The following is a 111,069-nucleotide window of genomic DNA, read 5'->3' as shown; positions in this document are numbered from 1 at the left end:
ATGCGAAAGTAGCTCAGTTGGTAGAGCTCCAGCCTTCCAAGCTGGTTGTCGCGAGTTCGAGCCTCGTCTTTCGCTCTAAGACCAAAATTTTGGTTTTTGTCAAAAGTAAATAATTTTTGATTTTTGTTTTTTAATAATAAAAAATTATTTATATTTGCACCCTGTAATGCGAAAGTAGCTCAGTTGGTAGAGCTCCAGCCTTCCAAGCTGGTTGTCGCGAGTTCGAGCCTCGTCTTTCGCTCTCAAAATCCTCAAACTTCAGTTTGAGGATTTTTTCTTTTCAATTAGTTCATAGAATCAGGTTCAATTGGATCAGGTGCAAAAGTTGCATAAATCACAAAACTTGGGGATTATGCAAAAAGATTAGATAATCTGAATAAAAAAAGGTTCAAAATTATTACCTAGATAGTGAAATTATACCCTAGAAACTAAAACTTTCAGTATGTCAAACATAGCCAGCGGTTTCAACCGCTGGAACGCAACGCTATCACAACGCTTATTCGCATTCAACTGCTTGAACTTTTAGTATGTCAAACATAGCCAGCGGTTTCAACCTCTGGAACGCAAAGCTGTCACAGCGCTTATTCGCATTCAACCGCTGGAACTTTTAGTATGTCAAACATAGCCAGCGGTTTCAACCGCTGGAACGCAACGTTATCACGCTTATTCGTATTCGCCCGCGCAGTTGAAACCGCTGGCTATGTTTTCAATATAAACAGTACAAAAACTCTACGTTTCTCACACCTCTGAACCGCGCTGGGTTGAAATAAGCAACCTAGAAACATAGCTTTCTTTAGTGTCTTTTCTCTATATAAATCTATGTTTCTATGTGTTGAGTAAAAGTAAAAATTACGCCTAACGGTTTTTTTATTTTGCTTTAATTTAAATGAGCTTGTATGGCTTATATGGTTCAAAACTATTTTAGATTGCTCAAATCGCTTTCAGGCTCTAATTCTTCCGGAGTTTGATTTTGTTTAAAAAGTCTTGCTTTCAAATCTCCCTTCAAAGTTATTTGGTCTCCTTTGACCTCCAGCCAGCTTCCTTCTCTTAAGCCTAAAACCGGAATTGAATTGAAGGCATGAAATTCCTTAATCCTCGTTTCGCGGGTTTCACCCATGTGTTTTGACTGCAAGTCCGCGTCTAAATAATGCGGGTTTAAATTGAAAGGAATAAGGCCTAAAGTTTGAAAACTAGGAGGGTAGACAATCGGCATGTCGTTTGTAGTCTGCATTGATAGGCCACATATGTTGCTTCCGGCGCTTGATCCTAAATATGGTGTTCCGTTTTTGACAGTTTCAGAAAGCAACTGCATAATGTTGTTTTTGTAAAGCTGTGTTACTAGCAAAAAAGTGTTGCCTCCGCCGGTGAATATTCCTTCAGCATTTTTTATAGCCTCCTGTGGGTTTTCAAATTCATGAATTCCTTTAACAGAAATATTTATACTGCCGAATGCTTGAGCTGCTTTTTGTGTGTATTCGTCATGAGAGATGCCTCCAGGGCGTGCGTACGGAATAAATAAAATACTTTTGCAGTCTTTAAAATGAGTTGTTAAAATAGGAAGTAAGTACTCCAAGTAATTTCCTCCGTGCAATGTTGAGGTGCTTGCAATAATAATGCTTTTCATAATTTTTTTCTCGAAATTCTGTCGTTAAAGATATTAAAAAACTCACTTTCGAACTTTAATCGAAATTGTTTTAATTAACATATTTTTACCAACCTATTAATACTTAATTTGGAATACATTAGGATATTTTTACATTTTAAGAATTAGTAAACATTTTGCATTTTGATTCACAAATTTCTTTGCTTTTTAATGGTTGTTTTGGGTCAGAATGTCTGGTCGCAGAACACGGAGCGCTCTGTTATAAACGGAAAAATCACCTCTAATACAGCCAATACCTCAGATTTAGAAGGTGTTTATGTAATCAATGCGCAAACAGAAGCTTCTGTGATTACAGATTCTTCAGGTACTTTTTCGATTTTGGCAAAAGTAGATGATGTTTTGGTTTTTTCTTCAGTTGGTTTTAAGGAAAAACGTGTTGTCTTAACTTCTGAGAATTTCACCGATTTGAATTTTACCGTAAAACTTAGTATGGTAATGCATCAACTTGAAGAAGTAATTGTAAAAAGATACGATAATATAAATGCAGTAGCTTTAGGAATTGTTCCGGCAGATCAGAAAAGTTATACTCAAGCCGAACGTAAACTAAAAACGGCAACGGCTTTGGATCCAACTGCGACAGCTGGCGGAATGGTTGGCGGTTCTATTTCGGCAGATCCTCTGCTGAATTTTTTCTCTGGAAGAACGGCAATGCTGAAAAAAGAAATAGAAGTCGAAAAGAAAGAGTTTTTTATGAAGCTTCTGGAAAAAATGTTTAGCTGGGAGCATTTTGTCGAAAGACTAAAAATTCCGGCAGAATATGTAAAAGGTTTTGAATATTACGCTGTAGAAAATGATAAATTTACGGCTATATTAAACTCAAAAAATAAAACTTCTACCGAGTTCCTTCTCGGAGAATTAGCTGTAAAATATAAAGAATTGATTGCCAGTGGAAATAAGTAAGCTCATAAAAGTTGCTCTTTTGCTGTTTTTTGTGCAAATTTCTTTGGCGCAGAATGTCATCTTTACAGAATTGTCAGGAAAGGTCACAGAAGGGACTACGCCTGTTGAAAATGTAAATATCATTAACAATAATACCCAAGCGGCAACGGTCTCAGATGCTGATGGTAATTTTTCGATAACTGTAAGGGAAGGTGATGTTTTGGTTTTTTCTGCCGTCAACTTAGAGCCGGTTAAGCTCAGGATTACAGCAGAACAGCTTTCGTCAAAAGAACTTTTGGTTAGAATGACTGCAAAAGAAGTGCAACTTAAGGAAGTAGTGGTGAATGAAAATGCGGGAATTACAGCAGAAAATCTCGGAATCGTGCCTCGCGGTCAAAAAAAGTACACTCCAGCTGAAAGAAAGGTTTATACAGCAACTTCTACCTCTATTGATAAGTTGCTCAATAAGATTTCTGGTCGAACCGCTATGCTAAAAAAAGAGGTGAATGTTGAGAAAAAAGAAATGCTTTTTAGGAAAATGGAATATCTTTTTGATGAGAATTATTATACAGAAAGATTGAAGATACCTGTGAATGATGTAAAAGGATTTCAGTTATTTTGTATAGATGATGCCGAATTTGCTGTATCTTTGAATAGTAAAAACAAAACAATGAGTATGTTTTTGATCACAGATTTAGCAAGAAAATATCTAACAATTCTCGAAAATGAAAAATAAATTAGGAATACTCGTTGTATGCTTCTTTTGTCAAATTGTATTAGGACAAAACGGTTCAAGAAAACCTCTTCACGGGCAAGTAAAAAATGATTTTTTAACCATTGAAAGTGGTTATGTGATGAATATTAATGCAAATGTGCGGACTTTTATTGGTTCAAACGGTTTCTTTGATATTATGGCAAGACCAAAAGATACCTTGCTTTTTTCTGGTATAGCTTTTCAGTCAAAAAAAATCGTTCTGACCGAAGCAGATTGCGCTCAGGTTTTATTTGTTGCCAAATTAGATTTGGTAAACAACCAACTAAGAGAAGTCGTAGTTCATAAAGAGCTAAAAGTAAAAGGCGTGCAGGGCAATTCGCAACGTATTGTAGATACGCAGTTTGAAGATGATAAACAGTCTACGGCTAAAAATACTGCTATGTACTCTGATCAAACCATTAAATACGGAATGGATTTTGTCCGAATATTCAAAGATGTAAAAAAGCTTTTCAGAGCAAAAGAAGATGTAAAGGAAGAAGAAGTCACCGATATTGCTTTTGTAGAATATGCTAAAGATAATTTTACAAAGGATTTTTACACAAAAACACTTGCGCTTAAAGAAGATGAAATAGAATTATTTTTAATGTATTGTTCTAATGATGTGACTTCAAAGCAATTTTTAAAACCTGACGAAAAATTTCAGTTAATGGATTTTATGGTCAATAAGAATAAAGAGTTTAAAAAAGCGGAAGCCCAAAAATGAGAAATAAATTAAATTATTTTTTTTTAGCGGCTGTTTTTGTTCTGTCTTCTGGTTTTGGTTTCCATAAATTTTACGTAGGTGTTTTTCAGGTAAATTATGCCGAGGAAAAGAAAATGCTTCAAATTACTTCGCGTATTTTTATTGATGACCTGAACAATGCAATGGAAAAAAAATACCACAAAAAAACATTTGTAGGAACAGATAAAGAAACTCCTGCAGATCTCGATTTGTTAAAAAAATATCTTTCCGAGCATTTTGCAATTAAAGTAAACGGCCAATCTAAAATAATTACTTTTTTGTCTAAAGAAGTAGAAGCAGGCGATGTGCTGGTGTGTTATTCTAGAATAAAAGATATTGATAAAATCAAGACGTTAGAAATTTCAAATTCCCTTCTTGTAGATTGGAACTCTGAACAGCAGAATATTACACATATTTCAGCATTTGGCACTAAAAAGAGTGTTCTTTTTACAGAATCTTCAAGGAAAGAAGTGTTAAAGTACTAATGAATAGTTAAAACTATTGTTTTAATTACTATTTTCACAGCCTGACAAAACGACCATTAAAATTTTATGAAAAAACTTTCATTATTATTACTTTTTCCTGCACTGTTAGCGGCACAGGATAAAGCGCCTGCCGTAAAACAACAGGGAAAATATGATACGAATAAGTTCAGCCAGATGTACGATCTTTTGGCTACTCCAAATATGTTTCGTACCGCATCGGGAGCTCCGGGGCCTGCTTATTACCAACAACAGGCAGATTATAAAATTGATGTTGAGCTGGATGACAAAAATTCGAGACTAAGCGGTTTGGAAACCATAACCTATACAAACAATTCTCCAGATAGTTTGGAATATTTATGGGTTCAGCTGGATCAAAACCAAGCAAAAGCAAATACGCAGACTTCGTTGGCAGAAAGCGATAAAATCAATCAGGTTCTGCCTTTGGAAGGTTTTTCAACCAAATATCTAAAGAAAGATCTTGAACGCGGTTTTAATATTGAGCAGGTAAAAGATGCAAAAGGAAATCCGCTTTCTTATACCATCAACGAAACAATGATGCGAATCAATCTGACATCGCCTTTAAAACCAGGAGAAAAAATTTCTTTTTCTGTAAAATGGTGGTACAACATCAATAATTACAGAAAAGAAGGCGGTCGTTCTGGTTACGAGTTATTCGAAAAAGACGGAAACAAATTATACGTTATTGCCCAGTTTTACCCAAGAATGGCAGTTTACAATGATGTAGAAGGCTGGCAGAATATGCAGTTTTGGGGAAGCGGAGAGTTTGCTCTCCCTTTTGGGAATTTTGATGTAAATATCACCGTTCCGGCTGATCACGTAATTGATGCAACTGGAGAATTGATGAACAGAAGCGAAGTTTTTACTCCAGAGCAGGTAAAACGTTACGAACAGGCTCAAAAGTCATTTGATAAGCCAGTTGTAATTGTGACTCAGGCAGAAGCTGAAGCGGCTGAAAAAGGATTTTCTGAAAAGAAAAAAACTTGGAAATTCAGTGCCAAAAATGTACGTGACTTCGGTATTGCATCTTCACGAAAATTCATTTATGATGCAATGGCTGTAAAACTGAATAACAAAATTGTTATGGCAGAATCTGTTTATCCTAAAGAAGCAAATCCGCTTTGGGGAGAAACCTCTACCATGACCGTTGCACATACTTTAAAAAGCTATTCTTCTCACACATTTGATTATCCTTATCCGAAAGCAGTATCTGTTTCGGCAGAAGATCAAGGAATGGAGTATCCTATGATTTGCTGGAATTATGGTCGTCCTGACGAAAACGGAGTAACGAGCAGAGAAGTTAAAAACGGAATGATTGGTGTTGTAATCCACGAAGTTGGACACAATTTTTTTCCAATGATTGTAAATTCAGACGAGCGTCAATGGACTTGGATGGACGAAGGTTTAAACTCGTTTTTAGAGTATTTGGCGGAGCAAGAATTGGATCCTAATTTTCCATCAAGACGAGGACCGGCCAAAAATATTGTTCCGTACATGAGCGGAGACCAGAAGTTTTTGGAGCCAATTATGTCAAACTCTGAAACGATTCACCAATTCGGAAATAATGCTTACGGAAAACCAGCTACAGGTTTAAATATTATGAGAGAAGTGGTTATGGGGCATGAACTTTTTGATCATGCATTCAAGACCTACGCTAACAGGTGGAAATTCAAACACCCAACTCCTGAAGATTTCTTTAGGACTATGGAAGACGCTTCTGCAGTAGACTTAGACTGGTTTATCAGAGGATGGTTTTACTCTACAGATTTTGTTGATATTGCGATTAACAACGTAAAACAGTACTATGTTTCTGAAAAACCAACAGCTGATTTAAAAGATGTAAAAGTGAGAAAAGGACGTTTTGGTTTTGAAAAAGGTCCGTTTGTTTACTTGGTTTCAGGAGATAATCCAGAAGTAAATTCTTCAAGCAAAAAAGCTTTAAAAGTAGAAGATGTAAAGCCATTGGCAGATTATATAGACCAGACTTTTACAGCAGAGGAAAAAGCAAATATCAAATCGCCAAAGTATTTCTATGAAGTAGAATTTTCTAAGCCAGGTGGCATGATTATGCCGATTTTAGTTGAGATTACTTATGAAGACGGTACAAAAGAGAATTTTAAATATCCAGCACAAATCTGGAGAAAAAATAACGATGTCGCCAGAAAGGTTTATGCAACAACAAAAGCTATTAAGAGTATTCAAATCGACCCTAAACTGCTTACTGCAGATATCGATGTAACGAATAATTCATGGCCTAAAGCAGATACGAAGTCAAAATTTGACTAAACAGGTAAATTATACAAGAAAGTTCATCAGGTTTAAAAAGCTTGATGAACTTTTTCTTTTGTATTAAATGCATTTTAAAGGACTTTTTAAGTTAATTTTAAAACTCTAACCTCCAAAATTTAATATCTTTGCCACAACAAAATTTAAAATTATGTTTGGTATAGGAGGAGGAGAACTAGTTTTCATACTATTTGTAGTGCTAATGCTATTTGGTTCTGATAAAGTGCCGGAAATTGCTCGTACAATGGGGAAAGCTATGGCTCAGTTAAAAAATGCAACCAACGATATTAAAAGTGAAATTCAAAAAGGTGCAGAAGCAAATGGTCTTGATGCAAAATCTTTGAATGACATTACCGGAAATATCAATGCCGAGATCAATAGCGCAAAAGCTAATCTGATGGGAGATTCTCAAAGTTTATTAGGAGAAACTGCCACAGAAATAGAAAAAGTAAAAGAAGATATTGACGCTCTCTCAGGACCTATTAAACGCCAAAGATAATGCTAGAAAAAATAGAAGAATTAGATATAAATCTCCTTGTATATTTGAACGGATTAGGTTCGGAAACTTACGATAAATTCTGGCTTATCATTACCCAGCAATTGTATTGGACACCTTTTTTTCTATTTCTTTTTTATCTGATTTATAAAAAAATCGGTACTAAGCAAACCTTGTATATACTGCTTTTCATTGCAATTTTAATTGCGTTTACAGATCAGACGACCAATTTGTTTAAACATACTTTTCAGCGCCTGCGTCCTTGTAATAATCCCGACTTAAAATCGATTATCCGAATTGTTCAGGTTCGTAATTCGTACAGCTTCTTTTCGGGTCATGCGGCCAATACAATGGCGGTTGCGTCTTTCTTATTCTGGATTCTAAGACGTCATTTCAGGTATTTCGGACTTATATTTTTATGGCCGTTGATTTTCGCTTACAGCCGAATTTATTTAGGATTACATTATCCTGGTGATATTCTTACGGGGTATTTTTTCGGAGCGCTTTTCGGATCACTACTTTATCTGGTTTATAGAAAGCTGAAGCCGCAATATTTTCCAGAGGCGGTTTAATTAAGATAAGTTGTCTTTTCGCTCCACTCTAAACCTTCCGGAAGCTCTGTTTTGCTGAATTCTATATGAATGACTCTTCGTCTTTCGTTGTTTGTAGTTTTGCTCGAAGCATGAAAAAGTAAAGGTTTCATAATCATTATACCTCCTTTTTCTACCTCGCAGATAGTTTCGTTTTCTAGTCTCAGATTTTCTACTCTAAAAATTCCTTTAGAATGTGAATTGTTGGCCACTTTTAAAGCGCCATTTTCTTTTGTGGTTTTATCGATATGAATTCGAATTGTAAAATTATCTTCTAGAATCTCTTTTGGAGGTTGCACCGCAAACTGATTTTGCTTTACTGTCCAGTTTTCAAAATTTTCAAACTCTACTTTTTTATCCACAGAAATCGTCAGATCCTGATGATAAGCTACAAACCAATTCGATTTTTGAGGTTTGTCAAAATAGATAGATTTAGTAATGAAATATCCTTTTCCAAAAGTATTTTCAATAATGCTTTTCAGGTTTTCATTAAAAATAAAATCTAAAGTTTCGGGCACTTCTTTATGAAACTGTCTGATAGCAAATAAATCCTGTGATTTTCTAAAAGTAGGATTATCGCTGTCACTTTCGGTTTTGTTTTCTATTAATGAAATCAATTTTTCTATTTCACTTTCAGTGTAAACAGAATTGATGATAGTGAATCCTTCGGAGTTTATTTCGGTGCTGTAATTCATAATATTGTCTTTGCTTAAAGCCAAATCGTAACTGGCAGATATTCAATAGAATTAAAGTACTCTTGAAACGGTTAATCCGTCACGAATAGGGAGCAAGACAGTTTCAACTCTTGGGTCGTTTTTTAGAAGCAAGTTATACTCTAAAAGCACTTTCGTGCTTGTGTCATTTGGATGAACAGGATCAAGTATTTTTCCGCTCCATAATACATTGTCAGACAAAATAATGCCGCCCTTATTCATTTTTGGAACAATCATTTCCCAATAATTCAGGTAATTTTCTTTATCGGCATCAATAAAAACCAAATCAAATTTCAGATCCAATTCAGGAATAATATTGATGGCCTCTCCCAAATGCTGAAAAATCTGTTTTCCCCACGGAGACGCGTCAAAATATTTGCGCTGAAAATCTACTAGTTCTTCTTTGATGTCTATGGTGTGCAACTGACCGTTTTCCTGCATTCCTTCGCAAAGGCATAAAGCGGCATAACCGGTGTAAGTTCCGATTTCAAGAATATTTGCCGGGCGTATCAATTTAGAAAGCATGCTTAATACACGGCCTTGGAAATGTCCGCTAAGCATTCGCGGCAACAAAATCTTCTGATAAGTTTCTTTATTAAGTTTTGCTAGAAGTTCTGGTTCGTTTTCAGAGTGCTGTTCGATATAATCTTCTAATTCCTGTGATATAAAATGCATGGTCTGTCTTTTCAAATTTTAAGGCAAAAATACAAAATATCCAATCGTGATTTTGTATAAAAAAACCATTCGTTTTTGGCGAATGGTTTTAGTTTTTAACTATAAGTGAATCTTATTTTTTCAAAGCTTCTTTTACGTCTTTAGCTGTTTTTACAGTTCCGTCCTTAGCTGCTTTTGCTGCATTTTCGACTTTTTCAGCACCTTTTTTGGTAGCGTCTTTTACATCTGCTGCTGTTTTTTTTGCGGCACTTTCAACATCATCTGCTGCTTTTTGAGTTGCTTCTTTTGCTTTTGCCGCAGCATTTTCGGCTTTAATGACAGCGCTGTCTTTTGCTTCTTCGATATCTGTTGTTAATGAATCTACTCTGTTTCCAAGTGTTAATTCATCCTCAGCTGGCTTAGGCTCTTTTTTATCGCATGACTGAAAACCGAATGCCAATACAGCGATAACAGCTAAACTTAAAATTTGTTTTTTCATAATTGCTTTTTTTTTAGGTTGATAAAAATCTAAAGGTTATATGGCTGAAAAATAAAAATACAAATTTTAAAATTAACGAGCTCCTTGTAAGATTATTTTTCTTTTAGAGCTAGACAATTCTTGTGCCAAATTTTGCTTTTTGAAACTGAAGCGAAACTTTTTTTTAAAGAAACAGATTCGATTTTTTATGATTGTAAAATTGTATCATTTGCTTTTATTTGATAACCAATACATTATCATTTTTAGTGTAATCGGTTAAAGTGATATTAAAGATTATCGTTAAATCTTTCCCAGCTCTTACAACTCCTAGAGCGGCAGTTGGAGCAGCCATTCCGAAATCTGCAAAGGTAACCTGGTTAGATCCTTGAAGGATAAAATTTCCGTTGTTAGCAGTTATTCTTACCTGTGTTTTGTATTCTCTGCTTACACCAGCAATCGTATATACTCCAGTTAGAGTCCAAGTTGTCTCGTTTATTTTTTCAGCAGATTTTAAAACATATTTTACATATTTATGAGACTTTGTATCTAATGTTTCATAAGCTACATCATCCATACTGGTTTTGCTGCTTTTAATGCTTTCTGCTGGAATAGTAATAGTGAAACTGTTAATATCGGTTAGCTTAGATTCTTTCACTGTTAGGTTTGCAGTTCCAGATCCTTCTGTAGATTTCATTACCCAATCGTGTACATTAGAAGTTCCTGCAACCTCAAAAGTTGATCTTGCATTTATATTGTAATTTCGTTGTGCATTTACTTGTAAAGTCAATGTGATTACTAAGGCTAGGATTAATTTGATCGTTTTCATCTTTATGTGGTATTTAGTTAAAACCTTGGGATAGTTTGTTTTTTGATCTTGTTTTTGAGATTTAGACTACTATCTTTTTCTTGTACCAAATGTATTGCGAACGAACAGCATAAGAGATGATAAAAATCATGGTTAGATTTTTATTTATTGTTTATTACTAATAGAGAGGTTTTACCATTTGATGATAACCGCTTTTTGAAAACTTGTTTTGTGGTTTTAATGTTTTGATTTTTAGAGTTTTGTTTTTTCGTATTGAGAGAGATTTATCTTCTTTTGTGTATTTAGTATTTTTGTAATTCTTAAGAATCCTAAACTCCAATGGGTTCTTAAGGAAGTTTAAGAGAGATTAAATTCATAAAATGATTCTCTGTTTTTGAATTTTGATTAAGAATGATATCGAAAATCAAAAAAAATAATAAAAGTGCTTAACTTTGCAGCATGCAAATTGAGAAAAAAGACATAAGAGCCTTATCAAAAGAACAGCTTCGAGATTTTTTTGTATCTAACGGAGACAAAGCTTTTCGAGGCAATCAGGTTTATGAATGGCTGTGGAGCAAAGGAGCGCATAGTTTTGAGGACATGACCAATGTAGCAAAAACTACAAGGTCTATGCTCGAAGATAATTTTGTAATTAATCATATTAAGGTAGATACGATGCAGCGCAGCAGCGACGGAACAGTTAAAAATGCTGTTCGTCTGCATGACGGTCTGGTTGTAGAATCTGTTTTGATTCCGACAGAAACCAGAACAACTGCCTGCGTTTCGAGCCAAGTGGGCTGCAGTCTGGATTGTAATTTCTGCGCCACAGCACGATTAAAGAGAATGCGTAATCTGGAGCCAGGAGAAATTTATGATCAGATTGTAGCAATAGACAAAGAAAGCCGTTTGTATTACAATCATCCGCTTTCAAATATTGTTTTTATGGGAATGGGCGAGCCTTTAATGAACTATAATAATGTCATCAAGGCAATTGATATGATTACTTCTGAGGAAGGTTTAGGAATGTCGCCAAAGCGCATCACTGTTTCTACTTCTGGAATTCCGAAAATGATCAGAAAAATGGCCGATGATGAAGTGAAATTCAAACTGGCCGTTTCGCTTCATTCCGCAATTGACGATACCCGCGCACGAATTATGCCTTTCAGCAAAAACTTCCCTTTAAAAGAATTGAGAGAAGCATTAGAATATTGGTACAGAAAAACAAAAAGCAAGGTTTCGTACGAATATGTGGTTTGGAAAGGAATAAACGATGATAAAGCTTCTGTAGATGCGCTGGTTAAATTCTGTAAATATGTACCCTGCAAGGTTAACCTAATAGAATACAATCCGATTGATGATGGAGAATTTCAGCAGGCATCGGAAGAATCAATCATGGCTTACATAAAAGCGCTCGAAAATATTGGAGTAGTGGTAAAAGTAAGACGTAGTCGAGGAAAAGATATAGACGCTGCATGTGGGCAGCTGGCCAATAAGGAAGCATAGTCTTAAATAGAAAACAAAAAAGCATTAAAAACGGAACTGTCTCTTGTTTTTAATGCTTTTTTTTTGGGCAAAAAGGACACTTATTTTTTCAAGTCGACTTGCTCTGTCACACCGTCTTTGGTAACAGAAACCATAGTATCGCAGTCGCCATTTCCATAATCAATAACAGCAGAAGCTCCGTTTTTAGTTATAGAAACAATTCCTTTTAAGGCAAAAGATTTTCTGCATGATGCTTCAAATTCTAATGGAGTGGTAATTTCTGCAGAGAAAGTATCTCCATTCGGAAAAGTCGTGGTGCCGCTGCCAGTAACTACAAAAACATTGTCATCCCAATCAAACCAAGTATCGTAGCCAGCGGTCATTTCTTTTACAAGACTTCCTTTTCTGCTGTAAACGCTTCCATCGTCAAAAGTGATCGTCAAATCTATAGATGCTGTAGAAACTGGGTGCGCAGTAACGAGTAAATTAGTTTCTTTTATGGTTCTTACAATGCTTTTGCTTCCTTGCAATTTTCGTCCATTATGATAAAATCCGTCAAATGTATAACTGATTGTTTGCGTAGACGACGAAAAATCATTAGAAAATGACACGACCATTTTTCCCTTTACAGAATTTCCGTTGTTTAAAGTGCATCCTTCAGCGCCAAAATCTACCGTTTTTGTCCAAGTATTATTAGTTAAAACAGTTGTAATAACCGCACAGCTTGGTAAAAAGTTTTTTATTGGACCGCTGGCTTTTGCTGTTACGTTCAGTTGTGCGTTAAATTGATCTTCAGCGATATTGGTAACGTCTTCGATAGAGGCATCGATTTTAGAATTGGCGATGATTTCTTCGTTAGTAATTGCTGCAGTTGAGCCGTCATTTGTTTTTTCATCAGAATTACAACCAACGAAAAAAGACATTGTGATGAATGTTCCAAGTAATAAAAATTTAGTTTTCATAAAAATAGTTTAGTGGTTACCTTAATTAATGAACTTAAATTAGTATTAGATCGAAATGTTTTTGGATTGTTTTTTAGGCTTCGAAGTAAAAAATATTATATTCCTAACCTAAAATAGACAACGTATTTTTATTTAAAATAGTATATTTGGAATCGAAATGAATATTACCTCTCAAATAAAACAGCCTATTTTTCACGAAATGGAACTTTTTGAAAAAAAGTTTCATGAATCGATGACTTCAAAGGTTGCATTGCTAAATCGTATTACTTATTATATTGTTAACCGAAAAGGGAAACAAATGCGTCCGATGTTTGTTTTTTTGACGGCCAAAATGGTTTCGGGTGGTACGGTAAATGAAAGAACCTATCGAGGCGCTTCGGTAATTGAGCTTATCCATACTGCAACTTTGGTACACGACGATGTAGTAGACGACAGCAATCGCCGACGCGGATTCTTCTCGATCAATGCTCTTTGGAAAAATAAAATCGCAGTTTTGGTCGGAGATTATTTGCTTTCAAAAGGGCTGTTGCTTTCAATTGATAATGGCGATTTTGATTTGCTCCAAATTATTTCTGTTGCAGTCCGTGAAATGAGTGAGGGCGAATTGCTTCAGATAGAAAAGGCACGAAGACTTGATATTACCGAAGATGTTTATTACGAAATTATCCGAAAAAAGACCGCTACACTTATTGCGGCCTGTTGCGCTCTTGGAGCAAAAGCGGTTGCAGAAGACACGGTTAAGGTCGAAAACATGCGCAAATTTGGTGAACTTATCGGAATGGCTTTTCAAATCAAAGACGATTTATTCGATTACAGCGAAGAAGCAATAGGAAAACCAACCGGTATTGATATTAAGGAGCAAAAAATGACATTACCTTTAATTCACGTTTTAAATACTTGTACTCCGCAAGAAAAAAAGTGGCTGATAAACTCCATCAAAAACCACAACAAAGACAGAAAACGCGTAAAAGAAGTTATTGCTTTTGTAAAAAATAATAATGGTCTGGCCTACGCCGAAAACAAAATGGTGCAATTCCAGCAAGAAGCGCTTTCTCTTCTTCAAAACTTCGAAGATTCTGAGTACAAAGATGCCTTGACTTTGATGGTCAACTACGTTATCGAAAGAAAAAAATAATTTCTTTAATTAGAAAATCAGAAAATTTATTAATTAGATAATTGATTTACTTTGCTGTAAATCAGTTATCTTCTTTGTGTATTGGAATTTGGAATTTATTTTTTTTGAATTTTTTTATTGTTGATGCAACCATTTCAAATCGACAATCGTCTATGCTAATAGAAGTCTGTTTCTAAAACCAAAAACAAACTAAAAGCTGTTAATGAAAATTATCCAGTTACATCAAGAAGAAACCAAAATCATAAAACTTGCCGTCGAAAACAATCGACAGGCACAGCAGCAGATTTATAGTAAGTTTTCTTCGAAAATGTTAAGCGTTTGCCGACAATATATAAAGGACATTCAATTGGCGGAAGATGTAATGATAACAGCTTTTATGAAAGTATTTACGAATTTGAAAAACTTTGAACATAAAGGAAGTTTTGAAGGCTGGATCCGCCGAATTATGGTTAATGAATGCATTTCGTATCTAAGAGTTCAGAAAAAGGTAAAATTTGCTGAAGATGAATTTTTTGTAGAAGAAAGCTTTAATGAAATCGACAGCCAGTTTACAGTAGAACAGATTCAGTATTTAATAGATTCTTTGCCAGATGGTTATAAAATGGTTTTCAATTTGTATGCTATCGAGGGGTACAAACACAATGAAATAGCAAAAATGCTGGGAATTAACGAAGGGACATCAAAATCGCAGTTATCGCACGCCAGAAAAATGCTGCAGGCACAAATTAATATTTTAAAAAGACAAGACAATGGAACCGAATAATTTTGAAAAGGATTTCCGTGAAAAACTAAATCAGCGTGAGATTGAGCCAAGCAGCAAAGCTTGGGACCGATTGGACGCCATGTTGAGTGTAGCAGAAGAAAAGAAGCCAGAGAAAAAGTCAACAAGAAAATGGTTGTACATAGCGGCCAGTTTCATCGGATTTTTGTTGGTCGCAACTATATTTTTCAATCAAAATAAAAAGACCACCGAAACCATCCCAACAGTGGTCGTAGAAAAAGAGATAGAAAAAGAAACGACTCCAGAACCTGTTTTGAATGATATTGATTCAGTAAAAATAGAGAATGCTGTTGCTGAAAAAACTTCAGAAGAAACTTCAAATAAAGAAGAAAAAACAAGCCGTCAAATCTTAAATAAATCCATAAAAAATGAATCAAACAAAATAACGGAGTCTTCAATCATCATCAAAAACAATCAATCAAAAGAAGCAATCAATAATCAATCTGTGGTTGCTGAAAATCCAAAAAAAGAAAGTATCGATCAGTTATTAGAAACAGCCGAAAATAAAGTATTGGCCGAAAATCAGACTAAAAAAGCTAAAGTAAAAATCAATGCGTCCGATTTGCTCAATCAGGTAGACGGAGAGCTAGAGCTTTCTTTTAGACAAAAAGTAATAACAAAAGTAAACAAAAACTTTCAGGAGGTCAAAGTCGCTTTGTCTAATAGAAATAAGCAAGAGTGAAAAAAATAGAATATAGAATATAGAATTTTAAGTTATAGCGTCGGGTTTTAAGCGATGAAAACGAAATAAAAAGCACCATTTTCAATTAATAATTATAAATCATCAATCAATAATCAATCATTTTTAAACAATCAATCATGAGAAATTTTACCATTCATCTACTTCTTTTCTTCTTTTTATTGGTAAGCAAAGTAGTGGGACAGGAAACCTTTGAGTCTGAAGCAAAACGTATTGCGAATAAAATTGAAAAAATTACAAAAGAAGAAAAAGAAGCCTTAAAACAAGAAGTCGAAGCTGTAAACGTGCAGCTCTCTGAAGGCAAAATCACGCATGAGCAGGCCGATAAGCGCAAAAAAGAATTAGCAGAAGCTAGAGCTGTAATTATTGAAGAAAAAGTGACATTGGCTCAAAACGAACTTAATGATTTAGTGCAGAAAAAAGTTGACGGCAAGATAAAAGAAGATTCTGCAAAAGTCTATATGATTCGATGGAAGTCTTATAAGCATAACAAGGACTCTATTCGAGGCGAGAAAAGAACAACTTCGCAGTTTGTTTTTGCAATGGGACTGAACAATACAATGGCCGACGGAAAACTTCAGGACTCGAACTACCGTTTTATGGGGTCGCATTTTTACGAGTGGGGATTTACCTATAATTCACGTTTAATGAAAAACGACAATTTGCTTCACGCAAAATATGGTTTGTCTTTGATGTATAATAATATTCGTCCGACCAATAATCGCAGTTTTGTTGTCAATGGCAATCAGACCAATTTGGTAGAAAACGACATACACATGTCAGAATCTCGTTTTAGAAATGTTTATCTAGTGCTTCCTGCGCATTTGGAATTTGATTTTACTCGACCAAAAGAAAGCAACGGAAAAACTTATTTCAGAACTCATAAAAGTTTCCGTTTCGGAATTGGAGGATATGCAGGAATCAATATAAAATCAAAACAGATTCTGAAATTTGAAGAAGAAGATTTAAAATACAAAACCACCATAAAAGGCGATTACAACGTAAATAATTTCATTTACGGATTGAGTTCTTATATTGGTTATAGAGATTTAAGTTTGTATTTTAAATACGATTTGAACCCATTGTTCCAGAATAATTCGGTTAAAGAAAATAATGTTTCCTTAGGATTACGTCTCGATTTAAATTAAGAATAAAGCTTGAGTTTAGTTAATGTAAAAAGTGTTTCGAGAGAGGCACTTTTTTTATTTTAATAACAAAAATTCAACTTGGATTTGTGTAATTTTACAGGCTCTAATTTTAAAAAACAATTTTCATTTTGATTTCCCAAAGCACCATAGATTCTGTTTTTGAAGCTGCTCGAGTAGAGGAGGTTATTGGCGATTTTGTGAATTTAAAACGCGCTGGAAGTAATTTTAAAGGTCTGAGTCCGTTTTCAGACGAACGTTCGCCCTCTTTTATGGTTTCGCCGGCAAAAGGCATTTGGAAGGATTTCAGTTCTGGAAAAGGAGGAAATTCTGTGGCTTTCTTAATGGAGCATTCTCATTTTACGTATCCAGAAGCCATTCGCTATCTGGCCAAAAAGTACAATATCGAGATTGAAGAAACCGAGCAGACCGAAGCCGAAAAAGCAATGACAGATGTTCGAGAAAGTATGTATCTGGTTTCGGAATTTGCTGCAAAATATTTTCAGGATGTTCTTTTGAATACTGAAGAAGGAAAAGCAATCGGGTTATCTTATTTTAAGGAAAGAGGTTTTACGAATGAAACCATAAAGAAATTCAGTTTAGGATATTCTCCTGAAACTTGGGATGCTTTAACAAAAGAGGCATTAGGAAAAGGCTATAAATTAGAGTTTCTCGAAAGCACAGGTTTGACAATTGCAAGAGAAGACCGTCCCTTTGATCGATTTAAAGGCCGTGTCATGTTTCCGATTCAAAGTATGTCGGGCCGTGTTTTAGGTTTTGGAGGCCGTATTTTGACCAACGACAAAAAAGTGGCAAAATACCTTAATTCTCCTGAAAGCGATATTTACCATAAAAGTAAAGTTCTCTACGGTATTTATCAGGCTAAACAATCTATAGCGAAACTCAATAATTGTTATTTGGTTGAAGGTTATACCGATGTAATTCAGTTTAACCAGGCAGGAATAGAGAATGTGGTGGCTTCGTCAGGAACTGCACTTACTCCAGACCAGATCCGTTTGATTAACAGGCTTACCCGAAATATTACAGTACTTTTTGACGGCGACGCTGCGGGGCTTCGTGCTTCTATAAGAGGTATCGATTTGATTCTCGAAGAAGGAATGAATGTAAGGGTTTGCTCTTTTCCTGATGGAGAAGATCCGGACAGTTTTGCCAGAAAAAATTCTCATGATGATTTGGTTGCTTATTTAGAAAGCAACAGTAAAGATTTTATACAGTTTAAAGCTTCGATTTTAATGAACGAAGCCAAAAACGACCCTGTTAAAAAAGCCGACCTGATTCGAGATATGGTAACCAGTATTTCCAAGATTCCTGATCGCATACAGCGTGAAGTTTACATTCAGGAGTGTGCTCGAATTATGGATATTTCAGAGCAGGTCCTGGTGAGTACATTGGCGCAACTGATTCAAAAGGATATTGCAGAAGCTAATAAAAAACAAAAACAGGAACAAAAGCCTTTTGAAGTCGTTAGAAATCAGCCTCCAAAAAATACGGGATATTCAGGCGGAGATCCAGAAGATCCTAGAACCGGGCCTCCAGAAGATTATTATCCTGGCGACTCTGGTTATTCGGGCGTGCAACAAACCGAAAAAGTAGATATTCTATATGGTTTTGAAAGAAAGATTATAGAGTTGCTGCTGTTGTACGGAAGTGTTGTAGAAAGCTTTGAAGACGTTTTCTTGCGAGCTGATGAAGAAGGAAATGTCAAGGAAGTTTCTGAGAAAAGAGAGTACAAAGTATTCCAAAAAATATATCTAAGCCTTCAGGAAGACGAAGTTGAACTTTCGAACGCCTTGTTTCAGAATATTTACAATAATATTATTGAATTTTACAATCAAAACGAAACTTTTAGTTTGGATAAGTATCTGATGCACTTGCAACCAGAATTTGCTCAGGAAGTGACCAATATTTTAATGGAAGATGAAAAAGTCGTAATTCACAACTGGGAAGGACAGAATATTTTTCCAAAACATAAAAATGTGACTATTGAGCAGAATGTATCTGATACTATTTTTTCGCTTCGATGGTTTTTGGTTTCTAAAATAATATCAGAATTAAAAAATTCGCTTTTGACAGAACCTCAGGAAGACAATTCTGAAATATTGAGCATGGTGGTCGATTATTCTAAGCTGCTCAATAATTTTTCTAAGAAACTAGGAAGAGTAGTTGTTCCTTATCATTCATAAAAAAAACTCTATAAAATCTGATTTATCAGATCATATAGAGTTTTTGTGAAATTTTCGTTTACTTAAAAGGTTTAAGCAAGCCGATGTAATAAATTTAGATAATTTCTAAAGTCTTAGCCTTATTTACTAAGTCAACCAAATTAGTAACGTTTAATTTAGTTAATAATCTTAGCTTGTAAGTACTGATCGTTTTTTCGTTCAGATTTAAGATTTTAGAAATCTCGTTGTTTTTCTTACCATCACTTAAGTAACGTAAAACCTCAATCTCGCGATTAGAAAGTTTTCTGTACAAACGTTCGCTTTTGCTTTGTTTAGCAATAAGGGCCATGTTTTTGCGAACCGTTTCGTTAATGATAATTTTACCTTCGTGTACCTTGATGATAGAGTGACCTAACGTTTCAAGTTTTTCTGTTTTGTGTACATACCCGGATACTCCCGCTTTAATAGCGTTTGGAGCATACATCTGCTCAGCTAGATCACTGAAAATGACAATTTTTGTTTTTGGGAAATTTTTTAGGATAGATTTAATCTCAAAGATACTTGAGAGGCCTTCTAATTCTAGATCTAGGATCAGAATGTCGATTTCCTTCGTCTGAAGAATATCTCTAACCATTGAAAAATTGCCTACATTGGCAACAATTGAAATTTGATCGTGGTCTTTGAAATAAGACTTAACGCCAAAGTGCGTCACAGGATGATTGTCTGCTAGACATACTTTAATCATAATTTTTACCTTTTTTAGAATTGTTCATGTTTTTGGAACTGTAAAATTAATAAATAAATTCTGTAATTAATTGCAGACAAATGTTAAAAAAATTATTTTAACGTTTTTGGTATCAAACAAACCGGAATTGGGTCCATTTTATGCTTGTTGCTGGTGTTTAATCTTTTATAAATTTCGAAGACAGATTTTTCTCTCCCATCGAAGTCAGCTACCGTCTTTCCTGACTCCGCGGCCAACATCGCCCATTCGAGTTCGTCGTAACTTGCCCCTAATTGGTCTTCATCGGTACGATTGTCTCCAAATAAGCCGTCGGTTGGTGCAGCGGTCAAAATTGACTCCGGAATGGCCAAAAATGACCCCAAAGCATACACATCTGACTTCATTAAATCGGCAATCGGACTCAAATCGACGCCGCCATCGCCGTATTTTGTGTAAAAACCTACTCCAAAATCTTCAACTTTGTTGCCAGTTCCTGCTACCAACAAACCATGAAGTCCGGCTAAATAATAAAGAGATGTCATTCTGATTCTTGCACGTGTATTGGCAAGGGCCAAATTTACTTTTGCTGTATCATCTGTTGCGGGAACTGCGCTTTTGAAAGATTCAAAAACAGCTGTCAAGTCGGTTTGTACATCAGAAACGTTCGGGAAACGTTTTTTCAACTGTTCAATATGTTCTTTGGCTCTGTTGACTTGGCTTTCTGCTTGATGAATCGGCATTTCTACACATAGAACCTGCAGCCCTGTCTGAGCACACAAGGTTGAAGTTACTGCCGAATCTACTCCTCCTGAAATACCAATTACAAATCCATTTACTTTTGCAGTTTCGGCATAATTTTTCAGCCACTCTACAATATGCTTATTTACTTTTTCTGTCTGAATTGTGCTTTTTTTAGCCATAATAGTTCAAGTTTTAAGATGCAGGGATGTATATTTGCAGAATTATTTTTTAGTATCTCTTACTTTAAAATTCTGATAACACAAATCTAACTAAAATAAAATGAAAATATATCGCCTTGCAGTGGTTCTGTCCCTGTTTTTTTTGTCTTGTGGCCAAAAAACTAAAGTAGAAAAAGAAGTAGAGGGAATTCCGGTTGATGTTAAGGTGGAGCGTTTTGATAAGGTGTTTTTTGAATCTAAACCAGAGGATCTTCCAAAAGTGAAAAAACAATATCCGTTCTTTTTTCCAGCTGGAAACGACGATAAAATCTGGCTTGAGAAAATGCAAGAACCTATCTGGCGTGAAGTATACCAAGAAGTGCAGAAAAAATACAGTAATTTTGAACCGCTTCGCAAAGAATTCAACAATCTTTTTCAGCATGTAAAATATTATTTTCCAAAAACCAAAACTCCAAAAGTAATTACGATTATTGGAGAAATGGATTATAATGCAAAGGCAATTTATGCAGACAGTTTAGTGATTGTTGCATTGGAATTGTATTTAGGAAAAGAGCATAAGTTTTATCAGTTTCCAAACTATCTAAAACAGAATTTTGAGGAAAGACAAATTATGCCAGACGTAGTTTCGAGTTTTTCTTATCGAAATATTCCGGTTTCCAATGATAAAACGCTTCTTTCGCAAATGATATTTGAAGGGAAACAATTGTATGCAAAAGATTTGCTTCTTCCAGAATATACCGATGCAGAAAAAATGGGATACACGCCTGAGCAAATAAAATGGTGTGAAGAAAATGAAAGTTATATGTGGCGTTATTTTATAGAAAGTGAAATGCTGTACAGCGCAGATCCAAAATTAAATACGCGATTTATAACTCCAGCGCCTTTCTCTAAATTTTATCTAGAGATTGATAATGATTCTCCCGGGCGCACTGGTGCTTGGATAGGATGGCAGATTGTAAGATCGTACATGAAAAATAATAATAATGTTTCTTTGGCGGAATTATTTAAAATTGAGCCAAAAGAAATTTTCGAAAAATCAAAATATAAACCTAAGAAATAATGGCAGATACAATAAACTCAGAAATTAAATTCAATATAGAATTAGATGAAAACCGTGTTCCTGAAAAATTATCATGGACAGCTCAGGATGGCGGTGTAGAAAAAGAAGAAGCAAAAGCGATTATGCTTTCAATCTGGGACAGTAAAGCAAAAGAAACCATGCGAATCGACCTTTGGACAAAAGATATGCCGGTCGACGAAATGAAGATTTTCTTTCACCAGACTTTGGTAGCAATGTCGGATACTTTCAAACGCGCCACAGACGACGAGAAAATGGCAGATACTATGAAAGATTTCTGCGATTATTTTGCTGAAAAACTGGAATTGACGAAATAATTGAATTAAATTCCAATATAAAAAAATCCAAATTCCAAGCTCTTTACGATTGGGATTTGGATTTTTTTATGAGTATTTCCAGTTTTGGAATTTGGAATTTCAACATTGAATATTTCGCTTTTGGAATTTGGAATTTTTAATTTGGAATTTACTTTCTAAAACTCCGAGTTGTTTTTGAAAACTTCCTGGTTTACTTCGTCAATGTAGGCTAGAAGTTCTTCTTTTCCAGATGATTCGAGAGAAGAGGTTATGAAATACTGAGGCATTTCGGCCCAATTGTTGGCAAACATCTGTTTTTTGTAGGCCGCAATATTGGATTGGATTTTCATCTTGCCAATTTTATCCGCTTTTGTAAAAATGATACAGAACGGAATTTCGCTTTCACCCATATAAGACATGAATTCAATGTCTATATTTTGGGCTTCATGGCGAATATCAATCAAAACAAAAGCACAAACCAGTTGCTCTCTTGTTTCAAAATAGTCGGTAATGAATTTTTGAAAAGTAGATTTTGTTTTTTTTGAAACTTTAGCATAGCCATAACCAGGCAAATCGACCAAGAACCAATTGTTGTTAATCTTAAAATGATTAATCAATTGTGTTTTTCCCGGTTTTGCAGATGTCTTTGCTAAGTTTTTATTATTGGTAAGCATGTTAATTAACGATGACTTACCTACGTTTGATCTTCCAATAAAAGCATATTCTGGCAAAAACTCTTTCGGACATTTTGCAGCATCAGAATTGCTGATAATAAATTCGGCGGTGTTAATTTTCATTTTTTTTCTTTTTAAAACCTCCTAAAAAATAAATTTAATGGCTATAAATTTTTTTCAGCGAGCCATTTTTCGAGAATTTCATTAAATTCATCAGGATGTTCCATCATGGCGGCGTGACCACATTTGTCAATCCAGTACAAAGTAGAATTGGGTAATAGTTTATGAAATTCCTCCGCTACGTTTGGTGGCGTTACAGAGTCATTTTTCCCCCAGATAATACAAGTTTCCACTTCCATTTTTGGAAGATCTTTGGCCATATTATGACGAATTGCACTTTTAGCAATCGTTAATGTTTTTATCAGTTTGATGCGGTCGTTTGCTGTTGCGTAAACTTCATCAATAAGTTCTGGAGTTGCAATTTTAGGGTCGTAAAATACATCTTCGGCTTTCCTTTTAATGTACTCATAATCCCCTCTACGAGGATAACTGTCTCCCATTGCGCTCTCGTAAAGTCCTGAACTTCCTGTAATTACAAGTCCTGCAACTTTTTCTGGATACAATTTTGTGTGATAAAGGGCGATATGGCCTCCAAGAGAATTTCCAAGAAGGATTACTTTGTCAAAACCTTTAAAAGTAATGAAATCCTTAACGTACTTCGCAAAGCTTTTTACGTTTGTTTTTAGAATACTCTGCGTGTATATTGGCAAATCCGGGATTACCACTTTGTATCCTTTTGTTGGGAAATATTGCGCTACACCATCAAAGTTACTAAGACCACCCATTAACCCGTGAAGAATTACGATAGGAGTTCCTTCTCCAGCTTCAAAATAGCTGTATTTGCCTTCTTTTTTGTAGTGTTTGTCCATCTAATCTAATGCCAATTTCAATTTCGACAAATATAGGGTTAATTAAATAAAAATGAATTTTTGCTGTCATTTTTTAACTACATAATTTCAGTAGAATTTATAAGTGCTTAAAAATCAGTAGTTAAAATAAGTATCGCTTTCTTTTGTAAATGTTAAAATCATTGTGGTATAATTATTTTTTTAAGAGAAATACTATGTAATTTTTATAATTGTTAAATGATTTTATTTCTACGCTGATTATTACGCAAAGTATTGATTATGCAACAATTAACGTGAGTGGTAGTAAAGTGGTTAAACTTATTAACAAAGTGGTATAAAGTGGTAAAATGTGGTAAAATTTTTTATATTTTTGCTGTATAACATGTTAACACGTTTTTTGAACACAATTATTGGAACATATGAATGTAAAGTCGATGCAAAAGGCAGGCTGATGATGCCCGCTCCTTTGAAAAAGCAATTGACGGCTTCTCTTCAAAGCGGATTTGTTTTGAAGCGTTCTGTTTTTCAGCAGTGTTTAGAATTGTATCCTATGGAAGAATGGGATTTGATGATGAAAAAAATCAACAAGCTTAATCGCTTTGTAAAAAAGAACAACGATTTCATTAGAAGGTTTACGGCTGGTGTTAAAATGGTTGAAGTTGATGCGTTAGGAAGGCTGCTGGTGCCAAAAGATTTGGTAACGTTTGCAAGTATTTCTAAAGATGTGGTTTTTTCATCTGCGGTTAATATAGTTGAGATTTGGGATAAGGATTTATACGAAAAATCAATAAGCGGCGAAGATATGGATTTTGCAGATTTAGCCGAAGAAGTAATGGGAAATATTAATGACGACGACGATGGAATATCATAATCCGGTTTTGCTTCATCCAACTGTTGATGGTTTAGACATTAAGCCAGATGGGGTGTATGTAGATGTTACGTTTGGAGGCGGTGGTCATTCAAAAGAGATTTTAAGAAGATTAGGGCCAAACGGAAGGCTGTTTGCATTTGATCAAGACGAAGATGCTCTTGCCAATGCGTTGCCAGACGAGAGGTTTACACTGATAAATGAAAACTTTAGATTCATAAAAAGATTTTTACGTTTTCACGGAGTAAAACAAGTAGACGGAATCTTAGCAGATTTAGGAGTTTCTTCTCATCAGTTCGATGTTCCGGAAAGAGGTTTTTCTACAAGATTTGATGCTGAACTGGATATGCGGATGAGTCAGAAAAATGATTTAAATGCTTATCGAGTGGTGAACGAATATGAAGAACAGGATTTACGTCGTGTTTTTTTTGATTATGGGGAGTTGAAAAACGCACCGGTTTTGGCAAGAACAATTGTTGAGGCAAGAAAAGATTATCCAATCAAAACAACTGAAGAGTTAAAAGACGTTCTGAAAAAGTTTCTACCAGAGAAAGTTCGAAACAAAGTACTGGCTCAGATTTATCAAGCAATCAGAATTGAGGTAAATCAGGAAATGGATGTTTTAAAAGAATTTATTGAGCAGTCGTTAGAGATTTTAAAACCTGGCGGAAGATTTTCGGTAATATCATACCATTCTCTCGAAGATCGTTTGGTAAAAAGATTTATCAAAAACGGAATGTTTGAAGGCGAGCCAGAGAGAGATTTCTACGGAAATTATTCAGTTCCGTTTAAGACCATCGGAAAGCTGATTGTTCCAGATGATGAGGAAATCAAGATTAACAACAGGGCCAGAAGTGCGAAATTACGAATAGCTGAAAAGCTATAATATATATTAAGGTATAAAAAAGATGAAAAGCGGCATATTCAGCATATTAAAAGCAAGATTTCTCATTCATGAGGATGCGGTTAAAAACTGGCGGTTTATTGTCTTTATAATTCTGCTGGCGATTTTGATGATTGCCAATACACAGCGATACGAGCAGAAGGTTTTTGAAATCGCAAAATTAAATAATGAAGTAAAAGAACTGAGATCTGAGTTTGTAGATCGACGTTCAGAATTGATGAAGTTAAAAATGGAGTCGACTATCTCGAATAAAATGTTGGAAAAACAAATTTTTTCGTCGACGGTGCCTCCAGTTAAAATAGAAGTTAAAAAAGAAGAAGAAAAAAGTTTCTTTAAAAGAATATGGCAGTAGACGATAAACATATATCCTACAGAATTTACCTCGTAGCAGTTTTCATCTTTATGATGGCAATTGCTATTGTCGTTAAATTGACCAATATTCAATGGGTTGACGGAGATCATTACCGTAAGCTCGCAAAACAGCGTACGGTTAGGAATTTTGTCATTCCGGCCAATAAAGGAAATATTTATTCCGCAGACGGAAGCCTTTTGGCAACTTCCATTCCGAATTACGAAATTCGTTTTGATGCCAAAGCTCCTAAGCAAGAAACTTTCGAAAAATATGTAAAACTTTTGTCGGATTCTTTGGGAGTATTTTTTGACAGACCTGGTGCTTATTTTGAAAAAGAATTACGCAAAGCACGAGAAAATAAAAATCGGTACTATTTGATTGCTCGTAATTTAAGTTATACCGATTATGTTAAGATTAAAGGTTTCCCATTATTCAATCTAGGCGCTTTTAAAGGCGGAATCATTATAGAGCAAGAAACGGTTAGAAAACATCCGATCGGTAAAATTGCTGAAAGGACTATTGGTTATGATCGTCTTGATCCGGCAACGGGAGTGGAAGTCGGCAAAGGAATTGAATGGGCTTTTAAAAGTTACCTTAACGGAAAAGACGGCAAAATCTTAAAACAGAAAATCGCAAAAGGACAATGGAAACCGATTCGTGATGTAAACGAAGTGGATCCTATTGACGGTTATGATGTGATTTCGACCATAGATGTTTTTATTCAGGATATTGCACATCACGCACTCCTCAAGCAATTGGAAGATTATGAGGCAGATCATGGTTGTGTGGTAGTTATGGAAACAGAAACAGGGCATGTGAAAGCAATTTCAAATTTAGGAAGAGCAGAAGACGGATCCTATTACGAAACTACAAATTATGCTATTGCCGAATCTCACGAACCGGGATCGACTTTTAAATTAGTGGATTTGATGGCGATTCTAGAAGACAAAGTAGCTGATACAAGTACAGTTTATGATAGCAAAAATGGTGTTGTAAAGTATTATGGAAGATCCGTGCGCGATTCGCATCATGGGGGGTATGGAAAAGTTTCGTTAGCCCGCGGATTCGAACTTTCGTCAAACACTATTATGGTTCAGGCGGTTTATGAGGGGTATAAAAACAATCCGTCAAAATTTGTAAATCATATCAATAGCTACGGATTAAATAAAACTTTGGGATTGCATTTTAAAGGAGAGGGGAGACCTTATATTCCGCAACCAGGAGATAAACATTGGTCAGGAGTCTCGCTTCCGTGGATGGCATTCGGGTACGGAGTTTCGGTAACGCCAATGCAGACTTTGGCATTTTATAATTCGGTTGCAAATGACGGAGTGATGGTAAAACCGCAGTTTGTATCTGAGATTAAAGAATGGAATAAAACCATCAAGAAATTTGATGTTGAAGTTATAAATCCAAGAGTTTGTTCGCCAGAAACATTGAAAAAAGTGAAAGCAGTACTGCTTAATGTGGTGAAAAAAGGAACAGGTTCTAAATTGTATTCGAAAGATTTTTCGATGGCAGGAAAAACAGGAACAGCTCAGATGAATTATGGAGGAAAAGAAGGAAAATCAGCATTGTATTATGCTTCTTCTTTTGTGGGATATTTTCCGGCAGAGCATCCAAAATATTCTTGCATTGTAGTGGTACACAAACCCAATACGGCTAAGAATAATTATTACGGAGCAGACGTTGCAGGTCCGGTTTTCAAAAGAATTGCCCAAAAAATCTTTACCGATGCGCCATCGACCAATAAGATAAAGAGATTAGATACTAGAGTTCCAAAACAAGATGCTAGTTATAATAAATATACGGCTGAAGCCAATAAAAAAATCAATCAAATTCCTGATTTAAAAGGAATGCCGGGAATGGATGCAGTTGCCTTATTGGAGAATTTAGGTTTGAAGGTAAGGATAAATGGTATGGGGAAAGTAAAAAAACAGTCGATTCAGGCTGGAGAAACAATAAGCAAAAACGCAACAATTGTATTAGAATTATCGTGAAAGTATTAAAAGACATATTATATAAAGTAGCAATTGAATCTGTAAAAGGTTCTACAGATGTTGCTGTTTCTAAAATCGAGTTTGATTCTCGTAAAGTAGAAGCAAATGATGTTTTTGTGGCAATCAGAGGCTCACTTTCTAACGGACACGATTATATTGAAAAAGCAATCCAATTAGGTGCAAAAGCAATTATCTGTGATACGCTTCCAGAAAATATAGCAGGAGAAATAACTTATATTCAGGTAAAAGATACAAATTCGGCTTTAGCTTTTATGGCTGCTAATTATTTTGAAGATCCTTCTGCAAAACTAAAGTTAGTGGGTGTAACAGGTACAAACGGAAAAACAACGATTGCTTCGTTATTGTTTCAATTGTTTGGAAATGCAGGTTTTAAAGTTGGATTATTGTCAACAGTAAAAATAGTTGTAGATAAAACAGAATATCCTGCGACACATACTACGCCAGATTCTTTGACTATAAATCATTATTTAAACGAAATGGTTGAAGCTGGAGTTACGCACTGTTTCATGGAAGTGAGTTCTCACGGAATTCATCAAAAACGAACAGAAGCGTTGCATTTTACTGGCGGTGTTTTTACAAATCTTTCTCACGATCATTTAGATTATCACGCAACTTTTGCAGAATACAGAGACGTCAAAAAATCATTTTTTGATTCGCTTCCAAAAACGGCTTTCGCTTTGTCGAACATCGATGATAAGAACGGAACAGTAATGTTGCAGAATACAGTGGCAAAAAAACTGACTTATGCACTAAAGTCATATGCCGATTATAGAGCGCAGATTTTAGAAAGCCAACTGTCTGGATTATTATTGAAAGTAAATGATAACGAAGTCTGGGTAAAATTGATTGGAACTTTTAATGCCTATAATGTTCTAGCAATTTATGGAACTGCGGTAGAGCTTGGAATCGATAGTCTTGAGGCATTACGCCTATTGTCTGATTTGGAGAGTGTTTCAGGACGTTTTCAATATATTGTGTCAGATGGCGGAATTACGGCTGTTGTAGACTATGCGCATACACCAGACGCACTTGAAAATGTTTTGAAGACGATAAACGACATTCGTACTAAAAACGAACAGTTGATTACGGTTGTTGGTTGTGGGGGAAATCGTGACAAAACTAAGCGTCCGATTATGGCAAAGATTGCTTCTGATTTGAGTGATAAAGCCATTTTGACTTCGGATAACCCTAGAAACGAAGATCCAGAGGCGATTTTAGATGAAATGGAAGAGGGAGTTGAACCTCAGAATTACAAAAAAATGCTTCGAATAACAGATCGCAAACAGGCAATAAAAACTGCTTGTCAGTTAGCCCAAGCTAAAGATATTATATTGATTGCAGGAAAAGGTCATGAGACTTATCAAGAAATAAACGGTGTTCGTCATCATTTTGATGATATGGAGACGATTAAAGACATTTTAGAACAATTAACTAAATAATAAAAAAACAAATTCCAAATTCCAAAAACCAATTTACAGTTGGAATTTGGAATTTCAAAATTGGAACTTCAAAAAATAAGAAAATATGCTGTACTATTTATTTGAATATTTTGACAAAACATTGGATATTCCTGGAACAGGGGTTTTCCAGTACATTACATTCAGGTCAGCTTTGGCATTCATGCTTTCGTTGCTTTTGTCAACAATTTACGGTAAAAGAATTATCAATTTTCTACGCCGTCAGCAAGTAGGTGAGACTGTTCGCGAACTGGGTCTTGCAGGTCAGAATGAAAAAGCAGGTACACCGACAATGGGCGGGCTTATTATCATTTTTGCCACCTTGCTTCCGGTTTTGTTGTTTGCAAGATTGCACAATATCTATATCGTTCTTTTGATTGTGACAACATTATGGATGGGAACAATTGGTTTTGTCGACGATTACATCAAAATATTCAAAAAAGATAAACAAGGCTTAAAAGGAATTTTTAAAGTTATTGGCCAAGTAGGTCTAGGCGTTATAGTTGGTGCGGTACTTTATTTTAACCCAGCAGTTACGGTGCGAACAGATACGGGACGTACAGATGTCTTTAGGGCTGCCGTAAATTCAGCGGTGATTGTACCAGCAGGTGTTGAAGAAAAATCTACAGCTACCACTATTCCTTTCGTAAAAAACAACGAATTTGATTATGCAGAAGTACTGTCTTTTATGGGAGATGGTTACGAAAAATGGGCTTGGCTTGTATTTATCCCAGTAGTGATTTTTATCATTACCGCAGTATCAAATGGAGCTAACCTGACAGACGGAATCGATGGTCTCGCTGCCGGAACCTCGGCAATTTCGGTCCTCGCGCTCGGTATTTTTACGTTTGTTTCTGGAAATATCATTTTTTCTAATTATCTGAATATCATGTATATCCCGAATTCTGGTGAAATGACGGTTTTTATTTCGGCTTTTGTGGGTGCGCTTATCGGATTTCTTTGGTACAATTCTTTTCCGGCATCTGTTTTCATGGGGGATACAGGAAGTTTGACAATTGGAGGAATTATAGCGGTTTTAGCAATTGCAGTTCGTAAAGAAATATTAATTGTATTGTTCTGCGGAATCTTCTTAGCCGAAAGTGCTTCGGTAATTATTCAGGTAAGTTATTTTAAGTATACCAAAAAACGTTTTGGCGAAGGACGAAGAATTTTCCTGATGTCGCCTTTGCATCATCATTATCAGAAAAAAGGCTATCATGAAAGCAAAATCGTGACCCGTTTCTGGATTGTAGCTGTAATGTTGGCCATATTATCAATCGTTACACTAAAATTGAGATAAACTCAATTAAAAATTGAGAATTAAAAATTAAAATGTTATACGTTCTTATAAAATGAAAGAAAATATTATTCAAGACAAATCATTTGATTTTGCAGTTAGAATTGTCAATCTGTATAAATATTTGACAGATTTTAAAAAGGAATTTGTTTTGAGTAAGCAGGTCTTACGATCAGGAACTTCAATAGGAGCAAACATTGAAGAGTCAATTGGAGGACGATCTGATAAAGAGTTTTTGTTTAAGCTTGAAATTTCATATAAAGAAGCTAGAGAAACAATTTATTGATTAAAGTTGTTAAAGGCAACAGAGTATATTTCTGTAGATGAATTTACAGCATCTTTAAAAGAGGCAGATGAAATTTGCAGAATATTAGCGAAAATAATATTAACCTTAAAGGAAAATAGGAGTTCAAATTATAAGGTCAGCTATGATTTTTAATTTTTAATTCTGAATTTTTAATTATAAAGTATGAGGCTAGTAGTGCTAGGAGGAGGAGAAAGTGGTGTTGGAACCGCAATCCTCGGTAAAAAGCAAGGATACGATGTTTTTTTATCCGATTTTGGAAAAATAAAAGAGAGCTATAAAGAAGTTCTTATCATTAATAAAATTCCGTGGGAGGAAGAACAGCATACCGAAGATTTGATTCTAAATGCTGATATCGTAATGAAAAGCCCGGGAATTCCTGAAAAGTCGCCTATAGTTAAAAAACTTCTTGCGGCAGGAGTAAAAGTAATTTCGGAAATAGAATTTGCAAAGCCGTATACAGAAGCTTTAACAATCGGAATTACAGGCAGTAATGGTAAAACGACAACAACAATGTTAACGTATCATTTGCTGAAGTCTGCGGGACTTAATGTAGGATTGGGAGGAAATATAGGAAAAAGTTTTGCCTGGCAGGTAGCCGAAAATAAATACGATGCATACGTTCTTGAATTAAGCAGTTTTCAGCTTGACGGAATCATAGAATACAAGCCCGATATTGCCATAATTACCAATATCAGTCCGGATCATTTGGATCGATATGAGTATAAATATGAAAATTATATCAATTCGAAATTCCGAATAACGATGAACCAGACTGAGAACGATTATCTCATTTATGATGCAGATGATGAAGCAAGTACGGAATGGTTGAAGAACAATAAAACGAAAGCAAAATTAATTCCTTTCTCGCTGTCTAAAACATTCGACGAAGGGGCTTCTATAAATAACAACAAAATGGAAATAAAGATTAACCAAGAAGAGTTTACAATGGACACAGAACACATTGCGTTAGAAGGAAAACATAATATGAAAAACGCCATGGCAGCAAGCTCTGTAGCAAAATTGATGCAAATTAGAAATGCAACAATACGCGAAAGTTTATCGAATTTTCAAGGTGTTGAACACCGTTTAGAAAAAGTTCTGAAAATTCAGAATGTACAATATATCAACGACTCTAAAGCAACTAATGTAAATGCTACTTTCTTTGCTTTAGACAGTATGAATGTTCCAACTGTTTGGATTGTAGGTGGTGTGGACAAAGGAAATGATTATAATGAATTGATGTCCTTAGTGCGCGAAAAAGTAAAAGCAATCATTTGCCTTGGAGTCGATAACCGTAAGATTATTGATGCTTTTGGTGCTGTAGTAGACATTATGGTTGAAGTCAACAACATGAACGACGCTGTAAAAACAGCACAACGATTAACAGAAAAGGGCGATGCTGTTCTATTGTCGCCAGCTTGCGCAAGTTTCGATTTGTTCGAAAACTACGAAGACAGAGGAAAACAATTTAAACAAGCAGTGCATAACTTGTAGAAAAAAGTTTCAAGTTTCAGGTTTCAAGTTAGGAGAAACCTGAAACTTAAAACTAAATAAACCTGAAACAAAAAACATGAAAGAACTAGTAAACAAGCTAAAAGGAGATAGAGTAATATGGTCATTTGTGGCTTTATTGGCTTTGTTTTCGTTTATGCCGGTTTTTAGTGCCAGTAGTAATCTTGCCTATATCGGGCATGGAACAGGGAATACACTGGGATACCTTATTAAACATCTGGCTCATATTTGTATCGGTTTCTTGATTATTTATTGGGTTCATAGAGTGCCGTATCATTATTTCAGGGCGATTTCTAAAATCGCACTTCCGGTAGTTTGGATTTTATTATTGTATACTTTACTGAAGGGAACTGTGATTGCAGGGGCAAATGCAAGCCGTTGGATTCAGGTGCCTTTTATCGGAATTACATTTCAGACTTCGACTTTGGCCTCTATCGTTCTTTTTATTTATGTAGCACGTTATCTTTCAAAAACAAAAGATGAAAATGAGCCGTTTCAAGCTTCATTAATTGAGCTTTGGATTCCGGTATTTATAACATTAGCGCTTATTTTGCCAGCGAACTTTTCAACTACCGCTTTGATTTTTTCAATGGTTTTAATGCTGACATTTATTGGGAAATACCCATTAAAGTATATCGCTTTTATTATTGGTTCTGGGGTGGCTATGTTGGCGTTTTTCCTTTTGGTGGCAAAAGCGTTTCCAGATTCATCATTTTTCAGCAGGGTATCGACTTGGGAAAAACGTATCATGAATTTTACCACCGATAACCCAGATGAAGACGATTATCAGATTGAAAAAGCAAAAATTGCAATCGCCTCAGGAAAACTAGGAGGATTAGGGCCGGGTAAAAGTGTTCAGAAGAATTTTTTACCGCAATCTTCTTCCGATTTTATTTATGCGATTATTGTAGAAGAATATGGTTTAGTAGGAGGTGTTGCAATAGTTATTTTGTATTTATTGCTTTTGTTCCGATTTGTAATTGCTTCTCACAAAGCGCCTACTTTGTTTGGAAAACTAGTCGTCGTCGGTGTCGGTTTTCCGATGATATTTCAGGCGATGATCAATATGGCGGTTGCGGTAGAATTACTGCCAGTAACTGGGCAGACGCTTCCGCTGATAAGCTCTGGAGGAAGCTCAATCTGGATGACCTGTTTTGCGCTCGGAATCATTATTAGCGTGACTAAAAAAGAAGAAGAGATAGCAGAAGAAAAAGAGGAAAAAGAAAAGAGAAAAGAAGCTTTACAGCGATTGATTGATAAAGAACTGGCTGAGGAAGATTTGGTTTCGAATGAAGTTTATGAAGCGGATGCGCTTTATTCAATAGAAGATAATTCGAGAAATCCGATGAATGCGGTTTTAAATAAATAAAAATTGTAATTTTTAGAAAGATGACAAAGTATAAATTCATACTTAGCGGAGGAGGAACAGGAGGACACATTTATCCTGCGATTGCAATTGCAAATGAATTAAAATTACAATTTCCTGATGCAGAATTTCTTTTTGTGGGTGCCAAAGACAAAATGGAAATGCAGAAAGTGCCTCAGGCCGGTTACGAAATAAAAGGTCTTTGGATTGCCGGACTGCAGAGAAAAATTACACTAGATAATATGATGCTGCCTCTAAAATATTTAAGCAGTTTGAATAAATCTCGTAAAATTGTTAAGCAGTTTAAGCCCAATGCAGTTATTGGAACAGGAGGCTTTGCTAGCGGACCGTTATTGCAGGCGGCAGGTTTGGCAGGAATTCCAACAGTCATTCAGGAACAGAATTCTTTTCCCGGAATTACCAATAAATTGCTAAGCAAAAAAGCCAATGCCATTTGTGTGGCTTACGAAAATTTGGAACGTTTTTTCCCAAAAGAAAAAATTGTTTTAACAGGAAATCCGGTTCGTCAGGATTTGATTGATATAGACGCAAAACAGGATGAGGCAATTGCTTTTTACGGTCTAGATCCAAACAAAAAAACATTATTGGTGTTGGGAGGAAGTTTAGGAGCACGAAGAATAAACCAGTTAATAGAAAAAGAGCTTCAAAATTTTCTTTCTCAAGATGTGCAGGTTATCTGGCAGTGCGGAAAATTGTATTTTGAAGAATATAAAAAATACAATCAGCCAAATGTAAAGGTGGTCGATTTTATTGAACGTATGGATTTTGTTTATGCAGCTGCAGATGTCATAATTTCACGTGCGGGAGCATCTTCGGTGTCAGAATTGTGTATTGTCGGAAAACCGGTCATTTTTATTCCGTCTCCGAATGTTGCTGAGGATCACCAAACTAAAAATGCAAAGGCGATTGTAGATGCAAAAGGTGCAATTTTGTTGAAAGAATCTGAGCTTGACAGCCAGTTTAGCATTGTTTTTGAAGCGCTGCTGAAAGATTACGGAAAACAGAAACAATTGAGTGAAAATATCAAAAAATTGGCACGACCAAACGCTACAAAAGAAATTGTAGAACAAATAAAAAAGTTGTTATAATATAACTTATTATGAAAATTATACAACGTCAAAACTAAATGAGTAGCCTATTTTAGGCAATTTAGGCTGATGGTAAACTATATAAACATAAAGGTTTAATAACTAGTTTCTTACGAAAAAGAGATTAGAAACAAGTCTGAAAAATTAGTATTAAAAATGAATTTAAATCAAATACAAAACGTCTATTTCATTGGTATTGGAGGCATCGGTATGAGTGCTTTGGCCCGTTATTTCAAATTTATAGGAAAACAGGTTTCAGGTTACGATAAAACGCCTTCTATGCTGACTGCAGAATTGATAGAGAGTGGTATTGACATTCATTTTGAAGACGATATCAATTTAATTCCGAAAGATTATTACGTAGAAAATACGCTGGTGATTTTTACTCCAGCCGTTCCTAAAACACATTCCGAATGGAATTTCTTTATAGAAAGACACTATGAAGTTAAAAAACGCGCTGAAGTTTTAGGGATTATCACAAAAGATACCTTTTGCTTTGCAGTTGCCGGAACACATGGTAAAACCACTACATCAAGCATTTTGGGGCATATTTTGTTTCAGAGCGGTGTAGATGTAACGGCTTTTATAGGTGGAATCGTAGAGAATTACAACTCAAACCTTATAGGAAGCGGTAAAACGGTTACGGTTGTAGAAGCAGATGAGTTTGACCGTTCCTTCCTTCATCTGCATCCGGATATTGCTTGTGTGACTTCTATGGATGCCGATCATTTGGATATCTATGGCACGAGCGATGCAATCGAAGCTTCTTTCAGAGAGTTTGCTTCAAAAGTAGAAGACAAGAACAAACTTTTCATTACCAAAGAATTGCCTTTGGATGGAATTCAATGTGCTGTAAATGAAGATGCTGTATATAAGGCTTTTAATGTTCGAATAGAAGACGGAGCATACGTTTTTGATGTTCAGACACCGTCAGAAATTATGAAAGACTTGCGTTTCGGATTGCCTGGAAAGCATAATTTGATGAATGGTTTGATGGCTCTTGCAATGGCAAAAACCTACGGAATCGAGACCGATTCTATCGCAAAAGCTCTTGCTTCGTTTAACGGAATCAGAAGACGTTTTTCGTATCAGATTAAAACTGAAAATTTAGTATATATTGATGATTATGCGCATCATCCAACCGAAATAAATGCTGTTCATCACGCAGTTAGAGAGTTGTATCCAGGGCGTAAGGTTCTGGCTGTTTTTCAGCCACATTTGTTTAGCAGAACAAAAGATTTTGTAGACGGATTCTCGTCAAGTTTGTCGCAATTTGATGAAGTTTTTCTGATGGAAATTTATCCTGCACGAGAACTTCCGATGGAGGGCGTAACTTCAGAATGGCTGTTAGGGAAAATGACAAATTCGAACAAGAAAATTGTTTCAAAAGAAGATTTATTGGCAGAAATCAAAGCCAGTGATGCGCCGATAATTGTGACAATTGGAGCTGGTGATTTAGGAGAGATGGTTCCTTCAATTAAAAAGATTTTAAATGAAAGTATTTAATTGGACAAATATTCGTTTAGTACTTATTTTCGGACTGGTTTTGTTCTTGTATTCGTTTGCGCAGCATCGAAACGGAGACCGAAAACTGAGAAAATCGATGGTCGTTTTTGTAGGGGAAAATACGCTTTTTGTGAAGCCAGAAACGGTTAATAAATTGTTGATAGAAAATAAAACAGACGCTTCCAGTATTAGAAAAGATGAAGTAGATTTGAATAAGATAGAGAAAACCCTCGATGAACAAGACATGATTGAAAAGTCAAATGTTTTTGTAAGTATTGATGGCGTTCTAAAAGCAGAAGTAAAACAGAAGACGCCCATAGCAAGAGTTTATGACGGCGGTTCTTCGTTTTATATTGACTACGAGGGAAATAAAATGCCTTTGTCTGACAATTTCACTGCGAGAGTTCCTCTTGTTTCAGGGGCAATTAATAAAAAAAATAACGAAGATTTAGCTGCATTATTCCGCACAATTTATGACGATGCGTTTTTGAAAAAAAACATCATTGCGATTCAAATTATGCCTAATGGCAGCCTAAAAATGTTTAATCGAAACTATGATTATTACATAGATTTCGGCAGAACGATGAATGTTGATAAGAAATTTAGAAACTATAAAGCGTTTTTTCAGAAAGCAGTTTTAGATAGTACGTTATACAAATACAAAAAAATTGACCTTAGGTTTACGGAACAAGTAGTTTGCACTAAATAATAGAAAATGGAAAAAGATAATATTGCAGTAGGTCTAGATATTGGAACAACCAAAATCGTTGCCATGATTGGCAAGAAAAATGAGTATGGTAAGTTGGAGATTTTGGGCATCGGCAAATCCAAAAGTTTGGGTGTTGCCAGAGGTGTTGTAAACAACATTACGCAGACGATTCAGTCGATTCAGCAGGCTATAATCGAAGCAGAAAATAATTCAGGTTATAAAATCAAAGATGTGGTGGTGGGCATTGCCGGACAACACATCAGAAGTATTCAGCATACAGATTACATCAGCCGTAGTAATCCAGAGGAAGTAATCGGGGAAAATGATATCCAGCTTTTAATCGATCAGGTAAACAAACTGGCGATGCTTCCGGGTGAAGAAATCATTCACGTTTTGCCACAGGAATTTAAAATCGACGGACAGTCTGAGATTAAGGAGCCGATTGGAATGTACGGTGGAAGATTAGAATCTAGTTTTCACGTGGTAGTCGGGCAGGCATCATCTATCAGAAATGTTGGAAGATGTATACAAAGTTCAGGAATTGAATTGTCTGGACTGACATTGGAGCCGTTGGCTTCAGCAGATGCTGTTTTGAGTCAAGAAGAAAAAGAGGCTGGTGTGGCGCTTATCGATATTGGAGGCGGAACGACAGATTTGGCTATTTTCAAGGATGGCATCATTCGTCATACAGCTGTAATTCCGTTTGGAGGGAATGTGATTACAGACGATATTAAAGAGGGATGCTCGATTATTGAAAAACAAGCTGAGCTTTTAAAAATCAAATTCGGATCGGCTTGGCCGGGAGAGAATAAAGACAATGAAATTGTTTCTATTCCTGGTTTAAGAGGTAGAGAGCCAAAAGAAATTTCGCTTAAAAACTTGTCTAAAATTATCCATGCAAGAGTAGTGGAAATTGTAGAACAGGTTTTTGCTGAGATTAAAGCTTATGGTCACGAGGATCCACGCAAAAAATTAATCGCAGGAATTGTTCTGACAGGTGGAGGTGCTCAATTAAAGCACATCAAGCAATTAGTAGAATACATTACCGGTATGGATACTAGAATTGGTTATCCGAACGAGCATCTGGCAGGAAACTCCGGAGAAGAAATTTCTAGTCCGTTGTTCGCTACAGCTGTAGGATTGGTGATGAACAGTATTCAGAACAGTTCGCAAAGTGCTGTGAGAATGGAATTAGTAAACGAGCAAACAAAAGTGGTTTATAAAAATGCTCCAACTCCGCAAGTGCAGCGATACGAAGTAGAAGAAAATTACGTTGAGAAAGAAGAAATCATCGAACAGCCGAGAGAGACTGTTGCCAAAGCCGCAAAAACAGAATCTACGGAAACAAAAATAAGAAGATCATTTTTTGATCGTTATGTCGACAAAATCAAAGAATTTTTAGACAACGCAGAATAAGTAAGAAAAGGAAATTACTTTTTGCCCCAAGTCAAGAAGTAAAAAATGTATAAATAAGAATTTCAAAAACCAAAAAGATGATGAGCAACTCAGAATTTGGAAGTATTTCATTTGATTTACCAAAAAATCAATCAAATGTTATCAAAGTAATAGGTGTAGGAGGGGGCGGAAGCAACGCAATCAACCACATGTTCAAGCAAGGTATTAAAGGCGTTGATTTTATCGTTTGTAATACCGATTCACAGGCGCTTCAAAATAGCTCAGTTCCAAATAAAATTCAGTTAGGAGTAAATCTAACTGAAGGTCTTGGAGCAGGAGCAAATCCTGATGTTGGGCAGCAGTCGGCTATAGAAAGCATTTCAGATATTGAAAAAATGCTGGACAGAAATACTAAAATGGTATTTATTACTGCCGGAATGGGTGGAGGAACTGGTACAGGTGCTGCACCGGTGATTGCTCAATTGGCTAAAGAAAGAGAAATATTAACAGTTGGTATCGTGACGATTCCGTTTCAGTTTGAAGGAAAAGTGCGTCAGGAGCAAGCAATTCTTGGAATCGAGAAACTGCGCAAGCAAGTAGATTCGCTAATTGTAATCAATAATAATAAATTAAGAGAAGTATATGGAAATCTAGGTTTTAAAGCTGGATTCTCTAAGGCAGATGAAGTTTTGGCAACAGCCTCAAGAGGTATTGCCGAAGTAATCACGCACCACTATACTCAAAATATCGATTTACGTGATGCCAAAACTGTTTTAGCAAACAGTGGAACAGCTATCATGGGATCTTCTGTGGCAGCTGGCGAAAACAGAGCAAAAGATGCAATTGTTTCTGCTTTGGATTCTCCGTTGTTGAATGATAACAAAATTACAGGTGCCAAAAACGTATTGTTGCTTATCGTTTCTGGAACTAACGAGATTACTCTTGACGAAATCGGAGAAATTAACGATCACATCCAAGCTGAGGCAGGTTACAATGCAAACATCATCATGGGAGTTGGTGAAGACGAAACTCTTGGTGAGGCTATCGCTGTAACTATTATTGCAACTGGTTTTGATGTTGAACAGCAAAATGAAATCGTTAATACAGAGCCTAAGAAAATAATTCATACATTGGAGGATGAGCAGAGAAGTGTTCATAACCTGACAAACCGACCAATTACTTCTTTTGACTTAACTACTGATACGCCTACTGCAAAAGCTGAAGAAAAGATTGTTTTTGAATTAACAGACGATACAGAACCGTTTACGGCTACTGCTACACCTCAACCAACTGCTGTTGCTCCAGCAATCAATCAGGAAGAGTTGGTAGTGATGTCTGAGTTCATCAAAAATCTGGATGTAACCTTTGAAATCGTTTCGCCGATTACGGATATCGATTTTACGATTACTTCACCAGAGAAACCAATTGCTCAAGAAACGCAACCAGTACAGCAACAGCAGAGAGTGTTTGAAAAAGAAGAACAAACCACTTTCTCTTTTGATTTGCCTTTGTTTAAACAAGAGCCTATAAGAAAAGAGCCAGTTGTTGAAGATAACAGAATTTTGTTTGAATTGACAAACGAAACTCGCGAGATCAAAGTAAACGATCCAGTACAATTTGTTCCTGTTACAGAGGTAGCAGAAAACGGAGTTGTTCGTTATTCTCTTGAGGAATATATGGAGGTTGAAAACGAATTAATCGCTTCTAAACCTGCTGAAAAAGTGGTAGAAGAAGTAATTCCAGAGGAATTGAACATTACTTTGAAGCCAAGAGTTGATTTTGCAAGCCAGCAGGATTTTACAACAACTTCAGAAGTTTCTCCGATGGAATTGACTATTGAGGAAACACTTCGTTTAAGAGCGGAAGAAAGAAGAAAGAAGCTAAAAGAGTTTAATTATAAATTCCACAACAACGTTTCTAGAATCGATGAGTTGGAAAAAGAGCCAGCTTATAAGAGACTAGGAATCGATTTGTCTAATTCGCATTCAAATAATACCAATTCAAGAATTTCTGTCGGAACAGACAGTAATAACGATTTGCAACTGCGTTCAAACAATTCTTTTTTGCATGACAATGTAGATTAGTCTTAAAAATATAAAATTAAGACAACCCGAAAATTGCATTTAATTTTCGGGTTATTTTTTTTATCTTCGCACAGAATTTCAGAATTTGACTTTTTAAATACTATTTGAATAAAATATTGTCTTTCGTAATAGAGTCAAAAAACTTTTTATCTAACCTGACAAATTAAGGATTCTGCTTTTTGGTAGAAAAAGAAAAGGACTTCATATTAATTTATAAGCTGGGCTTATTAAAATAAAGTATACATGAGTTTACAAACAAAGATCATGGACGAAATTAAAAACGCCATGAAAGCTAAAGATACCGTTGCATTAGAAGCTTTAAGAGCTATTAAATCAGAATTATTGCTGGCAGCGACTGCTTCTGGTTCTAAGGAAGATTTATCGGAAGACGAAGAAATAAAATTGCTACAGAAATTGGTAAAAACGCGTAAAGAAAGCGCAAGAATCTTTACCGAACAAAATCGTCCAGACTTGGCAGAGCCAGAATTGGCACAAGTTGCTGTAATCGAGAAGTTTTTACCAGCACAATTAAGCGAAGAAGAAGTAGAGGCTGTAATTGCTAAAATCATTGCAGAAACAGGAGCTTCTGGAATTGCTTCAATGGGTAAAGTGATGGGATTAGCATCTGCACAATTGGGCGGAACCGCTGAAGGAAAAACCATTTCTACAATTGTAAAAAAATTACTTTCGTAATTTTTAAATTCCAATAAAGAAAATCCAAATTCCAAATTGGAAAACTCAATATATAAATTCCAAATTCCAAGTTTCGCTTTGGAATTTGGGATTTAAAAAATTGAAATTTAAATATTTTTGACCTCGTAGTTCAACTGGATAGAATATCAGATTTCGGCTCTGAGGGTTGGGGGTTCGAACCCCTCCGGGGTCACTACGAAAAAATGAAAGCCTGCAAAGTATATATTTTGCAGGCTTTTTTTGGTTCGAAAATTATTTTCTAAAATTTTATTTTTTTTCAATATCAGTGTTTACGGCAAATTTTGGTTCGAACTCCATCAAGTCTCCAAATTTCTAAAACAACATTATTATTTGCATATTGAAGATAAAGTTATTAAGTTCACTTTGTCAAAAATTGACTCTGTTTCATTATAAAAAGCTAATGCAAAAGAATTATTCTACGAAATTAACCGATCACTACAATTCCTATTTTGGAATTGTTGGAAAAAAAATGAAATGGGAAATAGGTCCTACATGGAAAACCCATCCTGAGTTCTTCGTTTTAGAATTTGCTCCAAATAATATTCACAACATGTGGACATATTGTACTGTTGGAATGTCAGCCGATTTAATGGATGATAACTTAATCGAGTTAGTTATTTATTCTCCAAGACAAGATAATTCTTTGGTTGAATTATTGACTGTCCATGCTTCTCATCACAGATTGACACCATTTAATATTCATCATACCTCAAATATTGGAAGGCCTTGGCTTGAAAATTCTATTTGTGACCATGCATTTATTTCATTACCCTATCTTGACGGAGATAATCTAGAAATTTTTCAATTTGAAGAAAAGGTAATTCATTGTTATTGGCTTATTCCGATTACACAAGTAGAAAGAGATTATAAAATTGAGTATGGCTGTGAGGCATTAGAAGAATTGTTTGAAGAGAAACAACTGGATTACTTAAATCCATTGAGAAACTCATTGGTTTAAGTGGTTAAAATCAGAAATATTATCAAAAAGCGTATGTTATTTGGACTATTTAAAAGTTTAGATGAAAAAGTTAAGGAAGATAAAGAAAATCTAATAGCTAGATTAAAGAACTCTGAGTTAAAGACTTTGATTATAGAAATGGGAAATAACAAACCTATTTCAAATAACATAATTAAAAGGCAGAAACGAGATCAATCTTTTGAGAGCAAAGATTTTCCTAGTTGGTATGCTTATAGGATTTCTGATGAATTAAGTGATATAAACTTAAAACCGGAACTCATAGAATTACTCAAAGACAAAGATTTTTTTCAATATAAACAATACGTTTTAAGATGTTTAAGCAGTTTATGTGTAAACTGTAAAGATTATAAACTTTTTGATTTTTTGATTTCAGAACTTAAAAAAACTGACGAAGAAAAAGTAATAACAACTGTTTTAAGCAGGCTTAAAAAGTTGAGAAAACCTGCCACTCTGAATATTGACTATCTTAAACAATTACTATTAAATGGAACATATCAGAATAGGATTGACGCACTTGACGCATTGCAAAACTCAGAGCACAAAGATTTAGAAGAAATTTTAATACTAAAATTAAAGACTAGTGATCAGCACACTAAAGGTATGATTTGTGCAACCCTTAGATCTACTGGAACAATAAAGTCATTAGAAACATTGGAAGCAGAGTTTAAAAAAACAAGAAGTAATGATTTAAAATATTTTATCCAAAGTGCAATTGAAGAAATAAATGAAAGAGAAAATAGTAGAATCTAAACATTTAAATATTAACCAAAATCTTCAAATCTTCCATTAAGCGGTTGGAATTCTGTACCGTCAAGGTCACTATTAAAATAGAAAAGCCTGAAAATTTAAATCTTCAGGCTTTTCTATTTTATCGAATAATCTTCAAATAAGCGCTATAGACATCATCTTTAAGAGAAGTTCGCATATAATAGACGTTTTCGTCTTTTTCAGTTAAATCAAACTGAATTAAACCGGCATCGCAATAATAGTACAATAAGTTATCATCAGCAGGAAATTCAAAGTTGGATACTGGAAGGGTTGTCAGCTTTGCTTCGAATACTGTTTCGCCGTTAAAATCCAACTGAAAAAGTTTTTTCTTGCGGGTATAGCCCCATATGTTATTGACTTCCTCCGTAATGTATTCGATGTTGTCGTCCTTAAAATCGACTTTCCATTGTTGTGTTCCTGTATTGGCATCAACAGCATAGACCGAACTGCCTTGCGAACCTTGAGTGCCAAAATAGATTTTTTTGTCTTTGCATACAATGCGTTCCTTCACATTGTTCTGATTTTCATCAAACTTAAACTGCCATAAAACGTCCAGTTTATCAGAGCTTAAGGCGTAAAGACTGTTTTTTTCGCTTGCTATAAAGAGATTTTCGCCATCTGTTACAGGTTTTCCAGTAATGGTTTCCTCAAAAGTTTTTTGACTCAGGATTTGTCCGGTTTTTGCGTCTAAACTGTAGAAATTGACAGCGCTTGCAATAAAAATTTTGTTGTTCAAGAACAGAGGCTGCATATCATTTTGCGCAGCATCCAATTTAAAGCTCCAAGATAAACTGCCATCTTTTAGGTCAAGAGCATAAAGATTGCTGCTTTGGTTTTGGTTTTGAGCTGTTATATACAGTTTTCCGTCTTTAATGATTGGAGTTTGGTCTTTTAGAACAATTTGATCTTTTATAGTACCCAGTCTTGATTTCCAGAAAATACCGCCAGTTTCATTATCTACTGCAAAAATTTCACCATTGATAAACGGAACATACACAACTCCATCTTGTAATGTTACTTTGTTGGCACACATTTCGGCAGGAGCATCTGAAGCCTTTACGGTCCAGGCGATTGATTCTGATTCTAAATCGTACGAAAAAAGAGCACCATCGTAATCATAAATCAAGATTGACTGGTCGTATAACTTAACTTTTTTAAGCGGTTTTAAGGCTTTGTTTGTAACCATTTCACTAGGAGGCAGTTTGCTGTTTGAAGAAGTGGTTTTGGATACAGCCGGTGTCTGACCGAACATGTTTATGACGGCGAATACAAATAATAGAATTATTGGCTTTTTTTTCATTTTTAAAAATTTGGTTCAATAATGGAATTCCGTATAACGGAATTATGTCTTGAGAATTATTTTCTAGAACGGTTTCTGAAATTTTTGGCAAGCACATAAACTGAAAACACAAAAACAATCAGATAAAGAAGGGCTAATATAGGATTTTCAAATTTTAGGGTTTCAAAATCAAATTGTTTGTACAATGTCACTCCTAAAATGATTGCAATTATGCTGAATGTAAATACGGGTACTTTATTATTTTCCATGTTTAAGAATATTTATTGGTTATTAAATCTTCACTATCGTTTTTTAAATATGTTTTACTCCAGTATATCTTTTTCCAGTTATAGTATAAATTATCTCATCAGAAACAATCAAAGTGTCCTTAGCAACTCGCCTAATTTGGGAAACAGATTCTGATTTCTGCTGGGGCTAATTTAAGAAAACTTCTATTAGCATAACTTTATTTTATGGAAACAATTTGCGCCAGCTTTCATAGGCTCTAAATTTATATTCTTATTTTTTTTTTAGCTGATTTCCAGTATTTTTTGCTGTTTTGCCTATTTGTAAAATCGGCTTCTTTTAAATGCAAAAGAAAGTTGCTAGAGAACTATTTTTTGTTTTTTATTTCTACATTAGCATCAGAAAATTAGTCCCAAAAAACAACACTTAGCATGAAAGAAAATCTTGTAAAAGCCCGAAAGAAAACTTCGTTTATTGTAATCTGCAGTATCGGAATATTGTTTTTTATGTTTTTGGCAATTTTGTTTTGGAACAATTTTTTAGAAGAAAGAAATTTGGGATGCAATGAGTTTTTCGCGCCGATTGTGTTCGTTTGCGGTTCTTTTTTTTGCTTGTATTCATTACTGCAAGCTCCAAATTTGTTTTATAATTCAGTTAAAATCGAATTGCGGAACGTTTTTGGAAAGGTCAAAAAATCAATCTTGCTTGCCGATATTGAAGGCTGGGCCGTACAGCAAAAAAGCAGTAAATACGAAAGTTGGGAAGATTTTACGTTTATTACAAAAGACCAGCGTCGACACAAACTTCACAGCTATCACTTTGATGACTATGAAGCTGTAAAAAACCTGCTGAAAAGAGGCGGAAAGAAAAAAAGTACAGAACTCAAAAAAGAGCTCGAACGCAGACAGAATATAAAATACGCTGTTGCAATATTGCTTATCGGAATACTATTTTTTGCGATAGCTTTTGTACAGAAAAATACGCTGGAACTTAATGAAACTAAAGAAATCAATGGTGTGCTTTCAGAAGATATTTTTGTCGAAAAATACAAGAAAACAAGAACATTTTACATTTATTTAGAAAATTATCCCGAAGTAGATTTCGAAATAAAAGATAATGTGCTTTTGGAAAATTACGAGAGTTTGATTCAGAATTACAAAAGAGGAAGCTCGATTTCGTTTAAAATCAGTCTTAAGGATTTTGAGAAAAAGCTGCAGTCCAATCCAGATCTTAATCTGATAGAAAAATATTGCAACGGTTACGAGTCTAAGATTGTACAGTTAGAAGACAAAAATAATACGTACGTTTCTTTAGAAAGCTATAACAGCGTAATCAGGGAAAACAATAAATCTAAAATGCTGTTTTTTGGTTTTGTGGGGATTCTATGTCTCATCATTAGCGCTGTCTTCTATAAAAATAGAGATAAAATGACCGAATAATAAAAGGTTATACTATGAATTACAATGGCTTTTACATCACTAAAAAGTACATACAATTTTAAACAAAAAAAAGACAAAGAAGTGCAAGGTCTAATTTGTCTTTTTTTAAGCAGCAAGTTCCAGCCATCCGCTATATCTTTTGTGGTCTCGTTTTTTGTTTTTGCAAACGAGACCACAAAAGGATGCCGCTTCTGTCTGGGCTAGGGACTAGTTTTCATAAGAAGGCTAAGGTTGTTTGGTCTTTTCTAGAAAGCTTTTAATATAGTCAGTAACCAAATCTACATGCTGATGATGCGGTGCATGTCCTGTTTGCGGCAAAACGATAAATTGAGTCGTCGGCAGCTCTCTCGTCAAGGGATACCAATTTTCTATTGCAAAACTAATATCATGATCTCCCGAAATAACCAAAATTGGTGTTTTAATTGCTTTTAGCTGTTCCTTAAAGTTGTTTTTGTCTTCGCTCATTCCGTCACCGCCTTGAAAATACAGCTGAAAAACATCCATAGTCGAAGGGATTTTAGAAACATCCAATCTTTTATGAATGCGATCATGAGAAGCTTTTGCCTGTATTTTGCTGTCTTGAGATAAAGGTTCAAAGAATAAAACAATTTCATCTTCAAAATCATTTATTGGTTTAAGGGCAACATCTAGAAAAGCCTGTTCCAGCGGTACAATTCTTTTTCCTGGAGGCCCTGTTCCGAGTAGAACGGTTTGAGTAACCAGTTCGGGAAACAATAAGGTCGCGGCCTGAGTGACCAAACCACCGTACGACCAGCCGATTAATGCTGTTTTTTGTATTTTCAGAAAACCCGCCAGATCCTTAATGTCTTTTGCAACCTCTGTGACATCTGTCGGCAGTTTTCCCGTAGAATATCCGATACCCGAATAATCAAAAGTAATGACTCTGTGTTTTTCGGCTAGCTGGTCTAAAAACAGAGGGTCCCAAGTGTCTATCGTTCCCCTAAAACGGTTTACTAGAATAATGGGATCACCGGATCCGATACTTCGGTAGGCGATTTTTCGTCCCGGAAGGTCTGCAAATTCTGTTTCCGAATTTGAAGCATTGTTTTTTTTTGTGCTCATAATTAATAATTTTTTATAACATCTAGACTTCTCGTTTTGATGCTTTTGGTTTATTACTGAGAAATGAAGAACAATTTTAATGCCTTTGGAGAATTGCATTATAAATCAATGCACCGTTATTTTTAAGCTGTTTTTATTTCGCTAAAACAGAAAATATTTAGCGATATTTAGAGAATCAGATTTCGATGGTTTCTCCAATTTTTGGAAGAAACAATGCTAAATTGGCATCTTTAAAATCATCAAAAGCTTTTTGATGATCCATTACGATAAAACCAAAAGTATCGTAGTGAACTCCCAGTATTTTAGTGACCTCAACGAGTTTAGAAGCTTCAATCGCTTCTTCTATTCCCATTGTTAAGCCGTCGCCAATCGGGAAAACCGCAAAATCAATTTTGGTGAATTTCGGTATAAGTTTCATATCCAGCGTTAAGGCAGTATCGCCGCTGTAATAAAAATTACCGTCTGGAGTCGTCAGTACAAAACCGCTGGCAATGCCGCCGTAACTGCCGTCGCTAAAACTGCTCGGATGCTGTGCAATCACGCACTTTACGGTTCCGAAATCAAAACTGAATTTTCCGCCAGGATTTATAGGATGCGCATTTTCGATTCCTTTTTTTAGCAGCCAATTGTAGATTTCAAAATTACCCAAAACCTTAGCTCCGGTATTTTTTGCAATTCTTTCAACATCAAGAATATGATCATAATGGGCATGCGAAATAAAAATATAATCGGCTTTTATTTCGTCAATATTAATATGTTTCGCCAATTGGTTTTCCGAGATAAAAGGGTCAAAAAGAAGATTTTTTCCGTTGGCATAAACAGAAAAACACGAATGGCCGTAATAAGTTACTTTCATAATATTTAGTTTTTGAATTAGTAAAAATGTCAATCGCCAGCATCATATTCAAATGATATGCCATTCAAATTCAGTACATTACTCCTCAAAAACCTTTTCTGTAGCAACCGGATTATTTTCCTGATACAGTTTTCTGCCGATTTCGCCTTGATCGCCCAAAGCGCGTCCTTTTATCAACCAAGCCGTTCCAAATGCAAAAAGGGCGACTGCTTCAAAAACCAAAGTAGAATAAGGAAAAAGCTTTAAGCCTGCCGCAACGGGAACCATAATTACAGCGACCAAAATAGTATAGCCGCAAGTTCTGTAAATGTTGTTTTCGTTTAAAATGCTTTTGGGTTCGCGGGTTTCATTTTCCTGACCAATGGTAAAAACATTAATGGCAAGCAACGCCAATAGTAAAAATAGCACTGCCGCAAAACCGTAATGAAGCCAGCCCAACCATTGTGCGGTAAGCGGAATAACGGTATAGATTTTTTGCGAAAAATCGCTGGGATTGGTGGGCACTAGAGCAACGCCAATAGCCATGATTCCAGCAATGTTGGTAAGCAGATTATCATTTTTCCAGATAGAAACATTTCCTTGACCTTTGTACCGAATTAAGAATAAACCAACAGCACACAAAGTCCCTGTAAAAATATCCCGCAGATTTGTATAATAATAATCGCTGATTGAAGGCTGTATCTGAGTTTTAAAAAAAGGCACTAAAGACAAAATAACCAGAAACACAGGCAGACTTATGCCCAGATACCCAATTGCACGACGAATCCTGCGGTAGGTAAAAATATCAAAATTCTCAATTTTTATTCCGTTAAAATCTAATTTCATAACTTCTTCGTATTAAATTAGGCAATAAATAGGCTAGAGTTATTTTTTTATTCCAACTGCCGTTCTGTAAAACTCATAACCCTTTTCAGCTCTTTCGGGAAGGAATTTTTCACGATATTCAGCTGCACCCAAATCTTCTTTTAAGCTAATGTCAAATTGATTTAAGTACTCAGGAAGCTCTTCGGGCGTAAAACCAAAAGTCCATTTTTCTTCTAGTTTTATCAAGTCTTGCAATAGTTTTTTACCGCCTAAAAAAGCTTCGGGATTATGAAGAATTTTGCGGTGTACATACGTAAAAATCACATAGCTGCCAGAAGCAAACTTGGAAATGAACAAAAAGGTGTTTTTTACCGCTTCATCAGTTAGATAATTTGTTACGCCTTCCCACAATATGGCAGTTTGTTTAGAAAAATCAAGATTATGTTTGACCGCCAGCTGATCGAGATTTTGTTTATTGAAATCAATTTGTAGGAAACGTACATTTTCGGGCATCCAGCCAATTCGGTTATTGTACGTTTCCATTTTATAATCGGAAGTATTGGGATGATCTACTTCGATTACCGGAACCGATTTTAAAAAATCGAGCCGTATTGCTCTGGTATCAAAACCAGCGCCTAAAATAATCACTTGTTTGACTCCGTCTGCAATGGCGGCATCAAGCTGTTGGTCGATGTATTTTGTTCTGGCCACTCCCGAAGAAAAGGCACCTGGAATCTTTTTTTGTATAATCTTGCTGATGTATTTCGAGGCTATAGGATATTTAGACAAACGGACGGCAAGTCTTAATTTAGAATCTAAAAAATGTATCGCATACGGATCCGAAAATAAAGGCTTATTGGTTCGGCGTCTGGTTTCTAACGCTCTAAAGAAAGCCATATATTGCGCAGTTCTGCTGGTTTTTGCTGCTTTCATGGCGGTCTATTTTTTCGAAAACAAATTCTCGACAACCCACGCAGGACCAATCAATAAAAACTGAAGGTCTTTTAAGAAAGAAGGTTTTTTGCCCTCGATGTTATGGCCGTAAAACTGTCCGATCCAAGCAATAACAAAGACTCCAATAGAAAACATCCATAAGGGGAAAAAATGGCTGATGTAGTAATTGGCGACAAGGCAGGCAAACGAAAAGACAGCAATCTTTAAAGCCATCGGAAGTGATAATCGGATGTAGAAAATCAAGACGAAAATCAGAGTAATAAAAGCCCAGTTTTCGATTATCGGAGCGTTTAATTTTAGTGTATTGGCAATAATTCCGCTCGGAATGCTCATTAATAATCCAACAATCGAAAAATAAATTGCTGGTACGCAAATATAATGTATCGCTTTATTTTTTGGGTTTTGATGGCTTACTGCATACTCTGCAAACCATTGTTCTAGTGTCTTCATCTTTTTGGTTTTTAGTTAGTTTGCAGTAAATCTACTGAATTTTCTTTAATTTTTGCTCAGATCCATTTTCATAACTTCAATAGATTTAAAAGCGTTTTTTCCATTAAACTAAAAAGAAGTATGATTTTTAATAAACTCAAAAGTGATTACGGTTGCAAAATACAAAATCGGAGAAAGTGCCAAAGCAAGCCATCCCCATTTGTATTTTATTTTTAGGTTGATGTCTTTCTTTATGTAAAAAATCAAAACAATAAAAGAATACAGCAGAGCGGATGGAATTATCAGCAATTTAAAAATTATTCCAATATCATAAATCCATCTATAACTAGGGCTGAATCTGAAACCTTCGGCACGCCACGAGATTATTATTCCCGATAAAAACAAAATAAAAATGATTATCGAATGTGGTTTAAGGTTATTCATTTTAGTTTGTGAAAGTTTTTAAATTAAGAATACAATCGTCTTATCCTTGATTGTATTGAAAAACATTATCCCATAATTCGTCAATTTTTACCAAAGCTTCTTCTAGCGAAATAACTTCCCATTTTCCGTTCGTTTCGATGCCCAGTCCAGTGCTTTTTAGTTTTAGCAAAGCATCGTGAACATCAAAATCCAAAATAGTATTTAAGTTGTGCTCAAACCAAGATTCGATTCGGTTGTCAAGCTCTTCTGCGGTCAGCGGTTTTTCGCTTTCGTGCAAAAAAGTGTACGCCAGAATGGTTTCTTTTAAGGCTTCTTCTTCAGAAGAATTTAAAAGAGAATAAAATGCACCGCTGTTGTTTCCGACATTCTTAAAATACAAGCTGTCTGAAAGCGTTTTGGAGTAACGAATCTTCTTGTTTATGAAATTGTTATACTGACGAAAGCAGTACGCCGCCAAAATTCCTAAAGCAATTAATCCCTGATTTAAAGACGTTTTGCTGTTCAACAAATCGATTGTTTCTCCGGTTTGGTAAGCCTCATACATATTGATCAAAGCCGGAATTACTTTCGCACTTAAAAGCGAAACACCGCCAAAAAGTCCCGGAATCCAAAGCAGCATTTTGTCTTTTATAGACATTTTAGGAACCGCGTTGGGGAAAACCGTTTCAAGATCATTTTTAGGAACGCGTTTGAATATTTTCAGAGCGATAGAACCAGGATCAATCGGCATTTTTCCTAATTTGACTTTCTTGGCCGCTAGATAATCTGCATCGCTATAGTTCAGATAAACCAAAACACGATCGTAATATTCGATTTCTACTTCTTTTTTCCAGAAAAAATACTTTTTGACTTTTTCTTTTGCCCTGTGGTGGCCTCGAGCATAAATTTCGTAGTCTTTGAATGCATTAAAATCAATGGAAAGATCCAGACCAACCAAGTCAGATTCTTCAAATGCCGCTTGTAAAGTTTCTTCGCTGATTCGGTAATAATTGCCACGTTCTAGAACAGTAAGCAATGTTTTCTTGAATACGCTGAAATCGCTTTTGCCGATAAAACCTTCGCGTTCTTTTTCGCTTAAATCAGGATCATAAAGTGCATAATGCTGCTTTAGACTTCGGTTGAGGTTAAAAGATTCATAATGATAATAATGTTCGATTATGTCGAATAATTTCTTGAAACTATCAATTTTCTGAGGGTCTTCACTAAAGGCATTTAATTGCTTCTCGAGTAAGAATTCCTTGTTGAAAGGAATATAATTTTCTCGTGTCATATCGTTTTTTTGACTTTATTTTGAGGCATTTATCTACCACAAAAATAGTATTCGGATTTTGATTTTAGAAAGTTTTTTGACGAAAAATAGATTGCAATAAAGCAGCTTTTTAAAGCTGTAAGTTTGGCGTCGTAGATTTAATTGCGATTAAAAATTAAAAATTAAAAATTAAAAATTATTAGTGCCTTAATAACAAAAAAAAAACTTCGTGCCCTAGCGCCTTAGCGGCAAAAAACCAAAAAAAAAGAGATTTTAATCAACAGACTAAAACCTCAATTATTTCTCCAAAAAAAATATGACAGCATTTAATATAAAATCCTTTCGGAATAAACTAAATTCTAAATAAAAATCATAACCACAATATTACCATTATAAATTATAGCAGCTATACGTATTTATACGGGTTTTTGCTAAGATGCTAAGGATTTTTCTTTGTGGCGATTTCAGCGTATTTCAATTCGATTACGTCTTGAACGTACTGTATGAGTTCTTCTTTGGTAACAGAAAAAGCGGCGTTTTCTTCTTCGGTGCTTAAATAAAGATTTGCGATGCTTTCGGCATCCATGTTTTTATCGAAATAATGCTCTTCTGCATACTGTATGAGGTTGTCTATAAAACGTTCGCGTAGTTTGCCTTTTTCTATAGTTTCTTGGTCGCCGTCTTTTATTTTTTCGATGATAGATTCGGGTAAATCTATAGTGAGGTACATGCAGTCTACAGCGACTTTTTCCAGCATTTCTTTTGCGACTCTTCCTGTTGCATTGCAGTAAGCGCAAGGAGCCGGAACCCATTTTAATTGTCTTTTTAAGCGAATGATGTCTTCTAAGTCAACAAATCCTTTGCCAAGACATCTCGGACATTCTATATCTGATCGTTTAAGAAACCTAAAAATGCTCATGAGTTATAAAATAATCTTAGTGGTTCTGAATTGTGCGAATTTAAATAAATAAGTAAGAAAAGTTATTCATCTAAATATTTTTTTTGAAGAAAAGAATTAACAAAGGATGTTGGTTGGCTTGCTTACGTTTTTGACACTAAGGCGCTAAGGCACGCTTTTTTGATATTTTGAAAATAATCTTGTGAGACAAATTTGTATTACTTCTGAAAAATCTTGTACACTTTAAGCCAGAAAAAGATAACAAGTGAAAAAACGAGAAAACCGATGTTGAGTTTTATGTTGTAAATGCGGTCAGAAAAAATCCAGTTTTCTTGTATAGATTGCTCATAAGAATTGGCAATGTAGCCAATGTGTTTCTGTTTGTTTACCCATGCATAATAATGAACAATCGTATCATTTAAAGGATCTTTGACAGGTTCAACGATGATTTCATCTTCAAGTAGCGCACTGCCGTCTGGAACATTAAGGTCGAATACTGTTTTATAATTGTCAAATTTTTTAGACAGGCCGTAATAAAATACTTTTTTATTTTTTGAGCCTTGCGTTTCGGTAAAAGTCGAATCGATGACCACATATTCTTTGCTGTATTGTCTAGGATTATCGAACATCTCTTTATTTTTAAAGTAAAATGTCAATTGGCTTCCGGTCATTGCAAGAGATACTAGAAATGTAAATATGGCGGCAAAGAATAAAATTCCTTTAAAATTGTCCATAAAAAGCAGTGTGATTTTGGATTGGTTTTGGAGCTAAAAGTAAATAAAATAAGCGTTTTAACCCGTTGGGTGAAATTATTTTTTTCAATTTTATTAAATCAACTAGATATAAATAATCTGTTTGAATCTGCGTGAAAAATTTACAAGCAAAAGGATTTCACGCAGATTTTAGCAGATATTACACCCAACGGTTAGAGTTTTATTAGATAAATGTTTAAAATTAAGTTATCACGATGTGGGTATTAGATAAATGCTATGGGCAAACTTTAGAAAATAATTCTTGGTTATAAATCGTAAATTTGAATAGAAACAAACAAGACACGTATGGAAACTACTAAGACATCAGGAATTCAGAATTTTGTCCGCATACTTTTGGGACTATTTATGATTACAGCCGCTTTTGGACATTTTACTTTTCAGAGAGCCGAATTTCAGGCACAAGTCCCAGACTGGATTCCTATGGATAAAGATTTGGTGGTAATGCTTTCAGGCGTTGTCGAAATAGCCCTCGGATTGGCAATGTTGTTTCTAACCCGATACCAAGTAATAGTTGGTATTGCGCTGGCGGTATTCTATGTATTGGTTTTCCCAGGAAATATTGCACAATACCTCAACAAAACACCCGCCTTTGGATTAGATACAGATCAAGCACGCATGATACGATTGTTTTTTCAGCCTGTTCTGATTTTTCTGGCTTTGTGGTCTACTGGGGCGATTGCTTATTTTAGAAAGAGGAGTTAATCATCAATAGAAATGCCGTATTTAATACTGCTGTTTTCGAATATAGATTTTAGCATTTTATATTTTGTATTGCAATATTCTCCAATATTCAATCGTTTGTCGCTTGACCTGTAATTATCACAACCGAAACAGATTTCTAGATAAGCAATTATTTTATTATTTGCATCTAGAAATAAAACAGCATTTCTAGGCATATAACACATTACTTGAAGTTTTTGGCTTTCAGAAAATTATCTAATTATCAAATTGACAAATTATCTAATTAAAAGATTATCCAACAAAATCTGATACTTTCTTCCCACAGGAATAATTTCACCATTGCACATTGTTATATTCTTGAACCTCACCGATGTGATTTTAGCAGTATTAACAATAAAAGAACGATGCACCTGAACGAAATTTTTACAGTCAATTTCTGCAGAAATGCTCGAGAGCGAACCGTAAATAATATGCGGTAAACTTAGTTTGGCGCTGTAGAGTTTCATATAATTTCCAAGGCTTTCGATATAAATAATATCCTGAAGAGGCATGTCAACATTTTGTCCGTTAATGCGATAAGAAAGAGTTTTTGAGTCGCTGTTGTTTTCTTTTCTCAGACTGTTTCCATAAAAATACGTTTTGGCTTTTTCTACAGCTTTGGCAAATTTATCAGGAGAAATCGGTTTTAAAAGATAGTCAATTGCATCGTTTTGGTAAGCCGACAATGCAAAATCAGAATAAGCGGTGGTTACAATCGTAAGCGGTCGATTAGGTTGCAGCTCCATCAACTCGACGCCAGAAATGACCGGCATATTGATGTCCAGAAAAATAATATCGTATTGATTCTCGTTAAGAAGTTTTATGGCTTCCATACCATTAAAAGCGCTTCCGGAATGTTCGAGTTCGTCGAATTTTGAGATGTGCGAAATCAAGGCTTTATGCGCCGGCGATTCGTCGTCGATTATGAGACAGCGGTAGGTAAGTGCCATATACTTAATTTTACAACAAACATATTTTTTTCCTTCTGACAGCTTAAATCGTGTTTAAGGCCGTAAACTTCCAGACGCCTTTTCAGGTTCTCAATTCCGATTCCGGTTCCAGAAAGACGCGAACCCGAATCGAGATAATTGTTTCTTAAAGTAAAAGTCAAATTTCGGCATTTTACTTTTAAATCCAGATTAATAAAAGGTTCAGCAGTTTCGGCAGAAAATTTCACAGCGTTTTCAACCAAAGGCAAAAAGAACAGAGGCGGTATCTCGATTTCTTTGTTAACGCCTTCGATATTCTGGTTTACGGTTAACCTTTCGTTCCTAAAGGTATAATATTCGATATATTTTTTAACGAAAGCAATTTCTTCTTCAACCAAGACAAAATCCTTTTTAGAGGCTTCAATCTGATAACGCAGCATATCCGAAAGATTCAGGATCCGGTCGGGAACTTTGTCGGGTTCAGAGAGTGATTCGCCGTAAAGATTGTTCATGGCATTCAGCAAAAAATGCGGATTTAGCTGCTGTTTCAAAAACGAAAGTTCCGATTTAAAATTCATTATATCTTTGTCGGCCTGCGTCATTTTTTTGGTAATAACGATATGGACAAAATAGAAAAAAGTACCGTTGATGATCAGCGATAACATCTGAAGCGCTTTAAGGTTTCCTAGTCCGACAAATGGAAAAAACCAATCCATAAAATAGAAAAAGCCTGTCCAGTAGACGAAAAGAAGTGCAAAGAAAAATTTGAGCTTTTTGCGAAACAGAAATGGTCTGATAATGAAAACATTAAAACAGGTAACCCAGATAATACAAGGAAAGTAGCCAAGCGCAACTTTGGTAAATAGAAAATTAATGTCGTGTCCTTCCTGTTTTACCTCATCATAAACACAAGCCAGAATAACAAAATAAACAAGAGTGTTTACAAGAATGTTTCGCAGAATAAAGTTCTGGTAAATTTTAGCAATCGTCATAAGGGCAAAAATACTATAATCGTGTAGTTTATAAAGCTTTGAATGCTACAATTTATACGAACGCCATTCGTATAAATTGTACGCCACTGGTATAAAAAGACTATAATATTAAGGAATTGAAATCTATTTTTGTTTAGAATTTAATCCGTTCCTAAAGTTGCCATAGAGATGTAACAGAAGGAGAGACAGAACGTCTAATGCGAATAGCCAAAGACATTATGTACTCGGACATAAATTTATTTTGAGAATATTTAATTGAAAATTTAGTCTTAAAAAAAAGTAATCATGGTAGAAGTTTTTAAAACCAATGTTCAGCAAGAAACCGAAACAAATTACATTATTGCCGTAATCAAAAGGCAATTTCCTACTTATAAAATTAATTTTGATTTAGAAGATTGCGACAAAATTCTACGTGTAGAAGCCTTAGAACCACAATGGAACACCATAGTAGATTATCTTAACAATCTTGGGTTTTCGTGTGTAAGATTGGAATAAAAAAGTTTGGTTTCAAGTTTCAGGTTTCAAGTTACTGAGTCAAACCTGAAACCTAAAACTTGAAACAAAAAACTTGAAACAAAAAATCACGTATAAATACGCGGCTGTATCTCGTTTTTTTGTAAGTATTTTGTATTGGTTTTTTATTTAAATAGATTATTAAAAATGATGAATTTTATTCTTTTTCTGTCTGCCTTTGTTTTAGAGCTTTTAAGTTAGTTCCAGAATCTTCTGCCATAAAGATTTTGCTTGCATTAATGAGCTGTGATTGATAAAAAGGATTTAGCAGGCAGAAAAATATCGTCAAAAAAAAGCTGTGAAAAATTAATTTTTTTCACAGCTTTTTTTGTTTTTGATAATGCAGCTTTACACAAAGTTGATGGCGAACCGATGAGGTAATTGGTACAAATCTGTAATAAAACAATGAAGCTAGATTTGTTTGTTTTTGTGTTTTGAGTAGGGTTTTATTTTGTTTTAAATTAGGGGTTTACCCTTGTTTTGGCAAGAAAACTTTTGGTTAATTTGGATTCGTAAATGGTATTCATTTTTACGGTAACCAAAAACTTAAATTAAATCTATCATGGAAAAAACAACTACAAAACAGGATTTTACAGCGAGGGAAGAAAAGATTATAACAAAAATCATCGAAATTCTTGCAACGGAAAAATATTTTGATTCTCAATCAGAATTGTACTCAATCAACGAAAAAACTCTTAAAGGGTTTTTTCCTAAAACGGCCAGTCTCAAGACTATTGCTGATGTAACTTCAAAATCTTCTTTATTTAATTATGAGGCGGGAAATATTGCTTTGGCGCAAACTATACCAGCTTTAATTACTTATACAGCACAGGGAGTTTCTAACTTAAAAATTAATGGAGAAGAAGCTGATCCGGAAGGAGAAACAATACCCACAAAGTTAGTGCTTCCACATTATAGATTCGAAATTGCTGTAACAGCACCAACGACTGAGGCGCCTTGGAGTTTTACTGCAACAGAAATCGAAATTCCTTATGGCAAACCTCGCAAAATGTCTCCTCCTACAACGCAAGGTAAAGGGCCCGATGTTTTACTTGTTGGTACTATAGAAAAAAAATAAATATGAAAAATAAATCATTTATTAGTACGATTATTTTATGTTGGTGGCTAACAAGTACTTTATGCTTGAATGCTCAAACATTAGGTCAGGATGCGGATGGCAATAGTACTATTGTCGTTCCGGCAGCTGCATTTAATTTGGATATTACTAATAGTACATCAGCTGTTTTTGCGATAAATAAAGAGTTTTCAAAAGAAAAAGGTGAAAGCATTCCTAAATCAATTGAAGAGTGCTGGTCGAATGATGTGACGAAAAGCAAAGAAGTTAAAAAATGCATGAGTGAAGTGTTAAAATCCCGATTCAAAGAAAACGGTTGGCTGTGGGGCGCAGAAATTAAAGGAGGTATCAAAGATGGATTAGGGACATTATTTTCTGGAGAAAAAGTTGCCTCTGCTGCATCAATTGGTGGATTGATAGGATGGAAAAAATCATGGACTTCTATAAAATGTGGGGGAATCGATAAAATCTATGAGGCTTTTCAGGGGGGCGAACAGTCTGAAAGGATAAGTTCAATTAAAGCGGAGATTACAAAAGAATTGCTTGAAACAGTACTAAATCAAACAGGAGCAAAAAAAAGTCTTCTAGAAATTGATACTACAAAGATAAAACCGAATCGTTACGTCCGGTTTTATGAGGGTGCTATCCAAACTCTTGATCTTTTTAAAGGCCAAGAACTAACAAATCTTGAAACAAAAAGTAAGCATTTAGAAAAGATTACAAGTTTAGAAGTGGCAATAGATGAAGGTTTAAAAAAGGTAAAAATCTATTCTGAATGGAAAAGTCATATTGATAATCTGCCAACTCTTAAAGAACAACTTTCGGTTGAAACAAATGCAGCTAAAAAAGCTCAAATTTCGAAGCAGATTTCTGCAATTGAAAAAAATATAAATGCTAACGAACGACAGTATGTGACTTTAGAAAAATTAAGAAACGATATTTATAAAGATTGTTTTCTTATTACAGAACAAAAAATTGAAATTGTTTACCCAGATTATTCATTTACCGAACCATTTGATAAAGCGAATTGGGAAAAGGCTTCTGAAAAAGTAAAAAGAGATATTGAAAAAACCACCACCGAAGTAAACTATCTTAAAACAGTAAGTACAAAAACTGAAACAAAGGAAATTAAGAAACTAAAAGAAATATTCAACAAATTAATTGTAGAATATAAATCTCAAGAAGATAAAGGGAATACTCAAAAGATAAATACAACAATTGCTAAAAACACTTCACTAAACTCTTTCCTTCTCTATTTAAGACCAACCGTAAAAGGAGATGCCTATAAATATGATTTAGCTAATGACAGTACGTTAGTAGCAGACAGATTTGTAGACCGTACCTTTAACGGTTATACCATTGAACTCGGAAGTACTTATAATTTTAAGAGGTATAATTATATTGGTTTAAGCACCAGCGTAAATTACACCAACAACATAAGCGCATTGACCACTACAACTTATAAGCTAGAGAAACAAGATACTACAATTACAGATGGCGAGTTTACAACTTCTGAAGAAATAAAGGCTTTGTCGGGTACGTTTGATTCTTATATGCGTTACGACCTTAATTTCGATTATGTTTATTTAATGCCCATGAAGGAAAGCGCCGAAAGCGAAAAAACAAGCGCCATATACTTATCTGTCAATCCTTATTTAAGGCACCGAATTTATGATAAAAGCGACAAACTGAAAAACAATACCATTCTAGGACTCGGCTTGCATGCCTATAATAGCAACGATAATAGGTTAATGGGAGGTCTTTTTGTACAAACGACTGATTTGTTTGGAAATCATGCAGGAGACGACAGCACTTTAGGAAAAAGAATTGTTTTCGGAATTATAGCGAAGTATAGTATTACAGGGCTTAAAGTAGAGAAAAAAGTGAACTAATTGCATTACAAATCCTCAAATAAAATACCTGTTCAGATTGTGTTTAAAAAAATAAAGAGCTGTAAAATCTAGGTTTTACGGCTTTTATGCTTTTATTATTGTAATGGGCTGAATTGCCGATTATTTATACGGTGTAAAAATCTGCATGAAACAATGGCAAGTCAAAGGTTTTTTCTTTTATTTCCCTAAATTTGCCCCCTATGAAAAAAGCATTCCAACTCTTCGATTTTACGCAGAAAGTAAATTATAAAAATGAAATTTTAGCAGGTTTAACTGTTGCCATGACCATGATCCCGGAATCGTTGTCTTTTGCGATTCTGGCTGGATTTCCGCCTTTGGTGGGTTTGTACGCCGCTTTTATTGCCGGATTGATAACTGCTATTTTTGGAGGAAGACCAGGAATGATTTCTGGAGGAGCAGGAGCAACGGTAATCGTATTGATTGCTTTAATGAAATCGCACGGAATCGAATATGTGTTTGCGGCCGTCGCGCTGGGTGGTGTCGTGCAGATCTGCATCGGACTTTTTAAACTCGGAAAGTTTATTCGCTTGGTGCCGCAACCGGTAATGTATGGTTTCGTAAACGGATTGGCAGTGGTGATTTTTATGTCGCAGCTCGAGCAGTTTAAAACCATTGTAAACGGACAGGTTTCTTGGCTTCAAGGAACGCCGCTATATATTATGCTGGGTTTGGTAGCGCTTACTGTCGCCATTGTTTTGATTTTTCCTAAAATAACCAAGGCAGTTCCCGCATCCTTAGTTGCAATTATGATTGTTTTTGCTTTGGTGATTGTCTTCAATATCGAAACCAAAACAGTAGAAGATATCGCCTCTGTTCAAGGCGGATTTCCTCCGTTTCACATTCCGAATATTCCGCTTTCTTTTGAAACTTTAAAAGTGATATTTCCGTACTCTGTAATTGTTGCGGCGGTTGGTCTAACAGAGGGGCTGCTTACGCTTAATCTAGTCGATGAAATTACAGGAACACGCGGAAACAGCAATCGTGAGTGTATCGCACAAGGAAGTTCTAATATCCTAAACGGCTTTTTTTACGGAATGGGTGGCTGCCCAATGATTGCGCAGACTTTGGTAAATCTTGGCGCAGGTTCTCGTGCAAGGCTTTCGGGAATTATTGCTGCTTTCACGATATTAGTTATTATTCTTTTTGGAGCGCCAGTAATCGGAAAATTGCCAATGGCAGCTCTCGTTGGTGTGATGATGATGGTGGCTATTACCACTTTTGAATGGGCAAGTTTCAGAATCGTTACCAAAATGCCGAGACATGATATTTTTGTTGGAATTTTGGTTGCCGTAATTACCATTGTACTGCACAATCTAGCATTGGCGGTTTTAATTGGAGTAATTGTTTCGGCTTTGGTTTTTGCTTGGGAAAGCGCCAAAAGAATCCGAGCGCGCCAATATACAGATGAAAACGGAATCAAACATTACGAAATATACGGGCCATTGTTTTTTGGCTCTACAACTGCTTTTTTAGAAAAATTTGATGTAAAAAACGACCCCAACCATATTGTGATCGATTTTAAGGAAAGCCGTATTTCTGATATGTCTGCCATTGAAGCTTTGAACAATCTCACCAAAAAATATAAACAGGAAAACAAAGTGGTTGAGCTAAAACATTTAAGCCCCGATTGCCGACAATTGCTCAAAAATGCCGACGCGGTGATTAATGTTAATGTTATTGAGGATCCGAATTATAAAGTGGTGAGTTAGAAATACCAATAGCTGAAATTACTTCGCCTGTTCGCTATCGCTCGGGTCCAAATTCCAAATTGATTAATTTAAAGAATTATCAAATTTTCTAATTGTCATATTCACTAATTAAAATTTCCTCCAACAGAAACTTTTTTAACTTCCGAAATTAATTGTCCTTCATCACTAAAACCTTCTATTAAAACTTGTATTTCTTTTTGCTGGTTTTTTGGAATTTTAATCTGATAGTCTGAATGATCGCTTAAATCGATGTTTGGCGACCAGTTCAAGGTGCCGAAATAATTAAATTCCTGCTGATTTTCGAATGGCGCACTTTTGTAGATGAAGTTTTGTGCGAAAGCTTTTGTTGCAATCAGCGTCGTGAACTTTGCTTTAAAAGAATTATTGTTTTGTCCGGTTTTCATGAAAATTTTAATTGTACCATGACCTGCGGTCGAAATATCTGAGCTTCCAGATTTATCGATATAGATTTCATCTATCTGATTTAAGGTAATATTAAAAAGCTGATTAAAGTCGAAGACTAATAAATTGTCAATATAAACATTTGGCGAACCTGCCGAATCTCCTAGATAAGAACTTCTGCTATCTTTTATATACACCTCGCCATCATTGGTATTAACGCCTGTCTTATATCCATGAAAAGAAAGGAAGTTTAAAACAGTTCCGTAATCTTTGTCGCCGAATTTAAAGGCTTGGGCCATAGGACTCATGTCTGCTTTATGAGTAAAAACCTCTTTTTTGAAAGTGTTTTTAATCGTTACTTCCTTTAAATCAGTTCCTTTTGTTGTTGGCGGTTGAAAATTAAAAACATTGTCGGTGGCTTTTGTAATTGGACAAAGTGCTTTTTCAAAAGACGGTCCTAAAACAAATCTAGGTTCGTTTCGACTAATTCTCGCTTCTACTTTTGTATTCAAAGTAGCGTTTTTGTCATTGGTAATTTGTAAAGCTAAAAAAGTCGAATCCTGAACAAAAAGATGCTCAAATTTAAAATCATTATTCTGATTGATAGTGGTCTGGTCAAATAGATTATTTTTTAATGCAACAAGAGAAATTTTGTTTTTAGGATTCGGTTTAAGTTCGCTGTCTACTTTTCCATTTATTGTGACTCCCTTTTCAAATTCAAAACTAATTTTTGGTGCTCCTGATTTAATATTCTCCCATAAATATTTTCCTCTCTTCTGATTCAGCAATAAAAACTCTATATCTTGTCTCCGTCTTATATTATCTGGGTCGAAATAAAAATAAGTATCATTTTCAGGTTTCTCTAAATAGGCATTTAGGTAAAAAGTGCCTAAAATTGTTTTCTTTTGATTGATGCAGACGTTTTTTTCAGGAAGAACACTAATACTTAAATGTACTTTGTTGGCGTCTGTTTTTCCCGATACTATAATGCTGTCGTTAGCGGTTGCTTTTGCATCTATTGCGGTAGACAGATTTTTGCCTTCCTCAATGTAAGTTAATCGTTCTGTAATTTCATTTAAATCTTCATCCAATACTCTAACTGTATTTACGCCATTAGATAAATATTTTTTGTCAAAATAAAATGGTTGTTCTGTCTTATTATTGGCGAAGGTAACTTCTTGTTGCATAAAATTTCCATTTTGTTGAATAAGGATGGTAAATTTTTTATTTTGATAAGATTGAAGCCCTTTTTCATTTGTCTTTAGAACTACAAGTAAATTGCTTCTTGCAGGATTATTGGGAACGCTTAAAACAATTCCGGTTTCTTCGATTTTGCCTAGAGGCTGTTCTATTTTTAGTTTTTCATTATTTATTTTAAGAGTATATTTTTCGTTTAAGTCGGGTCTTAGGTAAAAAACTCCGTTTCCCATTTGGTTAGTACGAAAGTGTGTGATTTCATTTGATTTAGAATCTAAAATAACCCCATCTGGTATTTCTATTCCTATTTTGTTACAGTCGGTAATTTTAATTCCGATCAGATTAATGATGCCATTTACTATAATTCCTCCTTCGGGAAATAAACTTATCGATGCTGTTTTCCAGTTAGGCTCATTGGTTTCAAATGCATATGGTGTATTTTTATCAATAACTTCAATTGTTTGATTAAAAGAATCGTCTTCCTTAAAATTGTTCATCCAGTTTGTATAGAAATGAAAATGGTATTTGCCAGACTTAAATTTTTCGCTTAAGTGAATTCCCCCAGAAAAAACACCAGACTGCGCAAAAAGCAATTGTTTCTGAATTATTTGATTTTCTTCATTATAAATAATTAATTGGACATTTGTAGTATTGCTGTTTGGGATATTGCTGTTTTTACTGAGAATATACCCTTTGAAGGCAATATCTTCATTATTTGTAAAAAGATTTTTATTGAATTGCACATGGATAATCTCGCGGTCTTGTGAAAAATAGTCCGTAAGGTATTTTGAAATTTTGTCTTGATTGTTATTCGTTTGCGAAAAGGACTGTAGGCAGAATAAGAAGCTAAAAAACCTGATGAATAATTTCATACAAAGAAGATATTAAAGGAATTATGATATCAATAAGACGATTGTAAAATTAATTGTAATATTTATCTGTCATAGTTAAAAGATTTATAATGTTTCGGGAATTTATGAAAATCAACATTAATAATAAAAAATGTGTATTTAATGAATAGTACTTAACTAGTAATAATAGGCGTCATAGATAACCAAGAGTGCATGCATTAACTTTGTAAGCTGTCGACATTTTTTTTGCCTGTGTGTGTTATCTTAGGTTTTTATTCCAGTTTTACGCCAACACAGGTATAAGTTGCCTAAAAAATAATCTAATGGATAAAATTTCTATTCGTGAAATTAACCAAAGATTGATTTTTGTAACTTTACAAAATGAAACTCACAGAAACCCTAGAAGATTTTTACACCGTTAAAATTAACGGGATGCCCGAGAACCTTAAAAAAGAGATCGGACATTTTAATGTTTTTAAGTTGGACGACTATATCGGAAGCACTTGTAATCCATTGCCATACACTCGAAAAGACTTTTATAAAATCAGTTTGATCGTGGGCAGGAACAAAGTGCATTATGCCGATAAAGTCGTTTCGATAGAAGATCAGGCATTGTTTTTTGCCAATCCGCAGATTCCATATAGTTGGGAGCATATTGATGAAAACCAGACGGGATTTTTCTGCATTTTTACCGATGCATTTTTTAGTCAATTCGGAAATTTAAAAGAATATCCTTTGTTTCAGCCAGGCGGAAATCCGGTTGTTCCAATTTCTGCTGATTTAGCAGAATCCTTAAAAGCAGTGTATTTGAGAATGTTTGACGAAATCAATTCTGATTATGCTTTTAAATACGATGTGTTGCGAAATTTGGTCTTCGAGATTATTCATCTTGCTTTGAAAACGCAAACGGTAACTGCTTCATTATACAGCAAATCGAACGCTACAATTCGGATTTCTTCCTTGTTTATGGAATTGCTAGAACGACAATTTCCTGTCGAGTCCATCTCGCAACAGATTAATTTCCGTTCGCCTTCAGAATATGCCAATCAGTTAAACGTACATGTTAATCATTTAAATAAGGCTTTGAAAGAAACCACAGGCAAAACCACTTCGCAGATTGTTTCTGAAAGAATTGTTCAGGAAGCGATGATTCTTTTAAAACAAACGAATTGGAATATCAATGAAATTGCCTGGTGTTTAGGTTTTGATGAATTATCTCATTTTATTAATTTCTTCAAAAAAAATGTTCAAGTTTCGCCTAAAAACTATCGATTAGCAGAAATTGATTGATTTTTGCAACTTATTGCTTGAATGCTTTAATTTTTAGGAAGTACTTCGCCCATAACTTTGTCCTATCATTATAAACGTAAAAATTTAAAAATCATGGGAAATAACAAAGTTTGGTTTATCACAGGTGCATCAAAAGGACTCGGATTAGAATTGGCTAAAAAACTTTTAGCAGAAGGTTTTAAAGTGGCGGCGACTTCAAGAAGTGAGGCTTCTTTAATTGCGGTATTAGGAAGTTCGTCTGAAAATTTCCTTCCTCTAGAAATGGATTTGGTGGACGAAAAAAGTGTAAAAACGGCTATTGATAAAACTGTAAACCATTTTAAAACAATTGATGTTTTGGTGAATAATGCTGGTTACGGTTTATTAGGAGCTTTAGAAGAACTGACCGATGCAGAAGCCAGAAAAAATTACGAAGTAAATGTTTTCGGATTATTGAATGTAATCAGACACACTATGCCGATTCTTCGTACGAATCAATCTGGGCATATTTTTAATATTTCTTCTGTTGGAGGGTATTATGGAGAATTTCCGGGTTGGGGAATTTACTGCTCGACCAAATTTGCAGTTGCCGGTTTGACCGAATCTCTAGCGGCAGAAATAAAACCTTTTGGAGTTCACGCAACAATTGTTTATCCGGGGTATTTTAGAACCGATTTCTTAAAAGACAGTTCGCTTTTATTGCCAGAAAACCCAATAGCGGAGTACAAGGAGGTGAGACAATCTCAAAGCGCTCATAAAGAGGATATCAACGAAAATCAGCCGGGAGATCCAGTAAAATTGGCAGAAGCTTTAATCAAAGTGAGTCAGGATCAAAATCCGCCGTTACACTTGTTTTTAGGAGAAGATGCCTTTAATATGGCAAATCAGAAAATTGCCAGCGTTCAAGATGAATTGGGGAAATGGAAAGAGGTTTCTGTTTCGACTAATTTTTAATGAGATGATTTGTCAATTAGGAAATTAGAAAATGTAGTTTAAGCTACGTAATAAACCAGACAGGTTTTAAAACCTGTCTGGTTTGCTGTTTTTTAATTGCCTTCAGATTTATCTGGAGGTTGAATTTATAATATCAAAAGGCTTTAGCCGAACTTTAGAGTTTGCTGAAATTGCCATTATTATCTAATTTTCACATTGCACATTTTCCAATTTAATATATTTAATACGTTTTGTTCTTTTTTGAAAACGTTTTATAGATGAAAAAGACAATTGCAAGACCGGCAAATACTCCTGAAAAGAAAATTAAAATATGAATGTCAGGATATTTTTTTGCTAAAAGGAAAGTGCTAAAATATAGAATAGCGACAAGAATGGTAATAACTTTTTTCATAGCATTTGTATTTACACTTTGAAAGTTATTGGTTGTAATAAGAGCAAATAGCCTTAAAAAGGTTTTTGAATAACAGAAAAGGCTTTAATTGATTGTAATTCAACTAAAGCCTTTTGATTTAGACAGATTTATATCTACGCTGATTTAATAGAATTGAAAAAAAAAAATTCACCAACAGGTATTATTGATTAAAATTATCTCATTTTCTAATTAGCGAAGCATGGCGTCTACATCTTTTAACTTCCCGTCAATCTCGCCAATTTGCAGTCCGAGAATATGTGCAATTAAAGGGTAAACTGAAACGTTCGGAAAAGTTTTTACTTTTTTATTGGTTTTAAAAGCAGGACCTTTTGCGTAAAAAATAGCATGCATATCCTTTTCGTTGTTGTCGTAACCATGAGTTCCGCCTTTTATATGCGTACTTTCTTTGCTTACTAAACTCCAACCTTTTTCTGCTTCGATAACAAAATCATGCACACGAGGGTTTGTTCCGTAATGCAATCGTTCTGGCACTTCAGAAGCTTTCCAGAATATAATGTGTGGCACTTTTTTTAAAGCATTTGCGATAGAATCCTGAAATCCGGATTTTGCTTGTAAGCTCATAATCGGATTTACGACATCTTTATAACCCAGCCATTCTGGTTTGAGATAATCGAGAATGGCTACTTTTTTATCATTGTTGATGTCGGCCATTCCGTGGTCAGAAACGATGATTAAATTGATTTGTTTTCCAATCGACAATTTGTTCAGTCTTCTTGATAATTCACCGATAATCGAATCCATTCTAATGACTGCTTTTTCTGTCTGTGGCGAAAGCGGACCAAAATTATGTCCTGTATGATCGGGTTCGTCAAAATACAAAGTTACCAGATGAGGTCTTTGTTTTTCTGGTAATTGTAACCATTTTATCACTGTATCGATTCTGGCTCCGTATGGAATTTTACCATCGTAATTTTTAAAATAACTCGGATTTCTTTTGTCAATATCAGAACCTGGCCAAAAAAAAGACGCCGTTTTTACGCCTTGCTGTTCTGCCAGATTCCAGATCGGATTTCCGCCATAGAAACGAGAATCATTCTTGGCATTGCTAGATAGCGAAAAAGTTTGGTTTAAAGATGCGTCGAAAAAAACGTTATTTATAATTCCGTGATGATCTGGATAAAGTCCAGTTACAATTGAATAATGATTTGGAAAAGTCTTGGTTGGATACGAAGGCTTCATTGATTTGGCATGAACACCTTCTTTTGAAATTTGTTTTAGGTTCGGAAGATTATATATTTTGCCGTAATCCCATCGAAATCCATCCATTGAAACTAAAACAACATAGTTGTCTTTGTTGTGTTGAGATTGTAAAACGAATGAAATTGTGAAGAAAAATAGAGATAGGAGCGCGGTAAAATATTTTTTCATTTTGTGAATTTTATTATAACTGCAAAGTTAGAGATAACAGATTTTTTAAAGAAAAAGAGAATGTTAAATAAAAAATGGTAGCCGCTAATTGCACTAATTTCCACGAATGATTCTGCTTGTGAAAAATTGCCACAGATTACACAAATTATACAGATTAAAATGATTTCTTTATTGAATACATTTAAAATTTTTCACGCAGATTTTACAGATTAAGCAGATAAATTTCATTTTTAGAACCTATGATGTGCATAAAATAAAAATCCTTTTAATCTGTGTAATCTGTGGCTAATTAAAATATACACAAAAGATTGAAAAAATAATTCGTGAAAATTTGTGTAATTTGTGGCTAAAAAAAAGCGCCAGATAAAGAAATCCGACGCTTTTAAGTTTCAAGAAGAGAATGAATTACATCATTCCTGGCATTCCGCCTCCCATTGGCATTCCGCCTCCGGCATTTTCTTCTTTAATATCAATCAATGCACATTCTGTAGTCAAGATCATTCCAGAAACAGACGCAGCGTTTTCAAGAGCCACACGAGTTACTTTTTTAGGATCGATAATTCCAGCAGTAAGCATGTCTACATATTCGTCAGTTTTTGCGTTGTATCCAAAATCTCCAGAACCTTCAGAAACTTTTGCTACCACAACAGAACCTTCAAGACCAGCGTTTTCAACGATAGTTCTTAACGGAGCTTCAACAGCGCGAGAAACAATTTGGATTCCAGTAGCCTCATCAGCGTTATCAGCTTTTAAGTCTGCTAAAACAGCTTTAGCTCTTAACAAAGCAACACCACCTCCGGCAACGATTCCTTCTTCTACAGCAGCACGAGTTGCGTGTAACGCGTCGTCTACTCTGTCTTTTTTCTCTTTCATTTCAACTTCAGAAGCAGCACCAACATAAAGAACGGCAACACCTCCAGCTAATTTAGCCAAACGCTCTTGTAATTTTTCTTTATCGTAATCAGATGTAGTAGTTTCCATCTGACCTTTGATTTGGTTTACACGATTTTTGATGATATCAGCCTCGCCAGCACCGCTTACGATTGTTGTATTGTCTTTATCGATTGCAACTCTTTTGGCATTTCCTAACATGTCGATAGTTGTATTCTCAAGAGTGTAGCCTCTTTCTTCAGAAATTACAGTTCCGCCAGTTAAGATAGCGATATCTTCTAACATTGCTTTTCTTCTGTCTCCGAAACCAGGAGCTTTTACAGCAGCAATTTTAAGCGCACCTCTTAGTTTGTTTACTACCAAAGTAGAAAGAGCTTCACCGTCAACATCTTCAGCGATAATCAATAATGGTTTTCCTGATTGTGCAACTGGCTCTAAAACTGGAAGCAATTCTTTTAAAGAAGATACTTTTTTATCATATAATAAGATGTATGGAGAGTCTAATTCAACTTCCATTTTCTCTGGGTTTGTTACGAAGTAAGGAGAAAGATATCCTCTGTCAAACTGCATTCCTTCAACAACATCAACAAAAGTGTCAGTTCCTTTAGCTTCTTCTACAGTAATTACACCTTCTTTTCCAACTTTAGCAAAAGCAGTAGCGATTAATTCACCAATAACCTCGTCATTATTAGCAGAGATAGAAGCAATTTGTTTGATTTTGTCTGAATCGCTTCCAACAACTTTAGCTTGTTTTGCTAGGTCAGCCACTATTGTTTCAACAGCTTTGTCGATACCGCGTTTTAAATCCATCGGATTTGCGCCAGCAGCAACGTTTTTAAGACCTTCTTTTACGATAGCCTGAGCTAAAACGGTAGCCGTTGTAGTTCCGTCTCCAGCTAAATCATTGGTTTTAGAAGCAACTTCTTTCACCATTTGCGCACCCATATTTTCTAGAGCGTCTTTTAATTCGATTTCTTTTGCAACAGAAACACCATCTTTAGTAACAGTCGGTCCACCGAAAGATTTTCCGATAATTACATTACGACCTTTTGGTCCAAGCGTTACTTTTACAGCATTTGCCAATGCATCAACACCGCGTTTTAATCCGTCACGTGCTTCAATATCAAATTTTATATCTTTTGCCATTTTTTTAATTTTTTGTTTAAAGTTTGATTTGTTTCAAGTCGATAAAGTTTTAAATCTTTTACTTTGTACTTAATACAATGCTTTTTTAGATAATTGCAAGGATATCGTCCTCACGCATAATCAAATAATCAGTTCCTTCAAGTTTTAATTCTGTTCCTGCATATTTGCCATAAAGAACAGTGTCGCCAACTTTTACGGTCATAGTATGATCTTTAGTTCCATTTCCTACTGCCACTACAGTTCCTTTTTGCGGTTTTTCTTTGGCAGTATCCGGAATAAAGATTCCTGAAGCAGTTTGAGTTTCAGCTGCAACAGGTTCAATAAGTACGCGGTCTGAAAGCGGTTTAATGTTTAAAGCCATGATTTTATATTATTATTAAGTTATACAATTTTTAATTGTTCTAAGAACTTTCAGAAATTGTGCCATGCTAGTAAAACTGACATTTTTTCCTAAAAAAAATGCCAGCTTTGACAGGCTGGCATTAGATCTATATCAAGTTCTGATTATTTAGCAGGAGCAGGTGCTGCAGGAGTTCCTTGTGACGGAACAGCAGGTGTATTTGCAGGAGCTTCGGTTCTGTCAATGATTTTAGAATTAGTGTCGCTCAAAGTTCCTGAGAAGCTTAAGCTTGAAAGTAAAATCAATACAATCAAAATAGTTGCCAATGTCCAAGTACTTTTGTCTAGGAAATCGGTAGTTTTTTGTACACCACCCAACATTTGCGTTCCGCTGATAGTAGAAGACAATCCGCCTCCTTTAGGATTTTGTACCATGATAACTACGATCAATAGAAAACAAACTATTGTGATTAAAACTAAAAAAATTGAAAATGTGCTCATTAGTTAATTATTGTTATTGTTATTTTGTTGTAAAATCTTTATATCCGCTATGCGGTCTGCAAAGAAACTAATTTTTTCTGGATATTTCAAAATTAATATTTCATATGCCTGAATTGCTTTTGTATATTTCTTTTGGTCGAGATACACTCTGGCCAAAGTTTCGGTCATTAAATAGGAGTTGTCCTCGCTATTGCTGTCAAGAGCAACGACAGGAATATTAATTCCGGAAGATTTTATCGGCGAAATTTTAGGATTATTTTCTATGAATTTATCTATTATTTCGGCTTTTTTTTGTCTTTGCTCGTTTACTATTTCCTCTTGACTCTTGCTTTCGGCCTTCTCATTTTCGTCTTTTGTGCGGTCAATAGGTTCTGTTCTTGATAATTGCAGCCACTCTTGAAAAGAATGTTTTTCATTGAGCGAAAAGTCAACGGGTTTCTCACTATCAGAGTCTTGCAAGGGTTGAATTTCAACGGTTTGTTCTTCTTCTACAAGTGGTTTTTCCTCAACTGTTGGTATTTCTTCTTTTGCAGGCTCCTCGGCAATGTCTTCTTTTAGATTTTCCTTGGCTTCAGTAACTACGGCTGCAGATTCTTTTATTGAAGATAAAATTGACTCTTCGATTCTGCCAAAACGTGATTCAGGAATTATCATTTCTTCGATTACAGAATCATCTTCCTCTTCTTCAATTGCAATTTGCGCTGGTTTTTCTGCAGATGCAGCTTCGGCTTCTTTGATAGAACTTAAAATTGAGCGTTCAATTCCAGAATCTACTTTTGGTTCTTCTGCTTCTGAAGGTTCTACAACAGAAACTGTTTCAGATTCTTTAATTGAATTTAAGATAGAACGTTCTATCGGATCAACTTTTGGCTCTTGTTCTTGCTGCGGTTTTTCGTAAGTTACGTTTTCGGCTTCTTTAAGTGTTTTAAAGATAGCGTCGTCAATAACAGGAATTGCTTTTGGTTCTTCAGTTTTTTCTGGTCTTTCAAAAGTTACCGTTTGTGCTTCTTTTATTGCATTAAAAATCGAAAGATCAATTTCAGGGAAATTCGGAGCCGGTTCTTTTTCTATTATCGGTTCTTCAGTCGTCACCACGACAGGTTCTTCATTATTGGCAACAGGTTCTTCAACTTCTCGTGATTTTTCAGCAGGAGTCGATGCTTCCTTAATAGAATCTAAAATCGACTGTTCAACGGGATCAATTTTTACTTCAATCGCTTTCTGAATTTCTTCGGCAGAGATGATTTCGCTATCAAATACTTTTATTTCAAGAAGGTCTCTTAATTTTTGTTCGTAAAAATCATTCTGAATAGCTGTAAAATTTTCAGACGTAATAAAGTCAAATAAAACGGAACGATCTGCAGTGTGCGCCGCCGTAACTTTTAGAGCATAATTATACTTAAAACTATTCTGGATGTAAAGCCCTTTTAGCCTAAGCGCGCGTGCACTTTGAAAATACGGAAATTCATTCAGAACACTTCCTAATGCATCCGTCTGCTTTTCTGTAATAGCTTCGGGTTTGTTCATTAAGTAGGTATAATCGGTGACGTTCATTTTTGTTTTTTTAATCTTCTAAATTTATTCGTTGTTAATTATTATAGGAAGAAAAATCTACCATTTTGCTAATGATTCATTAAAAATATCCTGGGTAATTCTTTCAAAAATAGTTCTAATAGCGTCATTTAAGATACCTCCAACAGGGAGTGCAGTTCCTTCAAAATCGTAGTAGAATTCGAAAACTCTTTCAAAGTCGTCGTTTTCATTCTTTTTGTTGGTAAATCGCACATTTACACGAATCGTCAAACGGTTTTGTGCAGCTTCCTGATTTGCAGTTGCCTGCATCGGCGTGATTCTGTAATCTACGATTTCTCCTTCGTAAACCAAATCACCGCCGTTTGGAACGAGGTTGAGATTGGTTTGGTTCTGAATGAGATCCTGAAGGGTTAATGTAAATTGTCTGTCAATTCCGGGTTCTACCAGATCGGCATTGTTCTGGAAAAAGTTTACCTGAAAAGTTTTTCCTTCTATTGGTCGCGCTCCCGTAAAGTTATATTTTACAGTACAGGCCCCGAATGTAAGAAGGCTGATCAAGGCAATAAACGTATATATTTTTTTCATAATTGTTATCGGAGAAATTTCAATGGGATTAAAATTCCAATTGTGCCCAAATATAGTAATTGGAGTTCGGAATTTTAAAATATTGTAATTTAATTATTTTTATAAATCAAATTGTTTGATTTTTCTGTAAAGCGTTCTCTCAGAAATTCCCAATTCGTCGGCGGCGGCTTTTCGTTTTCCTTTATTTTTTTCTAATGACTTTTTGATCATTTCGATTTCCTTCTGTTCCAGGCGCAGGATTTCCTCTTCTTCGATTGTTTCGGCAAATAGGTAATTATCATCCTGAATCTGGTAATTGTCTTCTCGAACAGCAGGGGTTGTCATTACAGCAGTTCTTGGTTCTTCTTCAAAATCTATTTCACTGTCGTTCTGCTGATTTCCGTATATTTTCTGAATCAAATTCGGATTAATGTCTTGCATTTTTGAGGATCCGTTTTTCATTAACTCTAGTGTTAATTTTTTAAGATCGTTCAAATCGCTTTTCATATCAAAAAGCACCTTGTATAATATGTCTCGTTCTGTGCTGAAATCGCTCTCCTTTTTCTGATCATTAATGACCGATGGAAGATTGGTTCCTTCGGCAGGAAGATACGATTGCAATGTAGCAAGATTGATGTCTCGATTGGTTTCTAAAACCGAAATCTGTTCGGCCACATTTCGAAGCTGACGGATATTTCCGCTCCATCTGAATTTCTGTAAAAGCTGCACGGCATCATCATCTAATCTTAAAGGAGGCATTTTGTATTTGTGTGCAAAATCGGCGACAAATTTCCTGAACAGCAAATGAATATCTTCGTTTCTTTCGCGAAGCGGTGGAAGCGTAATTTCGACAGTGCTCAGACGATAATATAGATCTTCACGGAATTTACCTTTTTCAATTGCCTTGAATAGGTTTACGTTTGTCGCTGCAACAATTCTCACATTGGTTTTCTGCACCTGAGAGGAACCAACTTTGATGAATTCGCCGTTTTCTAGAACACGAAGTAATCGTACTTGAGTGGTTAGTGGCAATTCGCCAACCTCATCTAAGAAAATTGTTCCGCCATCGGCTACTTCAAAATAACCTTCACGTGTGCTTGTTGCGCCGGTAAAAGCGCCTTTCTCATGTCCAAAAAGTTCACTGTCGATTGTTCCTTCTGGAATTGCGCCGCAGTTTACGGCAATATATTTACCATGCTTTCTGTGCGAAAGCGAATGTATGATTCTAGGAATATTTTCTTTACCAACACCACTTTCCCCAGTTACCATAACCGAAATATCAGTTGGAGCAACCTGAATGGCTTTTTCGATAGCGCGATTTAGTTTCGGGTCATTACCAATAATCTCAAATCGCTGTTTTATTGCTTGAACTGTTTCCATATAGATTTTGTTTGCTTCGCCAATTCACCAAAGGCTCGTGTCAAGTTTTTATTTGTTTCAGGTTTGCCTAAAACTTTGGCTTGTATTTTTTTTTGCCACGAATTTCTCGAATTTCACAAATTTTTGAAAAGTGGTCAATGAATAACTCTTTTGTGTTGTAATGTCTTTTTATTAAAATTAACGATAATTCCTAAATCGCTATCAGCTAATCTTAAATAATTTATTGTCTGAGCGATATATTCATCCACTATTTCTTTTGATGCTTTTATTTCTAAAATGATTTCGTCATAAACTACAAAATCAGCATAGAATTTATGTGCTAGAATAATGTCTTTATATTGAATGTCATATTCTTTTTCACGTTCATACGGAATGTTATGTTTCCTAAATTCATATTCGAGGGCATCTTTATAAACAATTTCCAAAAGTCCGCCACCTAATATTCTATGAACTTCCATGCAAATTCCAACAATTTTATAGTATTCTTCTTTTCTGTATAATTCCATATTTGTTTTTTAAAACAAATCTATAGAAATATTTGAGAGAAAATTCGTGTAAATTTGTGAAATTTGTGGCAAAAAAAAATTAATTCATGCTACTAAGCCCAACCGCTTCACCCTTTAAAGTTCCACTCGTACAACTTGTGATTTTTACGTTTACGAAATCTCCAATTTTATAATTCTCTTTCGGGAAAACTACCGTTATGCTTTGAGAATTTCTTCCTGAAAATTCTTCCTTAGATTTTTTAGAAACTTTTTCCACTAAAACTTCAACCGTTTTTCCAACAAATTCCTCACTTCTAAACCAAGCATGCTTTTGCTGTAAATCGACAATTTCCTGTAGTCTTCTAGCTTTGGTTTCTTCTTCAACATCATCTTTCATTTTTCTTCCAGCCAAAGTTCCGGGGCGTTCAGAATACGAATACATATAGCCGAAGTTGTATTTTACATATTCCATCAAACTTAAAGTGTCTTGGTGGTCTTCTTCTGTTTCTGTTGGGAAACCGGCAATCATATCTTGCGAAATCGAAGCCTCTGGAACAATCGCCCTGATTTTGTCAATCAGAGCCATATATTCTTCACGGCTGTGAAGACGATTCATTTCTTTCAAAATTCTATTGCTTCCAGACTGAACCGGCAAGTGAATATGTTTACAGATATTTGGATATTTTGCCATTACATGCAAAATGCTTTCATGCATGTCTTGCGGATTAGAAGTCGAAAATCGAATACGCATTTTCGGAAAACCAACCGCTACCATTTCTAATAATTGGTCAAAATCGACAGCAGTCGCTTTTTGCATTTCAGAAGCATTTACAAAATCTTTTTTCAGGCCGCCTCCATACCAAAGGTAACTGTCAACGTTTTGCCCGAGAAGCGTAATTTCTTTATAACCCTTTTCCCAAAGATCTTTGATTTCGGACATGATGCTTTGTGGTTCACGGCTACGTTCACGTCCGCGTGTAAAAGGCACAACACAAAATGTACACATATTATCGCAACCACGAGTGATTGAGACCAAAGCCGTAATTCCGTTGCTCATTAAACGAACAGGCGAAATATCTCCGTAGGTTTCCTCTTTTGATAAAATTACATTGATAGCGTCGCGTCCTTCTTCCACTTCGGCTAATAAATTCGGAAGATCTTTATAAGCATCGGGTCCAACTACAAGATCGACTATTTTTTCTTCTTCCAAAAACTGACTCTTCAAACGTTCCGCCATACAGCCCAAAACGCCCACTTTCATTTTCGGATTTGTACGTTTTACGGCATTATATTTCTCCAGACGTTTACGGATTGTCTGTTCCGCTTTGTCACGTATGGAGCAGGTGTTCACCAAAACCAAATCGGCTTCTTCTAAAACAGAAGTAGTGTTATAACCTCCGTCAGATAAAATGGAAGCTACGACTTCACTGTCCGAAAAATTCATCGCACAGCCGTAACTTTCTATAAAGAGTTTTTTAGTGTTCTCAGGTTTATTTTCCAAAACAAGACTTTCGCCCTGCTTGCTTTCCTCAATAATCTTTTCCATTGTAAAATTTCAAAGTGCAAAGATAGCGTAAATAGGCTCAATATGACAAGATGGCAGAGAAAGAATTAACAATGTTTTGGTAAATAGCAAATTCCTTCATTTTATTCTAAGCATTTTACCTACTACATTTCACATTTTACAATTATCAGGAGCTATTCCAGCTTTCCGTTTCAAGTCCTCATAAAAAAAGCAAAGTTTCTAATGTTCTAAAAAGAGCTTCCGTTGGTCGCTTTTTTAGAACAAGAAACTTTTGCTTTTTTTACTCCGGGCTTTCCACTACAATCTGGGCTATGACAATTCGTTTTAAAAGAAAATATTTTTAATCAAGAGAGGAATAAATTGAACTTTAAATTTTGGCGAATATTTGTGTGCTATAAAATCTGAAATATAAAATCTATATTAAACAGGAGATTTCTCGGTCAGAAATCATTAAAAGTTATACCTATATATATAATGGAGAATATTACAGATAAATCTGCAATTTTAAGTTTCATAATATCAAAATACTTCAAAAATGCATTCACAAGGCTGATATTTAAAAAAAATAAATACTTTTGTTGCAGAAAAATAGAGCAATGGCAAAGAATTTAGTAATAGTTGAGTCACCAGCTAAGGCGAAAACGATAGAGAAATTTCTTGGAAATGACTTTCAGGTTGAGTCTAGTTATGGTCATATAGCCGACTTACCATCAAAGGAAATAGGAGTAGATGTAGAAAATGGTTTTAAACCTAAATACGAAGTTTCTCCAGATAAAAAAGCCTTGGTAACGAAACTAAAATCACTATCTAAGAATGCCGAAACGGTTTGGTTGGCATCCGATGAGGACCGCGAGGGAGAGGCTATTTCATGGCACTTGGCGGAAGAATTAAAACTGGATACAAAAAAAACCAAAAGAATTGTTTTTCATGAGATTACAAAATCTGCTATTCTTAAAGCAATCGATAATCCAAGAGAAATTGATTATAATTTAGTAAACGCACAGCAAGCACGTCGTGTTCTGGATCGTTTGGTGGGTTACGAATTATCTCCTGTTTTGTGGAGAAAAATCAAAGGCGGACTTTCAGCAGGTCGTGTACAATCGGTTTCTGTTCGTTTGATTGTGGAAAGAGAACGTGAAATTCAGAGTTTTGATGCAGTTGCAACTTACTCAATCGTTGCTGAATTTGTAAACGAAGCCGGAAAAGCTTTCAAAGCAAAACTTCCTAAAAACTTTAATACTAAAAAAGAAGCCGAAGATTTCTTAAATCAAAACATCGGTTCTAAATATAAGGTAGCCGATTTAGAAACTAAACCTACCAAAAAATCTCCAACAGCACCTTTTACCACTTCTACTCTTCAGCAAGAAGCAGCTAGAAAATTGTATTTGCCAGTTGGAATTACTATGCAGTTAGCGCAACGTCTTTACGAAGCAGGACTTATTACGTATATGAGAACTGACTCTGTAAACCTTTCAAAAGAGGCAATGGATGCGGCTGAAGCAGAAATCATCAAATCTTACGGAAAAGAATTCTCCAAACCGAGAGTTTTTGCTAATAAAAACAAAGGGGCACAAGAAGCACACGAAGCAATTCGTCCGACTGATATGTCTCGTCACTCGGTAAATATAGACCGTGATCAAGCTCGTTTATACGATTTAATCTGGAAAAGAACTTTGGCTTCGCAAATGAGTGATGCGCAATTGGAGAGAACAAACGTAAAAATTGAAGCCGATAATCACAGCGAGATTTTTACAGCTTCTGGAGAAGTATTACTTTTTGAAGGTTTCTTAAAAGTGTACTTGGAAGGTCATGATGACGACGAAGAGGAGCAGGAAGGAATGCTTCCAGCTTTAAAAGTAAACGAAAAATTGGCTAATAACTATATTACAGCCACAGAAAGATATTCAAGACCGCCAGCACGTTATACTGAGGCATCTTTGGTGAAAAAACTAGAGGAACTTGGAATCGGGCGTCCTTCTACATACGCACCGACAATTTCTACAATTATCAATAGAAATTATGTTGAAAAAGGAACTCTTGAAGGTGTAGAACGCAATTATACGCAGCTTACTTTACAAAATAATAAAGTAGCGGAGAAAGTGCTTAAAGAAAATACAGGTTCTGATAAAGGGAAATTAGTTCCAACAGATATCGGAACAATTGTTACGGATTTCTTGGTAAAGAATTTCGGAAACATTCTGGACTACAATTTTACGGCAAAAGTAGAACAAGATTTCGACGAAATTGCTGAAGGGAATATCGACTGGGCAAAAATGATGCAGGATTTCTACAACCAATTTCATCCGAATGTAAAAGAAGTTGAGGCAAATGCAGAACGTGAAAGCGGAGAAAGAATTCTAGGAAAAGATGCAGATGGAAGACAAGTTTCTGTTCGCTTAGGGAAATTTGGGCCAATGGCTCAGATTGGAGAGGCAGATGACGAAGATAAAAAGTTTGCCAGCTTAATGGCTGATCAGAATATTGGCAGCATTACTCTTGAAGAAGCTTTGAATTTATTCTTGCTTCCTAAAAGTTTAGGCGATTATAAAGGAGAAGAGGTTGAAGTAAACAACGGTCGTTATGGGCCATATGTTCGTCACGGAAGCGTTTTTATTTCACTGCCAAGAGGAGAAGATCCTTTGAGCGTTTCAAAAGAAAGAGCTCAGGAATTAATCGACGAAAAAGCTCTTGCAGATGCTCCAATTGCAACTTATAAAGGCGAAGCCGTTCAAAAAGGAGTGGGACGTTTCGGGCCATTCATTAAATGGAACGGACTTTTCGTGAATGTGAGCAAAAAATACAATTTTGATAACCTGTCACAAGCAGATGTTGAAGAATTGATTGAAGATAAACTTCAAAAAAACATTGATAAAGTAATTCACAACTGGGAAGAAGAAGGAATTGTTGTCGAAAAAGCCCGTTGGGGACGTTCTGTAATTCTGAAAGGAAAAGTGAAGATTGAATTGAGTAAAGATGTTGATGCTTCAAAACTGACATTGGCACAAGTTCAGGAAATGATTGCGGCTAAGGCTCCGGCTAAAAAAACTGCAGCTAAGAAAACAACAACTGCTAAAAAAGCACCAGCTAAAAAAACAGCTGTTAAAAAGAAATAAAAGTAAATGGAATTTGATTTTCTAGAACCAGTTAACGACGGAATTTTAAAATTTGTCAGCACACTGTCTTCACAAGAGCTTGGAAGCAAAATTGTTTTCCATACGCAAGATCAGTTTCCTGATATCGATAAAATAAATATTGCTATTATCGGCGTTTTAGAAGACCGTCGCAATATCAATATGGTCAATGAAGTTAATTTGAATGCTGTTCGCAAAAAATTATACAGCATGTTTCCTGGAAATTGGGATGCTTCAATTGCAGATCTTGGAGATATTTTAGCAGGAGATGCAGTAGAAGATACGTATTTTGCATTAAAAAAAGTAGCTTCTGCTTTAATAAAGAAAAAAGTTATTCCGATAGTCCTGGGTGGTTCGCAGGATTTGACTTATGCCATGTACCGTGCATATGATGATCTTGAGCAGATGGTAAACCTTGTCTCGGTAGACAATAAATTTGATTTCGGTAAAGAAAACGAGTCCGTTTCGGCTAATTCGTATCTAACTAAAATCATAATCGACGAACCCAACAACCTTTTCAATTATTGCAATATCGGGTATCAGACGTATTACAATTCTCAGGAAGAAATAGATTTGATAGAGAAATTGTTCTTCGATGCGTATCGTTTGGGCGAAATCTCAAATAAAATCGCTCTTGCAGAACCTGTTTTTAGAGATGCCGATTTGGTAAGTATAGATTTGAATTCGGTAAAATCTTCAGTTTCAGGGAATATGATTTCGTTTGAGCCGAACGGTTTTACTGGAAAAGAGATTTGTGCTTTGGCTCGATATGCCGGGATAAGTGATAAAGTAACCTCTTTTGGGGTTTTTAATCACAACAGTACTACGGCAGAATCTGTTATAATTGCGCAGATTGTATGGTATTTTATTGAAGGGTTTCATTATCGATCAAAAGAGTATCCTTTTGGCAGCAGAACCAATTATTTAAAATATATTGTTCCTCTAGAAGAAGAAGAGCTTATTTTTTATAAAAGCGATAAAACCGAGCGTTGGTGGATCGAAATTCCGTTTGAAGTAAATGGTAGCAATAAATTGAAAAGAAATACGTTATTACCATGTTCTTATGACGAATATTTGGCTGCTTGTGGCCAAGAATTGCCAGAAAGATGGTGGAAAGCACAGCGGAAAAACGCTTTATAGATCAAAAAATAGATTGAAATCTTAATTTTTTAAAAAGTTACAAAAAAAGTTAAAAATAATTAGTAAGAAAAGATGTATAAACTATAAAATTTAACGTTTTACATCGGCTTTTTAAGGCACTTTATCGATGAAATATTTTTTTTTTATTTTATTTAACATTATTTTTGATCGGTAAAATAAATTTCGCAAGTAGTATTGTTTTTTAACTAAATAATAAATACGTTTACGGACTTTTAATAATGAATAGAAAATCCCAAATTTATATGAAGAAGTTTATTGCATTTGCAGCAATGTTAACACTAGTAATCGGCTGTGGTAAGTCAGGTGACAAAGGTGAATTAGTTGGTGTTACAGGAGGGAAATGGCATCCTGAAAAACCTTATGGAATGACTTTGGTTCCAGGTGGATCTTTTATCATGGGTAAATCAGATTCTGATTTGGCTAATGTAGAAGATGCTCCAACTAAGACAGTAACAGTACGTTCATTTTATATGGATGAAACTGAAATTACAAACAGCGAGTACCGTCAGTTTGTAGAGTGGGTAAAAGACTCTACTTTAAGAGTTCGTCTTGCAATCTTAGCAGATGAAACCGGACAGAAAGGAACTCCGGATTCTAAAGGAAAAAAAGGCGGAAGTATTGCTGATTATGCATTTAACGACTCAGATCCTGAAAAAATGACTGCGTATGATAAATATATGTACGATAACTATTACAGTGTTGGTACAAAAGATGATCCTTATGCAGGAAGAAAACTAAACAGAAAAGTAAAACTTATTAAAGATACAAAAGCATATCCAGACGAGTATTATACTGAAGTAATGGATTCAATGTATCTTCCTATCGAAGAGTCATATAATGGTTTGAGAACTATTGATGTAAATAAATTGAAATTCCGTTATTCTTGGATGGATATCCAAGCAGCTGCAAAAGCAAAGGTTGGGAAAAGAAGTGATTTCGTTAAAACTGAGCAGGTAAAAATCTACCCTGATACTGCAGTTTGGATTAAAGATTTCGCTTATTCTTATAATGAGCCAATGCATAATGATTATTTCTGGCACAAAGCTTACGGAGATTATCCTGTAGTTGGTGTGACTTGGAAACAAGCTAAAGCATTCTGTGCTTGGAGAACATTAAACAAAAACAGCTATATCAAATCTAAGAAAAAAGGTCGTGATTTGGTTAACTCATTCAGATTGCCAACAGAGGCAGAATGGGAGTATGCTGCAAGAGGAGGTCTGGAGTCTGCAACTTATCCTTGGGGAGGTCCTTACACTAAGAGTGATAGAGGATGCTTTATGGCTAACTTCAAACCAAACAGAGGAGATTATGCTGCTGACGAAGCTTTATATACTGTTGAAGCGAAATCATACGAGCCAAACGGTTATGGATTATACAACATGGCAGGAAACGTTTCAGAATGGACTGACTCTGCTTACAATCCAAACGCTTATGAATATGTTTCTACAATGAATCCAAACGTAATTGATGGCAAAAACCAAAGAAAAGTAGTTCGCGGTGGTTCTTGGAAAGATGTGGCTTACTTCCTGCAAGTAGGTACTCGTGACCACGAATACGCAGATTCTGCAAGAAGCTATATCGGATTTAGAACTGTACAGGATTACATGGGAACACAGTCTACCGGAAATAGTACTAGAAGAAAGTAAATTTATAATTTAATCAATATCCAACAAATCTATTTTAAAAACCTAAAAAAAAAATTATTATGGCATTATTAAGTAAAAAAGCAATGAATTTCGCTTATGGTATGGGAGCGGCAGTGGTAATCGTTGGAGCTTTATTCAAAATTACTCACTTTGAGATTGGGCCATTAACAGGAACAGTTATGCTTTCTATTGGTCTTTTGACTGAGGCTTTGATTTTCGCGTTATCTGCTTTTGAACCAGTTGAAGACGAGTTGGATTGGACACTTGTTTATCCTGAATTAGCAAATGGTCAACCTAGAAAGAAAGCTGACAAAGTAGAGACTGCAACTGATGCCCAAGGTTTATTGTCTCAAAAACTTGATTCATTATTGAAAGAAGCTAAAATTGACAGCGAATTAATGGCAAGCTTAGGAAATTCTATCAAAAATTTCGAAGGAGCTGCAAAAGCAATTTCTCCAACAGTAGATTCTATCGCTGGTCAAAAGAAATATGCTGAAGAAATGTCTTTGGCTGCTGCACAAATGGAATCTTTAAACAGTTTATATAAAGTACAATTAGAAAGTGCTTCAAGAAACGCTCAAGCAAACAGTGAAATCGCTGAAAATGCTGCTAAATTAAAAGAGCAAATGGCTTCTATGACAGCTAACATCTCTTCTTTAAACAGTGTTTATGGTGGTATGCTTTCTGCAATGAGTAACAAAGGATAATTAGTTTTTAACTAAATATAAATTTATTATTAATTAAGAACTAATTAGAAAAAATGGCAGGAGGAAAATTAACCCCTAGACAGAAGATGATCAACCTGATGTATCTGGTTTTCATCGCAATGTTAGCAATGAACGTGTCGAAAGAAGTAATTTCAGGTTTCGGTTTGTTTAACGAAAAATTTGAAGCTTCTAACGCAACATCAATAACAAATAATGCCTCTTTATTAACAGCTTTAGATCAAAAAGCAGCAGAAGCAAAAGGAGAATTTGCAATTGCGGCTCAAACTGCTCATAAAGTTGAGGCGATTTCGAAAGATTTTTATGCATATATCGGAACTTTAAAAGCTCAGGCTGTACAAGGTTTTGAAGTTGATAAAGCTACTGGAAAATTACCATATGAGTCTATGGACAAAGGTGATAACATCGACGACTGGTTTACAGGAGACGGTTACACTAAAAAAGGTAATGAGATTATTGCTAAAATCGAAAAATATAAAGCTGATATTAAAGCGGCTTTAGGAACCGACAAAAAATACGCTGGTATTATTGCGGAGGTTGACAAAAAATTTGATCTTTCTGATGTAAAAAACAAAGACGGTATAAAAGAAAAATACTTAGCTTATCATTTTAAAGGATTCCCTGCAATTGCATCTGCAGCTAAACTTTCAGCTTGGCAGAACGATGTTCAAAAAGTAGAGGCAGACGTTTATAACAGTGCTTTAGGTAAAGCTGCGGTTGCCGCTGCTTCTTACAGCAACTACCAAGCGATTGTGGTATTAGATAAAAATGCTTACTTCCAAGGTGAAAAAGTAACAGGTAAAGTGGTTTTAGGTCGTTATGATGAAAACACAAAACCAACTTCTTTCCAAGGTCCTGGACAAATTGTTAACGGACAAGCTGTTATCTCTTTAACTGCAGGTGGTGTAGGTGAGCAAGACATCAATGGACAATTTACATTCTTAGAGGATGGTAAAAATATTCCATTAAAATTCTCTGGAAAATATGTTGTAGTTCCAAGACCAAACTCTGCTACAATTTCTGCTGATAAGATGAATGTTGTGTATAGAGGTGTTGTTAACCCAATCTCTGTATCATTCGCTGGAGTAGATGCAAACAAAATTGTGGCTAGTGCTCCAGGATTATCTTCTGCTGGAAAACCAGGAAAATATAATATGAGTCCAGGTTCAGGTACAGAAGCTACAATCTCTGTAACTGGTACATTGCCAAACGGTGATAAAGTTACAGACAAGAAAACATTCAGAATTAAAGGTATTCCTGGTCCAACAGGAACAATCAGAGGTGAGATGGGAGTTGTTAAAGGTCCTAAATCTAACTTAGAGATTGCTACTATTGGAGCTAAATTACTTGATTTCGATTTTGAAGTTGGTTTAGATGTTGTAGGATTCAATATGAAAATTGCTGGACAGCCTACTGTGGTTGTTACAGGAAACAAAATGAATGCTCAGTGTAAACAAGTACTTTCAAGAGCTGGTAAAGGAGACCAAGTTACTATTTCTGAAATTAAAACTAAACTGGTTGGTGCTGGTAGCTATTTATTGCCAAGAACTGCTCCAGTAATTTACGAAATACAATAATAAAGTAGTGTAAGCTACGTTCAATATCTTATAATGATATCATGATGAAAGTAAGAAATTTATTAATAGCTGTTGTTTCTATCGCTGGAGGTTTTGCTTCTAATGCGCAGTCAAACCTGCTAAATGCTAAAACACCTGCACAGATAGGACTTAAAACTCCTGCACAGCTTATCTCGGATAATGATAAACCATTGGCTTATGGTTATGTTGATGATAGAGATGTTTTGATGGGAAAAACTACTTGGGAAATCATTGATTTGAATGAGAAAATTAATTTCCCTATGTATTTCCCTGTAGATACAGCTAATATTGGTCCTAACAGACGTTCTCTTTATGACGTGCTGACAAAAGCTATTAAAAGTGGTAAAATAACTGAAGTATATACTGATAGTTATTTTAATACTAAAAAATCTATGAAGGACATCGAAGGATCATTATCTCGTATTGATACTACTGATGCTGGTAGAGAGTTAATCAACCAATATCCTGATGACTACAAATCACGTGTTGTGAAGAAAAAAGTGGTTACAGGGACTGGTAAAAACAAAAAGGTTAATTATGTTGAAGAAACTGTTGGACCATCAAGAACGGTTCCTGCAGAATATATCCTAAAACAAGACCTTACTGCGGCAGATGTTAGTCAGTATAAAATTAAAGGTTACTGGTATTTTGACAAACGTCAAAGTGAATTGAAATATCGTTTACTAGGAATTTGTCCTGTAACTCCAGACGTTTATACTATGAATAGTGATGAGAAGGATTATATTGAATTGTTCTGGGTATTCTTCCCAAATGCTAGAGAAGCGCTTCACGAAGCAAAAGCTTTCAACGACAACAATTCAGCTCTTCCAATTTCATTCGATCAGATTTTGAATTCAAGACGTTTTAATGCTGTAATCTATAAAGAGGAGAATCTTTACGGAGACAGAGCAATCAGCGACTACATGAAAGATAACGCTCAAAACCAATTGTTAGAGTCTGAAAGAGTGAAAGAAAAAATTCGCAATTTCGAACAAGATATGTGGAATTACTAAAATACTGCATAACGAATATACCTAAAAACTCCTGCTGTAAAAGCAGGAGTTTTTTTGTTTTGCTTCAACCCTGTTTCACGTATATTTCACTAAATGTCTGGTAAATAAGTATTTTTTTTCGTAAATTTAAATATTGTAAGAAAAATTACAATATTTCTTGCATTGATTCGTTTAATTTCTTATAATATTTATCATGATGAAAATAGGGAATCTTTTATTATTTATTGTATTGTTTTCTGCGAGTTTAAATACTAGGGCGCAGTCGAATTTGCTTAATGCTAAAACACCTGATCAGATTGGGCTCAAGACGGCAGCTCAGCAAATTTCGGATAATGATAAACCTCTGGCGTACGGATATGTCGATGATAAAGACGTTTTGATGGGAAAAACAGTATGGGAGATTATTGATTTGAATGAAAGAATAAATTTCCCCTTGTATTTTCCTGTAGATACGGCTAATATTGGGCCTAACAGACGTTCGCTTTATGACGTTCTAACAAAAGGCATCAGAACAGGCAGGATAACAGAAGTTTATACCGATAGTTATTTTAATACGAAGAAAACACTCAAGGATATTCAGGAAGCTCTTTCTCGTGTTGATACTACCGATGCGGGAAGAGAATTGATCAACCAATATCCGGATGACTACAAATCTCGTGTGGTCAAGAAAAAGGTAGTTACGGGTACGGGTAAGAATAAAAAGGTCAATTATGTTGAAGAAACCGTTGGGCCTACTCGTACTGTTCCTGCAGAATATATCTTGAAGCAGGATTTAACCGCAGCCGACGTAAGTCAGTATAAGATTAAAGGGTTTTGGTATTTTGATAAACGTCAGAGTGAGCTCAAATACCGTTTGCTGGGTATTTGTCCCGTAACGCCCGATGTCTATACGATGAACAGCGATGAGAAAGATTATATCGAGCTTTTTTGGGTCTTTTTTCCAAATGCGAGAGAGGTTCTTCATGAGGCAAAAGCATTTAACGACAAGAACTCAGCAATGCCGATTTCGTTTGATCAAATCTTAAATTCGAGGTATTTTAATTCGATTATTTATAAGGAGGAAAATGTCTATGGAGACAGAGAGATTAAAGATTATATTAAAGATAATGCTCAAAGTCAATTACTGGAATCTGAACGTGTGAAAGAAAAGATCCGTAATTTTGAAGAGGACATGTGGAATTACTAGGCCTTAGTGCCAGATTATAAGAAAAACTCTTGCTACCTTTGTATCAAGAGTTTTTTTATTTTATATACATTACAATGCTTGATTATTTAATCGTAGGATCTGGTCTTGCCGGAATTTCATTTGCTGAAATAGCACTTAAAAACAATAAATCTATTTTGGTTATTGATGATAAGTCGCAGAATTCTTCGAGAATTGCCGGAGGTTTATATAATCCGGTAATTTTGAAACGTTTCAGTGAAGTTTGGAATGCCAAAGAGCATCTGGTTTTGATGAATGAATTTTATGATCAGGTTGAAGATAAGTTGAAAGAAAAGTTCAATTTCAAGATGCCGATTCTAAGGAAATTCTTCTCTATTGAAGAACAAAACAATTGGTTCGCGGCTTCTGATAAAATCAACTTGGCTCCTTTTCTGTCTACCAAACTCATTACCAAAAAGTATCAAAGCATTGATTCTCCACATGATTACGGAGAAGTCTTGCATACAGGTTATGTCAAAACTAAACAATTATTAGAAAGCTACAGAGAATATTTAAAGGAGAACAATTTACTTCTGGAAGAGTCTTTCCACAGTTCTTTTTTGGATTTTCTTGATTCAGGTATTCAGTATAAAGATATTAAGGCCCGTCATATCATATTTGCTGAAGGTTTCGGGCTGCACAAAAATCCTTATTTTAATTATCTGCCTTTGGATGGTACAAAAGGGGAATTGTTTTTAATAAAAGCGCCCGATTTAAAATTAGACGTTATTGTTAACACAAGTGTTTTCATCTTGCCGATAGGCGGTAATTTGTTTAAAGTCGGAGCAACTTACAATTGGCACGATAAGACGGATCTTCCGACCGAAGAAGGTAAGAAGGAACTTTTAGACCGCATCAAAGAAATCATTACGTGCGATTTTGAGATTATAAAACATTTTGCAGGTGTACGCCCGACCGTGGCTGACAGACGACCAATTATCGGAACGCATGAGGAGTATAAATCGATCCACCTTCTTAATGGACTAGGAACACGTGGCGTAATGCTGGGGCCTGCTTTGGCAAAAATGTTGTTTGATAACATCGAATATGGAACTCCAATCGACAAAGAAGCCGATATTAAACGATTTCATAAAAGGTATTTGAAATCAATCAATGCTTTCCGGCCTTAGGGTCATAAGAAACAAACATATTAATGTATAGGTTCCTAGAAAGACGCAGCACGAAAGGAAATAAGACAACCAAAGTGATAATGATTGCTAAAAAAGATTGCTCGATAGTACTTCCGAAAAAAACAAAAGAGACAATAAAAGCGGCAACTCCAACTGCTACATTTAAAGCATAACTGACATACATTGCGCCATAGAAGAACGAAGGCTCAATTAGATATTTAAAACCACAGTGGCTACAGTGGTCATTCATTTTTAAAACCTTAGCTAAATTAAGCGGATTTGTATCTTCGTACATACTTTCGCTTTGGCATTTAGGACAGCTTCCGGTTAGAATGCTGTTTAATTTTGATCCCTTTTTGAGCATTGTATTCTAATTTGATTGTTGTTGGATTAAGAAATAAATCTTCTACTTTTTCAAAAAAATAATTTTCAAAATTTCCTAATCCTTATCTTACAGATTTGTATTGCAAATATAATGTTTTTAAGCGGATTCTTATCGTTCATCGACTCGTTAAATGGCACTTATAGTCGTTGTTTAAACATAATACAAATATTGTTAATAAAAATTGCCTCTTTTACGGAAACCCTCATTTTACTTCATCTGCTTTTTTGTATCATTGTATGTTTAAATTTTTTTAAAAACTATTAGAATGGCAATAAATTTACAAAAAGGGCAAAAAATTGATATTGGGTTATCAAAAATTTCTGTTGGATTAGGTTGGGATCCCAATGAAGGTACCGGACATGATTTCGACTTAGATGCTTCGGCTATTATGATAAATTCTGATCGAAAACTTTTAGGAGAAAGCTACTTTGTTTTTTATAACAATCTAAAATCGCCAGACGGAGCATTAGAGCATACAGGAGACGATCCTACAGGGGGCAACAGTGATGGAGATGACGACGAGGCAATTAAAGTTGATTTGAGCAAAATCGATCCTAATGTGCAGGAAGTTCTTTTTGTGGTTACTATTGAAGATTACGAAAGAAGAAAACAGAATTTTGGACAAGTGCGTAATTCTTACATCAGAATCGTAGATGATTCTAATGGACAGGAAATTGCAAAATACGAACTTGACGAAGATTTTTCTGTAGAAACAGGTGTAGAATTTGGAAGATTGTACAAACGTAACGATCAGTGGAGATTTGAAGCTTCGGGAGTTGGGTACAGAGCCGATTTAGGATTCTTTCTAGAAAAATACTATTCAGGCGAAATTATAAAATAGCAGATTTAAGCTTCTGTTATAATCACAAATGATTTTGAATATAGATTACAGAAATTATAGCCATCTTTCTTTTGACCTGTGGCTTACATTAATCAGGTCTAATCCTGAATTCAAAAAGAGGAGAAATTTATTGTTTAAAGATTTTTTTGAAATAGATTCTCCAATTGATAAAGTGAGCCAAGTTGTTCGTTATTATGATGTTATGTGTAATAATATTAACGAAAAAACAGGGTTAAATTTAAGTACGTATGAAATTTATTACCTAATTTTAGGGGCTCTCGAAGTCAATTTGGAAACAAATGGACTGGAGAAATTGGGTGATTTTTATAATGAAACAGAAAGTTTGTTCTTTGATTATAAGCCTGAGTTGATTTTTTCTGAAACAAAATCGCTGTTTAAAGAAATAACAAATCAGGAAAAATCAATTAACATATTAAGCAATACGGGATTTATAAAAGGAAAAACGCTCAGGAAACTTATTGATCATTTTGAATTGACAGATTTGATTTCTTTTCAGATTTATTCTGATGAAGTCGGATTTTCAAAGCCAAATAAGGAAATTTTTCAATTGGTTCTGAATCAGGTAAACGATTTAAGGCCAGTTGAGAAGAATGAAATACTGCATATTGGCGACAACAGTATTGCAGATTATAATGGAGCCGTTAGTTTTGGTTTTGGAGCACATTTATTAAAAATTTAGAAGTGAATAAAAGTTATAGCTTACATAAGATTACAGACGAAGTAAACTGCCCATTTGAGGAAGCAGAATACAGTAAATTTAAATTTGGGTCTAAGTCTTATGCAGAAAAGTTTGCAAAAGAATTATTTGCAGGATTTATCAGTGAGTTTAAAGATTGGATTTTGTCGGGCAGCGAAATTGTGATTTTGCCAAGTCCCTATTTGTCTATTCCCACGGCATCAAACTTTTTATGTTATTATTTTAAGAAAGAGCTAAACAGCTTTTTGTTCAAAAATGGCAAAAAAGCAAGTATTGAGTCAAAAATCTACAGAAACCAGACCTATGTGACCGATTACGGAAATCTGGATTTTGAACAAAGGGTAAAATTAATATCTAATGATACCTATTATATTGACCGAAACTTTATAGCAGGAAAGCTATGCATTTTTGTTGACGATATCAAAATTACGGGAAGTCACGAACATACGGTAAATAGAATATTAGATCAGTACAACGTAAATGGTGATTTTGTTTTTGTTTATTACGCAGAACTTGCTAATAAAGATATTCATCCAAAAATAGAAAACCATTATAATTATTTTGCAGTAAAAAATGTAGAAGACATTGTGCAGATAATCAATAGCCCTTGTTTTCAATATAATACCAGAATTGTAAAATTCATTTTAAGCCTAAATGAGGAGCAATTCGATTTTTTAATAAATAATATTTCGGCAGAAAAAAGCAACGAATTATTTCATCTGGCAATAAGCAACAATTATCATCAGATTTTAGAATATAAAACAAACATTAATGTTATTAAAATAGATTAACTATGGCTATCAATTTACAAAAAGGACAACGCGAAAATATCAACGCACCAAAATTTACAGTAGGTTTAGGATGGGATACAAACAGCAGCAGTACAGGTTCAAGTTTTGATCTTGATGCTTCGGTTTTTATTTTGGGTGACAGCGGAAAAATTCTTTCTGATTCTCATTTTGTTTTTTACAACAACTTAAAATCACCAGATGAATCGGTTATTCATACGGGAGATAACTTAACTGGAGATGGTGATGGAGACGATGAACAAGTAAAAATTGATTTGACAAAAATTAATCCGTCAGTAAAAGAAATCTGTATCGTAGTAACAATTCACGACGCGGTAAGCAGAAAGCAAAATTTCGGACAAGTACGAAATTCATTCATCAGAATTGTTGATGACAGCAACAACCAAGAAATTGTAAAATACGAACTTGAAGAAGATTTTTCTATAGAGACAGCTGTAGAATTTGGAAGAATTTACAACAAAGACGGCCAGTGGAAATTTGAGGCTATGGGTGTTGGAATGAAAGGCGGATTAGAAGATTATTTAAATAAATACAACTAAGATATTATGGCAATTAATTTAGAAAAAGGACAGCGTATCAATCTTGAAAAAAGCAACGGTACCAAATTACAAAACATTTGTGTAGGGGTAAATTGGGGAGCAATCGAGAAAAAAGGTTTTTTCGGAACCAAAAAAGAAGCCGTTGATTTAGATGCAAGCTGTGCTGTATATGATGAGAAAAAAAATCATATTGATTCTGTAAATTTTAGAAAATTAATATCAAACGACCGTGCTATAAAACACAGCGGAGATGATTTGACTGGAGATTTAAATGGAGATGATGGATTGGATAATGAAGTAATCACATTAGATTTTAATCAGTTATCACCAGCGGCAAATTATGTGGCATTCTTTATAAACAGTTTTAGAGGCCAGGATTTCAAAGATATTCCATTTGCTTCTATCCGAATTTATGAAGGAACACCAACAAGAGTAACACAAGAATTTGCACGTTTTGATGTCGCAAACGACGCAACTTTTGCAGGAAGCGTTTCAATGGTTTTAGGAGTTTTTTATAAAAGAAACGGTGATTGGAAATTTAGTGCTGTAGGAGTTCCTACAAGTGATAAGAAGTTAGAACAGACTATTGTGACTATTCAACAAAATCATTTATAAAAATGGAAGAAAATCAATTAATTACACAAGAAAATACTTCTTTGATCGACAAAGACGGTAATGTGAATTTGACTTCAATTACTGAGGCCGAAGTAAATAGTTATAAATCTATTTCGAATCAGATAAATGAGAATGATGCCAATTCGATTCTGAACTACGGAGCAGAAATTCAAAACTCGATTGCAAAACAGAGCGATACTTTTTTAACCAATGTAAGAACTTATAATTCTGGCGAAGTAGGATCTTTGATTAACGATTTATTGACTGAGCTTAATTATGTAGATGTAGATCAGCTTAATCAAGGACCTTTTAAGAGATTTATTTCAAAGGTTCCTTTGTTGAATAAATTGGTTGTAGATGTCAAAAAATTGTTTCAGCAATACGATAAAATTACTGTAAACATTGACAAAATCAGTAACAAGGTTAAGGCTGGTATGATTAATTCTGTGAAAGATAACAGCGCGCTTCAAACCATGTTTGACGGCAATGTTAATCTGATTAAAGAAATGGAAAAACACATTATCGCAGGACAGATTCGTTTTAAGGAATTGAATGAAGAACTTGCTGTTATGGAAGCCAATCCAGCTCAATATCAAGACTATCAGATTTCAGACAAAAGAACATTCGTAAACCGTCTGGACAAACGTTTAGCCGATATGAAGATTGTTCGTTTTATTATGCTGCAATCGCTGGCACAGATTCGTGTCGTGCAGAATAATAACACTTCTATAGCCGAAAAAGCACAGTCTATTTTGACAACAACAATGCCAGTTTGGAAAAACCAGCTGACGCTTGCTGTTGCACTTCAAAGACAAAAACAAAATATCGAGGTTCAAAGAAGAGTATCAGAAACAACCAACACTATTCTGCAGAAAAATGCTGAAATGCTGAGACAAAACAGTATCGAAGTGGCAAGAGAAAATGAAAATACGGTTGTATCTCTAGAAACTCTAAAAATGACGACAAAATCATTGATTGATACTTTAACAGAAGTAAAACAAATTCACGAGCAAGGCACAGAAACCCGAAGACAGCTTGATGCTGGATTACAAAGCCTTGAAGCCGAATTAAAAAAAGGGGTTATAAGCTAATATAGAATAAGGAATTTATTGAATGCAAGAGGAAGAGGAAAGGTACGTTCAAATAATAAACGATAGCAGCAGAAAACTGGTGGTTTTAAAATTGTTGTCCAATTTTTTTAACCACAAGGACTTTGTTGGCGTTTTGGTAAGAACAAAAGTCATTCATTCCCTTTTTCAAAAGAATCAGACATTAGATATCAACAAGCTGGAACTGTTTCATATACAGTATACAAACAGTCTAATCGATTTGTTTCAGAAAATAAAAAAGTCAAAAGAAAGACAGTACAGTTTGGTTTCAGACGAAATATATATCAATAGTGATATTATTGCGAAACTGAAATCAGAAATTGGCAAGGAAGAATTTGCAAGTCAGGCAAGAGAGCATGCAGAAAGAATGTCTCAAAAGATTGAACAGCTGTACAACATCTTTGCTTCAGATTTAAACCTGTCTTTTGACTGGAAAGATATAATTTCTTTTTCTGATAGTGTAAAAACAGAATATTACAGGGAAATTACTATCGAACAGTACGAACAGCTAGCGGCGGTTAAAAAGAGTTTGTACGAAAACAAATATGCGAAGTTTGAAAAGAAACTTTTAGGAAGACTGAACATATTGAAATTTAAAATCAAGTTTTTGTGCGGTCTGGTTTGTAATAATGAAATTATCGAAGTATACGAATTCAGGGATTCTAATGATTTGTTTGTTTTTGTTGGAAATGAAAAAGCCTTTTATCTAATTGAAAATGAAATGGCAAAAGGAATTGATCTTTCAAAAAACAATTCAGCTAAAGGTGAAATTATTCAACAGTTGGAGGATAAAAATTTTGCGCTAGAACAAGAATTAAGCATCATAAAAACTTCATTGCCAGAAAACGTGCAGGAAGTATTGAAAGATTATTTAAATAAAATTTCGTCTGTCGACTTTTTGGAAGACTTGCAAAACGTAGATGAACAGACGAATATTTTAAAATCAATGTTAAATATTAATATTAATTAAAAAGATAAAATGGCGATTAATTTAGAAAAAGGTCAAAGGCAGAGTATTGATGCTCCGAAGTTTACAGTAGGTCTTGGTTGGGACAGCAACTCAAGCAACACCGGATCAAGTTTTGATGTAGATGCTTCGGTATTTTTAGTTGGTGCAAATGGAAAAATTCCAAATGACAACCATTTTGTTTATTACAATAATTTGAAATCGCCAGACGGAGCGGTAATTCATACAGGTGATAATTTAACAGGAGATGGCGATGGAGACGATGAGAAAATCCAAATCGATTTATCTAAAATCTCGGCAGATGTGCACGAAATCTCTTTTGTGGTAACGATTCACCAAGCAGAGACCAAAAGACAAAACTTCGGACAAATCAGAAATTCATTTATCAGAATTCTGGATCAGACCAATACTGAGTTGGTTAAATATGAACTTGACGAAGATTTCTCTATAGAAACTGCTGTAGAATTTGGAAGACTTTACAAAAGAAACAACGAGTGGAAATTTGAGGCAGTCGGAATAGGCATGAAAGGCGGCTTACAAGATTATTTAAATAAATATAACTAATTAAAAACCCAATTTAAACATGGCAATTAACTTAACCAAAGGACAAAAAATTGATTTGCGTAAATCAAGCGGAGAAACATTAACAAATTTTTGCGTCGGTGTAAACTGGGGTGCAATTGAAACCAAAGGATTCTTAGGGTTATCAAAAAACATTACCGAAGTAGATTTAGATCTTAGCTGTATTTTGATTAATGACCAGAACCAGCTTTGCGACCATTTGTATTCTCCATTGTACAGAGTAGAAGTATTGCAGCAATTTGGTTTGCCAAAAGGTAAATTATTAAGTGTTGACGGCGCTCTTAAACATACAGGTGATGATCTTGCTGGTGATACAGGAGGAGATGACGGTCTGGATAATGAGATTATCACCGTAGATCTTTCTAAAGTTGACCCTAAAGTATCGCAAATATTTTTCTTTTTGAACAATGCAGGAAAAGAAGATTTTTCTCAAATTCCATATGCGAAAATCAGAATGTACGAAGGAACGCCGACAAGAGTAGTTTCAGAGTTTGCGTCATACAACGTATCTGCAGAAGCGCAGTATGTAAACAAGCGCTCTATCATTATGGGTAAATTATACAAAAGAAATGGAGAATGGAAATTTAGTGCAATCGGAGACCCAACAGACGATACTTTCTTAGGCCAGACTATTCACAAAATTGTAAAATCGTACCTATAATGCAAATCAAAAATATAGACGGACTAAGAGTTTCGCAGGTGCGTGACTTAGTACACCAAGGAGGTAAATTTGTCATTTTCCCCTATACGATTTCATTTGTATTGATGACTTTAAAAAGAAGTTCAGACATCTATTTCATCAGACCAGATGAAAGTACATTTAAATATTCCTGGGGTTACGCAGTATTGAATTTAGTTGTAGGATGGTGGGGATTTCCTTGGGGACCCATTTACACTATAGGTTCTGCTTATCACCATATTGTAGGAGGTAAAGATTTAACTATGGAAGTAATGAGCCACTTGACACAGCATGATCCAGAGGCAGATACAAGCACATACAACATTGACGGCGTTCAGAGCTCAAATCAAGGAAACAGTCCAGCTACAGAAACACCGACTTATAATATTCCTGTATAAATCGTTACGACCATGAGAAGACTGCCTGTATATTTATTATTAGATACATCCGGATCAATGACCGGAGAGCCAATCGAAGCTGTAAAAAATGGAGTTCAAATGATGATCAGTTCATTACGCCAGAATCCTCAGGCAATTGAAACTGCTTTTTTGAGCGTTATTACTTTTGATACTACAGCGCAGCAGCTGATTCCTTTAACCGATTTGGCCTCTTTTCAGATGGTAGATCTTAAAGCATCGGGAGTTACGGCCCTCGGTGAAGCACTAAGATTAACCGCTCAAAAGATTGAATCTGAAGTTGCCAAAACAACGACAGAACAAAAAGGAGATTGGAAACCGTTGGTATTTATCATGACAGACGGAATTCCGACAGACAACTGGGAAAGCGGTCTGAATGAATTTAAAAAAGCCAAAATTGCTTTTACCGTGGCCTGTGCAGCAGGCGGTGGGGCAGATGCCGCTATTTTAAAACAGATTACAGATAATGTTGTTAGTCTGGATACCGCAGATAGTGCCAGTATCGGCAAGTTTTTTCAATGGGTAACCGCTTCGATTGGGGTAACCTCAACAAAAGTCGAAGATTCAGGAAAAGAATTTACGAATTTAAAAGAATTGCCTCCGCCTCCATCAGAATTAAATATTATCGTCTAAGAACTGAAAGGCGGAGTTGTATTTTTTTTGATCGAATAATTAAATAACATCAAGCGATGTTATGAACAGCGCTTTTCAATTTCTGATATGAAATTCTAAAGTCAGTAATTTTCATTGTTATAACATTTTTTGAAAGTGATATGAGAAGACTACCAGTATATTTTTTGCTAGATACCTCGGGTTCTATGTACGGAGAGCCAATTCAGGCTTTAAACAATGCTTTAAGCGGAATGGTCAATACGTTGCGTTCAGATGCTCAGGCTTTAGATTCGCTTTGGATCAGCATTATTACTTACGATCGTGAAGTAAAAGAAATTGTTCCGCTTACAGAGTTGGTTCATTTTCAGCTTCCTGAAATCACTTGCCCGCAAAGTGGCCCAACCAATACGGGAGCAGGTCTGGATTTTGTCATTCAAAAAGTAAAAAAAGATGTTATAAAAGGTTCTGCGACTCAAAAAGGCGATTGGAAACCGTTGCTTTTTGTTTTTACAGACGGAAAACCTTCGGATATTCAATTATACAGAGAAAAAACTCAGGAAATAAGAAATTTGAGTTTTGGCGCTGTCGTAGGATGTGCTGCAGGACATATGGCAAACGACGAAATTTTAAAAGAACTGACTGATAATGTAGTACATCTGGCTTCTGCCGACAGTTCTACGCTGAAGCAATTTTTTAAATGGGTGTCAGAAACCATCGAGCAGGGCAACAAAAGCCAAGGAACGGGCGAAAGCGTAACATTGCCTCCTCCGCCAAGCGAAATAACTGTTGTGATTTAATTTCAAACAAATGATTGACACATTATTTACATTTACAGAAGTACTGATCAAAGTTGGTAAGGCGGCAGATGAAATGTATTACGAAGGTAAAGACGAAGAATTTGAAGCGATGGTTTTGAGTCCTGAGCAAATTCTGGATTCTATGAACATCGATGATTTGAATATTTGTTATGAAACCTCAACTGTTGCCAATTTTGACATCAAAAATGTGGAACAGACTTTAAGAAAGCAGTATCAAAAAAATGATTTTGCTATAAAAGACGTTATCATTCGCGAAAACTGCGCTTACATTAAAATAATGCATGATATTCCGTTAAATAGAGGGAGTAGATGTTACGGAGCTGCTTTTTCTGTTAACTATATCGAACCCAATAACGGCGTTTCGATTTACGGATACTACACAAAAAACAGTGACGAAAGGCAGGCTTTCAAAGAAATTGCAAACGAGTTGATAAAAGTGTTTTCATAATGCATGCTCTAAAAATAATTGTTCAAATTCTGATTGTCGGGCTGTTTTTGTATTCCAAATTACTGCCTTACAAAGACAGGCTGAATTCACAGTACAAATCTGTTTTTGATTTTTTCAACAGTATATTTTCACCCATCTTCAATTTTCTGAAACCAATGGTCAAGCCTTTCCAGGTTGGAACTGGTCTTGCGGTGGACATGACGCAGATACTGCTTTTAGTTGTTTTTTTAATGATATTAAATTTCCTTTAAAATGAGAAGATTACCGATATATTTTCTAATTGATATTTCAGAATCAATGGTTGGAGAACCGATTCAGCAGGTTGAAGAAGGTTTAGCGACTATTATTCAGGCTTTAAAAACAGATCCACATGCGCTGGAAACAGTTTTTGTTTCGATAATCGTATTTGCTGGACAGCCCAAAACACTGGTTCCGTTACAGGAAATAGTGAGTTTTTATCCTCCAAAATTCCCAATAGGAAGCGGAACTTCTTTAAGCAAGGGTCTAGGGCATTTAATGTACGAATTGAGAAGCAATATCGTAAAAACTACTTATGAGGTAAAAGGCGACTGGAAACCAATAGTTTTCTTGTTTACTGATGGAGTTCCTACAGACGATACTCAGGCTGCAATTAATGAATGGAAACAAAACTGGCAGCGTACGGCAAACTTAATTGCGATTTCTTTCGGAAGCGAAACAGATACAAAATTATTAGGCGAACTGACAGAAAATGTACTGCATTTTAAAAACACAAATGTACAGTCGTACAAAGAGTTTTTTAAATGGGTAACCGATTCAATTAAAACAAGCAGTATAAGTGTTGAAAACAATTCGACTGGTTTTGAACTGGCAAAATTAGACGGAGAAACACTTTCTAAAATAGATTTAACCAAAGAAGCTCCAAACCGTCAATATGTTGATGATAATTTTGTGGTTTTGAATGGAAAATGCCAAAACACAAAAAGACCGTATTTGATGAAATACCGCAAGACAATCGCAGAATCTATTTACGCGGGAATCGAGTTGTCTTCAAAAAGCTACAGATTAGTAGGGGCTTATCAGGTTGATAATTCTTATTTTGAGCTGGCAGATTCGGGCAATTTTAACAATAAGGTCAATACAGACGAACTTATCGGTGGTCCAACGTGTCCTTGTTGCGGTAATCAGGTGGCATTTGCAGTTTGCGTTTGTCAAAAAATACATTGTATTGGAGACGAGCAGATCAGTACTTGTCCGTGGTGTGGCAATCAAGGAAGTTATGGCTGTGGAGAAGGTGGTTTTGATGTAAACAGAACTCAGGGATAATTGTATGGATGAAACCAAAAGATATATACAGTCTTTTTTATCCCAAAAGAAAATTGATATTTCATCACGAAAAGCAGCTCTTTTTGAGGAATTCGCTTCTAATGAAACCAATATCAATGCAGTAAAAATAATTCAGGAAAACCAAAAAATAATCATGCAGAATTGGATTTTGAAAAATAGAATTGATGATATTTTGACACAAACGGTTTTAATTCCGAACGGGACTGTCAACAAAAAATATCAAGCAAAAATTGATTTTGCAGCTTTGGGCTGGAATGATATTGTTTTTTTTGAAATTAAAGGATTAGAGAATTCAGGTCTTGTATTTGACTTGAATGATGAAATACTGTACGGAGTGCCAGAAATAAGCGGTGATTTAAAATTAAAAGCTATGTTTAGGATTGAAGGCGAAGCCGAAGATTCTGTTTTGAATGAAAAGATTATTACGCTTATCGTTAATCCGGATCCAAAGTCGTTATGGAAAAATTTAGAGAGCGATAAAAATGACCCGTTCTGGAAAGCAGATGTTGCTACAGTTTCTGATAAATTTTTAGATAAAAACATAGTTATAGCTTCTAAAAGAGGAAGAAGCCATGCCAATGCAGGTTCTTTTCGAGAAGATGATTTTGCATTTAAAAATTTCAAAGAAATCGGTTGGAGCGTAGTGGCAGTTTCAGATGGCGCCGGTTCGGCAAGTTTGTCGAGACAAGGCTCTAAACTTGCTTGTAATTCGGTTATAGAATATTTTGAAGAAAATCTTAATGCTGCTGTTTTCAACGAATTTGATGCTGTTTTAGCAGCACATCATCAAAAAATTACAGAGGAGACTTCAAAAAAAATAAGCCATTTTGTATATCATAATCTTTCAAAAGCAGCTTATTTTGCTCACCAGAAAATCGTAGAAGCCGCTTTGAAAAACGAGGCAGATTTAAAAAATTTTCACGCGACTCTGATTTTTGCTATGGTTAAAAAATATGATTTCGGATATGCCGTACTGACATTTGGAATCGGTGATTGCCCAATCGGATTATTAGACAAGGAACTTACCGAAATCAAATTGATGAACTGGCTTGATGTAGGAGATTTTGGAGGCGGTACAAGATTTATAACAATGCCAGAAATTTTTCAAAATGATAAATTCTCGTCAAGATTTGGTTTTAAACTGGTTGATGATTTTTCGTATTTAATGCTGATGACAGACGGGATTTACGATCCTAAATTTGTCGTGGAAGCGAGTCTGGAAAAAATTGAAAAATGGAATGAATTCCTAAACGATCTGCAGGGAAATAATGAAGACGGAATTAAATTGGAATTTAATAAAGATAATACTGAAATTGCAGCGCAGCTTTCTGACTGGATGGATTTTTGGAGCCCAGGAAACCACGATGACAGAACCCTCGCTATAATTTACTAAATCATGAGTACAATAACTGTAAAATCAATTAACGATCCTGCAAAGTCCTACCAGTTTGTCGATAACGGCGAACCGATGCGCGGGGGTGTAAAGGATGTTTATTTTAGTCCAGATAAAAAATATGTTGTAGCTATTTTTAGGGAAAAACTAGATTTTAACCAAAAAGAAAGGTTGCAGCGCATTACCAACAAATACCTTTCGCAGATTCAGAACGGAGAGGCGGGCGATTATTATCTTAAAGAAGTCTATAGATGGCCGACAGACGTAATCGAGCATAAAGGGCTGACAGGAATAATTGTGCCGATTTACGACATGAAATTTTTCTTTAAGAAAGGATATGAAACCAGTGATTTAATTCAAGGAAAAGAAAAAAATGGAAAATGGTTTGCAGGTTCTAAATTTAGAAATCCCGCATTTCCGCTTCGTGTGGCAAAATCCGAATTAGGAGATTGGCTGAGTTATTTTCAGGTTTGTGTTAATTTGACGAGAGGTGTAAAAAAAATGCACGCCATGGGATTAGCGCATTCTGACTTGTCGTACAATAATGTTTTGATAGATCCAATCCAGAAATCGGCTTGTATGATTGATTTGGACGGATTGGTGGTTCCAGGATTGTTTCCTGCAGAAGTAATCGGAACGGCCGAGTTTATTGCGCCAGAAGTGCTTTCGACCAAACATTTAGACAAATCAGATCCTAACCGAAAACTGCCAAGCCGATTGACCGATCTGCATGCGCTGCCAGTTTTAATTTATATGTTTCTGCTTCACAGGCATCCATTAAAAGGAGGAAAAGTACACGATTTAGATACCGAAAAAGACGATTTGCTTTCGATGGGAGAGAAGGCTATGTTTATCGAACATCCAACAGACCCAACAAATCGTCCAAAACTCAATCAGGTGTCAAAATGGGATCTTCCTTGGGCAGACATAGACAAATTGCCTTATACCCTTACAGGACCTTACTTAAAAGCATTATTTGATAAAGTATTTGTAGACGGGCTTCACAACCCGATGCAACGTCCGAATGCCGAAGAGTGGGAAATTGCTTTATTGAAAACAACCGATTTAATGCAGCGTTGCCATAATGTTTCGTGCGACCAAAAATGGTATGTTTTTGATAATACCAACAGTCCGCGATGCCCATTCTGCGGAACGCCACACAAAGGAACGCTGCCGGTTTTAGATTTGTATTATCAATTTCAAGATACCGTTTGGAAACCCGAAAATCACAGATTGATGGTTTATAACGATCAATATTTGTTTCAATGGCATGTTAATCGTAATATTGTCAGAAATGAGAAAATTACACCGCAGCAGAAAATGCCGGTAGGTTATTTTACTTTTTTTAATAATAAGTGGGTTTTTGTCAACCAGAAACTGACTTCTTTAAAAGATTTAACAGAAGACAAAGAAATTCCGATTGGAACAATGGTAGAACTTACAGACGGAAAAAAAATACTCCTATCCAATGAAGAAGGAGGACGAGTGATAGTCGTAACAATGGCCAATACATAATAAAATTTTAACTTAATCAATTATTTAAAAATGAATCAACACCCCATCTTTTCAGAACATCCCGGTTTAATTATCGTTTTTGCGGTTGCCGTAGTCATCATGCTGCTGCTGGATTTAGGAATTTTTAATAAAAAAAGCCACGTTGTAAGCAATAAAGAGGCTATTACTTGGTCATTAGTCTGGATCAGCTTGGCGATGATCTTTAGTGGTTTGGTGTACCATTTTGCCGGTGCTGCGAAATTTTACGAATTTCAGTCGGCTTATTGGATCGAAAAAGCACTTTCGGTAGACAACCTTTTTGTTTTTATCTTGGTTTTTAAGTTTTTTGATGTTCCTAATGAAAATAAGCACAAAGTTTTATTTTGGGGTATCATTGGTGCCTTGGTTTTACGAGCGATATTTATCTTCTCGGGCGCTTTCTTGATCGAACTGACGTATTTGAACAAACTTTTAGGTCTTGCGGGAATCGAAGGATTTAAGTATGATATCAACTTGATTATGACTGCTTTTGGTTTGTTCTTGGTTTATGCAGGTATCAAATCTTGGTCTTCTGGAGACGATGACGACGACGAAGATTACAACAATACACGCGGGGCTAGATTGATCAGAAAGTTTTTTAAAGTAAGCGACAAATACGACGGCGATAAATTTTTTACTTACGAAAACGGTAAAAAACTGGCAACACCGCTTTTGGTGGTTGTAGCAGTAATCGAATTTACAGATTTATTGTTTGCAGTAGACTCTATTCCAGCAATCTTTGCTATTTCAAATGATCCATTTATCCTTTATACGTCAAATATTTTTGCGATTTTAGGGTTAAGAGCCTTATTCTTTTTATTGGATAACTTTATTCACTTATTCAGCAAATTGCAGTACGGACTTGCGATTATTCTTTCGTTTATCGGAATTAAAATGATCATTTCTCCATTCTATCACATCGATTCTATTTACTCATTAATGGTAATTGGAGGAGTTCTTATCATTTCTGTGATTGCTTCTATTTTGTTTCCAGAAGCAAAAGAAGAATAAGGTAAACACAACATAATTGTAAGCGGATGGAAATTGATTTTCATCCGCTTTTTTTTTGTAGCGATAGTAAAGTTTCAAAACTTAAATGGCTAAATTTCAAAAAGAAATAAAAACAAACTGTGGTTTTATTTGTTTTGGTGTCGGCTGCCAAAACTTAAATTAATTATCATACTTTTGCACTTTCAAAAAAAGTGGTGATTTTTATCGGAACTGCTTAACAATAGTTACAAATTATGCTTAATATACACAATCTTTCAGTTTCTTTTGGCGGAACTTATTTATTTGAAGAAGTTACTTTTCGTTTAGGTGCGGGTGACCGCGTTGGCCTTGTGGGTAAAAACGGAGCTGGTAAATCGACGATGCTAAAAATGCTTGCAGGAGATTTTAAACCCGATTCAGGAGTAATTTCACAAGAAAAAGATATCCGAATGGGATTTTTGCGTCAGGATATTGATTTCGAACAAGGAAGAACTGTTTTAGAAGAAGCATATGAAGCTTTTACAGATATTAAGGCTGTAGAAAAAAAATTAGAGCAAATCAATCATCAATTGGTGACCAGAACCGATTATGAAAGCGAAGAATACGGACAAATTATCGAGGATTTGTCTGATTACACACATCGTTTTGAGCTTTTAGGAGGTTACAATTATGTAGGCGATACAGAGAAAATCCTTTTAGGTTTAGGTTTCAAGAGGGAAGTGTTTAACAATCAGACTGAAACTTTTTCTGGAGGATGGAGAATGCGTATCGAATTGGCTAAATTATTATTGCAGTCCAATGATGTTTTATTGCTGGATGAGCCTACGAACCACTTAGATATCGAAAGTATTATCTGGTTGGAAAATTTCCTTCGAAATTATCCGGGAGTTGTAGTAATTGTGTCGCACGATAAAATGTTTTTGGACAATGTAACGAACCGCACCATCGAAATTTCATTAGGAAAAGCATACGATTTCAACAAACCTTATTCTCAGTATTTAGAATTGCGCCATGAAATTCGCGAAAAGCAATTGGCGACCCAAAAAAATCAGCAGAAAAAGATAGAAGAAACCGAAAAGCTGATCGAGAAATTCCGTGCCAAAGCATCAAAAGCATCTATGGCGCAGTCGCTCATTAAAAAATTAGATAAGGTAGAACGAATTGAAGTTGATGAAGACGACAATTCGGTTATGAATATTTCGTTTCCAGTCTCAAAAGAACCAGGAAAAGTGGTTATCGAAGCAGAAAATGTTACAAAAGCTTACGGAGACAAAACGATTCTTAAAGACATTAGTTTATTGGTTGAAAGAGGGAGTAAAATTGCTTTCGTTGGACAAAACGGACAAGGAAAATCTACTTTCATCAAAGCATTGGTAAACGAATTTGAATACGATGGAAATATCAAATTGGGACACAATGTTCAGTTAGGATATTTTGCTCAAAATCAAGCCGAACATTTGGATGGAGAAATAACGCTGCTGCAAACTATGGAAGACGCGGCTTCAGACACTAATCGCATGAAGGTACGCGATATGCTGGGAGCATTTTTATTTCGTGGAGATGATGTTGAGAAAAAAGTAAAAGTGCTTTCGGGAGGAGAACGCAACCGTTTGGCGCTTTGTAAATTATTATTGCAACCAATCAACGTTTTGCTGATGGATGAGCCGACAAACCACTTAGACATTAAATCTAAAAATGTATTAAAAGCGGCGCTTCAAAAATTTGGCGGAACTTTATTGCTGGTTTCACACGACAGGGATTTTCTTCAAGGAATGTCAAATATTGTATACGAATTTAAAGATCAGAAAATCAAAGAATATCTAGGGGACATCAACTTTTTCTTAGAGCAGCGCAATCTTGAAAATATGCGTGAAGTCGAGAAAAAAGATGTTGTTAAAGCTGCTCCAGTAAAAGAAGTTCCTAAAGTATCTTACGAAGATCAGAAAAAAGGAAAAGCGCTTCAGAACCGATTGAGTAAAATTGAAAGCCAGATTCAGCAATTAGAAAAAGATATTCAGCATGATGACAAAATGCTGGCTTCTAATTATGACAAACACGCAGAAGACGCTTCTTTCTTTACGGCATACAACAAAAAGAAACAAGAACTAGATCAATTGCTAACCGACTGGGAAACAGTTCAAGAAGAGATTGATAGTTTTAATGCTTAGTTTTTTTGTTTCAGGTTTCAAGTTTCACGTTGTTTCGTGTAAACTGAAACTTGAAACTTGAAACCCGAAAACCAATTACTTAATAATCCCAATAGATTTTGAGTGTGCTATTGCTTCTTCGCTGTCTTTAAAATAACAAACCTCAACATCCAGGCTTTCCATATTTGTCAGGATTTTTAAGGTCGATTCTTTTTTGTTTTTTCCGGTTTGCCTAATATATACAGCCATCACCGTAACAGGAAATATTTTGCAGATTCGTTCGTATAAAACAGGATCATGCTGCGAATCGTCTCCAATCAAAACATATTTTAAGGTTGGATAAAATTCGACCACATGTTTTATTTTTTCAAACTTATGATTGTGGCTCCCGCGTCCGCTCATAAAAAAATCGGTAATTCCTCTTTTAATATCTTTTAGCAAAAGGACCGCTTTGGGCAGTTTGTGTATTTTGGTAAATTTTACAATAAAACGATAAAGATTCCATTCGCTGCTAGAAATGTAGAAAAACGCATTTTGTTCTTCTTCATTATTTCTTCCAGCAGCACTTAGTGCTTGATAATGGGGCACAACATTCTTAAAAACTTTACGGTCGTTTACGTTTTTAAACAGCAAGATGTAAAGCTTCATAAAAAAATTCCGCGTGTGCGAAATCAGAAAAGTATCATCGATATCCGAAATAATTCCGAGATTTCCTTTATGCGGTCTTATAAAATTGCCCGTACAATTAATTCTTTGTTTATTGTAGAGAATATACGCCTCATAATTCATCCAGCCAAAATGCGTTTCTTTTTCGAGCGGAATGCAGAATTTAAAATAACCGTCATCCAGTGTTTTGGTATGAATTTCTTGCCCGCCGTATTTTAAATAAACGTCGAAATTTTCTAAGGTTTTTATTCGGAATAAATTGATAATTGATTTGGCATTTTTTAGATTCTTTTTCTGGAAATCATAATTGAATTCTCGCTTAAAAACATGCCCCATTACAATTAATTCCTGCTCATTTGCATAACCTCGATATAATTGTAGAATTGGTTTCATTAATTGCGTACTTTTATATATGTAAATTACTTAATTTAATTGGTTTTAAAAATAAAATTTTGAAAAAGAACGCCTTATTCATTGTAAATCCGATTTCGGGAGACCTTGATAAATCTGATTTGATAGAAGCTGCACAGGAGTTTGCGGCTGTCAATAATATAAACTTGAATGTTTATGAAACTACAGGAAAAAATGATATAAAAAATATTCAGAACCTTTATAATGAATTCCAGCCCGAACGAATTATCGTTGCCGGCGGCGACGGAACCATAAAAATGACCGCCGAAGCAATGGAAAATCATAATGTGATTATTGGAATCATTCCAGCCGGTTCTGCAAACGGTTTGTCAGTCGATTTAAATCTTCCTGCAACAATCGAAGAAAATTTAAAAATTGCTTTCCTGCATCATTATATCGAAATGGATATGATTTGCATCAACGGCAAAAAAAGCATCCATTTGAGCGACCTAGGGCTCAACGCCGATTTGGTAAAAAATTACGAACAGAGTGATTTGAGAGGTTTTTGGGGCTACGCAATGCAAGCTTTTACAACATTAAAAGATTCCGGAGATCCCTTCACTGCTTCGATTACCGCCAACAACAAAACTGTAAAACATGTTGCCCGAATGATTGTGGTCGCTAATTCTAAGAAATACGGAACCGGTGTGACTATAAATCCCAATGGCGCTATGAATGATGGCAAATTTGAATTAGTAATCCTAAAAAGTCTCGATTTGCTTTTAATCGGAAAAATTATCACAGGAAATATGCCAATTGATTCAGATGACATCGTAATTATTTCAACCGATAAAGCAGAAATAAAAACCGATAAACCGGTAAGTTTCCAGATTGATGGAGAATACTGCGGTGAGCAGACGTCTTTAGAAATTCATATTTTGCATAAGCAGATGAAATTGGCTGTGCCTTAAATATTTAACTATTTAAACGGATTTCGTTCCTGCCATTCCGTTTTGGGTTCTAGATAATTGAAAAAACGACCGATATTGTGGTTTATTAAAGCATTACTGTGGGTGATCAAGCCGTACATTTTTACAGGTTTGGCGCCCACAGAACTTTTGATTTCGAGAGCCGTTCGAGCAAAAATGATTTCTTTAAATCCTTTTTTAATAGAATAAGCAATCATGTCGTACAACATATTAAGATACAGCATTTTTTCGCGTTGAATGCTTTCGTCGTATCCTAAAAAATACGTGTCCATTACATCGCCGTTTTTTATCAAAGTATTAAAACCAATAAGCTTTTCATCCAAAAAATAACCATACAACAAAAAGTTGTCCTGCATGATTTCCTTAAAAAAGCTGAAATGATTTCTGGCTAGAAAAAAAGTGTTGAATGGAGCATTTTTAGCCACATGGAAATACAAATCGTAAATAACATCTTCATATTTTCTAATGTCGTCCAATGTCATTTTTTGTTTTACGATTCCCTCAGATTTTTTGCGGGCGCGCTTGTATTGATCTCGATATTTTTTTGAAAGTGCATCGATGTAATCCTGTTCGGTCTTCCAGTTTTCATTAATGGAAAAAATCATATTGGGCTGAGTCGAAAACGTATAATTGTTTTTGAATTCGGCCTGAAGCGGTTTAATTTCCGAAGCTGTAAAATCTTTTATGCTGGTAATATGTACTTTTTTGCCACTGGCTTTCAGCTCTTTTTTAAGCTGTGTAATCGCTTTATGAAGTGTTTTTACAAATTTTGATTCTTTTACATCTGCAGCAAATGCAAATGCGTTTTGACCTGTAAGCATATTGTTGCCGACAAATAAAACGTGTGAAGCAAAATTCTTAAAAGCAAAATTGCGAACAGAAGTCTTAAGGCATTGGTCGCGTTCTCCGAATGATTCCAATCTTTCGGCAAACAAAAACTGCGTCAGCGCAATTCCGATAAGCTTTTCCTCTTCAAAAAAACCGATAAAATGGCAAATCATATTTACCGGGCAAGAATTTTCCAATACTTCGAGATATTCTCGTGTCAAAAAAATGTTGGAGGCAGCCAGAAAATTCCATTCTTCGGGTACTGAGGTTGCGCTGTTGTAAATTTTGAAAGAGTAATTTGTATTCAAGAGAGTCGACTAATTTCTTCAAAATTAGCTAATATTTAGAATAACTTACTTTCTTTAAGTTAATATTAAGAAAACCCGTTTGACTTTAAATTTCAAACGGGTTTTTATATTTTAAGTTTAAGCAAACTGACAGATTAGACCACCCATAATAGTAAGCGAAAGCATCCAGAAACCGGCATGTATCAAAATGTATTTCCAAGATTTTCTTTCGAATAAGCCATTGATTCCGATAATTGGCAAAGCAAAAAACAAACCGGATATAAAACCATGAAGAGCGCCGTGCTTAAACGTACGAAAGTGCTTGCCATAATCGGCCATAAAAGCATGAAAAGAAGGTTTAGCTGCCGCAATTTCAGGAGGTCCTCCAATCATTCCGATTGCGCCAGACTGATGTATTGTAAACGAAAGCAAGGCCGAAGCAAGCATAACAGAAAAAAGGTATGTAAGCCCGAAAATCTTGAGCATATTGCCTTTTCGAAGTTCTTCCTGTGTAAAATTGTTTTCTTTCATCCAGATGGTTCCAAAAACTTTTGGATGGTACCAAACAAACCCTGTAAACAAAGTTACAATTCCGGCAATGAAGAAAATAGAATAGTTAATTTCCATATTATGAGGTTTTTAGAATTAGTTAGTTCAAATGTAATTAAAAAAAGAAGATGCTCGTTTTTTTTTAAACTTCGTTAATTGTTTCTTTATAAATACTTTATAAAGATTTAATAGTTTATAGTGTTGAAAAAAGGTACTTTTGCCGCCGAATTCTAATTTTAGAGACCATAATGCGAATTTTATCTGCCTTTATTTTAAGTTTTGCTTTTTCTGTGAATGCTCTAGCAGCCGATGTTTCGGTTAAAGAGAAAGAAGCGCTTCTAAAACTTTATCATGCCACAAGAGGAACAAATTGGAAAACAAAATGGAATTTATCGCTTGCTGTGTCAGAATGGTACGGAGTTGTGGTGAAAAACAGTAAGGTAGTCGAAATAGATTTGTCGTCTAATAATCTGCAAGGAGAGCTTCCAGAGGCTTTTTTTGATTTGACAAATTTGGTAAAATTGAAACTTCAGAATAATAAAATAAGCGGCAAGATCTCGACTTCGATTCAGAATTTTAAAGAACTAGAAATTTTGGATTTTTCAAATAATGAGATGACGGGTTGTATTCCGTCAGAAATTGGCGCAGTAGCCAAACTTAAAAATCTGGAACTTTATAAAAATAAACTTTCAGGCGAATTGCCGTCAGCAATTGGAAATCTCAACCGATTAGAAATTCTGGCTGTTTTTAGTAATGAAATTCAAGGAAATTTACCACAGTCATTTTACAAATTAACAGGATTGAAAGTGCTTCTATTGAACAATAATAAGCTGTCTGGGTTTTTGAATAGTGAAATTGCAAATTTTGGTGTTCTTGAAAATTTAAGTTTGTTTGACAATAACTTTGAAGGCGAAATTCCTGCTGCAATTGATAAACTGCAAAAACTTACCGAACTGAATCTGTCTTACAACAAATTTACGGGCACGGCTTCAAAACATATTGCTTTGCTAGATGCCCTTAACCTGACAATGCGGGACGAAAACGGAAAACCATTTTTAATCGAAATAACCAATCAGGGCATATTGCAATACTGATTTAAGATAAAAAGATATTTAAAAAAAGAGGCAATTAATTGCTGCAGTATTTTTGGATTTATACATTTTTTTATATTTTTATTTTTAACTTTAAAAAGAAATAAAGCTGTTATTTCAGCTGTAATAATAACCCTTAATAATCACTATTATGATCATAAAATATCAAGGACAGCAACACGGAAAATCGACTGTTTTTACATTAAGAATTATTGGGAACAATTTATCTAAAAGCAGTTCAAACTATCAAATTGATCTTTTAGTAGGCGATAAGCAGCTTCCTCTTTTTACTTCAGAAATCCACCAAAGCTTGTCTAACTGCCTAAAAGAGATTTATTTGTTCAGAAAACATAACGGAATCACATTTGATGCATCATCAGAAAAAATTGCACCGCTTTTAGTGCCTTACGATTTGGTTTTGTTCAACTATAACAAATATGCTTTGTTTAGAGCTTAATATTTTTACAATAAAAACAAAAAAGATCATTCAGCCGAATGATCTTTTTTGTTAAGATAACACGTTGAGTAAATTTTTTTTCAATTCTATTAAATCAGCTTAGATATAAATCTGCCTAAATCTGCTTTAATCTGTTTGAAAAATTTATAAGCAAAAAGGATTTCACGCAGTTTTTAGCAGATTAGATTTTAATATTTGAATGAAGCTATTTTATTCTATTTCATCCAAAGGGTTAAGATAAACTTTCCAATTGCTGGAAAACAGGAATAAAAAGTTTTCCTTTTTCAGTGATGTAATATTCTATGTGAAGTGGTTTTTCTTTGATTACGATTTTTTCCAGTAAACCTTCTTCTTCCATTTCGCGCAACGCAACAGCCAGAGATTGTTTGTTTGAGCCTGGAATCTGACGCAGCAGACTGTTAAAACGAAGAGGGGCTTCTACTGCAAGCTTAAAAATTTCGGCTTTCCATTTGCCCGATAATAATTTCAAAAGTGCCTGAGCCGGACAAGTTTCTGTTTTCTCCTGAGATTGATTGGCAGCCATAATTAGACTTAGGTTTAAATTGACGGAAGATTTTGTCAAATATAGGAATAAAGTAAAAAGCAGATTACGACACTGACTAAATTTTGAAAAAACAGTAAATAAAAAAGCTCCAGATTTCTCCGAAGCTTAGTTTTATGGGATTATTTTTCTACATGATATTTGGGATCTATCGTAATCAATAATCTTTTGCAAAGCATAATCAACCTATTTCTGATTGATTTTAGAATCAATGTCATGGCATCGAAATTTTCGACTTCTTTTTTCGTTTTTATAGCGATAATATTGCTGATTATCGAAATTCCATCGCTCACAATTAGCAAATCCATTACGATAGTTACAAACCATTTGAAGTTGTAATTAAGACCGATGCTCATTAGTGCGAGCGCTGTCGGAATGAGCAATACGGCCAATTTGGAAACGAATCCAGATGCCAGTTTTTTAAAACTAAACGGGTTATTTAATACAATGGCTTTGGTAACGCCCAAAAAAGTATCCATGACCATCAGGTAGAACAATACTTTAACAATTCCCGTATCCATTTCCAGGTAAATAAAAACCCCATAAAGCAGCAGCTTTATTTCATCTAAATATTCTGAAATTTTATTCATCTCTTTTTCTTTTTTGTTAATTTCTAATTGTAATTCTTAAGGACATGTTTTTTAGGCCTTATCTTTGAATAACCTTTTGGGGTTTGCCCCAAAAGGTTACGCGGCCCTGAGCCACTGCGTAA

109 protein-coding genes and 3 tRNA genes are annotated in these 111,069 nt (G+C 35.2%); 72 read left to right on the top strand and 40 right to left on the bottom strand.

The genetic code is table 11. The features are described from left to right. Nucleotides 1-2: 2 nt before the first annotated feature. Together E0W73_RS10425 and E0W73_RS10420 are read left to right on the top strand one after the other, a co-directional pair. Nucleotides 3-75, top strand: a tRNA-Gly gene (locus tag E0W73_RS10425). Between the two features lie 93 nt (nt 76-168). Beyond that, nucleotides 169-241, top strand: a tRNA-Gly gene (locus E0W73_RS10420). Nucleotides 242-916: 675 nt separating this feature from the next. Here E0W73_RS10420 and pepE read toward each other — a convergent pair. Beyond that, on the bottom strand, nt 917-1,624 hold the full coding sequence (pepE, locus tag E0W73_RS10415; protein WP_135222008.1) for a dipeptidase PepE: 708 nt from the start codon (nt 1,622-1,624) through the stop codon (nt 917-919). 162 nt (nt 1,625-1,786) lie between these two features. Between pepE and E0W73_RS10410 the strand changes: the two genes are divergently transcribed. From E0W73_RS10410 to E0W73_RS10380, 7 genes are all read left to right on the top strand, one after another. Next, nucleotides 1,787-2,563, top strand: a complete 777-nt coding sequence (locus tag E0W73_RS10410; RefSeq protein ID WP_244248467.1) for a carboxypeptidase-like regulatory domain-containing protein — start codon at nt 1,787-1,789, stop codon at nt 2,561-2,563. After that, nucleotides 2,550-3,278 carry a carboxypeptidase-like regulatory domain-containing protein gene (locus tag E0W73_RS10405; RefSeq protein ID WP_135222007.1) on the top strand — a complete coding sequence of 243 codons (729 nt, stop codon included), beginning with the start codon at nt 2,550-2,552 and terminating at the stop codon, nt 3,276-3,278. Before E0W73_RS10410 ends, E0W73_RS10405 begins: the two co-directional genes overlap by 14 nt. Continuing rightward, nucleotides 3,268-4,020, top strand: a complete 753-nt coding sequence (locus E0W73_RS10400) for a hypothetical protein (protein ID WP_135222006.1) — start codon at nt 3,268-3,270, stop codon at nt 4,018-4,020. The genes E0W73_RS10405 and E0W73_RS10400 overlap by 11 nt, the downstream gene beginning before the upstream one ends. Then, nucleotides 4,017-4,523, top strand: coding sequence for a DUF6702 family protein (locus tag E0W73_RS10395; RefSeq protein ID WP_135222005.1), 507 nt, complete (start codon nt 4,017-4,019; stop codon nt 4,521-4,523). The genes E0W73_RS10400 and E0W73_RS10395 overlap by 4 nt, the downstream gene beginning before the upstream one ends. A gap of 66 nt (nt 4,524-4,589) precedes the next feature. After that, nucleotides 4,590-6,827 carry a M1 family metallopeptidase gene (locus E0W73_RS10390; protein WP_135222004.1) on the top strand — a complete coding sequence of 746 codons (2,238 nt, stop codon included), beginning with the start codon at nt 4,590-4,592 and terminating at the stop codon, nt 6,825-6,827. A gap of 151 nt (nt 6,828-6,978) precedes the next feature. Continuing rightward, nucleotides 6,979-7,326 (top strand): Sec-independent protein translocase subunit TatA/TatB, encoded by a 348-nt coding sequence (locus E0W73_RS10385; RefSeq protein ID WP_135222003.1) that lies wholly within the window; start codon nt 6,979-6,981, stop codon nt 7,324-7,326. Beyond that, a complete protein-coding gene (locus E0W73_RS10380; RefSeq protein WP_135222002.1) occupies nt 7,326-7,895 on the top strand; it encodes a phosphatase PAP2 family protein in 570 nt (189 codons plus the stop codon). Before E0W73_RS10385 ends, E0W73_RS10380 begins: the two co-directional genes overlap by 1 nt. On the opposite strand, the gene E0W73_RS10375 is transcribed toward E0W73_RS10380, so the two are convergent. The 4 genes from E0W73_RS10375 to E0W73_RS10360 all read right to left on the bottom strand — a co-directional run bounded on the left by E0W73_RS10375 (nt 7,892) and on the right by E0W73_RS10360 (nt 10,584). Continuing rightward, entirely contained in the window at nt 7,892-8,608 is a 717-nt protein-coding gene (locus E0W73_RS10375) for a phytanoyl-CoA dioxygenase family protein (RefSeq protein WP_135222001.1), read from the bottom strand. The genes E0W73_RS10380 and E0W73_RS10375 overlap by 4 nt on opposite strands. A gap of 51 nt (nt 8,609-8,659) precedes the next feature. Further along, a complete protein-coding gene (locus E0W73_RS10370; RefSeq protein WP_135222000.1) occupies nt 8,660-9,301 on the bottom strand; it encodes an O-methyltransferase in 642 nt (213 codons plus the stop codon). 112 nt (nt 9,302-9,413) lie between these two features. Next, nucleotides 9,414-9,779, bottom strand: coding sequence for a hypothetical protein (locus E0W73_RS10365; RefSeq protein ID WP_135221999.1), 366 nt, complete (start codon nt 9,777-9,779; stop codon nt 9,414-9,416). 214 nt (nt 9,780-9,993) lie between these two features. Continuing rightward, nucleotides 9,994-10,584 carry a YceI family protein gene (locus tag E0W73_RS10360; protein ID WP_135221998.1) on the bottom strand — a complete coding sequence of 197 codons (591 nt, stop codon included), beginning with the start codon at nt 10,582-10,584 and terminating at the stop codon, nt 9,994-9,996. Between the two features lie 438 nt (nt 10,585-11,022). Between E0W73_RS10360 and rlmN the strand changes: the two genes are divergently transcribed. Then, a complete protein-coding gene (rlmN, locus tag E0W73_RS10355) occupies nt 11,023-12,066 on the top strand; it encodes a 23S rRNA (adenine(2503)-C(2))-methyltransferase RlmN (RefSeq protein WP_135221997.1) in 1,044 nt (347 codons plus the stop codon). An 80-nt stretch (nt 12,067-12,146) separates the two neighbouring features. On the opposite strand, the gene E0W73_RS10350 is transcribed toward rlmN, so the two are convergent. Next, a complete protein-coding gene (locus E0W73_RS10350) occupies nt 12,147-13,007 on the bottom strand; it encodes a hypothetical protein (protein WP_135221996.1) in 861 nt (286 codons plus the stop codon). Between the two features lie 157 nt (nt 13,008-13,164). Here E0W73_RS10350 and E0W73_RS10345 point away from each other — a divergent pair, with 157 nt between their 5' ends. The 5 genes from E0W73_RS10345 to dnaG all read left to right on the top strand — a co-directional run bounded on the left by E0W73_RS10345 (nt 13,165) and on the right by dnaG (nt 18,972). Further along, on the top strand, nt 13,165-14,142 hold the full coding sequence (locus E0W73_RS10345; protein ID WP_135221995.1) for a polyprenyl synthetase family protein: 978 nt from the start codon (nt 13,165-13,167) through the stop codon (nt 14,140-14,142). 202 nt (nt 14,143-14,344) lie between these two features. After that, the gene (locus tag E0W73_RS10340; protein ID WP_135221994.1) at nt 14,345-14,905 is read left to right on the top strand and encodes an RNA polymerase sigma factor; all 561 of its coding nucleotides are present in this window, start codon (nt 14,345-14,347) and stop codon (nt 14,903-14,905) included. Then, on the top strand, nt 14,892-15,605 hold the full coding sequence (locus tag E0W73_RS10335; protein ID WP_135221993.1) for a hypothetical protein: 714 nt from the start codon (nt 14,892-14,894) through the stop codon (nt 15,603-15,605). Before E0W73_RS10340 ends, E0W73_RS10335 begins: the two co-directional genes overlap by 14 nt. Before the next feature lie 137 nt (nt 15,606-15,742). Further along, nucleotides 15,743-16,771: a hypothetical protein gene (locus E0W73_RS10330; RefSeq protein WP_135221992.1), complete on the top strand. Its 1,029-nt coding sequence runs from the start codon at nt 15,743-15,745 to the stop codon at nt 16,769-16,771. Between the two features lie 128 nt (nt 16,772-16,899). Next, nucleotides 16,900-18,972: a DNA primase gene (gene dnaG, locus E0W73_RS10325; protein ID WP_135221991.1), complete on the top strand. Its 2,073-nt coding sequence runs from the start codon at nt 16,900-16,902 to the stop codon at nt 18,970-18,972. A 94-nt stretch (nt 18,973-19,066) separates the two neighbouring features. On the opposite strand, the gene E0W73_RS10320 is transcribed toward dnaG, so the two are convergent. Continuing rightward, complete coding sequence (locus tag E0W73_RS10320) at nt 19,067-19,696, bottom strand: response regulator transcription factor (RefSeq protein ID WP_008467169.1); 630 nt, start codon at nt 19,694-19,696, stop codon at nt 19,067-19,069. 92 nt (nt 19,697-19,788) lie between these two features. Beyond that, a complete protein-coding gene (gene nadE / locus E0W73_RS10315) occupies nt 19,789-20,595 on the bottom strand; it encodes an NAD(+) synthase (RefSeq protein WP_135221990.1) in 807 nt (268 codons plus the stop codon). A 100-nt stretch (nt 20,596-20,695) separates the two neighbouring features. Between nadE and gldB the strand changes: the two genes are divergently transcribed. Then, a complete protein-coding gene (gene gldB, locus E0W73_RS10310) occupies nt 20,696-21,655 on the top strand; it encodes a gliding motility lipoprotein GldB (RefSeq protein WP_135221989.1) in 960 nt (319 codons plus the stop codon). Continuing rightward, on the top strand, nt 21,655-21,990 hold the full coding sequence (gene gldC, locus E0W73_RS10305; protein WP_162847689.1) for a gliding motility protein GldC: 336 nt from the start codon (nt 21,655-21,657) through the stop codon (nt 21,988-21,990). The genes gldB and gldC overlap by 1 nt, the downstream gene beginning before the upstream one ends. 155 nt (nt 21,991-22,145) lie before the next feature. Here gldC and yihA read toward each other — a convergent pair whose 3' ends face one another. Together yihA and E0W73_RS10295 are read right to left on the bottom strand one after the other, a co-directional pair. Further along, nucleotides 22,146-22,766, bottom strand: coding sequence for a ribosome biogenesis GTP-binding protein YihA/YsxC (yihA, locus tag E0W73_RS10300; RefSeq protein WP_135221988.1), 621 nt, complete (start codon nt 22,764-22,766; stop codon nt 22,146-22,148). A 41-nt stretch (nt 22,767-22,807) separates the two neighbouring features. Then, entirely contained in the window at nt 22,808-23,572 is a 765-nt protein-coding gene (locus E0W73_RS10295; RefSeq protein WP_135221987.1) for an alpha/beta fold hydrolase, read from the bottom strand. Nucleotides 23,573-23,948: 376 nt separating this feature from the next. Between E0W73_RS10295 and mraZ the strand changes: the two genes are divergently transcribed. The 18 genes from mraZ to E0W73_RS10205 all read left to right on the top strand — a co-directional run bounded on the left by mraZ (nt 23,949) and on the right by E0W73_RS10205 (nt 42,881). After that, a complete protein-coding gene (mraZ, locus tag E0W73_RS10290) occupies nt 23,949-24,422 on the top strand; it encodes a division/cell wall cluster transcriptional repressor MraZ (RefSeq protein WP_135222017.1) in 474 nt (157 codons plus the stop codon). Next, a complete protein-coding gene (gene rsmH, locus E0W73_RS10285) occupies nt 24,397-25,305 on the top strand; it encodes a 16S rRNA (cytosine(1402)-N(4))-methyltransferase RsmH (protein WP_208730532.1) in 909 nt (302 codons plus the stop codon). Before mraZ ends, rsmH begins: the two co-directional genes overlap by 26 nt. 22 nt (nt 25,306-25,327) lie before the next feature. Continuing rightward, nucleotides 25,328-25,675, top strand: coding sequence for an FtsL-like putative cell division protein (locus E0W73_RS10280; protein WP_135221985.1), 348 nt, complete (start codon nt 25,328-25,330; stop codon nt 25,673-25,675). Beyond that, nucleotides 25,666-27,675, top strand: coding sequence for a penicillin-binding protein (locus E0W73_RS10275; RefSeq protein ID WP_135221984.1), 2,010 nt, complete (start codon nt 25,666-25,668; stop codon nt 27,673-27,675). The genes E0W73_RS10280 and E0W73_RS10275 overlap by 10 nt, the downstream gene beginning before the upstream one ends. Next, the gene (locus E0W73_RS10270) at nt 27,672-29,135 is read left to right on the top strand and encodes a UDP-N-acetylmuramoyl-L-alanyl-D-glutamate--2,6-diaminopimelate ligase (RefSeq protein ID WP_135221983.1); all 1,464 of its coding nucleotides are present in this window, start codon (nt 27,672-27,674) and stop codon (nt 29,133-29,135) included. The genes E0W73_RS10275 and E0W73_RS10270 overlap by 4 nt, the downstream gene beginning before the upstream one ends. Before the next feature lie 85 nt (nt 29,136-29,220). Next, nucleotides 29,221-30,453 (top strand): phospho-N-acetylmuramoyl-pentapeptide-transferase, encoded by a 1,233-nt coding sequence (gene mraY / locus E0W73_RS10265; RefSeq protein WP_135221982.1) that lies wholly within the window; start codon nt 29,221-29,223, stop codon nt 30,451-30,453. Between the two features lie 52 nt (nt 30,454-30,505). Continuing rightward, nucleotides 30,506-30,736 (top strand): four helix bundle protein, encoded by a 231-nt coding sequence (locus E0W73_RS21710; protein WP_317129322.1) that lies wholly within the window; start codon nt 30,506-30,508, stop codon nt 30,734-30,736. Between the two features lie 183 nt (nt 30,737-30,919). Continuing rightward, complete coding sequence (gene murD, locus E0W73_RS10255; RefSeq protein WP_135221981.1) at nt 30,920-32,251, top strand: UDP-N-acetylmuramoyl-L-alanine--D-glutamate ligase; 1,332 nt, start codon at nt 30,920-30,922, stop codon at nt 32,249-32,251. Nucleotides 32,252-32,327: 76 nt separating this feature from the next. Then, nucleotides 32,328-33,638 (top strand): FtsW/RodA/SpoVE family cell cycle protein, encoded by a 1,311-nt coding sequence (locus E0W73_RS10250; protein WP_135221980.1) that lies wholly within the window; start codon nt 32,328-32,330, stop codon nt 33,636-33,638. Nucleotides 33,639-33,658: 20 nt separating this feature from the next. Beyond that, on the top strand, nt 33,659-34,744 hold the full coding sequence (gene murG, locus E0W73_RS10245; protein WP_135221979.1) for an undecaprenyldiphospho-muramoylpentapeptide beta-N-acetylglucosaminyltransferase: 1,086 nt from the start codon (nt 33,659-33,661) through the stop codon (nt 34,742-34,744). 156 nt (nt 34,745-34,900) lie between these two features. Next, on the top strand, nt 34,901-36,250 hold the full coding sequence (gene murC, locus E0W73_RS10240) for a UDP-N-acetylmuramate--L-alanine ligase (RefSeq protein ID WP_135221978.1): 1,350 nt from the start codon (nt 34,901-34,903) through the stop codon (nt 36,248-36,250). Continuing rightward, entirely contained in the window at nt 36,237-36,959 is a 723-nt protein-coding gene (locus tag E0W73_RS10235) for a cell division protein FtsQ/DivIB (RefSeq protein WP_135221977.1), read from the top strand. The genes murC and E0W73_RS10235 overlap by 14 nt, the downstream gene beginning before the upstream one ends. A gap of 6 nt (nt 36,960-36,965) precedes the next feature. Then, nucleotides 36,966-38,375 carry a cell division protein FtsA gene (ftsA, locus tag E0W73_RS10230; RefSeq protein ID WP_135221976.1) on the top strand — a complete coding sequence of 470 codons (1,410 nt, stop codon included), beginning with the start codon at nt 36,966-36,968 and terminating at the stop codon, nt 38,373-38,375. A 77-nt stretch (nt 38,376-38,452) separates the two neighbouring features. After that, the gene (ftsZ, locus tag E0W73_RS10225) at nt 38,453-40,438 is read left to right on the top strand and encodes a cell division protein FtsZ (RefSeq protein WP_135221975.1); all 1,986 of its coding nucleotides are present in this window, start codon (nt 38,453-38,455) and stop codon (nt 40,436-40,438) included. A 243-nt stretch (nt 40,439-40,681) separates the two neighbouring features. Then, entirely contained in the window at nt 40,682-41,131 is a 450-nt protein-coding gene (locus tag E0W73_RS10220; protein ID WP_135221974.1) for a GatB/YqeY domain-containing protein, read from the top strand. Nucleotides 41,132-41,250: 119 nt separating this feature from the next. Then, a tRNA-Arg gene (locus tag E0W73_RS10215) sits at nt 41,251-41,324 on the top strand. A gap of 228 nt (nt 41,325-41,552) precedes the next feature. Then, complete coding sequence (locus E0W73_RS10210; protein ID WP_135221973.1) at nt 41,553-42,110, top strand: suppressor of fused domain protein; 558 nt, start codon at nt 41,553-41,555, stop codon at nt 42,108-42,110. A gap of 33 nt (nt 42,111-42,143) precedes the next feature. Next, nucleotides 42,144-42,881, top strand: a complete 738-nt coding sequence (locus E0W73_RS10205; protein WP_135221972.1) for a hypothetical protein — start codon at nt 42,144-42,146, stop codon at nt 42,879-42,881. Between the two features lie 118 nt (nt 42,882-42,999). On the opposite strand, the gene E0W73_RS10200 is transcribed toward E0W73_RS10205, so the two are convergent. Together E0W73_RS10200 and E0W73_RS10195 are read right to left on the bottom strand one after the other, a co-directional pair. Further along, nucleotides 43,000-44,199 carry an outer membrane protein assembly factor BamB family protein gene (locus E0W73_RS10200; RefSeq protein ID WP_135221971.1) on the bottom strand — a complete coding sequence of 400 codons (1,200 nt, stop codon included), beginning with the start codon at nt 44,197-44,199 and terminating at the stop codon, nt 43,000-43,002. Nucleotides 44,200-44,255: 56 nt separating this feature from the next. Next, on the bottom strand, nt 44,256-44,447 hold the full coding sequence (locus E0W73_RS10195) for a hypothetical protein (protein ID WP_135221970.1): 192 nt from the start codon (nt 44,445-44,447) through the stop codon (nt 44,256-44,258). A 408-nt stretch (nt 44,448-44,855) separates the two neighbouring features. Between E0W73_RS10195 and E0W73_RS10190 the strand changes: the two genes are divergently transcribed. Beyond that, entirely contained in the window at nt 44,856-45,863 is a 1,008-nt protein-coding gene (locus E0W73_RS10190) for a hypothetical protein (RefSeq protein ID WP_135221969.1), read from the top strand. Nucleotides 45,864-46,088: 225 nt separating this feature from the next. Here the strand turns inward: E0W73_RS10190 and E0W73_RS10185 are convergent, their stop codons facing one another. The 9 genes from E0W73_RS10185 to E0W73_RS10145 form a co-directional block, all read right to left on the bottom strand. Beyond that, complete coding sequence (locus E0W73_RS10185; RefSeq protein ID WP_135221968.1) at nt 46,089-46,946, bottom strand: alpha/beta fold hydrolase; 858 nt, start codon at nt 46,944-46,946, stop codon at nt 46,089-46,091. A gap of 175 nt (nt 46,947-47,121) precedes the next feature. Beyond that, on the bottom strand, nt 47,122-47,802 hold the full coding sequence (locus tag E0W73_RS10180) for a metal-dependent hydrolase (protein WP_135221967.1): 681 nt from the start codon (nt 47,800-47,802) through the stop codon (nt 47,122-47,124). A gap of 78 nt (nt 47,803-47,880) precedes the next feature. After that, the gene (locus tag E0W73_RS10175) at nt 47,881-48,627 is read right to left on the bottom strand and encodes a hypothetical protein (RefSeq protein ID WP_135221966.1); all 747 of its coding nucleotides are present in this window, start codon (nt 48,625-48,627) and stop codon (nt 47,881-47,883) included. Nucleotides 48,628-48,666: 39 nt separating this feature from the next. Next, entirely contained in the window at nt 48,667-49,539 is an 873-nt protein-coding gene (locus E0W73_RS10170; protein WP_135221965.1) for a class I SAM-dependent methyltransferase, read from the bottom strand. A gap of 6 nt (nt 49,540-49,545) precedes the next feature. Next, nucleotides 49,546-50,010, bottom strand: a complete 465-nt coding sequence (locus E0W73_RS10165) for an Mpo1 family 2-hydroxy fatty acid dioxygenase (protein WP_135221964.1) — start codon at nt 50,008-50,010, stop codon at nt 49,546-49,548. 108 nt (nt 50,011-50,118) lie between these two features. Continuing rightward, nucleotides 50,119-50,433 carry a hypothetical protein gene (locus tag E0W73_RS10160; protein WP_135221963.1) on the bottom strand — a complete coding sequence of 105 codons (315 nt, stop codon included), beginning with the start codon at nt 50,431-50,433 and terminating at the stop codon, nt 50,119-50,121. Nucleotides 50,434-50,473: 40 nt separating this feature from the next. Further along, a complete protein-coding gene (locus E0W73_RS10155) occupies nt 50,474-51,703 on the bottom strand; it encodes a TMEM143 family protein (RefSeq protein ID WP_135221962.1) in 1,230 nt (409 codons plus the stop codon). Nucleotides 51,704-52,121: 418 nt separating this feature from the next. Beyond that, on the bottom strand, nt 52,122-52,601 hold the full coding sequence (locus tag E0W73_RS10150; RefSeq protein WP_135221961.1) for a hypothetical protein: 480 nt from the start codon (nt 52,599-52,601) through the stop codon (nt 52,122-52,124). A 197-nt stretch (nt 52,602-52,798) separates the two neighbouring features. Then, nucleotides 52,799-53,314, bottom strand: a complete 516-nt coding sequence (locus tag E0W73_RS10145) for a hypothetical protein (RefSeq protein ID WP_135221960.1) — start codon at nt 53,312-53,314, stop codon at nt 52,799-52,801. 324 nt (nt 53,315-53,638) lie between these two features. On the opposite strand from E0W73_RS10145, the gene E0W73_RS10140 reads away from it, so the two are divergent. Beyond that, entirely contained in the window at nt 53,639-54,055 is a 417-nt protein-coding gene (locus tag E0W73_RS10140) for a DoxX family protein (protein WP_135221959.1), read from the top strand. Here the strand turns inward: E0W73_RS10140 and E0W73_RS10135 are convergent. From E0W73_RS10135 to E0W73_RS10125, 3 genes are read right to left on the bottom strand one after another with little or no spacing between them, the layout of a single operon-like run. Then, nucleotides 54,052-54,258 carry a hypothetical protein gene (locus tag E0W73_RS10135; RefSeq protein ID WP_135221958.1) on the bottom strand — a complete coding sequence of 69 codons (207 nt, stop codon included), beginning with the start codon at nt 54,256-54,258 and terminating at the stop codon, nt 54,052-54,054. The two genes, E0W73_RS10140 and E0W73_RS10135, sit on opposite strands and share 4 nt — an antisense overlap. Before the next feature lie 51 nt (nt 54,259-54,309). Next, nucleotides 54,310-55,023, bottom strand: coding sequence for a LytR/AlgR family response regulator transcription factor (locus E0W73_RS10130; RefSeq protein WP_135221957.1), 714 nt, complete (start codon nt 55,021-55,023; stop codon nt 54,310-54,312). Next, nucleotides 54,996-55,994, bottom strand: coding sequence for a sensor histidine kinase (locus E0W73_RS10125; protein WP_135221956.1), 999 nt, complete (start codon nt 55,992-55,994; stop codon nt 54,996-54,998). The genes E0W73_RS10130 and E0W73_RS10125 overlap by 28 nt, the downstream gene beginning before the upstream one ends. Before the next feature lie 285 nt (nt 55,995-56,279). Here E0W73_RS10125 and E0W73_RS10120 point away from each other — a divergent pair, with 285 nt between their 5' ends. From E0W73_RS10120 to E0W73_RS10105, 4 genes are all read left to right on the top strand, one after another. Beyond that, nucleotides 56,280-56,489 (top strand): hypothetical protein, encoded by a 210-nt coding sequence (locus tag E0W73_RS10120; RefSeq protein ID WP_244248466.1) that lies wholly within the window; start codon nt 56,280-56,282, stop codon nt 56,487-56,489. A 580-nt stretch (nt 56,490-57,069) separates the two neighbouring features. Beyond that, entirely contained in the window at nt 57,070-57,585 is a 516-nt protein-coding gene (locus E0W73_RS10115) for a hypothetical protein (RefSeq protein WP_135221954.1), read from the top strand. Nucleotides 57,586-57,587: 2 nt separating this feature from the next. Further along, nucleotides 57,588-59,474, top strand: a complete 1,887-nt coding sequence (locus E0W73_RS10110) for a coiled-coil domain-containing protein (RefSeq protein WP_135221953.1) — start codon at nt 57,588-57,590, stop codon at nt 59,472-59,474. A 200-nt stretch (nt 59,475-59,674) separates the two neighbouring features. Continuing rightward, entirely contained in the window at nt 59,675-61,204 is a 1,530-nt protein-coding gene (locus E0W73_RS10105) for a SulP family inorganic anion transporter (RefSeq protein WP_135221952.1), read from the top strand. A 104-nt stretch (nt 61,205-61,308) separates the two neighbouring features. On the opposite strand, the gene E0W73_RS10100 is transcribed toward E0W73_RS10105, so the two are convergent. Continuing rightward, nucleotides 61,309-63,675: a hypothetical protein gene (locus tag E0W73_RS10100; RefSeq protein ID WP_135221951.1), complete on the bottom strand. Its 2,367-nt coding sequence runs from the start codon at nt 63,673-63,675 to the stop codon at nt 61,309-61,311. A 360-nt stretch (nt 63,676-64,035) separates the two neighbouring features. Between E0W73_RS10100 and E0W73_RS10095 the strand changes: the two genes are divergently transcribed. Both E0W73_RS10095 and E0W73_RS10090 read left to right on the top strand, forming a co-directional pair. Then, on the top strand, nt 64,036-64,944 hold the full coding sequence (locus E0W73_RS10095; protein WP_135221950.1) for a helix-turn-helix domain-containing protein: 909 nt from the start codon (nt 64,036-64,038) through the stop codon (nt 64,942-64,944). 93 nt (nt 64,945-65,037) lie between these two features. After that, entirely contained in the window at nt 65,038-65,877 is an 840-nt protein-coding gene (locus E0W73_RS10090) for an oxidoreductase (RefSeq protein WP_135221949.1), read from the top strand. A gap of 601 nt (nt 65,878-66,478) precedes the next feature. On the opposite strand, the gene E0W73_RS10085 is transcribed toward E0W73_RS10090, so the two are convergent. The 9 genes from E0W73_RS10085 to miaB form a co-directional block, all read right to left on the bottom strand. Then, nucleotides 66,479-67,678 carry an alkaline phosphatase family protein gene (locus tag E0W73_RS10085; protein ID WP_135221948.1) on the bottom strand — a complete coding sequence of 400 codons (1,200 nt, stop codon included), beginning with the start codon at nt 67,676-67,678 and terminating at the stop codon, nt 66,479-66,481. A gap of 405 nt (nt 67,679-68,083) precedes the next feature. Further along, nucleotides 68,084-69,715, bottom strand: coding sequence for a chaperonin GroEL (groL, locus tag E0W73_RS10080; protein ID WP_135221947.1), 1,632 nt, complete (start codon nt 69,713-69,715; stop codon nt 68,084-68,086). Between the two features lie 85 nt (nt 69,716-69,800). Next, the gene (locus tag E0W73_RS10075) at nt 69,801-70,076 is read right to left on the bottom strand and encodes a co-chaperone GroES (protein WP_135221946.1); all 276 of its coding nucleotides are present in this window, start codon (nt 70,074-70,076) and stop codon (nt 69,801-69,803) included. Between the two features lie 143 nt (nt 70,077-70,219). Continuing rightward, nucleotides 70,220-70,555 carry a preprotein translocase subunit SecG gene (secG, locus tag E0W73_RS10070; RefSeq protein ID WP_135221945.1) on the bottom strand — a complete coding sequence of 112 codons (336 nt, stop codon included), beginning with the start codon at nt 70,553-70,555 and terminating at the stop codon, nt 70,220-70,222. Nucleotides 70,556-70,558: 3 nt separating this feature from the next. After that, nucleotides 70,559-72,109, bottom strand: a complete 1,551-nt coding sequence (locus E0W73_RS10065) for a tetratricopeptide repeat protein (protein WP_135221944.1) — start codon at nt 72,107-72,109, stop codon at nt 70,559-70,561. Between the two features lie 57 nt (nt 72,110-72,166). Beyond that, nucleotides 72,167-72,673, bottom strand: a complete 507-nt coding sequence (locus E0W73_RS10060; protein ID WP_135221943.1) for an LptE family protein — start codon at nt 72,671-72,673, stop codon at nt 72,167-72,169. A gap of 99 nt (nt 72,674-72,772) precedes the next feature. Continuing rightward, nucleotides 72,773-74,032 (bottom strand): sigma-54 interaction domain-containing protein, encoded by a 1,260-nt coding sequence (locus E0W73_RS10055; RefSeq protein ID WP_135221942.1) that lies wholly within the window; start codon nt 74,030-74,032, stop codon nt 72,773-72,775. 134 nt (nt 74,033-74,166) lie between these two features. Continuing rightward, nucleotides 74,167-74,538: a GxxExxY protein gene (locus E0W73_RS10050; RefSeq protein WP_135221941.1), complete on the bottom strand. Its 372-nt coding sequence runs from the start codon at nt 74,536-74,538 to the stop codon at nt 74,167-74,169. Between the two features lie 79 nt (nt 74,539-74,617). Continuing rightward, nucleotides 74,618-76,063 (bottom strand): tRNA (N6-isopentenyl adenosine(37)-C2)-methylthiotransferase MiaB, encoded by a 1,446-nt coding sequence (gene miaB / locus E0W73_RS10045; RefSeq protein WP_135221940.1) that lies wholly within the window; start codon nt 76,061-76,063, stop codon nt 74,618-74,620. A gap of 575 nt (nt 76,064-76,638) precedes the next feature. Here miaB and topA point away from each other — a divergent pair. The 8 genes from topA to E0W73_RS10005 all read left to right on the top strand — a co-directional run bounded on the left by topA (nt 76,639) and on the right by E0W73_RS10005 (nt 87,650). Continuing rightward, nucleotides 76,639-79,155 carry a type I DNA topoisomerase gene (gene topA, locus E0W73_RS10040; RefSeq protein ID WP_135221939.1) on the top strand — a complete coding sequence of 839 codons (2,517 nt, stop codon included), beginning with the start codon at nt 76,639-76,641 and terminating at the stop codon, nt 79,153-79,155. A gap of 6 nt (nt 79,156-79,161) precedes the next feature. Then, nucleotides 79,162-80,313: a formimidoylglutamase gene (locus E0W73_RS10035; protein ID WP_135221938.1), complete on the top strand. Its 1,152-nt coding sequence runs from the start codon at nt 79,162-79,164 to the stop codon at nt 80,311-80,313. Nucleotides 80,314-80,576: 263 nt separating this feature from the next. Next, a complete protein-coding gene (gene porK, locus E0W73_RS10030) occupies nt 80,577-81,980 on the top strand; it encodes a T9SS ring complex lipoprotein PorK/GldK (protein ID WP_135221937.1) in 1,404 nt (467 codons plus the stop codon). A 59-nt stretch (nt 81,981-82,039) separates the two neighbouring features. After that, a complete protein-coding gene (gene porL, locus E0W73_RS10025; RefSeq protein ID WP_135221936.1) occupies nt 82,040-82,687 on the top strand; it encodes a type IX secretion system motor protein PorL/GldL in 648 nt (215 codons plus the stop codon). A 53-nt stretch (nt 82,688-82,740) separates the two neighbouring features. Beyond that, nucleotides 82,741-84,282, top strand: coding sequence for a type IX secretion system motor protein PorM/GldM (gene porM / locus E0W73_RS10020; RefSeq protein WP_135221935.1), 1,542 nt, complete (start codon nt 82,741-82,743; stop codon nt 84,280-84,282). Nucleotides 84,283-84,326: 44 nt separating this feature from the next. Then, nucleotides 84,327-85,316, top strand: a complete 990-nt coding sequence (porN, locus tag E0W73_RS10015) for a type IX secretion system ring subunit PorN/GldN (protein ID WP_135222016.1) — start codon at nt 84,327-84,329, stop codon at nt 85,314-85,316. A gap of 196 nt (nt 85,317-85,512) precedes the next feature. Next, nucleotides 85,513-86,502, top strand: coding sequence for a type IX secretion system ring subunit PorN/GldN (gene porN, locus E0W73_RS10010; RefSeq protein ID WP_135222015.1), 990 nt, complete (start codon nt 85,513-85,515; stop codon nt 86,500-86,502). Between the two features lie 74 nt (nt 86,503-86,576). Then, complete coding sequence (locus E0W73_RS10005; protein WP_135221934.1) at nt 86,577-87,650, top strand: NAD(P)/FAD-dependent oxidoreductase; 1,074 nt, start codon at nt 86,577-86,579, stop codon at nt 87,648-87,650. Here the strand turns inward: E0W73_RS10005 and E0W73_RS10000 are convergent. Further along, nucleotides 87,631-88,014 carry a DUF983 domain-containing protein gene (locus E0W73_RS10000; protein WP_135221933.1) on the bottom strand — a complete coding sequence of 128 codons (384 nt, stop codon included), beginning with the start codon at nt 88,012-88,014 and terminating at the stop codon, nt 87,631-87,633. The genes E0W73_RS10005 and E0W73_RS10000 overlap by 20 nt on opposite strands. 286 nt (nt 88,015-88,300) lie before the next feature. Between E0W73_RS10000 and E0W73_RS09995 the strand changes: the two genes are divergently transcribed. The 18 genes from E0W73_RS09995 (at nt 88,301) to E0W73_RS09905 (ending at nt 104,598) form a co-directional block, all read left to right on the top strand. Then, nucleotides 88,301-88,876 carry a TerD family protein gene (locus E0W73_RS09995; RefSeq protein WP_135221932.1) on the top strand — a complete coding sequence of 192 codons (576 nt, stop codon included), beginning with the start codon at nt 88,301-88,303 and terminating at the stop codon, nt 88,874-88,876. A 28-nt stretch (nt 88,877-88,904) separates the two neighbouring features. After that, complete coding sequence (locus E0W73_RS09990; protein ID WP_244248465.1) at nt 88,905-89,576, top strand: HAD family hydrolase; 672 nt, start codon at nt 88,905-88,907, stop codon at nt 89,574-89,576. 2 nt (nt 89,577-89,578) lie between these two features. Further along, nucleotides 89,579-90,385 carry a phosphoribosyltransferase family protein gene (locus E0W73_RS09985; RefSeq protein ID WP_135221931.1) on the top strand — a complete coding sequence of 269 codons (807 nt, stop codon included), beginning with the start codon at nt 89,579-89,581 and terminating at the stop codon, nt 90,383-90,385. 2 nt (nt 90,386-90,387) lie between these two features. Continuing rightward, the gene (locus E0W73_RS09980; RefSeq protein WP_135221930.1) at nt 90,388-90,942 is read left to right on the top strand and encodes a TerD family protein; all 555 of its coding nucleotides are present in this window, start codon (nt 90,388-90,390) and stop codon (nt 90,940-90,942) included. A 6-nt stretch (nt 90,943-90,948) separates the two neighbouring features. Further along, entirely contained in the window at nt 90,949-91,557 is a 609-nt protein-coding gene (locus tag E0W73_RS09975) for a TerD family protein (protein ID WP_135221929.1), read from the top strand. 2 nt (nt 91,558-91,559) lie between these two features. After that, on the top strand, nt 91,560-92,648 hold the full coding sequence (locus E0W73_RS09970; RefSeq protein WP_135221928.1) for a toxic anion resistance protein: 1,089 nt from the start codon (nt 91,560-91,562) through the stop codon (nt 92,646-92,648). A gap of 94 nt (nt 92,649-92,742) precedes the next feature. Beyond that, nucleotides 92,743-93,636: a hypothetical protein gene (locus E0W73_RS09965; RefSeq protein WP_244248464.1), complete on the top strand. Its 894-nt coding sequence runs from the start codon at nt 92,743-92,745 to the stop codon at nt 93,634-93,636. Between the two features lie 9 nt (nt 93,637-93,645). Next, nucleotides 93,646-94,197 carry a TerD family protein gene (locus E0W73_RS09960; protein WP_135221926.1) on the top strand — a complete coding sequence of 184 codons (552 nt, stop codon included), beginning with the start codon at nt 93,646-93,648 and terminating at the stop codon, nt 94,195-94,197. A 19-nt stretch (nt 94,198-94,216) separates the two neighbouring features. After that, the gene (locus tag E0W73_RS09955) at nt 94,217-94,876 is read left to right on the top strand and encodes a TerD family protein (RefSeq protein WP_135221925.1); all 660 of its coding nucleotides are present in this window, start codon (nt 94,217-94,219) and stop codon (nt 94,874-94,876) included. Continuing rightward, the gene (locus tag E0W73_RS09950; RefSeq protein ID WP_135221924.1) at nt 94,876-95,292 is read left to right on the top strand and encodes a hypothetical protein; all 417 of its coding nucleotides are present in this window, start codon (nt 94,876-94,878) and stop codon (nt 95,290-95,292) included. Before E0W73_RS09955 ends, E0W73_RS09950 begins: the two co-directional genes overlap by 1 nt. Before the next feature lie 12 nt (nt 95,293-95,304). After that, complete coding sequence (locus E0W73_RS09945) at nt 95,305-95,943, top strand: vWA domain-containing protein (RefSeq protein WP_135221923.1); 639 nt, start codon at nt 95,305-95,307, stop codon at nt 95,941-95,943. Between the two features lie 140 nt (nt 95,944-96,083). Further along, nucleotides 96,084-96,719 (top strand): vWA domain-containing protein, encoded by a 636-nt coding sequence (locus tag E0W73_RS09940; protein ID WP_135221922.1) that lies wholly within the window; start codon nt 96,084-96,086, stop codon nt 96,717-96,719. Nucleotides 96,720-96,729: 10 nt separating this feature from the next. Further along, nucleotides 96,730-97,188, top strand: a complete 459-nt coding sequence (locus E0W73_RS09935; protein ID WP_135221921.1) for a hypothetical protein — start codon at nt 96,730-96,732, stop codon at nt 97,186-97,188. 252 nt (nt 97,189-97,440) lie between these two features. Continuing rightward, nucleotides 97,441-98,493: a TerY-C metal binding domain-containing protein gene (locus E0W73_RS09925; protein WP_135221919.1), complete on the top strand. Its 1,053-nt coding sequence runs from the start codon at nt 97,441-97,443 to the stop codon at nt 98,491-98,493. A gap of 4 nt (nt 98,494-98,497) precedes the next feature. After that, on the top strand, nt 98,498-99,907 hold the full coding sequence (locus tag E0W73_RS09920; protein ID WP_135221918.1) for a PP2C family serine/threonine-protein phosphatase: 1,410 nt from the start codon (nt 98,498-98,500) through the stop codon (nt 99,905-99,907). Nucleotides 99,908-99,910: 3 nt separating this feature from the next. Continuing rightward, nucleotides 99,911-101,422 carry a helix-hairpin-helix domain-containing protein gene (locus tag E0W73_RS09915; RefSeq protein WP_135221917.1) on the top strand — a complete coding sequence of 504 codons (1,512 nt, stop codon included), beginning with the start codon at nt 99,911-99,913 and terminating at the stop codon, nt 101,420-101,422. A 30-nt stretch (nt 101,423-101,452) separates the two neighbouring features. Beyond that, nucleotides 101,453-102,451 (top strand): TerC/Alx family metal homeostasis membrane protein, encoded by a 999-nt coding sequence (locus E0W73_RS09910; RefSeq protein ID WP_135221916.1) that lies wholly within the window; start codon nt 101,453-101,455, stop codon nt 102,449-102,451. Between the two features lie 233 nt (nt 102,452-102,684). Further along, complete coding sequence (locus E0W73_RS09905; RefSeq protein WP_135221915.1) at nt 102,685-104,598, top strand: ABC-F family ATP-binding cassette domain-containing protein; 1,914 nt, start codon at nt 102,685-102,687, stop codon at nt 104,596-104,598. A 75-nt stretch (nt 104,599-104,673) separates the two neighbouring features. Here E0W73_RS09905 and E0W73_RS09900 read toward each other — a convergent pair whose 3' ends face one another. Next, nucleotides 104,674-105,636, bottom strand: a complete 963-nt coding sequence (locus E0W73_RS09900; protein WP_135221914.1) for an App1 family protein — start codon at nt 105,634-105,636, stop codon at nt 104,674-104,676. A 59-nt stretch (nt 105,637-105,695) separates the two neighbouring features. Here E0W73_RS09900 and E0W73_RS09895 point away from each other — a divergent pair, with 59 nt between their 5' ends. Then, complete coding sequence (locus E0W73_RS09895; protein ID WP_135221913.1) at nt 105,696-106,565, top strand: diacylglycerol/lipid kinase family protein; 870 nt, start codon at nt 105,696-105,698, stop codon at nt 106,563-106,565. An 8-nt stretch (nt 106,566-106,573) separates the two neighbouring features. Here E0W73_RS09895 and E0W73_RS09890 read toward each other — a convergent pair whose 3' ends face one another. Both E0W73_RS09890 and E0W73_RS09885 read right to left on the bottom strand, forming a co-directional pair. After that, on the bottom strand, nt 106,574-107,719 hold the full coding sequence (locus tag E0W73_RS09890) for a GNAT family N-acetyltransferase (protein WP_135221912.1): 1,146 nt from the start codon (nt 107,717-107,719) through the stop codon (nt 106,574-106,576). Between the two features lie 117 nt (nt 107,720-107,836). Next, nucleotides 107,837-108,325: a DUF1761 domain-containing protein gene (locus E0W73_RS09885; protein WP_135221911.1), complete on the bottom strand. Its 489-nt coding sequence runs from the start codon at nt 108,323-108,325 to the stop codon at nt 107,837-107,839. A gap of 170 nt (nt 108,326-108,495) precedes the next feature. Between E0W73_RS09885 and E0W73_RS09880 the strand changes: the two genes are divergently transcribed. Continuing rightward, complete coding sequence (locus E0W73_RS09880) at nt 108,496-109,341, top strand: leucine-rich repeat domain-containing protein (protein ID WP_135221910.1); 846 nt, start codon at nt 108,496-108,498, stop codon at nt 109,339-109,341. A 148-nt stretch (nt 109,342-109,489) separates the two neighbouring features. Further along, on the top strand, nt 109,490-109,795 hold the full coding sequence (locus E0W73_RS09875; RefSeq protein ID WP_135221909.1) for a hypothetical protein: 306 nt from the start codon (nt 109,490-109,492) through the stop codon (nt 109,793-109,795). A 232-nt stretch (nt 109,796-110,027) separates the two neighbouring features. Here the strand turns inward: E0W73_RS09875 and E0W73_RS09870 are convergent, their stop codons facing one another. Both E0W73_RS09870 and E0W73_RS09865 read right to left on the bottom strand, forming a co-directional pair. Continuing rightward, nucleotides 110,028-110,339 (bottom strand): winged helix-turn-helix transcriptional regulator, encoded by a 312-nt coding sequence (locus E0W73_RS09870; protein WP_135221908.1) that lies wholly within the window; start codon nt 110,337-110,339, stop codon nt 110,028-110,030. Between the two features lie 140 nt (nt 110,340-110,479). Then, entirely contained in the window at nt 110,480-110,947 is a 468-nt protein-coding gene (locus E0W73_RS09865) for a phage holin family protein (protein ID WP_135221907.1), read from the bottom strand. Nucleotides 110,948-111,069 lie beyond the last annotated feature (122 nt).

Origin of the sequence: Flavobacterium foetidum (genome assembly GCF_004634245.1) — a bacterium.
Taxonomy (GTDB): domain Bacteria; phylum Bacteroidota; class Bacteroidia; order Flavobacteriales; family Flavobacteriaceae; genus Flavobacterium; species Flavobacterium foetidum.
This window is presented reverse-complemented; position numbering and strand designations above follow the sequence as displayed.

Coding starts and splice junctions, on each gene's coding strand:
- pepE (WP_135222008.1), bottom strand. CDS start 1,624: ATGAAAAGCATTATTATTGCAAGCACCTCAACATTGCACGGAGGAAAT.
- E0W73_RS10400 (WP_135222006.1), top strand. CDS start 3,268: ATGAAAAATAAATTAGGAATACTCGTTGTATGCTTCTTTTGTCAAATT.
- E0W73_RS10395 (WP_135222005.1), top strand. CDS start 4,017: ATGAGAAATAAATTAAATTATTTTTTTTTAGCGGCTGTTTTTGTTCTG.
- E0W73_RS10390 (WP_135222004.1), top strand. CDS start 4,590: ATGAAAAAACTTTCATTATTATTACTTTTTCCTGCACTGTTAGCGGCA.
- E0W73_RS10385 (WP_135222003.1), top strand. CDS start 6,979: ATGTTTGGTATAGGAGGAGGAGAACTAGTTTTCATACTATTTGTAGTG.
- E0W73_RS10380 (WP_135222002.1), top strand. CDS start 7,326: ATGCTAGAAAAAATAGAAGAATTAGATATAAATCTCCTTGTATATTTG.
- E0W73_RS10375 (WP_135222001.1), bottom strand. CDS start 8,608: ATGAATTACAGCACCGAAATAAACTCCGAAGGATTCACTATCATCAAT.
- E0W73_RS10370 (WP_135222000.1), bottom strand. CDS start 9,301: ATGCATTTTATATCACAGGAATTAGAAGATTATATCGAACAGCACTCT.
- E0W73_RS10365 (WP_135221999.1), bottom strand. CDS start 9,779: ATGAAAAAACAAATTTTAAGTTTAGCTGTTATCGCTGTATTGGCATTC.
- E0W73_RS10360 (WP_135221998.1), bottom strand. CDS start 10,584: ATGAAAACGATCAAATTAATCCTAGCCTTAGTAATCACATTGACTTTA.
- rlmN (WP_135221997.1), top strand. CDS start 11,023: ATGCAAATTGAGAAAAAAGACATAAGAGCCTTATCAAAAGAACAGCTT.
- E0W73_RS10350 (WP_135221996.1), bottom strand. CDS start 13,007: ATGAAAACTAAATTTTTATTACTTGGAACATTCATCACAATGTCTTTT.
- E0W73_RS10345 (WP_135221995.1), top strand. CDS start 13,165: ATGAATATTACCTCTCAAATAAAACAGCCTATTTTTCACGAAATGGAA.
- E0W73_RS10340 (WP_135221994.1), top strand. CDS start 14,345: ATGAAAATTATCCAGTTACATCAAGAAGAAACCAAAATCATAAAACTT.
- E0W73_RS10335 (WP_135221993.1), top strand. CDS start 14,892: ATGGAACCGAATAATTTTGAAAAGGATTTCCGTGAAAAACTAAATCAG.
- E0W73_RS10330 (WP_135221992.1), top strand. CDS start 15,743: ATGAGAAATTTTACCATTCATCTACTTCTTTTCTTCTTTTTATTGGTA.
- E0W73_RS10320 (WP_008467169.1), bottom strand. CDS start 19,696: ATGATTAAAGTATGTCTAGCAGACAATCATCCTGTGACGCACTTTGGC.
- nadE (WP_135221990.1), bottom strand. CDS start 20,595: ATGGCTAAAAAAAGCACAATTCAGACAGAAAAAGTAAATAAGCATATT.
- gldB (WP_135221989.1), top strand. CDS start 20,696: ATGAAAATATATCGCCTTGCAGTGGTTCTGTCCCTGTTTTTTTTGTCT.
- gldC (WP_162847689.1), top strand. CDS start 21,655: ATGGCAGATACAATAAACTCAGAAATTAAATTCAATATAGAATTAGAT.
- yihA (WP_135221988.1), bottom strand. CDS start 22,766: ATGAAAATTAACACCGCCGAATTTATTATCAGCAATTCTGATGCTGCA.
- E0W73_RS10295 (WP_135221987.1), bottom strand. CDS start 23,572: ATGGACAAACACTACAAAAAAGAAGGCAAATACAGCTATTTTGAAGCT.
- rsmH (WP_208730532.1), top strand. CDS start 24,397: ATGACGACGACGATGGAATATCATAATCCGGTTTTGCTTCATCCAACT.
- E0W73_RS10280 (WP_135221985.1), top strand. CDS start 25,328: ATGAAAAGCGGCATATTCAGCATATTAAAAGCAAGATTTCTCATTCAT.
- E0W73_RS10275 (WP_135221984.1), top strand. CDS start 25,666: ATGGCAGTAGACGATAAACATATATCCTACAGAATTTACCTCGTAGCA.
- mraY (WP_135221982.1), top strand. CDS start 29,221: ATGCTGTACTATTTATTTGAATATTTTGACAAAACATTGGATATTCCT.
- E0W73_RS21710 (WP_317129322.1), top strand. CDS start 30,506: ATGAAAGAAAATATTATTCAAGACAAATCATTTGATTTTGCAGTTAGA.
- murD (WP_135221981.1), top strand. CDS start 30,920: ATGAGGCTAGTAGTGCTAGGAGGAGGAGAAAGTGGTGTTGGAACCGCA.
- E0W73_RS10250 (WP_135221980.1), top strand. CDS start 32,328: ATGAAAGAACTAGTAAACAAGCTAAAAGGAGATAGAGTAATATGGTCA.
- murG (WP_135221979.1), top strand. CDS start 33,659: ATGACAAAGTATAAATTCATACTTAGCGGAGGAGGAACAGGAGGACAC.
- murC (WP_135221978.1), top strand. CDS start 34,901: ATGAATTTAAATCAAATACAAAACGTCTATTTCATTGGTATTGGAGGC.
- E0W73_RS10235 (WP_135221977.1), top strand. CDS start 36,237: ATGAAAGTATTTAATTGGACAAATATTCGTTTAGTACTTATTTTCGGA.
- ftsA (WP_135221976.1), top strand. CDS start 36,966: ATGGAAAAAGATAATATTGCAGTAGGTCTAGATATTGGAACAACCAAA.
- ftsZ (WP_135221975.1), top strand. CDS start 38,453: ATGATGAGCAACTCAGAATTTGGAAGTATTTCATTTGATTTACCAAAA.
- E0W73_RS10220 (WP_135221974.1), top strand. CDS start 40,682: ATGAGTTTACAAACAAAGATCATGGACGAAATTAAAAACGCCATGAAA.
- E0W73_RS10210 (WP_135221973.1), top strand. CDS start 41,553: ATGCAAAAGAATTATTCTACGAAATTAACCGATCACTACAATTCCTAT.
- E0W73_RS10205 (WP_135221972.1), top strand. CDS start 42,144: ATGTTATTTGGACTATTTAAAAGTTTAGATGAAAAAGTTAAGGAAGAT.
- E0W73_RS10200 (WP_135221971.1), bottom strand. CDS start 44,199: ATGAAAAAAAAGCCAATAATTCTATTATTTGTATTCGCCGTCATAAAC.
- E0W73_RS10195 (WP_135221970.1), bottom strand. CDS start 44,447: ATGGAAAATAATAAAGTACCCGTATTTACATTCAGCATAATTGCAATC.
- E0W73_RS10190 (WP_135221969.1), top strand. CDS start 44,856: ATGAAAGAAAATCTTGTAAAAGCCCGAAAGAAAACTTCGTTTATTGTA.
- E0W73_RS10185 (WP_135221968.1), bottom strand. CDS start 46,946: ATGAGCACAAAAAAAAACAATGCTTCAAATTCGGAAACAGAATTTGCA.
- E0W73_RS10180 (WP_135221967.1), bottom strand. CDS start 47,802: ATGAAAGTAACTTATTACGGCCATTCGTGTTTTTCTGTTTATGCCAAC.
- E0W73_RS10175 (WP_135221966.1), bottom strand. CDS start 48,627: ATGAAATTAGATTTTAACGGAATAAAAATTGAGAATTTTGATATTTTT.
- E0W73_RS10170 (WP_135221965.1), bottom strand. CDS start 49,539: ATGAAAGCAGCAAAAACCAGCAGAACTGCGCAATATATGGCTTTCTTT.
- E0W73_RS10165 (WP_135221964.1), bottom strand. CDS start 50,010: ATGAAGACACTAGAACAATGGTTTGCAGAGTATGCAGTAAGCCATCAA.
- E0W73_RS10160 (WP_135221963.1), bottom strand. CDS start 50,433: ATGAATAACCTTAAACCACATTCGATAATCATTTTTATTTTGTTTTTA.
- E0W73_RS10155 (WP_135221962.1), bottom strand. CDS start 51,703: ATGACACGAGAAAATTATATTCCTTTCAACAAGGAATTCTTACTCGAG.
- E0W73_RS10150 (WP_135221961.1), bottom strand. CDS start 52,601: ATGAGCATTTTTAGGTTTCTTAAACGATCAGATATAGAATGTCCGAGA.
- E0W73_RS10145 (WP_135221960.1), bottom strand. CDS start 53,314: ATGGACAATTTTAAAGGAATTTTATTCTTTGCCGCCATATTTACATTT.
- E0W73_RS10140 (WP_135221959.1), top strand. CDS start 53,639: ATGGAAACTACTAAGACATCAGGAATTCAGAATTTTGTCCGCATACTT.
- E0W73_RS10135 (WP_135221958.1), bottom strand. CDS start 54,258: ATGTGTTATATGCCTAGAAATGCTGTTTTATTTCTAGATGCAAATAAT.
- E0W73_RS10130 (WP_135221957.1), bottom strand. CDS start 55,023: ATGGCACTTACCTACCGCTGTCTCATAATCGACGACGAATCGCCGGCG.
- E0W73_RS10125 (WP_135221956.1), bottom strand. CDS start 55,994: ATGACGATTGCTAAAATTTACCAGAACTTTATTCTGCGAAACATTCTT.
- E0W73_RS10120 (WP_244248466.1), top strand. CDS start 56,280: ATGGTAGAAGTTTTTAAAACCAATGTTCAGCAAGAAACCGAAACAAAT.
- E0W73_RS10115 (WP_135221954.1), top strand. CDS start 57,070: ATGGAAAAAACAACTACAAAACAGGATTTTACAGCGAGGGAAGAAAAG.
- E0W73_RS10110 (WP_135221953.1), top strand. CDS start 57,588: ATGAAAAATAAATCATTTATTAGTACGATTATTTTATGTTGGTGGCTA.
- E0W73_RS10105 (WP_135221952.1), top strand. CDS start 59,675: ATGAAAAAAGCATTCCAACTCTTCGATTTTACGCAGAAAGTAAATTAT.
- E0W73_RS10100 (WP_135221951.1), bottom strand. CDS start 63,675: ATGAAATTATTCATCAGGTTTTTTAGCTTCTTATTCTGCCTACAGTCC.
- E0W73_RS10095 (WP_135221950.1), top strand. CDS start 64,036: ATGAAACTCACAGAAACCCTAGAAGATTTTTACACCGTTAAAATTAAC.
- E0W73_RS10090 (WP_135221949.1), top strand. CDS start 65,038: ATGGGAAATAACAAAGTTTGGTTTATCACAGGTGCATCAAAAGGACTC.
- E0W73_RS10085 (WP_135221948.1), bottom strand. CDS start 67,678: ATGAAAAAATATTTTACCGCGCTCCTATCTCTATTTTTCTTCACAATT.
- groL (WP_135221947.1), bottom strand. CDS start 69,715: ATGGCAAAAGATATAAAATTTGATATTGAAGCACGTGACGGATTAAAA.
- E0W73_RS10075 (WP_135221946.1), bottom strand. CDS start 70,076: ATGGCTTTAAACATTAAACCGCTTTCAGACCGCGTACTTATTGAACCT.
- secG (WP_135221945.1), bottom strand. CDS start 70,555: ATGAGCACATTTTCAATTTTTTTAGTTTTAATCACAATAGTTTGTTTT.
- E0W73_RS10065 (WP_135221944.1), bottom strand. CDS start 72,109: ATGAACGTCACCGATTATACCTACTTAATGAACAAACCCGAAGCTATT.
- E0W73_RS10060 (WP_135221943.1), bottom strand. CDS start 72,673: ATGAAAAAAATATATACGTTTATTGCCTTGATCAGCCTTCTTACATTC.
- E0W73_RS10055 (WP_135221942.1), bottom strand. CDS start 74,032: ATGGAAACAGTTCAAGCAATAAAACAGCGATTTGAGATTATTGGTAAT.
- E0W73_RS10050 (WP_135221941.1), bottom strand. CDS start 74,538: ATGGAATTATACAGAAAAGAAGAATACTATAAAATTGTTGGAATTTGC.
- miaB (WP_135221940.1), bottom strand. CDS start 76,063: ATGGAAAAGATTATTGAGGAAAGCAAGCAGGGCGAAAGTCTTGTTTTG.
- topA (WP_135221939.1), top strand. CDS start 76,639: ATGGCAAAGAATTTAGTAATAGTTGAGTCACCAGCTAAGGCGAAAACG.
- E0W73_RS10035 (WP_135221938.1), top strand. CDS start 79,162: ATGGAATTTGATTTTCTAGAACCAGTTAACGACGGAATTTTAAAATTT.
- porK (WP_135221937.1), top strand. CDS start 80,577: ATGAAGAAGTTTATTGCATTTGCAGCAATGTTAACACTAGTAATCGGC.
- porL (WP_135221936.1), top strand. CDS start 82,040: ATGGCATTATTAAGTAAAAAAGCAATGAATTTCGCTTATGGTATGGGA.
- porM (WP_135221935.1), top strand. CDS start 82,741: ATGGCAGGAGGAAAATTAACCCCTAGACAGAAGATGATCAACCTGATG.
- porN (WP_135222016.1), top strand. CDS start 84,327: ATGAAAGTAAGAAATTTATTAATAGCTGTTGTTTCTATCGCTGGAGGT.
- porN (WP_135222015.1), top strand. CDS start 85,513: ATGAAAATAGGGAATCTTTTATTATTTATTGTATTGTTTTCTGCGAGT.
- E0W73_RS10005 (WP_135221934.1), top strand. CDS start 86,577: ATGCTTGATTATTTAATCGTAGGATCTGGTCTTGCCGGAATTTCATTT.
- E0W73_RS10000 (WP_135221933.1), bottom strand. CDS start 88,014: ATGCTCAAAAAGGGATCAAAATTAAACAGCATTCTAACCGGAAGCTGT.
- E0W73_RS09995 (WP_135221932.1), top strand. CDS start 88,301: ATGGCAATAAATTTACAAAAAGGGCAAAAAATTGATATTGGGTTATCA.
- E0W73_RS09990 (WP_244248465.1), top strand. CDS start 88,905: ATGATTTTGAATATAGATTACAGAAATTATAGCCATCTTTCTTTTGAC.
- E0W73_RS09980 (WP_135221930.1), top strand. CDS start 90,388: ATGGCTATCAATTTACAAAAAGGACAACGCGAAAATATCAACGCACCA.
- E0W73_RS09975 (WP_135221929.1), top strand. CDS start 90,949: ATGGCAATTAATTTAGAAAAAGGACAGCGTATCAATCTTGAAAAAAGC.
- E0W73_RS09970 (WP_135221928.1), top strand. CDS start 91,560: ATGGAAGAAAATCAATTAATTACACAAGAAAATACTTCTTTGATCGAC.
- E0W73_RS09960 (WP_135221926.1), top strand. CDS start 93,646: ATGGCGATTAATTTAGAAAAAGGTCAAAGGCAGAGTATTGATGCTCCG.
- E0W73_RS09955 (WP_135221925.1), top strand. CDS start 94,217: ATGGCAATTAACTTAACCAAAGGACAAAAAATTGATTTGCGTAAATCA.
- E0W73_RS09950 (WP_135221924.1), top strand. CDS start 94,876: ATGCAAATCAAAAATATAGACGGACTAAGAGTTTCGCAGGTGCGTGAC.
- E0W73_RS09945 (WP_135221923.1), top strand. CDS start 95,305: ATGAGAAGACTGCCTGTATATTTATTATTAGATACATCCGGATCAATG.
- E0W73_RS09940 (WP_135221922.1), top strand. CDS start 96,084: ATGAGAAGACTACCAGTATATTTTTTGCTAGATACCTCGGGTTCTATG.
- E0W73_RS09935 (WP_135221921.1), top strand. CDS start 96,730: ATGATTGACACATTATTTACATTTACAGAAGTACTGATCAAAGTTGGT.
- E0W73_RS09925 (WP_135221919.1), top strand. CDS start 97,441: ATGAGAAGATTACCGATATATTTTCTAATTGATATTTCAGAATCAATG.
- E0W73_RS09920 (WP_135221918.1), top strand. CDS start 98,498: ATGGATGAAACCAAAAGATATATACAGTCTTTTTTATCCCAAAAGAAA.
- E0W73_RS09915 (WP_135221917.1), top strand. CDS start 99,911: ATGAGTACAATAACTGTAAAATCAATTAACGATCCTGCAAAGTCCTAC.
- E0W73_RS09910 (WP_135221916.1), top strand. CDS start 101,453: ATGAATCAACACCCCATCTTTTCAGAACATCCCGGTTTAATTATCGTT.
- E0W73_RS09905 (WP_135221915.1), top strand. CDS start 102,685: ATGCTTAATATACACAATCTTTCAGTTTCTTTTGGCGGAACTTATTTA.
- E0W73_RS09900 (WP_135221914.1), bottom strand. CDS start 105,636: ATGAAACCAATTCTACAATTATATCGAGGTTATGCAAATGAGCAGGAA.
- E0W73_RS09885 (WP_135221911.1), bottom strand. CDS start 108,325: ATGGAAATTAACTATTCTATTTTCTTCATTGCCGGAATTGTAACTTTG.
- E0W73_RS09880 (WP_135221910.1), top strand. CDS start 108,496: ATGCGAATTTTATCTGCCTTTATTTTAAGTTTTGCTTTTTCTGTGAAT.
- E0W73_RS09875 (WP_135221909.1), top strand. CDS start 109,490: ATGATCATAAAATATCAAGGACAGCAACACGGAAAATCGACTGTTTTT.
- E0W73_RS09870 (WP_135221908.1), bottom strand. CDS start 110,339: ATGGCTGCCAATCAATCTCAGGAGAAAACAGAAACTTGTCCGGCTCAG.
- E0W73_RS09865 (WP_135221907.1), bottom strand. CDS start 110,947: ATGAATAAAATTTCAGAATATTTAGATGAAATAAAGCTGCTGCTTTAT.